Here is a 111,119-nt window from a genome sequence, read left to right on the forward strand (position 1 = left end):
CCGCCGGCCTGCACGCCGGTGGCGCGGGAGCCGATGGCGGTGGCCAGCGGGCCGGGCCGGGACTCCTGCCGGGCGGCGAGCGCGTCGACCAGCGGGTCGAGCAGCGCGGACATCCCCTGCGTGTTGGCGTCCACCCAGCCGGGCCGGTCGACCACGGCGACCTCGGGCACCGGACCGTCCGGGAGGGGGTGCAGGCCGGTGAGGCCCTCGACGTGCGCGACGGCGGTCGCGGCGGCCTCGTGCAGCTCACGGACGACCGCGGCGGCCTCCTCCCGCGTCGTCTGCGGGCCGGGGCCGACCAGGCGGCGGGCGGTGCGTCCGGCGAGGTCCCAGTCCACCATCCGTGCGGGGCTGCTCATCGGCCTCACGGTACGCGCGACCAGGCCCGCAGCGCCCTGCCCACGGTCCGGCTCAGCGGCAGCCGCAGGCGGCCAGCGCCGAGGCGACGTCGTCCAGCGCGGCCTCGGCGGCCAGCCCGTTGGCCGGGGCACCGTCGGCGAGGACGGCGAAGACCAGCAGCCGGCCCTCCGCGGTGACCACCGTGCCGGCCAGGCCGTGCACGCCCAGCAGCGTGCCGGTCTTCGCGCGCACCGAGCCCGGGGCGGTCCCCGGGTCGTCGTCGCCGCGCTCGGCGAGCGTGCCGTCGTAGCCGGCGACGGGCAGCCCGGAGAGGACGGCGGAGGCGTCGGCCAGCGTGCCGTCGGCGGCACCGGTGAGCAGGTCCGCGAGCAGCGCGACCGGGACCCGGTCGGTGGCGGACAGGCCGCTGCCGTCGGCCAGCGAGAGACCCGTGACGTCGAGGCCCAGGCCGGACAGCGCGTCGGTGACCGCCTCGGCGGCCCCGTCGAAGGTGGCCGGCCGGCCGCCGGCGAGGGCGACGTGGCGGGCCAGCGACTCGGTCAGCAGGTTGTCCGACTGGGACAGCGCCTGCTCGACCAGCCGGGCCACCGGCGCCGACCGCACGGTGCCGAGGGTCGGCGCGCCCTGCGGGGCGTCGCCCAGGACGACGGTCGCGCCGGGCGCGCCGAGCGCGACGGCCAGCGCGGTGCCGGCGTCGGTGCCCGGCGCGGCGCTGCGCTGCTGCTCGCTGGGGCTCACCCGGGCACCGTCGACGGCGGTCGCGGTGACCGGGGCGGCGTAGGTGGACGGCGCGTCTCCGGGACCCCAGCCGCCGGCGGTGAGCGGGCCCTCGAACAGCGAGTTGTCGACGACGACGCGGGTCACCTGGGTGCCCACGGGGAGGCCGCTGCGCACCTGGGCGGCGAGGTCGGCGACGGTGGCCGCCCCGGGGTAGGTCAGCGAGGGGACGGTCCGCGACAGCGTCGGGTCGCCGCCGCCGACGAGCACCACCTCGCCGGGCGTGGCGCCCGCCACCACGGTGGTCTCCAGGGTGGCGTCGGGGCCGAGGGTGGTCAGCGCCGCCACGGCCGTGAGCAGCTTGGCGGTCGAGGCCGGCGTGGACGGGCTGTCGCCGTCCTGGTCGAACAGCACCTCCCCCGAGGCGACGTCGACGACCTGGGCCTCGACGCCGGCGCCCAGGGCGGGCGAGCCCAGCAGCGGCGTGAGCTCACCGGCGAGCACCGTGGCGTCCGGGGTGGGCGCCTGCGACGGCAGAGCCGCGAGCACCGGGGCGGCCGGCTCCACGTCGGGCAGCCGGGCCTCGGGGGCGGCGACCTCGGTGGCGGCGCCGTCCCCCCGCGGGGCGAGGACGAACCAGACGCCGGCGGCCACCGCGAGGACCAGCACGAGGACCCCGAGCAGGAGGCGGCGACGGAACCGGGAGTACTTCGGCGTGACGGTCGCCGACCCGCTGCCCGCGATGGTGCCCACCCCCCGAAACCGACCTCCGGCGGTCCTCCGGGGTCCGATCCGCCACACTACGTCCCGTGCAGTTCGACGTGACGATCGAGATCCCGAAGGGCCAGCGGAACAAGTACGAGCTGGACCACACCACCGGACGCATCCGCCTGGACCGGATGCTCTTCACCTCCACCCGCTACCCGGCCGACTACGGGTACATCGAGAACACCCTCGGCCAGGACGACGACCCGCTCGACGCCCTGGTCCTCCTGGAGGAGCCGACCTTCCCCGGCTGCCTCATCACCTGCCGCGCCATCGGCATGTTCCGCATGACCGACGAGAAGGGCGGCGACGACAAGGTCCTCTGCGTGCCGGCCACCGACCCGCGGATGGCCCACCTGACCGACATCGGCGACGTCTCGGAGTTCGACCGGCTGGAGATCCAGCACTTCTTCGAGACCTACAAGGACCTCGAGCCGGGCAAGTCGGTCGAGGGCGCCGAGTGGACCGGCCGTGAGGAGGCCGAGGCGGAGATCAACGCCTCGCTCCGACGGGCCGAGGAAGCAGAACCGCACCACTGATACAGGACCCTCCTGCCCCTGGCCCCTCACCGAGCGGCCGCCGAGCGCACGACGGACGCCGACGGCGGCGCACCTGCCCGGGTGCGCCGCCGTCGGCGTCCCGTGGGGAGCTCAGCCGCCCGGCAGCCCTGCAACCTCCCGCAACGGTTGTGGGCCGGCTCCCGCCGTTGGTTGCCTGCGAGCTCACCCGGGCCTCCCACCAGCCGGCCCGGACCGACGAGGGGGTCAGCCATGGCACCGGACCAGCACCCGCAGGCACCGCGTCCGACGGAGGCCGAGGCGTGAGCGCCGCGCTCGTGACCGGCGCCGGACGCGGCATCGGCCGCGCGATCGCGCTCCGCCTGGCCCGGGACGGCCACGCGGTGGCGGTGAACGACGTCGACGGCGGAGGCGCGGAGGCCGTGGCCGAGGAGATCGGTGCCGCCGGCGGGCGGTCGGTCGCGGTGCCCGCGGACGTGACCGACCGGGACGCGGTGTTCGCGATGGTCGACCGGGCGGCCGACGCCCTGGGCAGCGTCGACGTGATGGTGGCCAACGCCGGGGTGGCCCAGGTCAAGACGCTGCTGGAGGTCACCCCGGAGGACCTGCGCCGGGTGTTCGACGTCAACGTGTTCGGGGTCCTCTACTGCATCCAGGCCGCCGCCGAGCGGATGATCGCGCAGGGCGGCGGCGGGAAGATCATCAGCGCGTCGTCCATCGCGGGGCACTCCGGCTTCGACCGCCTGGGCCACTACAGCGCCACCAAGTTCGCCGTGCGGGGGCTCACCCAGGCCGCCGCGAAGGAGCTCGCCCCGCACGGGATCACCGTGAACGCCTACTGCCCCGGGATCGTCGACACCGCCATGTGGGAGCTGATCGACGAGCGGCTCGGCGAGGCGCTCGACCTGGGGAAGGGCGAGGCCATGGCTAAGTACTCCGAGCTCATCGCCCTGGGCCGGGTGCAGACGCCCGAGGACGTCGCCGGGTTCGTCTCCTACCTCGCCGGGCGGGACTCGGACTACATGACCGGGCAGTCGGTGATGATCGACGGCGGGATCGTCATGGTCTGACCACGAGGCACGAGCACGCCGGGGACGAGCACGTCCGGGACGGACACCCCGTGCCGGACGCGGCGCGCCTCCGGCATCGACGCGGTCGCGCGCACCCGGTGCCCGGCCCGGTCCGGACGCGGGTCACCCCCTGGGTCTACGGCCGGTCCGGCACCAGCTCGGCGAGCAGCGCGCGGACGCGGGCGTCGACGTCGTCGACGATGCGCCGCACCGTGTCGAGGTCCTGGCCGGCCGGGTCGTCGACGGGCCAGTCCTCGTAGCGCTTGCCGGGGAGGACCGGGCACGTCTCGCCGCAGCCCATGGTGACCACCACGTCGGCGGCCCGGAGGAGGTCGGTGTCGAGCCGGGTCGGGACGTGGCCGGTGACCGGCAGCCCCCGCTCGGCGAGCACCTGCGCGACCACCGGGTTCACGCCGGCACCCGGCTCGGACCCGGCCGAGCGGACCTCGACGGCGTCGCCGCCGAGGTGCCGGGTGAGCACCTGCGCGGCGACGGAGCGCCCGGAGTTGTGGATGCAGGCGAACAGGACGCTCGGCCTGCCGCTCATCGGACCTCCTCGGGGGGAACGGGAGCGCATCAGCAGCAGTCCGGGTCGAGAACGCGGCACAACGCCCCGAGGGAGTCCCGGCGGGCCCGGTACCAGACGTTCATCCCGCGCCGCTCGCCGTCGCTGATGAGCCCGGCCCGGCGCAGCACCGACAGGTGGTGGCTGACGGTGGCCTCGGTGAGCCCGACCGCCGGCGCGAGGTCGCAGGTGCAGACCTCGTCGGCGGCCAGCAGCAGCGACATCAGCCGCACCCGGACCGGATCGGCCAGCGCCTTGAGCCGCACCGCGACCTCGAGCGCCGCGTCGGCGTCCATGGGGGCGGCCGCCACCGGGGCGCAGCGGACGGGGGTGCTGGTGTCGATGACCGGCAGGGCCTTGGGCACGGGACCATCGTGCCAACCCTGTTGACATACGTCAAAGACGTCGGCACGCTCCCTGCCACGGGGATTCGATGAACGTCTAACCCTCGGAGGTGCTCCGTGTCCCGCATCCAGCTCGCCCTCAACGTCGACGACGTCGAGGCCGCCACCGCCTTCTACGCCACGCTGTTCGGCACCGAGCCGGCCAAGACCCGGCCCGGGTACGCCAACTTCGCCATCGCCGACCCGCCGCTGAAGTTGGTCCTGCTGGAGAACCCCGGGCAGGGCGGCACGCTCAACCACCTCGGCGTCGAGGTCGGCTCCGTCGAGGAGGTCGACGCCGAGCAGACCCGCCTCGCCGCCCAGGGCCTGGCGTCGGTCGACGAGCGCGGCACGACCTGCTGCTACGCGAAGCAGGACAAGTTCTGGGTCGAGAACACCCCCGGCGGAGAGCGGTGGGAGGTCTACACGGTGCTGGCCGACAGCCCGACCTTCGGCGGCGACCCCGGCGACGGCCCGGCCTGCTGCGGCGACGCACCCGGGACCGCCGAGCCGGCTGCGGCGACGCGCTGCTGCTGAGCGCACCCGGCTCCCGGACCGACGCAGCGGCCCCGTCCGGGTGGACGGGGCCGCTGCGACTGGAGCCGCCTGTCGGAATCGAACCGACGACCTTCTCATTACGAGTGAGATGCTCTACCGACTGAGCTAAGGCGGCGGACGTGCGCAACCAGCTTACGTGACCGCCCGGCCGCCCCCGCGCAGGCCCCGGCGGCTCATGACGGCAGTCGCAGCGCCACGGTCAGCGCCTCCACGGCGACCTGCGGCTTCACGTTCTGCTCCAGCGCCGTGCGGCAGTCCAGGACGGCGTCGATGCGGCGCAGCGCACCCTCCGGGCCGATCCGCCGGGCGAGCTCCTCCGCGTCGGCGCGGCGGTCGGGGTGGGCCAGGTGCGGTGCGTCGCCCCCGGTCGTGGCCAGCACCAGCGCGTCGCGGTACAGCGCGGCGAGGTCGACCAGCGCCCGGTCCAGCGAGTCGCGTCCCAGCCGGGTGGCGCGCGACTTCTGCCGCTTCTCCAGCTCCTTGAGGTGCCCGGCCCCGCGGCTGGCGGCGGCCACGCCGGGACCGCGGGCGCCGACCCCGAGGCTCTGCTTGACCGCCTCGGTCTCGGCGCCGTCGAGCTCGGCCGTCGCCCGGTCGGACTCCTCCCTGGCGGCGCTGACCAGGTCGTCGGCGGCGTTGAGGCAGGCGGCGAGCGAGACCAGCGACAGGGGCACGTCGAGGACCGCCTTGCGGGCCAGCCGGGCGTCCTCGTCGCGCGCGAGGTGTCGCGCGCGCCCGACGTGCCCGCCGGCGGCCGCAGCTGACCAGGCGGCCAGGCCTGCGTCGACGCCGTCCCGGCGGACCAGGACGTCGGCGACCGCGTCGACCGGGGGCTGCCGCAGGCCGACGACCCGGCAGCGGGAGCGGATGGTCACCGGCACGTCGTCGGGGTGCAGGCTCGGCGCGCAGAGCAGGAAGACCGTCCGCGCCGGCGGCTCCTCGAGCATCTTCAGGACCGTGTTGGAGGCCTGCTCGGTCATCCGGTCGGCGTCCTCGACCAGCACCACCTGCCAGCGCCCCTGCGACGGCGCCCGCCCGGCGATGCGGACCAGCTCGCGCACCTCGGCCACGCCGATGGACAGCCCCTCCGGGACGACGGTCTGCACGTCGGCGTGGGTGCCGGCGAGCACCGTGCGGCAGGCGTGGCAGGTGCCGTCGCCGCCGTCGGGGCACTGGAGCGCGGCGGCGAAGGCGCGGGCGGCGACCGACCGCCCCGACCCCGGCGGGCCGGTGAACAGCCAGGCGTGGGTCATCGCGGTGGGGTCGGCCACCGCGGCCTGCAGCTCGGCGACGACCGCGGGCTGGCCGATGACCTGCTCCCACACCCCGCTCACGCCGCCTCCTCGCTGGCCCTCGTCGGCCGCGTGCGCGGCGCTGCTGTGCCCATCGGTGAGCTCGCGAGCTCGCTCACGCGTGCACCTCCAGCAGCGCGCCGACCCGCTCGCGGACGTCGGCGGCGAGCTCCTCGACACCGCGGGTGGCGTCGAGCACCAGGTAGCGCCCCGGCTCGGCTGCGGCGAGGGCGCGGAAGGTGTCGCGGACCCGGTGGTGGAACTCCAGCGACTCCGACTCGAGCCGGTCGGCGACCGCCCGGCCGCGGGCGCGGGCGAGCCCGGTCTCCGGCGGCAGGTCGAGCAGCACGGTGAGGTCCGGGCGCAGCCCCTGGGTCGCCCAGCGGGAGATCGCCGCGACGTCGTCCAGGCCGATGGTGCGCCCGGCGCCCTGGTAGGCCAGCGAGCTGTCGACGTACCGGTCGGTCACCACCACCTCGCCGGCCGCCAGCGCGGGGCGCAGGACGGCGTGCGCGTGCTGGGCGCGGTCGGCGGCGTACAGCAGCGCCTCGGCGCGCGGGGACAGGCCGGTGTGCGCGCGGTCGAGCACGATCGCCCGGACGGCGGCGCCGGCGGGGGTGCCGCCGGGTTCGAAGGTGGCCCGCGCCGTCCGCCCCTGCGCGCTCAGCCACTCGCAGAGCAGCCGGACCTGGGTGGACTTGCCCGCGCCCTCGCCGCCCTCGAACGCGATGAACAGCCCGCCGGGTCGGCCGGCGGCCTCGACGGGGAGGGCGGGCGGACCGTCGTCGGACACGGGGCTCCCGGGTGGGTGGGTGGCTGGCGGCTCGGCGGCAGCCACGGTACCGGCCGGGACCGACGGGACCCGGCTCCCGGGCCCTAGGGTCGGGACGTGACGAGCACCGCCTCCTGGGACCCCGCCGGCTACCTGCGCTTCGGCGACGAGCGGGCACGGCCGTTCACCGACCTGCTGGCCCGGGTCGGCGCCCGGGAGCCGCGGACCGTCGTCGACCTGGGCTGCGGCGAGGGCGCGCTGACCGCGTCGCTGGCGCAGCGATGGCCGGGCGCGCGGGTCACCGGAGTCGACTCCTCACCGGAGATGCTGGCCGCGGCCGCCGCGCACGCCGTCCCCGGCCGGGTGACCTTCACCCAGGGCGACGTGCAGGGGTGGCAGCCCGGCGAGCCGGTCGACGTCCTGGTCACCAACGCCGTCCTGCACTGGGTGCCCGGGCACGCCGACCTGCTGCGCCGGTGGGCCGGGCAGCTGGCGCCCGGCGGCTGGCTGGCGCTGCAGGTGCCCGGCAACTGGCGAGCGCCCACCCACGCGCTGCTGGCCGGTCTCTGCCGCGCGCCGCGCTGGGCCGGGCTCGTGGGCGACGCGGCACCGGCGGAGGACGCGGTGCTCGACCCGGCCGGCTACCTGGAGGTGCTCAGCGGCGCGGGGCTGACCACCGACGCGTGGGAGACGACCTACCTGCACGTGCTGCGTGGGGACGACCCGGTGCTCGGCTGGGTCCGCTCGACCGTGCTGCGCCCGGTGCTCGCCCGGCTCGGCGAGGACGACGCCGCCGAGCTGACCGCGGAGTACGCCGCGGCGCTGCGCGCCGCGTACCCGCGCCGTCCGGACGGGACGACGCTGCTGCCCTTCCGGCGGGTGTTCGCCGTCGGGCACGCCGGGTGAGCCGTCAGACGACCACGTTCGGCAGGCAGGAGCGGACCCCGCCGTCGGCGCCCCGCTCGAAGGCGTCGATGCGCTCCTGCGCGGTGCCGTGCGTCTCGGTCTGCTGCTCGCCGTTCTCGTCGATGTAGACCGTGCCCCACGCGTTCTCGCTGGCGACGGCGGTCAACGCGGCGGTGAACTCCTGCTGGTCACCCTCCTCCAGGCGCAGCAGCCCGTCGTCGACGGCGCCCTGCAGCGTGGCCCCCGCCAGGCAGTCGGCCTGCAGCTCGTAGGCCTCCTCCACCAGCGCCGGGTCGAGGTGGGAGACGACCGAGTGGGCCCACTCGTGCGCGACGACCAGGTAGACGAAGCCGTCGCCGAGGTCCTGCGAGAGCAGCATCAGGTCGACCTCGAAGGCGAGGAAGTCCCCGATCGGGCAGTGGAAGGCGTTGCCCTCGGGGAGCAGCAGGTCGCCGCAGTACACCTGCTCGGCCGGGGCGTCGTAGAGACCGGGGGCGCGGGCGGCCGGCGCGAGTCCCGGCGCGGTGTAGCTGCCGGCGAAGTAGTCGTCCCAGTGGGTGCGCCACCAGGCGTCCACGGCGTCCAGCGCCATGGCGTAGTCGGCGTCGAGGTCGTCGGTCGCGGCGGCGCCGGACCCGGTGACCGGGATCGGCTGCGACGCGTACGCCGCCGGCTCCGGGCTGTCGGCCGCGGCCGGGGTGGCCGTGCCGAGGAGCACGGCGGTCACGAGTGCGGTCAGCAGTCGGCCTGCGCGCGTCGCCATGGTGTGGATCCCTCCGTCGCGGACGCCGCGGAGGCTAGGGGTGGGCCCCGCAGGGCCCGCAAGGTGCGCCGGGTCGCCGCGGCCCGCCGTGGGTGCGTTCGTGACCCGCGGTGGCCGCGACAGGCCGGTGCGTCGTCAACGACCCCTCCCCAGCCGGGCTCAGGCGGGGGTCAGCCGGTAGGCGTCGGTTCGGTGGGGCAGGTCGAGGAGGGCGCGGCCGCGGGTGTCGGGATGGGTGTCGAGCACCGTCCGCACCTCTCGCAGGAACTGTGCCCGCCGGCCGTCGTCCATCGTGGCGACGTAGCTGCGGGTGGCGATGCCGGCGACCAGCCGCTCCGGACTGAGCCGTTGCACGGTGCCGGAGCGGTGGTGCTCGACCCGCGCGCCGAGCGCCCGGGCGAAGGCGTCGACGACGCCCCGGTCGGCCTCGTGGCCGCGCGCCTCGGCGGCCAGTGCCCGGCCGAGCGTGGCCACCCACGCGACCTCCTCGTCGCGGGTGTTCCACACCAGGCCGACCACGCCGTCGGGACGCAGCACCCGCTGCAGCTGCACCGCCGTGGGCTCCGGGTCGAACCAGTGCGCGGCCTGCCCGGCGACCACGGCGTCGACGCTGCCGTCGGGCAGCGGCACCGCCTCCGCGTCGCCGACGTACGCGGCCACCTGCGGGTACCTCGCACGCAGCTCGGCCAGCATCGGCTCGGCCGGGTCGACGGCCACCACCTCGTGCCCGGCCGCCAGCAGGACACCGGTGAGCAGGCCGGTGCCGGCGCCGAGGTCGAGCACGCGCCGCGGGCGCTCCCCCACCAGGGAGGTCACCGCGTCGGCCGGGTAGCCCGGCCGGTGGGTGGCGTAGCCGGCGGCGACGGAGCCGAACGAGGTCCGCCGCTGCCGCCAGGCCTCGGCGTCGGCTCCGCCGTCCGGCACGGGGACGGTCAGCGCGCGGGGACGGCGTCGCTGTCCGCCGTCGCCTTCTTCGTGGCCCTCGTGGCGGTCGTCTTCTTCGCGGCCGCGGTCTTCGTCGTCGCCTTGGCCGTCGTCTTGGTGGCCGTCGTCTTGGTGGCCGTCGTCGTGGTGGCCGTCGTCTTCTTGGCGGCGGCCTTCTTCTTGGTGGCCTTCTTCCTGGTGCTCGGGTTGGCGCGCCGGTCGGCCAGCAGCTCGGCGGCGCGCGCGAGGGTGATGCTCTCGACGTCGTCGCCCTTGCGCAGGCTGGCGTTGGTCTCGCCGTCGGTCACGTACGGCCCGAACCGGCCCTCGCGGACGGTGATCGCGCCCTGGGTGACCGGGTCGGCACCCAGCTCCTTGAGCGGCGCCGCGGCGGCCCGGCGCCCCCGCTGCTTGGGCTGGGCGAAGATCGCCAGCGCCTCGTCGAGGGTGACGGTGAACAACCGGTCCTCGGACTCCAGCGAGCGCGAGTCGGTGCCCTTCTTCAGGTAGGGCCCGTAGCGGCCGTTGAGCGCCTGGATCTCCTCGCCGTCCGGCGCGGTGCCGACCGTGCGCGGCAGGGTCAGCAGCTTGAGGGCGTCGTCGAGGGTCACCGTCTCCGGGGACATCGAGGACAACAGGCTCGCCGTCCGCGGGCTCTCCTTGCTGCCCTCGGGCACGACGGTGGTGACGTAGGGGCCGTACCGGCCGGCCTTGACCACGACCGGCAGCCCGGACTCCGGGTCGGTGCCGAGCTCGCGGTCGCCCGACGGCGCGGCGAGCAGCTCCTCGACCTTCTCCTGGGTCAGCTCGTCGGGGGCCAGGTCCTCCGGGAGGCTGACCCGGGGACCGTCCTCGCCGCCGACCTGCAGGTAGGGCCCGTAGCGCCCGACCCGGACGACGACCGGCTCGCCGTTCGGCCCGGTGGCCCGCAGCGGGATCGAGTTGACCCCGCGGGCGTCGATCTCCTCCAGCTGCTGGCCGATGACCGACTTGAGGCCGCCGGAGGCGGCGATCCCGCCGGCGTGCCGGCCCTCGCCGCCGAAGTAGAACTCCGTCAGCCAGTCCACCCGGCCCAGGTCCCCGGCGGCGATCTCGTCGAGCTCGTTCTCCAGCGAAGCGGTGAAGTCGTAGTCGACGAGCTGGGCGAAGTGCTGCTCCAGCAGGTTCACCACGGCGAAGGCCACGAAGGTGGGCACCAGCGCGGAGCCCTTCTTCCAGACGTAACCGCGGTCCTGGATGGTCTGCATGATCGACGCGTAGGTGGAGGGGCGACCGATGCCCAGCTCCTCCAGGCGCGCGACCAGGCTGGGCTCGGTGTAGCGGGACGGCGGGGTCGTCGTGTGTCCCTTGGCCTCGAGCTCGCGGGTGTCGAGCTGCTGGCCGCGCTCGACCCGCGGCAGCCGGCGCTCGGCGTCGTCGCTGCCGTGGTCGTCGTCCCCGGCGGCGCCCTCGTCGCGCGACTCGACGTAGGCGCGGAGGAAGCCGGGGAAGGTGATGGTGCGGCCGCTGGCGGTGAACTCGACCGCCTCGTCGGTGCTGCTGCGCCCGGCCAGCCGGATGCTCACGCTCTGGCCCACGGCGTCGGCCATCTGCGAGGCGATCGTGCGCTGCCAGATCAGCTCGTAGAGCCGGAACTCGTCGCGGGCCAGCTGGCCGGCGAGCTGGCCGGGGGTGCGGAAGCTGTCCCCGGCGGGACGGATCGCCTCGTGCGCCTCCTGCGCGCCCTTGGCCTTCTTCGCGTAGCGGCGGGCCTCGGCCGGGACGTAGGCGTCGCCGTACAGCTCGCGGGCCTGGGTGCGGGCGGCGTTGATCGCCTCGTTGGAGAGGTTGGTCGAGTCGGTCCGCATGTAGGTGATGTGGCCGTTCTCGTACAGCCGCTGCGCCACCCGCATGACCTGCGCGGAGGACCAGCCGAGCTTGCGGCCGGCCTCCATCTGCAGCGTCGAGGTGGTGAACGGCGCGTACGGACGCCGCCGGTAGGGCTTCTCGTCGACCCGGCTGACGGTGACCTGCCGGCCCTCCAGCCGGGCGGCCAGACCCCGGGCGCCGGCCTCGTCGAGGTGCACGACCTCGCCGGTGACCCGACCGGTGGCGGGGTCGAAGTCGCGGCCGGTCGCGACCCGGCTGTCGTCGACGCTGACCAGGCGGGCGCGCAGGGTCGTCGGCTCCCCCTCGTCGGCGCCGCTGCGCCGGCCGGTGACCGCGAAGGTGCCCTCGAGCGACCAGTAGTCGGCCGAGCGGAAGGCCATCCGCTCGCGCTCGCGCTCGACGACGATCCGGGTGGCCACCGACTGCACGCGGCCGGCCGAGAGCTTGGGGAGGACCTTCTTCCACAGCACGGGGCTGACCTCGTAGCCGTAGAGCCGGTCGAGGATGCGGCGGGTCTCCTGCGCGTCGACCAGCGCGGTGTCCAGCTCGCGCGGGTTGGCCACGGCACGGGCGATCGCCTCGGGGGTGATCTCGTGGAAGACCATGCGGCGCACCGGCACGCGTGGCTTGAGCGTGTCGACCAGGTGCCAGGCGATGGCCTCGCCCTCGCGGTCCTCATCGGTGGCGAGGTAGACCTCGCTGGCGTCCTTCACCAGCTGCTTGAGGCGGCTGACCTGCTGCTTGCGGTCGGGGCTGACCACGTAGAGCGGCTCGAAGGCGTTGTCGACGTCGACACCCAGCCGCGCCCAGGACGCACCCTTGTGCTCGGCCGGCACGTCCGCGGCGTTGCGCGGCAGGTCGCGGATGTGCCCGACGCTGGCCTCGACGACGTAACCGTTGCCCAGGTACCCGGCGATCTTCCCGGCCTTGGTCGGGGACTCCACGATGACCAGCGGCCGCCCACCGCCGGCGGCGGTCCGGCGGCGGGCAGGGGTGCTCGTGCCCCCGGAGGTCGCCGCGGCGGCCCGGGTGCCGGTGTTCGTGGTCTTCGTGGGTGCCACGGTGCTCCTGTCGGTGGTGCTCGGTGCAGGCGCCGGTGGTCCGGCGCCGGGCGACGCGGTCGCTGTCCGCGCGCCCTCGGCGACGCCACGGTAGGCCACGGGGCCGACGGGGAGCCCTGTGGCGACCCAACGTGGGCGTGCCGTCACCCGATCCAATGGCCGGCGGTCGCGCCGTGTTCCCGGGCCCAGCGCGTCATGCCGACTCCCGGACTCCGGCCACCACCTCGCCGACAGCAGCCAGCGTCGGGAAGTGCTCGCTGTAGTGCTCCCAGTGCATCATCACCGGACCGGTGGGGAGCTCGATGGCCCCGAAGTCGTCATCCCACGTCGAGTACTCCCCGTGCGCGTCCCACCAGGTGATCGGGTCTGCGGGAGACGACGCCTCGTACACCTCGGCGACCTCGAGGCCCTCGGCGTCGTTGTCCACACCCGGGCTCCCGTTGAGGACGACCGCGTCCGCGGCCATCCTCCCGGGGGCGTCGGCGGCGGCGTCCACCACCCTGGTCCCGTAGCTGTGCGCACTGACCACGACCCGGGCCGGATCAGCGGCCCGAGCGGCGGAGAAGCCGTCCAGCGCGCTGTCCAGGGCGCGGCCGCCCGCACGACTGATCGACGTGCCGAGCGCACCGATGCCCATGGGAGGCCGGTAGCCGAACCAGGCCACCGCGGCCACCGCCAGCCCCGGCGCGGCAGCGCGGGCCGCATCGGCCACCGCGTCGGCGTTGCCTACCAGCTCGTCGAGGTCGCCGTCAGGCGTGTTGGTCATCCCCGGGACCAGGAGTGCGATCGAATCGGCGGTGTCCAGGTCGCCCAGCCCCAGGGCGACCAGTTCGCCCGCCGGGGCGAACTGCACCAACTGGACCTGCTCCCCGTCCGACTCCCTGCGGGAGATCTCCGCCGCCACGGCCCCGGCGGTCGCATGGCCGGGCACGGACGGGTCCGCCAGCACCTCGCCGAGCACCAGCCGGTTGGCGTGATCGCGCGCCCATGCGGGCAGGCCCTCCAGTCCACCGATCAGAGCAGGGCGGCCGTCGATGGCCGCGACCCGCTCCGCCGTGGAGAGGCCCGCCCACCAGGCAGCCACCGCAGCCGCATCCCCACCGGTCGGCGGGCACGGGACGGATGGTCCCGACGGGTCCCCGGCGACCAGCCACGACAGGTCGCCGAAGGACACCGGCGCGAGTGCCCCGCCGATGCCCAGCCCGGCGAGTGAGCCCGCGGCCTCGCCGGCGGCCAGGGCGGCCCGCTGTCCGGCGGTCACGGCCTCGATCGCCAGTTCCTCGGCACGCAGGGCGGCGGATGCGTCCTCGACGGCGAGCCCGGTGACGGGATCGGACGGAAGCGGCCCGGCCAGCCGCCCGGCGCCGTCGAGCACGACGGGAACCGACGCGGCGGCGGCCAGCGCCCGCTCGGCGAGCTCCCGTGCGGTCTCCGCCTCGCCCAGGAGGCGCTGCGCGTGCTCGAGGGACTCGCCGAGGGCCGCGGTGACCGCGGTGGCGACCGCCGAGACCTCCACGAGCGCGGCGGCCGCGGACTGCGCCGCCGGCCCGTACCAGCAGGAGGCGTCCTCCAGCGAGCGGCCGACGGCCTCCACCCGGGCCCGCCAGGGCGGCAGGCCGCCGGCGACCGAGTCGAGGGTCCAGACCGCCCCGCGCAGCAGCGGGACCTCCCACCCGGCGACCTCGGGAAGGGTGGGGGCGCTCACCGGGCTGCCGGGGTGGAGCGCCGGGCGAGCACCCGGTCGGCCAGCGCCGCGTCGGCCGCCCGGTAGGAGTCGACGGCCGCGGACAGGGTCGCGGCGAGCGCCCCGGTCTGCTGGCCCAGGAGCTCCAGGGCGGTGCCCCAGCCCGAGCCCGCGGCGCCGGCGCTCTCCCCGGCTCCCCCGCTGACCGCCGTCCCCAGGGAGACCGTGGTGGACCGGCACAGCCGCGCCTCCCCGGCGAGCTCGGCGGCGAGGCCGGCCAGCTCGGCGGCCAGCGCGTCGATGGCGTCGAACTCCGCGGCGATCGTTGCGGACACGTCAGGACCTCCCGGCGTCTGTCCGGGCCCCCGGCGGGTCCGGTGCGGCGGGACGCTAGGTCGGCCGGGTGCCGTCCTCGGGCTGTCCGTCCACAGCGCGGGTGACCGTCCACAGACCGGGCACGGGCGCGCCGGTCGGCGCGCCCGTGCCGCAGGGTCCGGTGCGTGCGCTCAGGGAGCGGTGGTGGTCAGCGAGGTGGGGGCGTCGGCGGGGGCACCCCCCACGACGACCGAGCGACGCTTGGACACGACCACGGCGCCGACGATGATCAGCGCCGCGACCACCGCGATCGCGATGCGGGCGGCGGTGTTCTGCCCCTCGCCGACCGACATGCCGACCACGGCGGGCGCGATGAGCAGCGCCACCAGGTTCATGACCTTGATCAGCGGGTTGATCGCCGGGCCCGCGGTGTCCTTGAACGGGTCGCCGACGGTGTCGCCGATGACCGTGGCCGCGTGCGCCTCGCTGCCCTTCCCGCCGTACGCGCCGTCCTCGACCATCTTCTTGGCGTTGTCCCACGCGCCTCCGGAGTTGGCGAGGAAGACGGCCATGAGCGTGCCGGCCGCGATCGCACCGACCAGGTAGGCAGCGAGCGGTCCGAAGCCGAGCCCGAAGCCGACGGCCACGGGGGCGAGGACGGCGAGCAGACCCGGGGTGGCCAGCTCGCGCAGCGAGTCCTTGGTGCAGATGTCGACGACACGGCTGTAGTCCGGGCGCTCGGTGCGGTCCATGATCCCGGGGTGGGTGCGGAACTGCTCCCGCACCTCGAACACCACCCGCCCGGCCGCACGGGAGACCGCGCTGATCGCCAGGCCGGAGAAGAAGAACACCACGGAGGCGCCGAGCACCGCGCCCACGACGTTGCTCGGGTCGACGAGGCTGAACGCCTGCCCCAGGTCCACGCCCTCGAGGGCGACGCGCACCTGCTCGTTGTAGGAGCCGAACAGCGCCGTCGCGGCGAGGACGGCAGTGGCGATCGCGATGCCCTTGGTGATGGCCTTGGTGGTGTTGCCGACCGCGTCGAGGTCGGTGAGCACGCGGGCGCCCTCGTCGTCGATGTCGCCGGACATCTCGGCGATCCCCTGCGCGTTGTCGCTGACCGGGCCGAAGGTGTCCATCGAGACGATCACGCCGGCCGTCGTCAGCAGGCCGCAGCCGGCGAGCGCGACCGCGTACAGCGCGGCACCGCCGCCGACCAGGAAGGCGCCGTAGACCGCGCCGCCGATCAGCAGCGCCGCGTACACCGCGGACTCCAGGCCCAGCGAGATGCCGGAGAGGATGACCGTCGCCGGGCCGGTCAGCGAGCTGCGCCCGACCTCCTGCACCGGCTTGCGGCTGGTCTCGGTGAAGTAGCCGGTGAGCTGCTGGATCGCCGCCGCCAGCACGATGCCGACGAGCACCGAGACGAACCCGAGCACCTGCGGGCTGACGACGCTGTCGGGGATGTCGGCCACGTCGGGCAGCACGGTGAACGAGGCCGCCGCGACGAGGACCAGGGAGACGACCGCGGAGGTGAAGAAGCCCCTGTTGATCGGCGCCAGGCCGCTCGCGTCGTTCTTGCCGGGGTTGCTGGCCAGGATGCCGACGACCGAGGCGATCACCCCGATGGCGGCGACGGTGAGCGGGAAGACCATGCCGACCGCGCCGAAGAAGACCTGGCCGAGGATGAGGGCGGCGACCAGGGTGACGGCGTAGGACTCGAACAGGTCGGCGGCCATGCCCGCGCAGTCCCCGACGTTGTCCCCCACGTTGTCGGCGATGGTCGCCGCGTTGCGCGGGTCGTCCTCGGGGATGCCGGCCTCGACCTTGCCCACGAGGTCCGCGCCGACGTCCGCGGCCTTGGTGAAGATGCCGCCGCCGACGCGCATGAACATCGCCAGCAGGGCCCCGCCGAAGCCGAAGCCCTCGAGCACCACGGGGGCGGTCTCGTCGAACAGCAGCAGCGCGAGGGCCGCTCCGAACAGACCCAGGCCGACGGTGATCATCCCGCAGACGCCGCCGGTGCGGTACGCGATGCGGAAGGCCGGCCGGTAGCCGCCCGTGCGGGCGGCAGCGGCCACGCGCACGTTGCCGCGGGTGGCCAGGGTCATCCCGATGAAGCCGACCGTCGCCGAGAAGAGCGCGCCGACCAGGAAGAACAGCGCCCGGCCGACGCGGGTCCCCCAGCCGCCGTCGTGCACGGGGAGGACCAGCAGGAGCAGGAAGACGATGACCGCGAAGACGCCGAGGGTCTTGAACTGTCTGCGCAGGTACGCCGCCGCACCCTCCTGCACCGCCTGCGCGATCTCGCGCATCGTCGGAGTGCCCTGGTCGGCGGCCATGACGGCGCGGACCAGGTAGGCCGCGAAGGCGAGAGCGGCGAGCGAGACGGCGAGGACGATCGCCACCAGCACGACGTCCCCGCCGGAGAGTGCACTGTCCGGCATGTGTTTCCTCCCAGCGGTCGGCTGCCCCCGGGGCGCACTCGCTCCGGTCGGCGGAGGTACGTGTCCAGCACGCACGGGCCTGCACGGCTGGTGCCGCCGGAGTGTAAGGGAGATCACACCCCGTACCGGTAGTCCCGCAGCCGGTCCAGTTCGGGCGCCGGGAGCCAGCGCGACGTCACCTGCAGGTGTGACAGTTGGGGGGTGACCGCGCTACACCCGGTCCGGTCGGCTCCCCCTCCCGGCACGGACCCTCTTCCCCAGGGTGGGTCGCCCTCCCCCGCCGGCGCGCCGCTGCCGGGTGCCGACCTGCTGGACGCCGTCCTCTCCGGGACACCCGAGGAGGAGCAGCCGGTCACCCACGTGCACCGGATGCCGGTGCGGGACAGCCGCACCCTGCCGTGGCCGGCGTGGGTGAGTCCGGAGCTGCGCGCGCGGCTCGAGGCCCAGGGCGTGTCGGCACCGTGGCGGCACCAGGTGGAGGCCGCGCAGCTGGCCCGCGACGGCTCGCACGTGGTCGTGGCCACGGGGACGGCGTCGGGCAAGTCGCTGGCCTACCAGGTGCCGGCGCTGACCCGGCTCGCCGAGGACCCCCGCGCCTGCGTCCTCTACCTCGCGCCGACCAAGGCCCTCGCCCGCGACCAGCTGGCGTCGGTGGCCGGGCTGGCCGACCCGTCGGTGCGCCCCGCGGCCTACGACGGCGACACCCCGATGGAGGAGCGGGAGTGGGTCCGGCGGCACTCGCGCTGGATCGTCACCAACCCCGACATGCTCCACCGCGGCGTGCTGCCCGCCCACCAGAAGTGGTCGAGCACCCTGCGCCGGCTGGCCTACGTCGTCGTCGACGAGTGCCACGCCTACCGCGGCGTCTTCGGCTCGCACGTCGGTCACGTGCTGCGCCGGCTGCGGCGGATCTGCCGCCGCTACGGCGCCGAGCCGGTGTTCCTGCTGGCCTCCGCGACGGTGGCCGAGCCGGCCGCCGCGGCCACCCGCCTGGTCGGCGCCCCGGTCGTCGCCGTGACCGAGGACGGCTCGCCGCGGCCCGGGGCGACCTTCGCGCTGTGGGAGCCGCCGCTGACCGAGCGCACCGGCGAGCACGGCGCCCCGCTGCGCCGCTCGGCGGCCGCAGACGCCGCCACCCTGCTCGCCGACCTGGTCGAGCGCGGCGCCCGCACCCTGGCGTTCGTCCGGTCGCGGCGCAGCGCGGAGTCGGTCGCCGAGCAGGCGCGGCACGTGCTGCGCGACCGCGGTCGCGCCGACCTCGCCCGCCGGGTCGACTCCTACCGCGGCGGCTACCTGCCCGAGGAACGGCGGGAGCTGGAGCGGGCCCTGTCGGCCGGCGACCTGCTCGGCGTGGCCACCACCAACGCCCTCGAGCTGGGCATCGACATCGCCGGCCTGGACGCGGTCGTGCTCGCCGGCTACCCCGGGACGCTGGCCTCGCTGTGGCAGCAGGCCGGCCGCGCGGGACGGGCGCAGCGGGAGTCGCTGGTGGTGTTCGTGGCCCGCGACGACCCGCTGGACCACTACCTCGCCCACCACCCGCGCGCGGTGTTCGGCCGGCCGGTGGAGGCCACGGTCACCGACCCCACCAACCCCTACGTGCTGGGGCCGCAGCTGTGCTGCGCGGCCGCCGAGCTGCCGCTGGTCCCCGAGGACCTGGCCGACTTCGGGGGCGCGGCGGCCGAGGCGCGGGTCGAGGAGCTCGTCGCCGAGGGCGCGCTGCGCCGTCGTCCCACCGGCTGGTACTGGGCCGGACGAGGCCGGCCGGACGTCGACATCCGCGGCAGCGGCCTGGCGCCGGTGACGATCATCGAGGGCGACACCGGCCGGCTGCTGGGCACCGTGGACGGCGACGCCGCGCACGCCACCGTGCACACCGGCGCGGTCTACGTGCACCGCGGCGAGACCTACGTCGTCGACGAGTTCGACGTGGACGAGGCCGTCGCGGTCGTCCACCCGGAGAGCCCCGAGTGGACGACGGTGGCGCGCGACGTCACCGACCTCGCGGTCGTGGCCCCCGACCGGTCGCGGTCGCTGGGCACGGTCACCGCGCACACCGGCGTCGTCGACGTGACCAACCAGGTGGTGGCCTACCAGCGCCGCCGGCTGGGGACCGGTGAGGTGCTCGCCGAGTTCCCCCTGGACCTGCCGGCCCGGCAGCTGCGCACCCGCGCCGTGTGGCTGACCCTCGACGAGCGGGCCGTCGGCCGGGCCGAGGTGGACGACGCCGAGCTCCCCGGCTCGCTGCACGCCGCCGAGCACGCCGCCATCGGCATCCTGCCGCTGCTGGCCACCTGCGACCGGTGGGACCTCGGCGGGGTCTCGACCGCCCTGCACCCGGACACCGGCGCGGCCACGATCGTCGTCTACGACGGGCACCCCGGCGGCGCGGGCTTCGCCGAGCGCGGGTTCGCCGAGCTGCGGCGCTGGCTGCAGGCGACCCGGGCGACGGTGGCCAGCTGCGAGTGCGAGAGCGGCTGCCCCTCCTGCGTGCAGTCGCCCAAGTGCGGCAACGGCAACGAACCGCTGGACAAGGCGGGGGCCGTGCGGGTGCTCGACGTCGTCCTCGACGAGCTGGCCACCGCCGAGGCGGCCGGCGAGGACCCCGCCGACCAGGACCCCGCCGACCAGGACCCCGCCGACGAGGACCCCGCGGACCGGACCGACACCGCGCAGGAGCAACCCGGACCGGTCGAGGACGACCTCGTCTTCTGACCCGGCCGACCAGGGTGCACCGGCGCGGCTGACAGACTGGGCCGCCGACCGCTCGACCGACGGTCGACGGGTGCGTGCGGGAGGTGGCGTGGCCGAGGAGTCCGAGGAACGGCGTGTCGCCGTGGTGACCGGCGCCGCCAGCGGCCTCGGGGCGGCCGTCGCCGGCGCCCTGAGCGCCGGCGGCTGGCAGGTCGCCGGCCTCGACCTGCGGCCCAGCCGGGAGACCGCGCTCGGCGTCGAGGTGGACGTGACCGACGCGGACGCGGTGGGATCGGCCGTCGACCGGGTCGAGCGGGAGCTGGGCCCCGTGGCCACCCTGGTCACCGCGGCCGGCGTCTACGAGATGCTCCCCGTCGAGGACGTCGACGGCGCGCGCTGGCACCGGATGATGGCGGTCAACCTCTCCGGGACCGCGACCACCTGCGCCGCCGTCGTCCCGCGGATGGTGGCCCGGGGCCGGGGCTCGGTCGTGACGATCTCCTCGGACCTGGGGGTCGGCGGGAGCCAGGGCGACGTCCACTACGCGGCGAGCAAGGGCGCGATCGTCGGCTTCACCCGGGCGCTGGCCACCGAGCTGGAGGGCACCGGCGTCGCCGTCAACACCGTCGCGCCCGGCGCGGCGGACACCCCCATGCTCGAGACGGACTCCCCGTGGCGGTCCGGCGACTTCCTGGCCACCCTGCCGGTGCGGCGGCTGGTCCGCCCGGAGGAGATCGCCGCGGCCGCGCTGTTCCTGCTCGGGACGGGGACGGCGGTCTCCGGGCAGGTGCTCTCCCCCAACGCGGGAGCGACGATCTGATGGCCGACCGCAACGCCCTCGTCCGCTGTGACGACGCCGGGGTCGCCGGGGCCGTCGCCGGTCGGCTCACCGCGGACGGCGTGCGCGTCACCGTCGTCCCCGCCACGGCCGCACCGGACGGCGCGGTCGCGGAGGCCGTCGGGGGCTCCGGCGTGCTGGACCTCCTGGTGTGCGCCGTCGGGCAGCCGGACCCGGCGCCGTTCGTCGGCGCCGACCCGGCGCGGTGGTACGCCGACGTGACGGCCCACCTCACCCCCGCCTTCGCGCTCGCCCGCGCCGCCGCACCGGCCCTGCGCCGGTCAGGGGCCGGGCGGCTGGTGTTCCTGGGCAGCGGCTGGACGGCGGCCGACCGTCCGCACTCGACGGCCGCCGCCGCGGTGCAGGGGGCACTCGTGGCGCTCACCAAGACCCTCGCCCGCGACCTCGGGCCGGACGCCGTCACGGTCAACGAGCTGGTCGCCGACCCCGCGTCCCCGCCGTCCCCCGAGGTGGTCGCCGCCGCGGTGTCCTACCTGTGCAGCGATCCGGCCGGCGCCGTCGTCGGGCAGCTGCTCACCCTGGGCCGGGGCGGGTCGCTGCGGCCCTGAGCCTCAGCGACCGAGGCCGAACGCCACCGCGCGCACGGGAGCGCCGTCGGCACCGGCCAGCCGCAGCGGCAGGACGCTGACCACCGGGTCGACCTGCGGGACGGCACCCAGGTTGCGCAGGTTCTCCACGATCACGCCGCCCGCGCCGAGCACCTCGAGGTGGGCGGCGAACCCGTCCGCGGGCGTGCCGCCGACGATGGTCTCGTCGAGGCTCAGCGCGTCGAGCCCGACCGTGCGGACCCCCGCGGCCACCACCCGCGCAGCGGCGTCCCCGGTCAGGTACGGGTGGTCGAAGTAGGCGTCGGTCCCCCAGTGCTCGTCCCAGCCGGTCCGGAGCAGCAGGATCCGGCCCGGGGTGAGCAGGTGCGCGCACGGCTGCAGGTCCGCCCACTCGATCCGCCCGTGGGGCGGCTTGCCGCGGACGTCGGCGACGACGGCCGGCCCGAGGAAGTACTCGAGCGGGAGCTCGTCGATGCGCGCGCCGTCGTCGAGGAAGTGGTACGGGGCGTCGACGTGGGTGCCGGTCTGGGAGCCCATCCGCACGTGCAGGACGTTGTAGCCGTCGGCCGCGACCGTGGCAGCCGGCGTGAACCGGGCGACCGGGTCGCCGGGGTACACCGGGGTGTCGTCGTCCAGCGGGTGCGAGAGGTCGACCACCTCGCGGACGGGCTGCGCTGCGGAGCCGGTCACCTGGCCTCCTCGTCGGTCGTGGTGCTGGGGTGAGGGCCCACAGGACCTCGCAGGTCCCGGTCGCCGTGTCCGGTGTGCGCCCGGCCCCGGTCCACCGGCGCGGCCACGGGGATCACGGGGTCGCGTCGGTCGTCGGGACGCGACCGCCACGCGCCCCCACGACGTCCTCGGTCCATCTCAGCACGCGGGGTGACATCAGAAAACATTGGTTGCCTATCACGCAACTCGTGTCTAGCCTCTGCGCACCGCGGTGGTGTCTCCACCGCTTCACCAGGAGGGTGCACATGAGCGGAGCGGAGGTCGCCGGGCCGGCGGCCGAGCAGCGGCGGCCGCGGGCCACCGAGGTCGAGCAGCACGGCATCGACACGATCCCCGACGCCGAGCGCACGTCGCGGCCGTTCGACCTGTTCCGCATCCAGTTCGGCGGGGCGAACACCTTCGCCACCGTCATCCTGGGCACCTTCCCGGTGCTGCTGGGCCTCGACCTCGCGGAGGCCGTGGCCGCCACCGTCGTGGGCGTGGTCGTAGGCGCGCTGATCCTCATGCCGATGGGCCTGTTCGGTCCGCGGACCGGTACCAACAACGCCGTGTCCTCCGGCGCCCACTTCGGCGTCCGCGGTCGCGTGCTCGGCTCGTTCCTGTCGTTGCTGACCGCGCTGTCGTTCTACTCGATCTCGGTGTGGGTCAGCGGGGACGCCCTCGTCGGCGGGGCCACCCGGCTCTTCGGCACGGGGGACTCCGACCTGCTCCGCGGGATCGTCTACGCGGTGCTCGGCGCCCTGGTGATCGTCGTCGTCATCTACGGCTACCAGCTGATGCTGCTGGTCAACAAGGTCGTGGTGCTGGCCAACACGACGCTGATGCTGCTCGGCCTGGTGGCCTACGCGACGCTCTTCGACCCCTCCTACGACCCGGGCCCCGACGCCTACGCGCTGGGCGGCTTCTGGCCGACGTTCGTGCTCTCCGCCCTGATCGTCATGGGCAACCCGGTCAGCTTCGGCGCCTTCCTCGGCGACTGGTCCCGCTACATCCCCGCCGACACCCGCCCGTCGCGGCTGCTCGCCGCCACGTTCCTGGGTCAGCTGGCCACCCTCGTGCCGTTCCTGTTCGGCGTGGGGACGGCGACGCTGGTCGCGGGCGAGGCCGACTACGTCTTCGCGCTGATCCAGGTCTCGCCGCTCTGGTACGCCGTCCTGCTCATGGTGGTGGCCTTCCTCGGCGGGATGTCGACCGGCGTCACCTCGCTGTACGGCACCGGACTGGACTTCTCCTCGGTCTTCCCCCGCCTCAACCGGGTGCAAGCGTCGCTGTTCATCGGCACGCTGTCGTTCGTCTTCATCCTGGTCGGGCGGCTGGTCTTCGACCTGCTGTCCAGCGTCAACGCCTTCATCGGCGCCATCGTCATCTGCACCACGCCGTGGATGGTGATCATGATGATCGGCTACTGGGTGCGCCGTGGGTACTACGCGCCCGAGGACGTCCAGGTCTTCAACCAGGGCCGGCTGGGTGGCCGCTACTGGTTCGCCGGCGGCGTGAACTGGCGCGGGATGGTGGCCTGGATCCCGGCCGCCGTCGTCGGCCTGCTGTTCGCCAACTACCCGCCGCTGATCGAGGGCCCGCTGCGCAACGCGGCCGGTGGGGTGGACGTCAGCCTGCCGGTGTCCCTCGGGCTCGCCGCGGTGGTCTACCTGGCGCTGCTGTTCGCCTTCCCCGAGCCCCGGTACGCCTTCGGCCCGGCGGGCCCGCGGCTGGTGCCCGCCAAGGAGGCCGAGGCGCCACCGGTGACCGACGACCCGCGTGCGTCCGTGCACCGCGCCGGCCGTCGCTCCCCCGCCCCGGCCGCCGCGGCGGAGCCGGCCGACCGGTGAGCGGGCCCGCCGACGAGGTGCGCCAGGCGGCCGCCGCCCTCGTGGCCGCCTTCGGGAGCAGCGACCTGGACCGGTACCTCGCCTGCTTCCGCGAGGACGCCACCTTCCTGTTCCACACCACCGACCGGGTGCTGGCCTCCCGGGAGGAGTACCGGCGGGAGTGGACCTCGTGGGTCCGGGAGGACGACTTCCGGGTGCTCGGCTGCGAGACCTCCGGCACGGTCGTCCAGGTACTCGGGGACACCGCTGTCCTGACCCACGCCGTGCACACCACGGTGTCGACCCGGGCCGGGCGGGCGGAACTCCGCGAGCGGGAGACGATCGTCTTCCACCGCGAGCCCACCGGGCAGTGGCTGGCCGTGCACGAGCATCTGTCGCCGGCTCCCCCGGTGGCCGGGTAGCCGCAGCTCAGGGCGCAACCGGGCCGGCCCGCGCGCGGGCGCCGGCCCGGCTGACGCCCAGCGGGCCGAGCCGGACCGGCACCGCCACGGCGACCTCGACCACCGCCCCGTCGCCGACCGTGCAGGCGGTCAGCCGGGCGCCGTTGGCTCCGGCCACCCCGCCGGCCACGGCACACGCTCCGTGGTCGCCGCGGACGGCGCGCTCGGCAGCGGCGAGGGCCGCGAGGTCGGCGGCGGTGGTGGCCCGGTGACGGCCCACCACCGCCGCCCCGACGAGCACCGCCGCCACCCCGACGGCGGCGAGGACGCCGGCGAGAGCGATCACCCACACCGTGGCCGAGCCCCGCTCCCCCGACACCCGGGACCGGGGGCTCACCCCGCCTCCTCCGCGGTGCCCGGCTCGCGCCGGCTCACCGCGGAGGCCGAGACCGGGACCCGCAGGGGGACCGGACCCAGCGGCGCCACCTCCGCCCTCACCGTCACGGTGACGGCGGCCCCGCCGACGGCCACCGTGGTCGTCGCCCCGTCGGGGGCGGCCTGCCCGGCGAGCGCGGTCACCAGCGCGGTGTCCTCGCCCCGGGCGGCCGCCCGCGCCCCCTCGCGGGCCGCGTCGACGCAGCGCAGCTGGGCCCCGACGACGGTCACCGCGGCGACGGCGCCGGCGAGCACGAGCAGCAGCACCGGCAGCACCACCGCCGTCTCCGCCGTCACCATGCCCGCCTCACCGCGGACGGGGCCGCGGCGCCGCCGGACCATCAGGACAGGGTGGCCAGCGCGTCGGCCACGAGGGCGCTGAGCCCCTCGACGACCGAGCCGCCGGTGACGACGCGGTACAGCACGGCGGCGAAGGCGCAGGCCGCGACGGTGCCGACGGCGTACTCGGCGGTGCTCATCCCGGCCTCGGCAGCGGCCTGGACCCGGGCCCAGCGCGCTCGCAGGCCGCGGGGCGCCGCCTCGTGCACCGGGGTCCCGCCCGCGTCGGGCAGTTCCTCGTCGGGTCGGGTCTCGCAGGGTGTGGTCACGGTGCCTCCTCGGGATCGCAGCCCGCCTCCCGGGCCGTCGCCGTCGACCCTCGTGACGTCCGCGGGCGGGGCCCAGGTCCGCGACGGATCTGTGGACGCCGCCGCACGCTGTGGACGCCGGCCGCGGGCATCAGCCGAAGACGTCGGCGGCGATGCCGAGCACCAGCGGCACCACGCCCAGGCAGAGGAAGGCCGGCAGGAAGCAGGCGCCGAGCGGCGCCAGCACCCACACCCCGGCCCGGCGGACCGCGGCGTCGGCACGGCTGCGCTCACCGGCGCGGGCGTCGGCGGCCAGCGACCGCAGCGCCGGGACGACGGTCGACCCCGACTCGCCGGCGCGCACCAGCGCCCGGCCGAGGACGGCCAGCCCTGGAGGCACGTCGGCCCACGCCCGTCGCGGCGCGGCGCCCAGCCGGTACAGGCCGGCGACCGTGGCCAGCTCGGGGCCGAGCGGGTCGGGCAGGGCGGTGGCCACGGCGGCCAGGGCGCCGCCCACGGGCAGCCCCGCCTCCAGGCAGACCGCGAGCAGGTCGCAGGCCACCGGCAGGTCCGCTCCCGGAGCCGGGCCGGCCCGTGGGCCCTCCTGCCCGCCACGGCGCAGCAGCCGCTCCCCGCCGACCGCGACCAGCGCGGCCACCCCGGCTCCCGTCGCGCCGCCGACCAGCAGCCCGGCGGCCAGGCCGGCGGCACCGGCCAGCAGCCACCGCCTCCGCAGGTCGGCAGGGCCGGGCGCGGCTGCGGTCGTCCCGTCCCGGTCGGCCAGCCACCAGGCGCGCACGGCCACGGGCGAGCGGGCCGGCCAGCACAGCAGAGCGGCCGCCCCCAGCAGCGCCACCGCGGCGGTGCTCACCGCGCGGCCCGCGACACCAGCCGCGCCGACCAGGCGAGCCCGGCGACCTCCAGCCCCACGCCGGCCACCAGCAGCAGCTGGCCGGTGAGCGTCGTGGTCAGCACCCGCCAGGGGTCGGCGCCCACGCCCCCACCCATGACCAGCCCCAGCACCGGGAGCCCGGCCAGCAGCGCCGCGCTGGCCCGCGACCCGGCGGTGGCCGAGCGCAGCTCCAGCCGTTGCCGCGACCGGGCACGCAGGTCGTCCTCGACCGCGCCGACGACCGCGGCCAGCGAGCAGCCGGTGCGTGCGCTCAGCCGTGCGGCCGCCGCCACCCGGTCCAGTGCCCGCTCGAGTTCACCGCCGCACTCCCCGTCGCCGTCCTCGGGGAAGCGGACCGCCCGGGCGAGCGCCCGGCCGCTGTCCTCGTCCGCGCAGGCGGCGACGGCGGCGCGGGTGGCCTCGTTCAGGGAGCGGCCACCGCGCAGCTCCGCACCCAGGGCGGTCAGCGCCTCGACCAGCGCGGCCAGCCGCGCCTCCTCCCGCACGCCCGCCCGGCGACGCAGCTCGGCCCGGGCCGCGAGCGCCGCGCAGCCGCCGGCCAGGGCCGCCACCAGCAGGGTGCTGAGCAGCGCCGCGACCGCGCCGGCGGCGACCGCGGCGACGGCCAGCAGCGGGACCCCGGCGGTCGGGCGCGGGGCGGCGCCCGAGCGGCGGGTCAGCGACCGCCGGCGCTCCCGGCGCAGCGCCGCGTGGCCCGGCCACAGCGCCAGGGCGGCGCCCAGCAGCAGCAGTCCGCCGGTCACCCGCACCCCGCCGACAGCAGCTCCGACAGTCGTGGCGCCCCCGGGCAGGGGCCGCCGTCGGCGCGCCAGGCGGACTCCACGACGACGAGGTCCCCGGCGCGGCGGACGACGCCGACCTCCTCGACCCGTCGTCCGCCCGGCGTCCGGCGCAGGTGCACCACCGCGGACAGGGCCGCGGCGGCCTGGCTGTGCACGGCCAGCCGGTCCAGGCCCGCCGCCACCCCCAGTGCCTCCAGCCGCGCGGGGACCTCGGCCGGCCGGTTGGCGTGGAGGGTGCCGCAGCCGCCGTCGTGCCCGGTGTTGAGCGCGGTGAGCAGGTCGGTGACCTCCGCGCCGCGGACCTCGCCCACCACCAGCCGGTCGGGCCGCATCCGCAGCGCCTGGCGGACCAGGTCGCGCAGCGTCACCTCCCCGACGCCCTCGACGTTGGCCGGCCGGGTTGCCAGCCGGACGACGTGCGGGTGCGCCGGCACCAGCTCCGGGGCGTCCTCGCAGAGCACCAGCCGCTCGCCGCCCGGGACGAGGCCGAGCAGCGCCGACAGCAGCGTCGTCTTGCCCGAGCCGGTCCCGCCGGTGACCAGGAAGGCCAGCCGCCCGGCGACCAGCGCCCGCAGCAGCTCCCCGGACGCCCCGGGGAGGGCGCCGCGCGCGGCCAGGTCGGCGAAGGACAGCGAGGCCCGGCGCAGCACCCGCAGCGACAGGCAGGTGCCGCTGCCCGACACGGGTGGTAGCACCGCGTGCAGCCGGGTGCCGTCGGGCAGGCCGGCGTCCACCCAGGGCGCGGCGTCGTCGAGCCGCCGCCCGGCCGCGGCGGCGAGGCGGACGGCGAGGCGGCGCACCGCGTCCTCGTCCGGGAAGCGCACCACCGTGCGCTCCAGGCCGCTGCCGCGGTCGACCCAGACCTCGTCCGGGCCGTTGACCAGCACGTCGCTCACACCGGGCTCGCGCAGCAGCGGTTCCAGCGGACCCGCCCCGGCCAGCTCGTCGACCGCGTCCCGGACCGCCTGCAGCACGTCGTCGTCGCCGAGCAGGCCGCCGGACTCCTCCCGCACCAGCGCGGCGACGGCGGCCCGCGTCGGGACCCCCGGTTCGAGGACCAGCCGCGCACGGACACGGTCGACCAGCGCCCCGCTCACGCCGCGGCCCCGTCCACCGCGGCCAGCTCGGCCAGCAGCCGGCGGGACAGCGCCCCCAGGGGCGAGCGCGCCCCCACCTGCGGCGGTCGACCCTGCTCCCCGCGGGGCAGCGCGCTGCGGTCGGTGCCCAGCTCGCCCAGCACCGGGCGGCCGACCACGTCGGCGACCTCGTCGGCGGACAGCCCGCCGGCCACCGGCCGGACCACCAGCTGCGCCGCGGACCACGCCGCCGGCCGGCCGTCCCCGCCCGGCTCGACGAGCAGCCGGGCCGCCGACGCCGCCCGGAGGCGGGCCGGCACGACGAGCACCGCGAGGTCGGCCTCGACCAGCACGGCAGCGGCGACCTCGGGTCCCGCGGTGCGGGGCAGGTCGACGACCACCGGCCAGCCGCCCGTCCGCGCCGCCTCGACGACCGCGGTCAGCGCCTCGGCCGCGACCTCGCCGGGCGCCGAGCGGGAGGCGGCGAGCACCGACACGCCCTCGACCTCCGGCAGCGCCGCCATGAGCGCGTCGCCGGCCACCCGGCCGCGCAGCCCCGCGAGGTCCGGCCAGCGCAGGCCCTCGTCGCGCTCGGCACCGAGCAGCAGGTCCAGGCCGCCGCCCCAGCCGTCGGTGTCGACCAGCAGGACGCCGTCGCCGCCCGGCGCGGCGGTGAGTGCCAGCGCCGCCGCCACCGTGCTCACCCCCGCCCCGCCGCAGCTCCCGCCCACCACGACGAGCCGGCCGCGGTCGACCGGACGGCGCAGCGCCGAGGCCACCCGGGAGACCAGCCAGCCCTCGTCGGCCGGCAGCACCGCCACCCGCTCGGCGCCCTGCTCGACCGCGGCCGCCCAGACCGGCGCCGGGGGCTCCTGCGCCGCGACGACGACCACGCCCGGACGGCGGGGCAGCCCGCGCACCGGCGCGGACGCCAGGACGTCGGCGCCGAGCAGCACCAGGGGCGCCTCCCGGTGGGCGCGGCGCAGCGCCGGGCCGCCCGTGGCGACCTCCGGCTCGGCGCCGGCCGCGGCGAGCAGCCGCAGCAGGTCGTCGAGCAGGTCCTCGTCGGCACTGGCGACGAGCGGGCGGGGCGGCGGGGACCGGAACGCGGACACGCCGACCAGCCCAGCGCCGGGACGGGCGTGCCGCGAGGGGCGGCCGGGATCTGTGGATGACCCGTCCGGGTGTGGACGGCGCAGTGGGCCGCGTCACAGCGGTGTCGCCCACTTACAGTCGTGAACCGTGACCCGCGCAGCGGCGTTCTTCGACCTGGACAAGACGGTCATCGCCAAGTCCAGCACCCTGGCCTTCGGCCGCCCGTTCTTCCAGGGCGGGCTGATCAACCGGCGCGCCGTCCTCAAGGGCGCCTACGCACAGCTGGTCTTCTCCCTCTCCGGCGCCGACGCGCAGCAGATGGAGCGCATGCGGGCGCAGATCACCGAGATGTGCACCGGGTGGGACGTCACCACCGTGCACGAGATCGTGCGCGAGACGCTGCACGACATCGTCGAGCCGATGGTCTACGCCGAGGCCGCCGACCTCATCGAGGAGCACCGGGCGGCCGGCCGGGAAATCGTCGTCGTCTCCAGCAGCGGCGCGGAGATGGTCGAGCCGATCGGCGAGATGCTCGGCGTCGACCGCGTGGTGGCCACCCGCATGGTGACCGTCGACGGCCGCTACACCGGCGAGATCGACTTCTACGCCTACGGGGAGAACAAGGCCGTCGCCCTCCGGCAGGTGGCCGCCGAGAGCGGCTACGACCTGGCCGACTGCTACGCCTACAGCGACTCGGTCACCGACCTGCCGATGCTCTCGGCGGTCGGGCACCCGACCGCGGTCAACCCCGACCGGGCGCTGCGGAAGGCGGCGGCCGAGCGCGGCTGGCCGGTGCTGGAGTTCACCTGGCCGGTGACCATGCGCTCGCGCTTCCCGGTCCCGTCGGCCCCGGTGGTGACCGGTGCGGCGATGAGCGTGGGTGCCGCCGTGGCGGGCCTGGCCTGGTACGCCCGCAGGCGGGCCCTCCGGGTGGTCGCCGAGACGCCGCCGGCGCCCGGCCGCTGGTGGCGCCGCGGCGCCTGAAGGAGGACCCGCCCGGCCGCGGCCCCGTCCCGGGGCTCGCCCGAGCCCGGACGGCCCCCGTGCAGGGTCCCGCCGCGGGCCTGCGAGTGGCGGGGGGCGAGGGGGTCCTCCTCGTGCATGGGGGCCACCGCTCAGAGCGGCAGGCGCTCGCGCACCCGCTCCACGAGCGTGCGCACCACGGACACCGGCCGGAACGCCCGCGCCGCAGCGGTCAGCGCGGCCTGCTCGTCCGGACGCAGGTCGATGTCGGCCGCCGCTGCGTTGGCCTCGACCTGGGCGACGCTGGAGGCCCCGGGGATCACGACCACCCGCGGCAGGGAGACCAGCCACGCCAGCGCGATCTGCGCGGGCGCGACGTCGTGGGCTGCAGCGACCTCGCGGAGGACGTCGAGCAGCGGCTCGGCGCGGCGCAGGTTCTCGGTGCCGAAGAGGGGATTGGCGGCGCGGACGCCACCGGGCCGGTTGTCGACGCCGTAGCGCCCGCCGAGCAGCCCCTGGGCCAGCGGGCTGTAGGCCATGACCATCCGGCCCTCGCTCTCGGCGAAGGGGACCAGGTCGTCGAGGGCCGACGGCGCGGCCAGCGAGAAGTGCACCTGGTTGCTGACCACCGGCCGGCCGAGGGCGGCGTCGGCCGCCTGCCAGCGCTCCAGCGAGTAGTTGGAGACGCCGACGGTCCCGATGCGGCCCGCGTCGAGCAGCTCGCGCATCCCGGTCATGGTCACCGAGTCGGGCACCACCGGGTTGGGCTGGTGCACCTGGTAGAGCGGCACGCGGTCCAGCCCGAGGCGGCGCGCGCTGCCGGCCAGCCGGCTGCGGACGACGGGCGGGAACGGGGCCACCGGGAAGAGCTTGGTGGCGACGACGACGTCCGCCCGCTCCTCGCCCAGTGCCTCCCCGAGGATCCGCTCGCTGCGGCCGAAGCCGTAGACCTCCGCGGTGTCGAACAGGGTGACGCCCAGCTCGCGGGCCCGCCGGACGATCGCCCTGGCCTCGCCGGAGGCGTAGGCGTCGCCGTAGCCCCACTCGCGGGAGCCGAACTGCCAGGTGCCCAGGCCCACGCGGCTGACCGCACCGAGCCCGTCGACGTCGAGGTGCCGCACGGGCGCCAGTCTGCCCGCTCGTCAGCCGCGGAGCAGGGCCTCGGCGATCGCCAGCCCCTCCAGCGCCCCGTGCTCGGTGGCGCGGCAGCAGTGCACCAGCCACCCCGCCACACCGTCGGGCTGCCCGGAGGCGTAGCCGGCCAGCGCGCGGGCGTACTCCTCGCGGCCGAGCTCGGCGAAGCCGACCTCGGGCACCGAGACCGCCTTGGGGTCCAGCCCGCGGGTGATGCCGGTCAGCCGCGCCGCGGCGCGCGCGACCACGCCGTCGGCGGTGCCGAACGGGGCGATCGCGGCCAGCTCACCGTGCACGACCGCGGCCAGGACCACGGCCGGCACCGAGCTCTCCTCCGTCACCAGGGCGAAGAGCCCGCCGAGCCGCGGTCCGGCGTGCGCGCCCGGACGGCCGAGCTCGGCACGGTCGGCGAGGTCCGCCGCGGCCAGCACGTGCAGCCGGGCCAGCACCTGGCCCGGCGCCCGGGTCCAGGTCTCCTGCATCGAGCCGAGCGCGACCGAGGCGCGCAGCGCGCCCTGCACGACGGGGTCGTCGACCTGCCCCGCCCGCAGGTCGGCCAGCGGGACGTCGACCCCCTCCAGGGCAGCGGAGGCCCGGGCGCCGCGCAGCGCCGACTCGGTGCTGACCTCGGCCGACCGGTTGCGCATCAGCCGGTGCCGCAGCAGGCGGTCGATCCCGCTGCGGGCGGCCTCGGCGGCGTCCCGCACGCCGGGCAGGTCGAGCAGCGGGGCCAGCGGGTCGGCGGCGGCGGGGCGGGCCGCCGGGCGGCCGGCGCCGGGACGCACGGGGATCGTCACGCACCGACGGTACGAGGCGGGCCGCGGGAACCGGCGGCGCCCTGGTTACGCTGCCTGCCACCATGGCCCGGCCCTTGACCCTGCTGCTCGTCCGCCACGGGCAGAGCGAGTGGAACGCCGCGGGGCTCCTGCAGGGCCAGACCGCGCACGTGCCGCTGACCGAGCTCGGGCACGCGCAGGCGGCCGCGGCGGCACGGGAGCTGGTGGCGCTGCGTCCGGGGGCGCTCGTCTCCAGCGACCTGCGCCGCGCGGTGCAGACCGCCGAGCACTGCGCCCGCGCCACGGGCCTGCCGCTGACGACCACGCCGGCGCTGCGCGAGCAGGGCTACGGGGTGCTCGAGGGCCGGCCCTCGCGGGAGCTGTGGGACGTCGTCGACTGGATCGACCCGCACTGGGCGGCGCCGGGCGGGGAGAGCCTGGCCGAGCTGCACGCCCGCGTCGGCGCGCACCTGAAGGCCCTGTGCGCCGACCCGCCGGCCGAGGTGGTGGCGCTGGTGACCCACGGCGACACGATCCGGGCCGCGCAGGCGGTCGCCGCCGGGTTGGGGCCGGACGCGATGCCCGCGGTGACCCCGCACAACGGCACGGTGACCCCCCTGGAGCTCGTGCTGTGAGGGGCACGAAGGCGCCGGGCGGGCGATGAGCAGGGTCCTCGTGCTGGGCGGGTCGCGGTCGGGCAAGTCCGCGCACGCCGAGTCGCTGGTGGCCGACGCCGGCGACGTCACCTACCTGGCGACCTCCCCTGCGGTCCCGGGGGACGCCGAGTGGGCCGAGCGGGTCGCCGCACACCAGGCCCGCCGTCCCGCGGGCTGGACGACGCTGGAGACGACCGCGCCCAGCGACCTGCTGCGCCGCGGCACCGTGCTGGTCGACAGCATCACCACCTGGGTGGCCGCGCTGATGGACCAGACCGGCGTCTGGACCGACGAGCCCGGCGCGTCGGACCGCCTGGCCCGCCGCTGCGACGCGCTGGTCGAGGCCTGGACGATGACGCCCGCGCACGTGGTCGCGGTGTCGGACGAGGTGGGGCTGGGGGTGGTGCCCGAGACCCGGGCCGGACGGCTGTTCCGCGACACCCTCGGCTCGGTCAACCAGCGGTTGGCCGGCACCGCCGACGAGGTGTGGTTCGTGGTGGCCGGGCTGCCGCAGCGGCTGCGATGAGGTGGACCGGCCCCCTGGAGTCCGCGGCGCTGCTGACCGTCCTGCGGGTGCCGACGCGGGCGGCGGCGTCGACCCGTGGCGTGCTGCCGTGGGCGCCGCTGGTCGGGCTCGTGCTGGGCGCCCTCGCCGCCGGGGTCGGCGTGGCGGGCGCGCGCCTGGTCTCGCCGCTCACCGGCGCGGTGCTGGCCGTGGCGGCGCTCGCGGCGCTGACCCGCGGCCTGCACCTGGACGGCCTGGCCGACACCGCCGACGGGCTGGGCCCGCTGCGCGGTCGCGAGCGGGCGCTCGAGGTGATGCGGCAGGGGGACGTCGGCCCGTTCGGCGTGGTGACGGTGCTGCTCACCGTGCTGCTGCAGGTCGCCGCCGCGGCCACTCTGCTCGAGGCCGAGCGGGGCTGGACCGCGCTCGCGGCGGCACCGCTGGTCGCCCGGCTCGCGATGGCGCGCACCGGGCTGGCCGGCGTCGCGATGGCCGCGGGCTCCGCGCTCGGGCGGTCGGTCGCCGGCACGGTCTCGGCGCGCTGGCTGGCCGGCTGGGTGTTCCTCGCCGGGGCGCTGCTGACCGTCGCCGACCGGGCCCTGGTGGTCAGTGCCGCGGCCGGTCTGCTCGCGGCCGAGCTGCTCCTGCGCCGGGCGCGCGCGCGGCTGGGCGGCGTCACCGGCGACGTGATGGGGGCGATGGGCGAGACGGCGGCCGCGGTCACCCTGCTGGTGGCCGCGGCCGCCCTCCCCTGGTGACGTCCTGGAACGGCCCCCTCGCAGGGCCCCGCGCCGAGCGGAGCGAGGCGTGAGGGGCGAGGGGGTCCTTCCTCAGCGGCGGCGCAGGAGGCCGCCGAGCAGTCCGCCCAGGCCGGAGGACGCGGGGGTCGCCCGGCCCCGGCCGGCGCGGCCGGTGGTCGCCCGGCCGTAGCCGCGGCCGGCCGTACCCAGGCCGCCCATCCCGCGGCCCGTGCGGCGGCCGCCCGTCACACCCGCCGTCCCGCGTGCGGTGGTACGGCCGCCGCGGGCCGCGTTGCGCGCAGTGTTCTCTGCCGTGCCCATCAGTCGTCCGAGGATGCTCATGGCAGTGACGTACCCCAGGTCGCGGCGGCGATGCATGCACCTCAGGACCGGGACGACGCCGGGGTCTCCCCGCCCTCCAGGTCGCCCTCGGTGTCGAGGTAGGCCTGCTGCAGCTCGGCGAGCAGCTGCGGGTCCGGCTCGGCCCACATCCGCCGGTCGACGGCCTCCAGCAGCCGCTCGGCGATGCCGTGCAGCGCCCACGGGTTGGACTGCTCGAGGAAGGCGCGGTTCTCCGGGTCGAGCACGTAGGTCTGCGCCAGCTTCTCGTACATCCAGTCGGCGACCACGCCGGTGGTGGCGTCGTAGCCGAACAGGTAGTCGACCGTCGCGGCCAGCTCGAAGGCGCCCTTGTAGCCGTGCCGGCGCATCGCCGCCAGCCACTTCGGGTTGACCACGCGGGCGCGGAACACCCGGGCGGTCTCCTCGGTCAGCGACCGGGTGCGCACCGACTCCGGCCGGGTCGAGTCGCCGATGTAGGCCGCCGGCGCGCGCCCGGTCAGCGCGCGGACCGTCGCCACCATCCCGCCGTGGTACTGGAAGTAGTCGTCGGAGTCGGCGATGTCGTGCTCGCGGGTGTCCACGTTCTTCGCCGCGACCGCGATCCGCCGGTAGGCCGCCTCCATGTCCGGGCGGGCCTGCACGCCGTCCAGCCCGCGGCCGTAGGCGTAGCCGCCCCAGACGGCGTAGACCTCGGCCAGGTCGGCGTCCCCCCGCCAGTCGCGGGAGTCGATCAGCGGCAGCAGCCCGGCCCCGTAGGCGCCGGGCTTGGAGCCGAACACGCGGGTGGTGGCCCGCCGGCGGTCGCCGTGGCCGGCGACGTCGGCGTCCACGTGGGCGCGGACGAGGTTCTGCTCGGCGGGCTCGTCCAGCCCCGCCACCAGGGTCACCGCGTCGTCCAGCATCGTCACCACGTGCGGGAAGGCGTCCCGGAAGAACCCGGAGATCCGCACGGTCACGTCGATCCGCGGGCGCCCCAGCTCGTCGAGCGGGATCGGCTCCAGGCCGGTCACCCGCCGCGAGGCGTCGTCCCACACCGGGCGGACGCCGAGCAGCGCGAGCACCTCGCCGACGTCGTCCCCCGAGGTGCGCATCGCCGAGGTGCCCCACACCGACAGCCCCACCGAGGCGGGGTACTCCCCGGTGTCGGCGAGGTAGCGCTCGACGAGGGAGTCGGCCATCGCCTGCCCGGTCTCCCAGGCCAGCCGCGACGGGATCGCGCGGGGGTCGACCGAGTAGAAGTTGCGGCCGGTCGGCAGCACGTTGACCAGCCCGCGCAGCGGCGAGCCCGACGGCCCGGCCGGCACGTAGCCGCCCTCCAGGGCGTGCAGCGTCGCGTCCATCTCGTCGGTGGTGCGCTCCAGCCGGGGCACCACCTCGTCGACGGCGAAGCGCAGCACCGCCTCGACGCGCTCGTCGGGGCGCCCCAGGACCTCGGCGACCACCGACGGCACGGCGTCGGGCACCCAGCCGCGGGCCTCCATGGCCGTCACCAGGGCGGCAGCGGAGGCCTCCACCGCGTCGGTCTCGGTGCGCGAGGCCCCCTCGGCCAGGCCGAGCGCCTCGCGCAACCCGGGCAGCGCCACCGTGCCACCCCAGATCTGCCGCGCGCGCAGCACCGCCAGCACCAGGTCGACGCGGTCCCGACCGGACGGCGGGGTGCCGAGCACGTGCAGCCCGTCGCGGATCTGCGAGTCCTTGATCTCGCAGAGCCAACCGTCGACGTGCAGGATCATCTCGTCGAAGTGGTCGTCCTCGGGCCGCTCGTCGAGCCCCAGGTCGTGGTCGAGCTTGGCCGCCTGGAGCAGCGTCCAGATCTGCGCCCGGACGGCGGGCAGCTTCGCCGGGTCCATCGCCGCGACGTTGGCGTGCTCGTCGAGCAGCTGCTCGAGCCGGGCGATGTCGCCGTAGGAGTCGGCGCGGGCCATCGGCGGCACCATGTGGTCGACCAGCGTGGCGTGCGCTCGGCGCTTGGCCTGGCTGCCCTCCCCCGGGTCGTTGACCAGGAACGGGTACACCAGCGGCAGGTCGCCGATCGCGGCGTCGGGCCCGCACGAGGCCGACAGCCCGACCGTCTTGCCCGGCAGCCACTCCAGGTTGCCGTGCTTGCCGACGTGCACCAGCGCGTGCGCGCCGAACACCGACCGCAGCCACCAGTAGGCGGCCAGGTAGTGGTGGGACGGCGGCAGGTCCGGGTCGTGGTAGATCGCGATCGGGTTCTCCCCGAAGCCGCGCGGCGGCTGGACCATCACCACGACGTTGCCCGCCCGCAGCGCGGCGAAGACGATGGCGGGGCCGTCGGGTCCGGAGCCGTCCACGAACAGCGACCCGGGCGCCGCACCCCAGTGCGCCACCATCGCCTCGCGCAGGTCGGCCGGGAGCGTGTCGAAGAAGGCGCGGTACTCCGCCGCCGGGATGCGCACCGGGTTGCCGGACAGCTGCTGCTCGGTGAGCCAGTCGGCGTCCTGGCCACCCGCGGCGATGAGCGCGTGCACCAGCGCGTCGCCGTCCAGGTCGGCCACGCCGGGCAGCGCGTCGGGACCGTCGAACGGCCCGACGTCGTACCCGGCGCCGTGCATCGCGGCCAGCAGCCGGACGACCGACGCCGGGGTGTCCAGGCCGACCGCGTTGCCGATGCGGGCGTGCTTGGTCGGGTAGGCGCTGAGCATCACGACGACGCGGCGCTCCGCGGGCGGGGTGTGCCGCAGCCGGGCGTGCGCGACGGCGGTGCCGGCCACGCGGGCGGCCCGCTCGGGGTCGGCGACGTAGCTGGTCAGCCCGTCGGCGTCGGTCTCCTTGAAGGAGAACGGCACGCTGATCAGCCGGCCGTCGAACTCCGGGATCGCGACCTGGTTGCCGACGTCGAGCGGGGAGAGCCCGTCGTCGTCGGCCACCCACTCCTCGCGGGAACGGGTCAGGCACAGCCCCTGGACGACCGGCACGTCGAGCGCGGCCAGCTGTCCGACGTCCCACGCGCCGTCGTCCCCGCCGGCCTGCGCGGTGGCCGGCCGGGAGCCGCCCGCGGCGAGCACGGTGACCACCAGGGCGTCGGCGGTGCGCAGGACGTCGAGCAGCCCGCCTGCGACGCTGCGCAGCGAGGAGGTGAAGACCGGCAGCGCGGTGCCCCCGGCGTCCTCGATCGCGGCGCACAGCGCCTCGACGAACGCGGTGTTCCCGGCCAGGTGGTGCGCCCGGTAGTAGAGGACGGCGACGGTGGGACCGCTGCCCGTGGACGGCCGCTCCAGCACGCCCCAGTCCGGCGCGACGACCGGCGGCTCGAAGCCCTCGCCGGTGAGCAGCACGGTGTCGGACAGGAAGCGGTGCAGCTGCACCAGGTTGTCCGGGCCGCCCTGCGCCAGGTAGCCGTGCGCCTCGGTCGCCACCCCCATCGGGACGGTGGACAGCTCCATCAGCTCGGCGTCGGGCAGCGCCTCCCCGCCGAGGACGACGACCGGCGCGGGCCCGACCAGCAGCGGCGCGAGCAGCTCCTCGTACTGCCGCCGCACGCCGAGGATGCGGACGACGACGAGGTCCGCGCCGTCGGCGAGCGCGGCGATGCCCGCGTCGTCCAGGCGGGCGGGGTTGCCCAACCGCCAGTCGGCGCCGCTGGCGCGGGCGGAGAGCAGGTCGGTGTCGCTGGTCGACAGCAGCGTGAACACCGGCGGCACGCTACCGGGAACGACCGGCGCCTCGCGGCGAGGACCCGGCCGGCTGAGCCGGGTCAGCAGCCCCCGCCGTCACCGCCGCCACCGCAGTCGCCGCCGAAGCCACCGCCCCAGCCCGCGCCGACCCAGCCCGCCCCGGCGCCGTGGGCGTACACCCCGGAGTGGCTGCGGCGGACCTCGCGGACGCTGGGGCCCGGGGTCGTCGGCACGCAGGGCCGGGGCGGGGCGAAGTCGGCGGCCCGCCGCTCGGCGTCCGCCCAGGCGCCCGGGCCGCCCAGCGCCACGGCGAGCGCCTCGGCGCGGCCGACGACCGCTGGGGCGGACCGCAGCCGGCGCAGCTCCCGCCGGCCCGCGCGGGTCAGCCCGAGCGCCGTCCAGGCCCGCTCGGCCGTGGCGTGCACGCCACCGCGCCGGGACACCAGCCCGGCCTGCTGCAGCCCGTCGGCGAGTGCGGCCAGCCGGGCGTCGGTGCGCACCCGCCAGGCGATCCCGTCGATCGACCGGCGGGCACGCGGACCGGCGGCGTCCAGCACCGCGGCCTCGACGGGGTGCCTGCGGTGGGGGTCGACCACGTGCAGCTCGCCGGTGGCGCGGGTGACCCGCAGGCGCCCGTCCTCGACGAGGGCCACCACCGCGGCCTCGACGGCCCGGCGCGGTCCGCCGGCCAGGTAGGCGACCTCGTACAGGTCGGAGCCGAGGAGGGGGACGTGCGTTCCGGTCATGTCCGTCGTCCTTCGCGTCGAGGATCGAGAGGGGCTGCGGCCGCACGCCGACGGTCGCACGTCCCACCCGCCGTCCGCGAGCGTGCTTGCACGATTGCACGGGGTGGCTATCGTCCGGCCGTGGTGGACCGGGACACCCCGTCGGTGCGGGAGCGGCGGCTGGCGCGCGAGCTGCGCCAGCTGCGCACGGACGCACAGCTGCACGCCAAGGACGTCGCCGCGCGCCTCGGGTGGTCGCCGTCGAAGGTGTCGCGGATCGAGACGGCGCGGATCGGCATCGCCGCCCACGACCTGGACCGGCTGCTCGAGCTGTACCGGGTCCCCGACGCGCAGGCCGACCTGCTGCGCCGGCTGGCACCCTCGGCCCGGCCGCGCGGCTGGTGGGACGCCTACGCCGACACGCTGTCCCCGGGGTACGCCAACCTCATCCGGCTGGAGGCGGGGTCCCGGGCGCTGCGCTGCTTCGGCGCGCTGGTGCCGCACGCGCTGCTGCAGACCCCGGACTACGTGCGCCAGGTCGTGCTCTCCACCTGGGAGCGGCCCGCACCGCCCGAGGTCGAGCGCCGGGTGCAGGTCTGCCGGCGGCGGCAGGAGGTCCTCGACGCGGCCGACCCGATGCAGCTGTGGGCGGTGCTCGACGAGTCGGTGCTCCACCGCACCGCGGGCGCGCCCGGGACGCTCGACGGCGCGGCGGTGCTGCGCGGTCAGCTGGAGTGGCTCGCCGAGGTGGCCGGCCGGCCGAACGTCACCCTGCAGGTGCTGCCGTTCGACGCCGGGCTGCCGCCGGTGACCGCGGGCTCGTTCTCCGCCCTCGAGTCGCGCGCCACCGGGACGCCGGACGTCGTCTACCTGGAGAACAAGACGCGGATCGCCTTCGTCGACGGGGAGGCGGAGGTGCACCGCTACGGGCGCGCGTTCGAGCTGCTCACCGAGATGGCCTTGGATCCCGACGCGTCGGTCCGGCTGATCCGGCGCCTGGCCGCCGGCCGGTAGCCGGACCAGGCGGGTCCGCGGAGGGTGGGCCCGGGACGGGGTCCTCGCTCACGCGGCGCCGAGGGCGTCGGCCACCCGGTGGTGCGCCACCGCCTCGCCCGGCCGGCTCTGCCGCTCCAGCGTGCGGGCCAGCGCCCGGCGCGCCCAGCCGTTGGCCGGGGCCATCTCCACCAGCCGGGTCAGCGCGTCCTCCGCCCTCGTCAGCTGGGCGGAGCCGAAGTAGGCGCGGGCCAGGAGCTCGAGGGCGGCCTCGTTGGCCGGCTCGGCCTCGACGAGCGGCTCGAGCAGGCGCGCCGCCTCGATCGGCTGCCCCATCGCGAGGAAGAGGTCCGCGCGGAGGAACTCCGAGTGCAGGTCGCGCTGGGTCATGCCAGGACAACCCACCGCCCCCGCCGCGGCTTCCCGCGGAAAGACCACGAACCCACGTCGTTGTAGTGCATCCAACGAGGGTCAGCGGGGGAACAATGAGCACCGTCACACTCACCCGGGAGTCCCCATGGCACTGCGACCGCACCTCTCGCACCGCACGGCCGACACCAGCGAGGAGCGCCCAGGCCCCGGCGCCCGCGTGTACGCCGTCCAACGCACCGGCGCCGTCCTGGTGGCGCTCGTGCTCCTGGTCTTCGGTCTCCTCGGCTTCGCCGGCGGCCTGGACTACTTCTCCACCGAGGGCGAGCGCATCCTCGGCCTGTCCTCCAACGGCCTGCTGTCGACCATCTCGGTGGTCATGGCGGTCGTCCTGCTGATCGCCGCTGCGCGCAGCCCGCGGATCACCTCGACGATCATGATCGTCGCCGGCTCGCTGTTCCTGCTCTCCGCCCTGGTCAACCTGGCGGTGCTGCGGACCTCCTTCAACATCCTGGCGTTCGAGTTCGAGAACGTCGTGTTCTCCGTCGTCGTCGGCCTGCTCCTGCTCACGCTCGGCGCCTACGGCCGGATCAGCGGCCACCTGCCGGAGGACAGCCCGTACGCCCACCCGCACGCGCTGGCGGAGGAGGAGGACGACGACCTGCCGTCGACACCGGAAGAGGTCGCCGCGGAGCAGGCGATGCGCGAGGCCGAGCGCGCCGTCGCCCTGCACGCCGGCACCGACGACCAGCGGCGCCGGGTGGCGGCCATGGCGCAGGTGCACAGCCGGGGCGACCGCCGCCGGGTGTGGATGTCCTTCGACCAGGCACGCCGGCTCGGCTGACCGCGCCACACCGGCCTCGCTGCAGGGTCCCGGCCCGGGCGGAGCGAGGGGCGGGGGGCAGCGAGGTCCTTTCAGTACCCTCGCCTCCGCCATGACCGCCCGCACCCCCGCCGCCGCCCGCCTCCGGGCCGACGCGTGCCCCGGCGCGCTGCAGACCCACGCCGCCGCCGACGGTGCGCTGGCCCGGGTGCGGGTCCCCGGCGGCCTGCTGACCGGCGGCCAGCTGCGGGCGCTCGCGGCCGCCGCGCGCGACCTCGGCGACGGGGCGCTGGAGCTCACCAGCCGGGGCAACGTGCAGCTGCGCGGCCTGGCCGGCGGCGCGGAGGCCGAGCTCGGCGACCGGCTCGCCGCCGTCGGCCTGCTGCCCAGCGCGTCGCACGAGCGGGTGCGCAACGTGCTGGCCAGCGCACTGACCGGCTGGGCCGGCGGGCACGTCGACGTCCGGCCGTGGGTGCGTGCGCTGGACGCCGGGATCTGCGCCGACCCCGCGCTCGCCGCGCTGCCGGGCCGGTACCTCGCCACGCTCGACGACGGCCGCGGCGACGTGGCCGGCCTCGGTGGGGACGTCGGCCTGCTCGCCCTCTCCCCCGCCGAGGTCGCCCTGACCCTGGCCGGCACCGACTCCGGGTGGCGCGCCCACCCGGACGACGCGGTCGCGCTCGCCCTCGCCGCCACCCGTGCGTTCCTCGACGAGCGCGCCGCCCAGGGCGGCACCTGCTGGCGGCTCGCGGAGTTGGCCGGCGGCCCCGAGCGAGTGGCCGGCAGGATCACACCGTCGTCCTCCGGACGACACCGCGGCCACGTGCCGTCCCCCCGCTGCGCGGAGCCCCTGCCGTCCCTCCTCGGGGGAGCCTCCGGCTCCCCACTCGTCGGGACCCCCGTGGGCACCACCCGGCAGGACGACGGACGGACCGCCCTCGCCGCCGTCGTCCCGCTCGGCCGGCTCTCCGCGGAGCAGGCCGACCTGCTGGCCCGCCTCGCCGACGAGGTGCAGCTGACGCCGTGGCGCAGCGTCGTCGTCCCCGGCCTGGCCGAGCACGCCGTCGACGACGCGGCCGCCGCCCTGCACCGGACCGGCATGGTGCTCGACGCGGACAGCGCCTGGACCAGGGTGACCGCCTGCGCGGGCCGGCCGGGGTGCGCGAAGTCGCTGGCCGACGTCCGCGCCGACGCCGCCCGGGCCGTGGCGGACGGCACACTGCCGGCGGGCGGTGCCCGCCAGCACTGGGCCGGGTGCGAGCGCCGCTGCGGCCGTCCCCGCGGCGAGGTCGTCGACGTGGTGGCGACCGGGACCGGATACCGAGTCGGGTGGAGCTGATGTACGAGTACGAGAAGGACGGCGCGGAGATCTACCGGCGCTCGTTCGCCACGATCCGCGCCGAGGCCGACCTGGCCGGCCTGCCCGAGGACGTCGCCCGCGTCGCGGTGCGGATGGTGCACGCCTGCGGTCAGGTGGACCTGGTCGAGGACCTCGCCTTCTCCCCCGACGTCGTCGTCCGGGCCCGCGAGGCACTGGACGCCGGCGCCCCGGTGCTGTGCGACGCGGAGATGGTCGCCTCGGGCGTCACCCGGCGGCGGCTGCCGAAGGACAACGAGGTCGTCTGCACGCTCAACGACCCGCGCACCCCGGGCCTGGCCGCCGACCTCGGCACCACCCGCACCGCCGCAGCGCTCGAGCTGTGGCGCGACCGGCTGGACGGCGCGGTGGTCGCCATCGGCAACGCGCCGACCGCGCTGTTCCACCTGCTGGAGATGGTCGCCGCCGGGGCGCCGCGCCCGGCCGCCGTCCTCGGCATCCCGGTCGGCTTCATCGGGGCGGTGGAGTCCAAGGACGCCCTGGCCGCCTCCGACCTCGAGCACCTGGTGGTCCGCGGCCGGCGCGGCGGCAGCGCCATCACGGCGGCGGCGGTCAACGCGATCGCGAGCGACGTCGAGTGACCGGGCCCCGCACCGGCCGTCTGTACGGGGTCGGCCTCGGTCCCGGCGACCCCGAGCTGGTGACCGTCAAGGCCGCCCGGCTCATCGCCGCCGCCGACGTCGTCGCCTTCCACGCCGCCCGGCACGGCCGCTCGGTCGCCCGCGCGGTGGCCGCGCCCTACCTGCGGGAGGGTCAGGTCGAGGAGCTGCTGGTCTACCCGGTGACCACCGAGACGACCGACCACCCCGGCGGCTACCAGGGCGCGATCGACGAGTTCTACGAGGCGGCCGCGGCCCGGCTCGCCGCGCACCTGGACGCCGGCCGCGACGTCGTCGTCCTCGCCGAGGGCGACCCGTTCTTCTACGGCTCCTACATGCACATGCACAAGCGGCTGGCCTCCCGGTACCCGACCGAGGTGGTGCCCGGTGTGACCAGCGTCAGCGGCGCCGCCGCGGCGGTCGGCCGGCCGCTGGTCGAGCGCGACGAGGTGCTCACCGTGCTGCCCGGCACGCTGCCCGCCGAGGAGCTCGCCGAGTGGCTGGCCACCACGGACGCCGCTGCCGTGATGAAGCTGGGCCGCACGTTCGGCAACGTGCGCGAGGCGTTCGACGCCGCGGGGGTGCTCGACCGGGCCCTCTACGTCGAGCGGGCCAGCACCGACCGGCAGCGCACGATGCCGCTGGCCGACGTCGACCCGGCGACCGTCCCCTACTTCTCCCTCGCCCTGCTGCCCAGCCCGCTGACCGACCCGACCGCCGGACCCGAGAGGTCCGGGGACGCCCCGCCCCGCACCGGCGGGGTCGTCGTCGTCGGCCTCGGCCCGGGCGACCGCTGCTGGACCACCCCGGAGGCCGCCGAGGCGCTGGCCGCCGCCGACGACCTGGTCGGCTACGGCCCCTACCTGGACCGGGTGCCGGCCAACCCGCGGCAGACCCGCCACCCCAGCGACAACCGGGTCGAGGCCGAGCGCGCCGCGCACGCCCTCGACCTGGCGCGGTCGGGACGGCGGGTCGCGGTCGTCTCCAGCGGCGACCCCGGCGTCTTCGCCATGGCCGCCGCGGTGCTCGAGGTCGCCGAGCGGCCCGAGTACCGCGACGTCCCGGTGCGGGTGCTGCCCGGCCTGACCGCCGCGCAGGCCGTCGCGGCCCGGGTCGGTGCGCCGCTGGGTCACGACTTCTGCGTGGTCAGCCTCTCCGACGTCCGCAAGCCGTGGGACGTCGTCGTCGAGCGGCTGCGGCACGCGTCGGCCGCCGACCTGGTGCTCGCGCTCTACAACCCGCGGTCCAGGGCCCGGCCGCACCAGCTCGCGGAGGCCCAGCAGGTGCTGCTGGAGGGCCGCAAGCCCGACACGGTGGTCGTCGTCGGCCGGGACGTCGGGGGCCCCGAGGAGAGCATCCGGGTCACCACCCTCGGCGAGCTCGACCCGCAGACCGTCGACATGCGCTGCTGCGTGATCGTCGGCTCGTCGCAGACCCGGGTCAGCGCCACCGGCGCGGTCTACAGCCCCCGCACGCACCCGGACGCGCGCCCTTCCTGAGCGAGGACCCCCTCCTCCCCACCCCTCGCAGGCTCAGGACGGGGCCCGGGACGGGGCCGCACCCCCCCAACCGGCCGGAGTCGTGACACTCAGTGCCACGCCTGGCACGATGACCCGCGACGTGGCGCACGTCACCGTGGGCGGGACGGCGCTGATGACCGGGCGATCGCGGGAGGGGCTCCCATGGCGAGCACCAAGGACTGGTTCGAGACCGTCGAGGAGGCCCAGCACCGCGCGAGGAAGCGGCTGCCGCGGTCGGTCTACCTGGCGCTGGTGGCCGGGACCGAGAAGGGGCTGACGGCGAACGACAACGTCGCCGCCTTCGACGAGATCGCCTGGCGCCCGCACGTCGCCGACCTGCCCGCCAAGCGGGACACGGCGACCACGGTGATGGGCCAGGAGGTCAGCATGCCGGTGCTGGTCTCCCCCACCGGCGTGCAGGCGGTGCACCCCGACGGCGAGGTGGCGGTGGCCCGCGCGGCCGCGGCCCAGGACGTCGCGATGGGCCTGTCCTCCTTCGCCAGCAAGTCGGTCGAGGAGGTCGGCGCGGCCCAGCAGAAGCTGTTCTTCCAGATGTACTGGGTCGGCTCGCGCGAGACGATCCTCGCCCGCGCGGAGCGGGCGCGGGCCGCGGGCGCCAAGGGCCTGATCATGACGCTGGACTGGTCGTTCGCCTCCCGCCGCGACTGGGGCAGCCCGCCCATCCCCGAGAAGATCGACGTGAGGAACGCGCTGAAGTTCGCCCCCGAGGTCGTGCGCAAGCCGCGCTGGCTGGCGACCTACCTGCGGTCGGGCTCCATCCCCGAGCTCACCGTCCCGAACCTGGCGCTCGGCGGGGAGGAGCCGCCGAACTTCTTCGGCGCCTACGGCCAGTGGATGGGCACCCCGCTGCCCACCTGGGAGGACGTCGCCTGGCTGCGCGAGCAGTGGGGCGGACCGTTCATGCTCAAGGGGATCACCCGCCCCGACGACGCCCGCCGCGCGGTCGACGCCGGCGTCAGCGCCATCTCCGTCTCCACGCACGGCGGCAACAACCTCGACGGCACGCCCGGGGCGATCCGCTCGCTGCCCGGGGTGGTTGACGCGGTCGGCGACCAGGTCGAGGTGCTCATGGACGGCGGGGTGCGCCGCGGCGCCGACGTCGTCAAGGCGATGGCCCTGGGCGCCAGGGCGGTGATGATCGGCCGCGCCTACCTGTGGGGCATGGCCGCGAACGGCGAGCGCGGCGTCCAGAACGTCCTCGCGATCATCCGGCAGGGCATCGACGAGGCGCTGCTGGGGCTGGGCAAGGCCTCGGTGCACGACCTGACCCGCGAGGACGTCGTCCTGCCGCCGGACTTCACCCGCGACTGAGCGGCCCGCGCGCCCACCGACGGGAATGCGGACGCGACGGGCGGGCTTGCGCTGTTGCGTGCCCGCCCGCCGCGCGTCCCGCGCCGTCTCGTTCTGGACGGCGGCCGCGCTGCTCGTCCTGGTCCTCGCCGCGTCCGGCGTCCCGTCGCCGCTCTACCGCGTCTACCAGGAGCGCTTCGGCTTCTCCGCCGGCGTGCTGACGACGGTCTTCGGCATCTACGCCCTCGCGCTGCTCGCCACGCTGCTGGTGGTCGGCGCGCTCTCGGACCACCTGGGACGGCGGCCGGTCATCGTCGCCGGGATGCTGCTGCAGGTCGTCGCCATGGCGCTGTTCTGGGCCGCCGACTCGGTGGGCTGGCTGCTGGCCGCGCGGGTGGTGCAGGGCCTGTCGGTCGGCAGCCTGACCGGCGCCCTGGGCGCGACCCTGCTGGACCACCAGCGCAGCGACCGCCCCCTCGGCGCCCTGGTCAACAGCGCCTCCCCGGGGTTCGCCCTCGCCCTCGGCGCGGTCAGCGCCGGGCTGGCGGTCGACCTCGTCCCCGCGCCGACCGACTGGGTCTTCGGCACGCTGACCGTGCTGTTCGCCGTCGCCGCAGGGGTGGTCCTGGTGCTGCCGGAGTCCTCGCCGCGGACCCCGGGCGCCCTGGCCTCGCTGTGGCCACGGGTGCACGTGCCCGCCGCCCAGCGGGCGGCGTTCCTCGTCGCGGCGCCGTGCCTAGTGGCGATGTGGGCGCTGGGCGGCCTCTACCTCTCGCTGGGACCGTCCGTGGCCGCCGGCGTCTTCGGCCTCGAGGACCACCTCGTCGGCAGCCTGGTCATCGTGGCCATGCAGGGCATGGGCGCCGTCGGCAGCACCACCATGCGCAACGCGGCACCGCACACCGCGATGACCACCGGCTGCCTGGTGTTCGCCGCGGGCGTCAGCGGCACCATCGTCTCGCTGGCCACCGGCAGCGCCGCGCTGTTCTTCGCCGCCGCCGCGGTGTCCGGGTTCGGCTTCGGTGCGGCCTTCCTCGGTGCCATGGCCACCGTGACCGCCGGCGTCGCGCCCGGCGAGCGCGGCGGGCTGCTCTCCAGCGTCTTCGTCGTCGGCTACCTGGCCTTCAGCATCCCGGCCGTCGCCGCCGGGCTGGCCTCGGGCGCGGTGGGGCTGCGGCCGACCGCCGCGGTGTACGGGGTGGCCGTGATCGTCCTGGCCCTGGCCGCGGTGGCCGGGCTGCTGCGGCAGCGGCGCGCGGCCGAGCGCCGTCCCGAGCCCCGGGAGGACCCCCTTGCGGGGTCCTCCCACTCGGAGGAGGACCCCGTCCTCCCCGGGACGGGGCCGGGGACCCTGCAAGGGGGCCGCGCTCGGCTGTAGGGCCGAGGTCGTCCAGCCCCTGGGGGGACCGGCGGCGGTCAGCGCAGGACGGCGTCCAGGAACCCGTGCACCCGCTGCTCGAGCTCGGCGGTGCGCTCGGCGGCGACCTCCTCCGGGTCGCGCTCCCGCAGCCACGGCGGGATCTCGCTGCGCGCGCGGAGGGCACACGCCAGGTCCGCGCAGACGTAGGTGCCCACCGTGTTGCCGTTGCGGCCGGCCTCGCCCGCCCGCCGCGCGGTGAACAGCGAGACGTCGCTGCCCGACTGCGCCGTCTGGCACAGCAGGCACATCGCCGGCGTCGCCGAGGACATCCGGGTGTCAGCGGCGCGGACGGCGACGCCGACCGGCCCGCCGTCCCGCTCGACCACCAGGTAGCCGCGCAGCGGTGCCCTCGGGTCTCGCCAGCCGAGGACGACGAGCTCCGCCCACGGCGTCTCCGCGAAGGTGCGCGGCAGCGTCATGGCCTCGGCCTCGCCGCGGGAGCAGTTCACGAAGGACCGCCGCACCTGCTTCTCCGTCAGCGCGCGCACCGTGCTGTTCCTCCTCGTCGTCGTCGGACCGCCGGCGGAGATCCTGCACGGCACCGTACGGAACGTCAGCCGATTTCCCGGAGAGCCGCCCGCACCTCCGCGGGGGTGGCGCCGGCGTCGACCGGGTCGGCGAGCAGCTCGGGGACGCCCCGCGGCCCGCACCGAGGACCGGATGCCGGGCGTGGAGTCCACGAGCGTGCCGTCGAGGTCGAACAGGACCAGGCGGGGGGCGAGCCCCTGGCGCGGACCGTGGTCAGCTGCTTCGATCTTCAAGCACCCACCCCCGCCGTCGTCCGACCCCGGAGGCCCGCATGACCCGGTCCCGCGACACCACCGTGGCAGCCCCCGTCTCGACGCTCCGGCCGGTGCAGGCAGCCGCGGTGCTGTCGGTGCTGGTGCTGTTCTGGCAGTTCCTCTCCGCCGGCCGGATGCTCGTCGGCGAGGACGCCCTCGGGGGCCACGGCGCCGGGGCCGTCGCCCTGCACGTGACCACCGGGCTGCTGCTGGCCGCCACGGTGCTGCACGGGCGGCGCACGCGGGTGTGGTGGCCCGCCGCGCTGGCGGCGGCGGTCTTCGTGCTCACCTTCGTCCAGGCGTGGCTCGGCAGCCACGACGGGGTCGCGGTGCACGTCCCGCTGGCCCTGGTGGTCACGGGGGGCGCGGTGTGGCTGACCGCGTGGTCGTTCCGCGCACCCTGAGCACCCAGGCCGCGGCCTCCTCGACGGTCGCGGCCACCGGCACCCCTTCGGGCAGCGGCGGGCGGCGGACCAGCACCACGGGGACGCCGAGCTCCCGGGCCGCGGTGAGCTTGGCCGCGGTCATCGGCCCGCCGCTGTCCTTGGTGACGAGGACGTCGACGCCGTGCGCGGTCATCAGCGCCCGCTCGTCCTCGACGGTGAACGGGCCGCGGGCGAGGACCACCGTGGCCCGGGCCGGCAGCGGCGGCTCCGGCGGGTCCACCGAGCGGACGACGCAGTGCGCGCTCAGCCCGGCGAAGGCGGCGAGGCCCTGACGGCCGGTGGTCAGCAGCACCACGCGGGCGCCGGCCACCGCCGTCGCCGCGTCGGCCAGGGAGTCCACGAAAGCCCAGTCGTCACCGGGCTGCGCCGTCCAGCCGGGGCGCTGCAGCCGCAGCAGCGGGGTGCCGGTCGCCGCGGCCGCGGCCGCCGCGTGCGCGGTCATGGTGGCGGCGAACGGGTGGGTGGCGTCGACCAGCGCGGCCACGCCGTCGAGCGCCGCCGCCAGGCCCGCCGTCCCGCCGAAGCCGCCGACCCGCACCTCGCCGGGCGGCAGCACCGGGTCGGCGACGCGGCCGGCCAGCGAGCTGAGCACGTCGACGCCCTCGGCCACGAGCCGCTCCGCGAGCCGCCGGGCCTCCGACGTCCCGCCCAGGACCAGCACCCGGCCGCTCACGCAGCCGCCCCGTGCATGCTGGTCAGGTGACCGAGGCGGGGCGCGAGGGCAGCACGGGGCTGCGCTACGGCTGGACGACGGGCGCCTGCGCCACCGCGGCCACCGCCGCCGCCTACACCGCGCTGCTGACCGGTGAGTTCCCCGACCCGGTGCAGATCGACCTGCCCCATGACAAGCACCCGTCGTTCGCGCTGGCCACCGAACGGCTCGAGGACGGCGCCGCGACCGTGGGCGTGGTCAAGGACGCCGGCGACGACCCCGACGTCACCCACGGCGCGCTGGTCTCGGCACGGGTGAGCCAGGGCGAGCCGGGCAGCGGGGTCCTCTTCCGGGCCGGCGAGGGCGTCGGGACGGTCACCAAGCCCGGGCTCCCGCTCCCGGTGGGCGAGCCGGCGATCAACCCGATGCCCCGGCAGTTCATCCGCGCGCACGTGGCCGCGGTCGCCGCGCGGCACGGCGGCACCGGCGACGTCCTCGTCGAGGTCTCGGTGGAGAACGGGGCGGAGCTGGCCCGCAGGACGTGGAACCCGCGGCTGGGCATCCTCGGCGGGCTGTCGATCCTGGGGACGACGGGCGTCGTCGTCCCCTACTCGTGCTCGTCGTGGATCGACTCGATCCGCCGCGGCATCGACGTCGCGCGGGCCGCGGGCCACCAGCACGTCGCCGGGTGCACCGGCTCGACCAGCGAGCGGGTGGTCACCGAGCTGTACGGGCTGCCGGAGGACGCGCTGCTCGACATGGGCGACTTCGCCGGCGCGGTGCTGAAGTACCTGCGCCGCCACCCGGTGCCCCGGCTGACGGTCGCCGGCGGGATCGGCAAGCTGGCCAAGCTCGCCGACGGCCACCTCGACCTGCACTCGGGCCGCTCGCAGGTGTCGACGGAGTCGCTGGCCGCGATGGTCCGCGACGCCGGCGGGGCGCCCGAGCTGGTCGAGGGCGTGCGCGGCGCGAACACCGCGCTCGACGCGCTGCAGCAGTGCCGGGCGGCCGGACTGCCGCTGGGCGACCTGGTGGCCGCCGGCGCCCGCAGGACGGCGCTCGGCGTGCTCCGCGGGGCGCCGGTCGAGGTCGACGTGGTGGTGATCGACCGGGCCGGCACCGTGGTCGGCCGGGCCTAACCCCGGCATCGGGCCGTGGAGTACAGGTGGCTGTCGGGGAACTCCGCCGCCGCGAGCACCGGGCCCACGACCACCACCGCCGTCCGCCGCACGCCCGCCGCCTCGACCTGCCCGGCGATGTCGGCCAGCGTGCCGCGCAGCACCAGCTCGTCGTCCCGGCTGGCGCGGGCGACCACGGCGACCGGGCCGTCGTCCCCGTAGTGCTCGGCCAGCTCGGGGGCGAGCTCGGCGATGCGCTGGACGGCGAGGTGCAGCACCAGCGTCGCGCCGGTGGCCGCGTAGGCGGCGAGCTCCTCGCCGGGCGGCATCGGGGTGGAGCGGGCGCTGGTCCGGGTGAGGACGACGGTCTGCCCCACCCCCGGCACGGTCAGCTCCCGCTTGAGCGACGCGGCCGCAGCGGCGAACGCCGGGACGCCGGGCACGACCTCGTAGGGCACCCCGGCGGCGTCGAGCCGGCGCATCTGCTCGGCCACGGCGCTGTAGATCGACGGGTCGCCGGAGTGCAGCCGGGCCACGTCCAGGCCGGCCTCGTGCGCGGCCACCAGCTCGGCGGTGATCCGGTCGAGGTCGAGGTCGGCGGTGTCGACCAGCCGGGCGCCGGCCGGGGCGGTGTCGAGCAGCTCGCGCGGCACCAGCGCACCGGCGTAGAGGCAGACCGGCGCCGACGCGATGAGCCGCGCCGCCCGCAGCGTGACCAGGTCCGCCGCCCCGGGCCCGGCGCCGATGAAGTACACGGTCACGACGACACCGCCGTCCTCCCGGACGACACCGCGGCCAGGTGCCGTCCCCCCGTTGCGCTGAGCGCGTCCGGCCCCTCGTCGGTGGGAGGACCCCCCGCCCCCCACCGCTCGCGAGCTCGCAGCGGGCCCCTGCAGGGGGCCTGGGCGCCGCTCCTCGCGGCCACGAACACCGTCACCTCACCACGCTCCAGATCGTCACGGGCATGGCGGGCCTCCAGCCGGTGTAGCCGCCGACCGGTGCCGCGTGCGCGACCGACAGCCGGGTCAGCTCGCCGCCGACCCGCGACCGCCACGCGGCCAGCACCGCCTCGCCCTCGACGGTCACCGCGTTGGCCACCAGCCGGCCGCCCGGGCGCAGCGCGGCCCAGCAGGTCTCCAGCAGCCCCTCGCCGGTGAGCCCGCCGCCGACGAACACCGCGTCCGGCCCGGGCAGCCCGTCGAGCGCGGCCGGCGCGCGGCCCTCGACCACCTGCAGCCCGGGGACGCCGAGCCGCACGGCGTTCTCTCCGACCCGCCGGGCGCGAGCGGCGTCGGACTCCACCGCGACCGCCCGGCACGAGGGGTGCACCCGCATCCACTCGATGCCGATGGAGCCCGCGCCGGCGCCGACGTCCCACAGCAGCCGGCCGGGCAGCGGCGCGAGCCGGGCGAGGGTGACCGCGCGGACGTCGCGCTTGGTCAGCTGGCCGTCGTGCGCGTACGCGTCGTCGGGGAGGCCCGGCACGGGGGGCAGCGGCACGGTGCCGGGGTCGGCGACCACCTCGACGGCGGTGACGACGAGCGGGTCGGTCTCCGGGTACGGCCACTGCGCGGCGGTGCCGGCGGACCGCCGCTCGGTCGGCCCGCCCAGCTGCGCCAGCGCGACCACCCGGCTGGCGCCGTAGCCGTGCGCGGTCAGGAGCCGGGCGACCGCCGCGGGGGTGCCGCCGTCCGAGCCGAGGACCAGCAGCCGCCGGCCGGGGGTGGCGTGCGGCACGACCAGCTCGACCGGCCGGCCGACCACGGTCACGACCTGCGTCTCCTCGACCGCCCAGCCCAGCCGGGCGCAGGCCAGCGTGACCGACGACGGGTGCGGGAGCACCTCGACCGCGCCCGCGCCGTGCAGCCGGACCAGCGAGGTGCCGACGCCGGAGAGCATCGGGTCGCCGCTGGCCAGCACCACGACCCGCCGGCCCGGGTGCTCGTCGAGCAGCCCGGCCAGGGCCGGGGCCATCGGCGAGGGCCAGGGCACCCGCTCGGCGGGGACGCCGTCCGGCACGAGGGCCAGCTGGCGGGCGCTGCCGCGCAGCACGTCGGCGTCCTCGACCGCCCGGCGGGCCCGCGGCGAGAGGCCGTCCCAGCCGTCGGCACCGATGCCGACGACGACCACCTCCGTCACGCTCTCCCCCCGGCGCGACTCCGCGCTCGCTGCGCTCCTCGCTCGCTGTCGGCTCGGGCGCTCGCTGCGATGCTCGCTCGCTGTCGTCACGCCGGCAGTCCCCCCGCCGGGCCCGCGGCCTCCGCCAGCAGCCGCTCCCGCAGGTCCGCCGGCAGCCGGTCGACGTAGACGGTCCCGTCGAGGTGGTCGACCTCGTGCTGCAGGCAGCGGGCGGCCATCCCGGTCGCCTCGATCGACACCGGCACGCCGTCGGCGTCGACGCCGTCCACCCGGGCACGGAAGGCCCGCGACAGCTCGGCGTAGGGGCCGGGCACCGACAGGCAGCCCTCCTCGGTGACCTCCTCGGCCGGCTCACCCTCCTGCGGCTCCAGGACCGTCAGCTCCGGGTTCACCACGTAACCGACGACGTCCTCGCCACCGGCGTCCGGGCAGTCGATGACGAAGACGCGCGCGTCGACGCCGATCTGGTTGGCCGCCAGGCCCACGCCGTCGGCGGCTTCCATCGAGGCGAACATGTCGAGGACCAGCCGGCGGAGGTCCTTGCCGAACTCGGTCACCGGCGCGCACGGCCGGTGCAGGACCGGGTTGCTGCCGTAGGTGACGATCGGCCGGGCGACGCCGCTGTAACGGCCGGGCAGGCGCATGACCGTGGATCCTAGGGACGGCGCCGGTCGGCCCGATGGGCCCAGGATGGACCCCGTGTTCCCGCGCGACCTGCCCACCGCCGCGGGGCTGGCCCTCGGCGCCGCCGCCGACCTGCTGCTGGCCGATCCGCGCCAGTGGCACCCGGTGGCCGGGTTCGGCCGGGTGGCCGCGGCCCTGGAGCGCCCGCTCTGGCGGGACTCCCGCGCGGCCGGGGCGGCGTACGCCGGCCTGCTGACCGGCGCGGCGACCGGTCTGGGCGTCCTCCTCGACCGGGCCACCCGCGGCCGGCCCGCCGTCCGCACGCTGGTCACCGCGGCCGCCACCTGGGCGGTGCTGGGCGGCACCTCCCTGGGCCGGGCCGGGACGGCGATGGCGCGCACGCTCGATGCCGGGGACCTGCCCGCCGCCCGCGCCCTGCTGCCCACCCTGGCCGGCCGGGACCCCGCCGCGCTCGACGCCCCGGAGCTGGCCCGCGCCACGGTCGAGTCGGTCGCCGAGAACACCTCCGACGCCGCCGTCGCCCCGCTGGTGTGGGGCGCGCTCGCCGGGCTGCCCGGCCTGCTGGGGTACCGCGCGGTCAACACCCTCGACGCGATGGTGGGGCACCGCTCGCCGCGGTACGCCCGCTTCGGCTGGGCGGCCGCGCGCACCGACGACGTCGCCAACTGGCCCCCCGCGCGGCTGACCGCCGCGCTCACCGTGGCGACCGCGCCGCTGGCCGGCGGCTCGCCCCGCGGCGCGTGGACGGTGTGGCGCCGCGACGGCGCGGCCCACCCCTCGCCGAACGCCGGCCGGTGCGAGGCGGCGCTGGCCGGTGCCCTGGGCCTGCGGCTGGGCGGCCGCAACGTCTACGGCAGCCGGGTGGAGGACCGTCCCGCGCTCGGCGACGGCCGGACGCCCGCGGCCTCCGACGTCCCGCGCGCCGTGCGGCTCTCCCGCGCGGTGTGGACCGCGGCTGCCGCGCTCGCCGCCGCGGCCCGGACGCTGCCCCGCCGCTGACGGAGCGACAGGAGGCGACCGCGCTGTGCAACCTCCACGGCACGGCGCACGGGGACACGCGGGGTCGCGCAGCGGACCGGTACCGACGGACGGGCGTGTCGCTCCCGGAGGTCGTACCGTCCGGTGACACGGAGCGGCCGGTGACCCCACGGCACCGGCGCAACGCGGAGGTCGAACCCACGGCCGGCGGCGCTCCGGCCGGGCCTGGGCCCGGTGGCACTCCAGTGGAGTCGACATGACAGCGACCCCTTCCCCCCTCCTGGCCCTCGGCACCGCGTCCCCCACCCGTCCGGCCGCGCAGCCGGCACGCACCCTCTCCGCCCCACGGCGGCTGGCCGGCCGGTACCGCTACGACCGGCGCGCCGGCACGTGGACCTGGTCCCCGGAGATGGCCGCGCTGCTCAACCTCGCCCGCAACGCCGCGCGCCCGTGCACCGAGCTGCTGGTCCACTCGCTGCACCCCGGTGACCGCCCCCGGGCCCTCGACGCCATCGCCGCCGCCTGCACCACCGGTACGCCCTTCGTCCTGCGGGTGCGGCTGGGCAGCCGGGGCGGGGTGGAGCGCCCCGCCCTCCTCGTCGGCGAACCGGTCGTCGACCCGGCCGGGGCGGTGGACGCGCTCGAGGGCGTGCTGGTCGAGGTCCCCCCGGAGCCGCGCCCACCGGCGTCCCGGTCGGGCGCGGCCGGGACCGAGGACGACCGGGTGCAGGCCCTGGAGACCGAGGTCACCCAGCTGCGCACCGCCATGAGCAGCCGGGCGGCGATCGAGCAGGCCAAGGGCATCCTCATGCTGCTCACCAGCTGCGGCGAGCAGGTGGCCTTCGACCTGCTCGCCCACATCTCCAGCAACTCCCACCGCAAGGTGCGCGACGTCGCGGTGGCCATCGTCGAGTCCGCCGCCGGGCACGCCGGGCTGCCCGAGGACATCCAGGTCCTCATCCGGGACGTCTGCCCGCCCCGGCCGCACCACTAGGGCGCCCCGTGCGCCCCCGGGAGACCACCCTCCCGGGGGCGCACGGGATGATGCCGCTGACGCCGGTGCTCGCCGGCGGTCCCCGAGCCGAGAGGGGAACGCGGCGTGCTCTACCTGGTCGTCCGGTTCCTGCTGCGCCCGTTGTTCCACGTCGTGCTGCGCATGCACGTGACGGGGCGGGAGAACGTGCCGGCCACCGGCCCGGTGATCCTGGCCAGCAACCACCTGTCGTTCATCGACAGCATGGTGATCCCCCTGTCGGCGCCGCGCCGCGTGCACTACCTGGCCAAGGCGGAGTACTTCACCGGCACGGGCGTCGGCGGGTGGCTGACCCGCACGCTGTTCACCGCGCTCGGCGCCATGCCGGTGCAGCGGCAGGAGTCGCGGGCTGCGCAGGAGGCGCTGGACACCGCGCTGGGCGTGCTGCGCCGTGGTGAGGGCTTCGGCATCTACCCGGAGGGCACCCGCTCGCGCGACGGCCGGCTGGCCCGCGGCAAGACCGGCGTCGCCTGGCTGGCGCTGACCGCCGACTGCCCCGTCGTCCCCGTGGCCGTGCGCGGCACGGACCGGGTGCAGCCGGTCGACTCCCGCTGGCCGCGGCCGCACAAGGTGTCGGTCACCTTCGGCGAACCGCTGACGTTCCCCGAGCAGCGCGGGATGGCCCGCAACGGCCGGGCCCGCCGCGTGGTGACCGACCGGATCATGGAGGCCATCGCCGAGCTCTCCGGCCAGGAGAAGGCCGACTGGGGGCGGCCGCGGGCATGAGCGGCACCGTTGCGCGGCGCCCGGCCTCCGGCGGCGCCCTGCTCGTCGCCGGGACGACGTCGGACGCCGGCAAGTCGCTGGTGACCGCCGGCATCTGCCGCTGGCTGGTGCGCCAGGGGGTGTCGGTCGCCCCGTTCAAGGCGCAGAACATGAGCAACAACTCGATGGTCACCCCCGACGGCGCGGAGATCGGCCGGGCCCAGGTGATGCAGGCCGCCGCGGCCCGCGTCGAGCCCGAGGCGGCGATGAACCCGGTGCTGCTCAAGCCCGGGGGCGAGGACTCCAGCCAGGTCGTCGTCCTCGGCCGGGCCGTGGCCGACGTGACCGCGCTGTCCTACCGGCCGATGAAGGCCGCGCTGCTGGAGCAGGTGCTGGCCAGCCTCGAGGGCCTGCGCGCGCGGTTCGACGTCGTCGTCTGCGAGGGCGCCGGCTCCCCCACCGAGATCAACCTGCGCGCCGACGACATCGCCAACATGGGGCTGGCCACCGCCGCCGGGCTGCCCGTGGTCGTCGTCGGCGACATCGACCGGGGCGGGGTCTTCCCGGCGCTCTACGGCACGGTCGCGCTCATGCCGCCGGCCGACCAGCGGCTGGTCGCCGGTTTCCTGGTGAACAAGTTCCGCGGCGACGTCCGCCTGCTCGCGCCCGGGCTGGACCGGCTCACCGCGCTCACCGGCCGCCCGACCCTCGGCGTGCTGCCCTGGCTGGCCGGCGCGGCGGTGGACGTGGAGGACTCCCTCGGCGTCCCGACCGGCGTCTCCTCCGCCGGCCCGCCGCACGGCGAGGAGGTGCTGCGGGTCGCCGTCGCCCGGCTGCCGCGGCTGTCCAACTTCACCGACCTCGACGCGCTGGCCGCCGAGCCGGGGGTGCTGGTCCGCTACGCGACCACCCCCGAGGAGCTGGCCGACGCCGACCTCGTCGTGCTGCCCGGCACCCGCGCCACCGTCGCCGACCTGGGCTGGCTGCGCGCCACCGGCCTGGCCGACGCCGTCGTCCGGCACGCCGCCTCTGGCCGGGCGGTGCTCGGCGTCTGCGGCGGGCACCAGATGCTGGCCCGGACGATCACCGACGACGTCGAGTCCCGGGCCGGCACGGTGCCCGGGCTCGGGCTGCTGCCGGCCGACGTCCGCTTCGCGCCGGAGAAGACCCTCGGCCGGCCGGTGGGGACGGCGCTGGGGCAGCCGGTGCGCGGTTACGAGATCCACCACGGGGTGGTGACCGTGGACTGGCTCTCCTCCGACCTGCCTGCCGAGCCCTTCCTCGACGGCGCCCGGGCCGGGTCGGTCTTCGGCACCACCTGGCACGGGGCCCTGGAGGGCGACGGCTTCCGGCGCGCGTTCCTCGCCGAGGTCGCCCGGGTGGCCGGACGGCGGTTCGTGGCCGCGCCGGACACCGAGTTCGCGGCCGTCCGCGAGCGGCGGCTGGACGCCCTGGGCGACCTGGTCGCCGAGCACGCCGACACCGACGCGCTCTGGCGGCTGCTCGAGGACGGCGTCCCCGACGGCCTGCCGGTGCTCCCGCCCGGGGACGCGCTCCGCCCCCGCTGAGCCCGGCCGACGAGGGTGCGGGAGGCGGTTGACCCGTCTCCCCCGCCGGATGGAGACTCCCCTCCTCGCGGAGGGAGCCCGGCGATGTCGTGGGACCTCGGGGGGTGCTACGCCGAGACCTGCTCGTGCGAGCTCATGTGCCCGTGCGACCTCTCCTCCGGCCACGGTGCGACCTACGACTGGGGCAGGACCGGTGTCTCGACCGCCGAGTTCCCCTGGGCCGCCTGACGCGTCGCGCGCCCGGGCGCGGGGACGCACGCGTGCCGGGGACCTCCGGCCCGCTCTCGCCGCAGTGCGGGTCCGGCTGGGACTGGTCCTCCTCCTGTTCGCCCTCGCCGCCGTCGGCTGGTGGTGGAGCGCCGACCGGATGCGCGGCATGGACGAGGGACCGTGGACCGGCCTCGGCGCGCTGGGCTGGTTCCTCGGCGTCTGGGTCGTGATGATGGCCGCGATGATGTTCCCGTCGGTCGCACCGACGGTCGCCCTGTACTCCCGCATGACCAGGAAGCGCGCTCCGCTGCTGCCCCTGCTGTTCGCGGCGGGCTACCTGCTCGTGTGGACCGGCGCGGGCGTGGTCGCGTACCTGATCGGGTCCGCCGTGGCCCGGGTCTCCGGGGACGTGCTCGCGTGGGACCGGGCAGGCCGGTGGGTCGCGGGCGTGACGCTCCTGGTCGCGGCCGTCTACGAGCTGACCCCGCTCAAGGACGTCTGCCTCGGCAGGTGCCGCAGCCCGCTGGGCTTCCTGCTCGGTTCCTGGCGGGACGGCCCGTCGGGCGCGGTGTCGATGGGCGTGAGGCACGGTGCCTGGTGCGTCGGCTGCTGCTGGGCGCTGATGGCGTCGCTGTTCGCGCTGGGCGTCATGAGCGTCGCCTGGATGGCCTTGGTCGCCGGTCTGATCGCCGTCGAGAAGACCGTCCCGTGGCGCCGGGTGGCCACCTACGGGACGGCGGCACTGCTGCTCACCCTCGGCGTGCTCCTGCTCGCCGCGCCCGGCGCCGTCCCGGGCCTCACCGTCCCGGACAGCGGTCCGATGGACGGGATGGAGCCGATGGGCTCCTGACCGGTCCCCCCTCCTCGGCCGTGCTCAGCCCTCGGCGAGCCGGGCCCGCACGTCGTCCGGCCAGGGCGTCGAGCGCCCGTCGGCGATGGCCACGTAGGTGTTGCGGACGACGCAGCAGACCCGCTCCCCGACGCGGACGGTGAACCGGACCGTCACGCTGGTGCGGCCGACCGCCTCCGTCTCGGCGTCCACCGTGACGGTGTCGCCCCACCGGGCCGATGACGTCCACTCCAGGGAGCTGGCCTTGACCAGCGGGTCGATGCCGCGGGCGACCAGGTCCTCCCAGGGCAGGCCGCGCGCCGTCCACCAGTGGTTGGAGGCCTCGTCGGCCCAGGTCAGGTAGTGGGCGTTGAAGACGACGCCCTGCTGGTCGCACTCGACGTACCGGACCGGGGAACTCCACTGTGCGGGCACGGAGGGGCACGCTAGCCGGGCTACCGTGCACCCGTGGACACCGCTCCCGACGTCCTGGCGGGGTATCGACCGCCCTCCCAGCTGGTGCAGGACAAGGTCGTCGACCACCTGGACCGGCACTGCCGGGCCTTCATCGCCCTCTCGCCGTTCGCCACGCTGGCCACGGCTGCTCCCGACGGCTGGCCGGACGTCTCCCCGCGGGGCGGTGACCCGGGGTTCGCGAGGGTCCTCGACGAGCGGACCCTCGCCCTCCCGGACCGGCAGGGCAACAACCGGGTGGACAGCCTCCGCAACACCGTGGGCAACCCGCGCGCCGCCCTGCTGTTCTTCGTGCCCGGCTTCGAGGAGACCCTCAAGGTCTTCGGGACGACGACCCTCGTCGGACAGGCCGACCTCGGCGTGGACCTGACCGAGTTCGGCCGCCCGCCTCGGTCGGTGCTCGTGCTGACCGTCGAGCGGGCGTACTTCCAGTGCGGCAAGGCGGTCATGCGCTCGGGGCTGTGGGACGCCGACCGGCAGGTCGAGCGCTCGACCTTCCCGTCGCTGGGCGAGGTGCTGCGCGACCACTGCGGGCTGAGCACGCCGCTGCCCGGACAGGAGGAGATGCGCGCCGAGCTGGCGCAGGAGCTCTGACCGTGTCGGTGGCCCGCCCTATCGTCCGCGCATGGCCACCGACGTCCAGATCGTGATCGACTGCGCCGACCCGCACGGGTTGGCCGACTGGTGGGCCGAGGTCCTCGGGTGGCGGGTCGAACCGCAGGACGAGGCGTTCATCCGCCGCGTGGTCGCGTCGGGGGCGGCGACCGAGGCGGACACCACCACGCACCGCGGCGCGCTGGTCTGGCGCTCGGGTGCGGCGCTGAACTCGCCCGACCCCGGCCGGCCGCGGGTGCTCTTCCAGCAGGTCCCCGAGGCCAAGACGGTCAAGAACCGCGTGCACCTGGACGTGCACGTGGGCGCGGATCGGCGGGAGGACGAGGTCGCCCGCCTGCTGGCGCTCGGGGCGACCGAGCTGTACCGGGCCTCGCAGGGCCCGTTCGAGTGGGCCACCCTGGCCGACCCCGAGGGCAACGAGTTCTGCGTCGCGTAGCGCACGGGGCCTGCCCGCGACGGGGCCGGCGAGCGTCACCCCGGGGGGAAGATCCGCACGGTGCCGAACTGGCCGTCGTAGCCGGGCTCGACGTCCACCTCGCCGGCGCGCACCCGGCCGATCCCCTCGGCCACGCGCGCCCCGGCGGAGGCCTCGACGTCGGCGAGGGGTGCCTCGGTGAGCACCGACAGCTCGTCGCCGAGGGCCTCGAGCAGCCGGGCGCGCGCCGCGGTCACCCGCTTGGCGGCCGGCCGGACGCCCAGAGCCGCGGCCAGCACCTCGTCCAGCGGCACCAGCGACCGGAACCCCGGCGCCCCGTCCGGCCGCGCACCGACCGGGCGGTCGGCGAGCTCCTCGACGCGCGACAGGACCCCGACCGTGACCGGCTTGCCGCACACGGGACAGCGCCCACCGGCGGCTGCCCGCTGCGCCGGTGTCATCCGGACGCCGTGCTCGCGGTGGCCGTCGAGGTGGTACTTGCCCTCGGCCGGGTGGAACTCGACGGTGTCGGCCAGCCGGGTCACCGCGGCCGCGCGTTCCCCGGCGCGGTCGGGGGCGCCGGTGCGGAAGGCCTCGCGGATGCCGGGGTAGGACAGCTCCCCCTCCAGGCGAGTGGCCTCGCGGGCGATCGTGCGTGGCCCGTGGGCGTCGGAGCTGGACAGCAGCGCCACGGCATCCAGGGAGCTCACCCGCCAGCACATGGCCGGATCGGCGGACAGGCCCGTCTCGGCCGCGAGGACCTGCGGGGTCAGGTCCCCGAAGCACTCGGCGAGGGAGTCGAAGCCGGACCTCGACCCCAGCGCGCCGAACCACGGCGTCCACACGTGGGCGGGCACGACGAGGGCGGTCGGCTCCACCGCGAGGACCAGCTCGGCGACGGCCTCCGCGCTCAGCTGCAGCGTCGGGCGCCCGTCGACGCCGAGGTCGGCACCTCGCTGCGCCAGCGCGCCGTTGACAGCGGCCGCGGCCTGCAGGCTCGGCAGCACCACGAGGACGTGGATCCGTCGCGCCCGACCTGCCTGGCGGTAGACGCAGGAGACCTCGACGCTCAGGAGGAACCGGGTGGCGGCGTCCCGGGCGGCCTCGTGGCGGACGTACAGGCCCTCCTCCGCGGCCGGCACGAGCTGGGTGCTCAGCTCCTCGAACCACGCCGGGTGGGTGAAGTCGCCGGTGCCCATGACGTGCACGCCCTTCTCCCGCGCGGTCGCGTCGAGCACCGGCAGCGTGAGGTTCCGGGACGTCGCGTAGGCGAAGCGGGAGTGCACGTGCAGGTCGGCGTAGTAGACCGGCGGGGACGACGGGGCCACGCGGTCCACCTACCCCGTTCCGCCGCGGGCCCTCCCTCAGCCGACGCGCAGGTCGCGGGCGAGCCTCCGGTAGGCGACGGCGCGTTCGGCGAGCGCCCGCCGGCGCCCGTGCCGGCTGCGGCGGTCGGTGCCCAGGTAGCGGGCGTCCTCCACGAGCTGGAAGGCGGCGAGCACGCTCGCCTTCACCTCGCGCCCCCGTGGCTGGGCAGGGGGAATCGGCTCGGCCGAGGTCATGGCGACCCCCTCTCCCGGGGACGCCTCTGCACAGCCCCCGTGCGCACATGGTGCCCTGACCTCGGCAGTTCCAACCGTGCTCGTGTCCGATCGACACCTGTGTGTCACACGGGACACCCCGCACGCACCACCCGTCCCACCCGTGTCACCCGTACCGTGCCCGGCATGGCCGGACCCTCTCTGCCCCGGGTGCTCAGGTCGCTGCTGCGCGCAGTGCTGCGGCCCGCCCCTCCCGCCCCTCCCTCGCCGGCCGGCCCTCGACGGGAGGCGCCGGCCGGGCGGAGCGTGCGCGACCTCCCCGGCGGGCTCGACGGCGTCGAGCTCGTCCACCGCCCGGAGGACGACGGCGAGCCGGACCCCGGCGAGGTCGTCTGGGCGTGGGTGCCCTACGACGAGGGCGACGGCCGCGGCAAGGACCGTCCGGTGCTCGTCGTCGGCCGCCGCGGCGCGGACCTGGTCGGGCTCGTGCTCTCCAGCCAGGACCACGACCGGGACGCCGCCGACGAGGCCCGGTACGGCCGCACGTGGATGGACGTCGGCCGCGGCGGCTGGGACCCGCGCGGGCGGCCCAGCGAGGTGCGCCTGGACCGCCTGCTGCTCCTGCCGCCCGGCTCGGCCCGCCGGGAGGGCGCGGCGATCGGGCGCGCGGTCTTCGACGACGTGGTCGCAGCCCTGCGCCGCGTGCAGGGCGGGTGACCCGTCAGGTGGCGCCGGCCGGCGCGAAGCCGGCCAGCAGCTCCTCCAGCGCACGCTGGTCGGGTCCGGTGAACGGGTCCGCGTCCGGCGTCTGCCGCAGCACGTCGAGAAGGGCGTCGGTGCAGCCGATCGCCGGTGGCAGGTGCGTGCTGAACACCGCCGGCGGCGCCATGGCCCGCAGCGGTTCGATCGTCCGCTCGAACGCCGTGCGGTCGACGACGTGCACCCACGGGCTGTCGACGGTCGCCCAGAGCAGCTGACCGGCCCCCAGGTCGCCGGCGGGCACGGCCCGCACGTCGTCGGCCACGGCGAGCTCCGCTGTCGGCAGCGGGGCCCCGAAGCAGTCGGAGGTGAAGACCGCGCCGGTCGCCGTCTCCTGGAACCCCGTCGTGCAGGGGCTGTCGAACAGCGGTGGCCGGAAGGCCCGCAGCTCGCGGTCGCCCACGTCGAGCGACTGGCCCGGGTTGAGCAGGTGCACCCGGTCCAGCGGCAGCGGCCGCTCGGTCGAGAGGATGCCCATGCCGAGGAAGGTGGTCACCACCTTCGCCCCGGGAGCGGCCACCAGCAGGTCGAACAGGCCGCCGGTGTGGTCCCGGTCGGGGTGGGTCAGCCAGATCCAGCGGACGTCGGCCGGGTCGACGACGGCGGCGAGGTCCTCGACGAAGCGCCGGTCGGCCAAGCTCAGGCCCGTGTCCACGACCACGGGCTCGGCGGCGTGCAGCACGAAGGCGTTCACCGGCAGGTGCCCGATCCCGGGCACCTCGTGCGGATCAGCCAGGACGGTGACGCCGGGAACGGGACGGGAGACGTGCACGGGGCTCTCCTCCTCGGGGTGTCGGGGACTCAGAACGGGACCTGCTGGGCCAGCAGCCCCTCACCGGTGCCGCGGCCCGAGAGGATGCGGCAGAACTCCACCGCGTCCAGCTCCACCTCGGGGCCGCCCCTGCCCGTCGTCCACGTGCCGCCGGCCGGACCGGTCAGCCGCAGCCGGTGGGGCGACCCGTGCCGCTCCGCCCACTCGGCCACCACGTCGGCGACCAGGACGCCGTCGTGGTCCGCGGTGAGCAGCAGGTCGCGGCCGGTGGCGCGGGCGATGTCGATCCGGTGCATCCAGGTGTCGCGGGTCAGGACCACGTCGAAGAGGTAGGCGAAGGCCCAGCGCTCGGTCCGGTCGCCGACGACCTGCTCCTCGGGCAGCGTCACCCGTCCGATCGCGCGGGACAGGCGCCGCCGGCCGCGGACCGCCCGCGGGACGACGGAGGCGAACCGGTCCACGAGCTCCTCCGGGGACAACCGCGCCTCCCGGTGCACCTGGTGGGCGGTCAGGACGTCGATGCCGCCGCCGGCCCGCGTGGTGGCCACGTTCTGCGCGACGAACTGACGCACCGTGGCGACCATCTCGGCCATGCCCAGCACGTGGCCGGCCATGGCGCGGACGTCCCAGGCGGTGCAGTCGGTCGGCCGGCGCCACTCCTCGGGCCCGAGGGCCCGCAGCTGCACGGCGAAGCGGTCGTACTCGGTGGCGGCCAGCCGGAGTGCGGTGTCCCGGTCGATCCGGGGCCGGCGGGCGGCGGTGCGGGCGGCGCTGCGGTCGGTGGTCGGTGCGGTCATGACGGTGCCTCTCGGCGGGTGGGTGGGATCAGCCGGGCGGGACCGCCCGGAGGTCGGGGACGGCCCGGCCGCCGTGGTGGGCGAGCCACATCGCCACCACGTCGGGCAGGGTCGAGGTGAAGGTGCCGGTCTCGAACGGCTCACCGGGCGCGTTCGCCAGCTGCTGCGTGATCACGCCGTTCACCACCACCGTGAGGGTCCGGAACGCGCGGTCGAGGTCGACGTCGGGCGGGAGGAGGCCGCGGTCGCGCAGCTGCCCCAGGAACTGGCGGCTGTACTGGGCCATCTCGACGGCCGGCGCGTAGCCCCGCGCCGTCGGGACGAAGCCCGGCACGGGGCGCCAGAACATCAGCGGGGTGTAGGCCGGGTGCTCGACGGCCCACCGCACGAAGGCCACCTCGTGGGCGAGCAGGTCCGCGGCCGCGCTCGGGCGCGGACCCCCGGCGTGGGCCGAGCGCACGGCGGCGAGCAGCTCGCGCCACCCCCGCTCGAACAGCGCGTCGTACAGGGCGTTCTTGCCGTCGAAGTAGACGTAGAGCGACGGGGGCCGGATGCCCATGCGCCGGGCCACCTCGCCGAGCGTCAGCCCGGCGACACCCTGCTCGGCCATGACCTCGACGGCGACGGCGAGCACCTGCTCGATCGTCTCCTGGCGGCGTCGCTGCCGGCGGTCCGGTGCCGTGGTCCGCGTCACACCCGCAATGGTTTCCTAACACCATTAGGAAGTCAATACGGCCGTAGGCGGCGCGGCCTCCGAGCCGACCGCCCAGGTCCCGGCGGGGTGCGGGCCGCACCGTGCAGCCGGCGCTCGGCGACGGCGATGGGCACCTGACCGATCAGCGCGGGCAGCACCCACCACACCGGGTCCCCCGGGAGGCCACCAGCAGCCCGGTCACCAGCGCGATGTACGAGCCTCCGGGCAGGTGCGGCTGCACGGTCCGCCGGCGGGCCAGCCCTGCCGGCCGGCCCCCGCACCCGCGCCCCCGCCAGGCGGGCGACGAGCCACACCGGTGCGAGCAGCACCCCCGCCGTCCCGGCGGTCACGTGGAGCAGGAGCAGCGGGTCCCCGGCCACGTCCCGACGGTGTCAGCAGGCCCCCTGCAGGGCCCCGCCGCGAGCCTGCGAGCGTCGGGGGGCAGGGGGTCCTTCGTCAATCGGCGACGGACTCGTCGCGGACCTGGTCGCGGACCGCCTGCCGCGGGCGCAGGTGGTAGACCCCGGCCTGCGGGCCCAGCGGGGTCAGGTCGTAGCGGTGCACGACCTTGGGGCCGCCGTGCAGGTGCACGTGCGTGATGGTGGGCAGGGGCTCCCCGTGCCGCGCCTCGCGGATCTCCACCCGCCCGTCGAGCGGGCCACCGACGAACAGCAGCACCGCGTCCTGCGTGCCGGCGTCCGCGCCGGTCTGGTCCTCGGACAGCTCCCTCACCTCCTCCGACACCCGGTCGAGGGTAGGCGCGCTCGGCGCCCGCGGCACCGGACCGGCGGTCTCGGTCACTCCCCGGTGTGCCGCAGCCAGCGCGCCAGCAGCGGCGCCGAGAGCAGCATCACGAACAGCCGCAGCACCTGGACGGCCAGCACGAAGGTGGCGTCGGCGCCGCCGTCCTGGGCGGTGGCCAGCACGGCGTAGAGCCCGCCGGGGGTGGTGGCGAGGTAGGCGTCCAGCGCGCTGGCCCCGGTGGTGGCGGCGAGCACCGCGCCCAGCCCGGCGCAGGCGGCCACCAGGCCGAGGATCACCGCGAGCGCGAGCGGCAGGGCCCGGCCGACGGTGCGCAGGCCGTCCCGGTCGAAGTTGAGCCCGACCACGAGCCCGATGACCAGGAAGGCGGCGGTCTCCAGCGGTGCCGGGACGTCCGCGCCGCCCGAGAGCCCGCCGAGGTCGAGCCCGGCGGCGACCAGCATCGGCCCCAGCAGCGTCGGGACGGGGATCCGCAGCAGCCGGGCCAGCGGCGCACCGGCTGCCAGGCAGACCGCGGCGAACAGCAGCCCCGCCGGCCACCCGGGCCCGGCGTCGGCCACCGTCGGCCCCCCGGAGCCGGGCTCCGCGCCGAACAGGGCGGCCGCCGCGACCGGCATGAGGACGACGATGAGCAGCACCCGCAGGTACTGCAGGACGGCGACCATCCGGTCGTCGGCGCCCAGCTCGCGGGCCATCGCCGTGATGCCCGACGCGCCCCCGGCGACCATGGCGAACGCCCCGGTCACCGGGCTGACGCCGGGCTGCAGGCGCATGAGCAGCCCCGCCAGCACGCTGAGCAGCAGGGTGCCGACGGTGACCAGCAGGACCGGCAGCCAGTCGCGGGTGATCGCCCCGAGGGTGTCCAGGTCGACGAGCGCACCGATCGAGACGCCGATCAGTCCCTGGGCCGCCGTGGTGGCGGGCCGCGGGACGGCGAGCCCGCGGCGTCCGGCCAGGCCGCGGACGAGCCCGGCCACCAGGCCGCCGAACAGCGACGGCGAGGGCAGGTCGAGGACGTCGAGGGCCAGCGTGACGGCGAGGGCGGCGGCGACCACGAGCGCCAGGTCGACCGCCCGCGCCCTCCACCCCCGCTCCGCCACGGCGCCAGTCTCCCGGCACGGCCGACCCGTCCCGGGCCGGCTCCCGCCCTCCTTCAGCCGCCGGTGATGCGGCGCAGCTCGGCGACGTGCGCGTCGAACGCGGCCCGGCCCTCCTTCGTCAACGCCAGGCTGGTGCGCAGCCGGGAGGCGCGGGTGGCCTTGTGCACCCGCACGTAGCCGGCCTCCTCGAGCTGCTTGACGTGCTTGGACAGCACCGAGTCGCTGACCCCGACGGTGTCGCGGACCGCGGCGAAGTCCATCGTGTCGACGGCGGCGAGCAGGCCGCAGACCTGCAGCCGGGGCGGCGGGTGGATGACCGCGTCGAACCGCGGCGCGACCGCCGTCACAACCCCTCGCGCAGCTCGGCGACGTAGATGCGGGTCCACCTGCGGCTGACCAGAGCCACCGCGACCCCCAGCACGGCACCCGCGACGACCATCGCGCCGCGCCAGCGCTCCTCGGCGGCGAAGCCGGTCCCCAGCACCGCGAGGACGACGACGACCCAGACGACGATCGCCCGTCGCGTCGGACCCTGCCGGAACCCGTGCACCCAGAACCCGGTGAGCCGGCGGTACAGCGCCACCATCCCGCGCAGGCACAGGAGGAAGACGGCGACCGCGGCGAGGGTGACCCAGGTGCTGTGCAGGGAGTAGGAGCTGACGAACCCGAAGAGCAGCAGGCCGAGCAGCGCGTCGTACCACCACGGCTGCATGGCGCGATCGGCCAGCGCGGCGCGCTGCGACCGCAGGACGGCCAGCTCGGCGCCCGCGCGGGAGGGGTCGTACACCTCATCACTTTCCACGACGGAAAGAGTGCCGGCCGCTTTCCACCCCGTCAAGAGAGCAGGCCGGGGTGTCATCCGGCGGGGCGGTCGTGGTCTGATGACGCGGCCACAGCGACGGCAGTGGAGGAAGCCCGGTGGAACTCCGGCGCGGTCCCGCCACTGTGACCCGGCAGCCGCCGGGGAGTCAGGAACTCCCGTCGTCGCCTCCTGCCACCTCCGGGCGTGGACACCCGGGGAGAGGACACGTGCACCCGCATGACGTATCCCTTCGGCGCCGTCGTCGGCATGGACGACATGCGGCTCGCCCTGCTGCTCAACGCCGTCTCCCCCGCCGTCGGCGGCGTGCTCGTGCGCGGTGAGAAGGGGACGGCGAAGTCGACGACGGTGCGCGCGCTGGCCGCCGTCCTGCCGCCCGTGGACGTCGTCGCCGGCTGCCGGTTCGCCTGCGACCCCGCCGCTCCGGACCCGGCCTGCCCCGACGGCCCGCACGACCCCGGTGCCCGGGGCTCCACGCGCCCGGCGCGGCTGGTCGAGCTGCCGGTGGGCGCCTCCGAGGACCGCGTCGTCGGCTCGCTGGACCTCGAGCGGGCGCTCACCGAGGGCGTCAAGGCCTTCGAGCCGGGGCTGCTGGCCGCCGCGCACCGCGGCGTCCTCTACGTCGACGAGGTCAACCTGCTGCACGACCACCTGGTCGACCTGCTGCTGGACGCCGCCGCGCTGGGCACCGCCTACGTCGAGCGCGAGGGCGTCTCGGTGCGACACGCGGCGCGGTTCCTGCTGGTCGGGACGATGAACCCCGAGGAGGGCGAGCTGCGCCCCCAGCTGCTCGACCGGTTCGGGCTCACCGTCGAGGTCGCCGCGCCCCGCGACCCGGCCGAGCGCGCCGAGGTCGTGCGCCGCCGGTTCGCCCACGACGCCGACCCGGCCGGGTTCGCGGCGACCTGGGCCGACGAGGAGGCCGGGCTGGCGCGCCGCATCGCCGACGCCCGCGCCCGGCTGCCGCACGTCGTCCTCTCCGACGACGCGCTGCGCCAGGTGACCGCCGTCTGCGCCGCCTTCGACGTCGACGGGCTGCGCGCGGACCTGGTCACCGCCCGCGCCGCGATCGCGCACGCCGCCTGGTGCGGCCGCGACGAGGTCACCGAGGACGACGTCCGCGTCGCCGCCCGGCTGGCCCTGCCGCACCGCCGGCGGCGCAACCCGTTCGACGCGCCCGGCCTGGACGACGAGACCCTCGAGCAGGCGCTGGAGGAGTCCCGCCCCGACGAGGACCCGCCCGAGGGCCCCGGCGACGGCGGCGCCCCGCCTCCCCCGCCGCCCGGCCCCTCGGGGGACGGCGGCGCGCAGGAGGCCGCGGGCGCCGACCACCCCGGGTCGTCCCCTCCCTCGACGGCGCCCCGCGGCGAGGGCGGCGGCTCCACCGGGGCGGCCCCGGCCCCCGACCGCGCCGCGGTCGCACCCGCCGACCCGTTCCGCACCCGCCGCCTCGAGGTGCCCGGCGTCGGCGCGTCCGCGTCCGGGCGGCGCTCGCGGGCGCGTGGCGACCGGGGCCGCGTCGTCGGCGCGAACCGCCCGAGCGGCACGGTCACCCGGCTGCACCTGACCGCGACCGTGCTCGCCGCCGCGCCGCACCAGGTCGCCCGCGGCCGCACCGGCCCGGGCCTGCGGATCGCCCGCGAGGACCTCCGCCAGGCCGTGCTCGAGGGCCGCGAGGGCAACCTCGTGCTCTTCGTCGTCGACGCCAGCGGCTCGATGGGCGCTCGCTCGCGGATGGCCGCGGTGAAGGGCGCCGTCCTCTCCCTGCTGCTCGACGCCTACCAGCGGCGGGACAAGGTCGGCCTGGTCACCTTCCGCGGCGCCGAGGCCGAGCTGGCGCTGCCGCCGACCTGGTCGGTGGAGGCCGCCGCGGCCCGGCTCACCGCGCTGCCCACCGGCGGGCGCACCCCGCTGGCGGCCGGACTGCTGCGGGCGCACGAGACGCTGCGGGTGGAGCGGGTCCGCGACCCGCAGCGCCGTCCGCTGCTGGTGGTCGTCACCGACGGGCGGGCCACCGGCGCGCGCGGGTCCACCGCGGTCGCCGACGCGCACGCCGCGGCCGGGGTGCTGGCGGCGGAGGGGACGGCGGCCGTCGTCGTCGACTGCGAGTCCGGTCCGGTGCGCCTCGGCCTGGCCGGCGCGCTGGGGACGGCGCTCGGCGCGCAGACCCTCCGCCTGGAGGAGCTGGCCGCCGAGTCGCTGGTGCAGACCGTGCGCAGCGTGCGGGAGGCGGCCTAGTGGGCGAGGGTGCGAGCTCACCGATGGGCACAGTGCCCCGAGGCACTCGGCCGACGAGCGCCAGCGAGGAGGACTAGTGCCCCAGGGACAGGTGTCCGTCGTCCCGCAGGACGGCCTGACGACGCGGCAGCGCCGCAACCGGCCGCTGCTCGCCGTCCACACCGGTGAGATGAAGGGCAAGTCCACCGCCGCGTTCGGCATGGCGATGCGCGCGTGGAACCAGGGCTGGTCGATCGCGGTCTACCAGTTCGTCAAGAGCGCCAAGTGGCGGGTCGGCGAGGAGAACGCCCTGACGGCGCTGGGCCGGCTGCACGAGCAGACCGGCGAGGGCGGGCCGGTGGTCTGGCACAAGATGGGCTCGGGCTGGAGCTGGTCGCGCCGGCAGGGCACCGAGGTCGACCACGCCGCCGACGCCGCCGAGGGCTGGGCGCAGATCAAGCGCGACCTCGCGGCCGAGGCGCACCGGTTCTACGTCCTCGACGAGTTCACCTACCCGCTGAAGTGGGGCTGGGTGGACGTCGACGACGTCGTCGAGACGCTGACGCACCGGCCGGGCACCCAGCACGTCGTCGTCACCGGCCGGGACGCACCGCCGGCCCTGGTCGAGGCCGCCGACCTGGTCGTGGAGATGACCAAGGTCAAGCACCCGATGGACGCCGGCCAGAAGGGCCAGCGGGGGATCGAGTGGTGAGCGGCGGGGTGGGACGGGTGACCAGCTCGGTCCCGCGCGTGGTCGTCGCCGCCCCGTCGAGCAACGCGGGCAAGACGTCGGTCGCCACCGGGCTGGTCGCCGCCCTGACCGCCCGCGGGCTGGCCGTCTCGCCGCACAAGGTCGGCCCCGACTACATCGACCCCGGCTACACCGGCCTGGCCGCCGGGCGCCCGGGGCGCAACCTCGACCCGGTGCTGGTCGGCGAGGAGCGCGTCGTCCCGCTGTTCCTGCACGGGGCCCGCGGCGCGGACGTCGCCGTCGTCGAGGGGGTCATGGGCCTGTTCGACGGCGCCACGCGGCCGGGCCTGGAACCGGGGTTCGCCTCCACCGCGCACGTGGCCCGGCTGCTGCGCGCCCCGGTGGTGCTGGTCGTCGACGCGAGCGCGCAGGCGCAGAGCGTCGCCGCGCTCGTGCACGGCTTCGCCACCTACGACCCCACCGTGCGGCTCGGCGGCGTGGTGCTCAACCGGGTCGGCAGCGACCGGCACGAGGAGATCCTCCGCGACGCGCTCGGCGGGTCCGGGGTGCCCGTGCTCGGCGCGGTCCGGCGGCTCGCCGAGCTGGGCACGCCGTCGCGCCACCTCGGGCTGGTGCCCGCCGCCGAGCGGTCCGCCGAGGCGCTGGCGACCGTCGGCCGGCTCGGCGAGGTGGTGGCCGGCGCGGTCGACCTGGACGCCGTCCTGCGGCTGGCCCGCAGCGCCCCGGCCCTGGACGCCGTCCCGTGGGACCCCGCCGCCGAGGTCTCCCGGGTGGAGGGCCGGCCGCGGATCGCCGTGGCCGGCGGTGCGGCCTTCACCTTCGGCTACGCGGAGAACGCCGAGCTGCTCGAGGCTGCCGGCGCCGAGGTGGTGACCGTCGACCCGCTGCGCGACGAGTCGCTGCCCGGGGGCACCGCCGGCCTGGTGGTCGGCGGCGGGTTCCCCGAGGTGCACGCCGCGGACCTCTCGGCGAACGAGACGCTGCGGGCGGGCATCGCCGAGCTCGCCGCCCGGGGTGGTCCGGTCGCCGCCGAGTGCGCCGGTCTGCTGTACCTGGCCCGCAGCCTGGACGGCGTCCCGATGTGCGGGGTCCTGCCCACCGACGCGGTCATGTCGCCGCGGCTGACCCTCGGCTACCGGGAGGCCGTCGCGCTCAGCGACTCGGTGCTCGCGCCGGCCGGCACGCGGGTGCGCGGCCACGAGTTCCACCGCACCGTCGCCACCCCGGCCGCCGGTCCCGATCCGGCCTGGCGGTGGACGGGCAGCGATCCGGAGGGCTTCGTCTCGGGGGGCGTGCACGCCTCCTACCTGCACCTGAACTGGGCCGGGTCGCCGGCCCTGGCCGAGCGGTTCGTGTCCGCCTGCGCGGCGGCGACCCTCGCGGGAGGGGTACGGCATGCACATCGCTGAGGGGTTCCTGCCGGCGACGCACGCGATCGGCTGGACGCTGGCCGCAGCACCCTTCGTCGTCCACGGGGCGCGCCAGGTGGTCACCGAGGTGCGCGAGCGCCCGGAGAACACGCTGCTGCTCGGCGCGGCCGGCGCGTTCACCTTCGTGCTCAGCGCGGTGAAGCTGCCGTCGTTCACCGGCAGCTCCAGCCACCCGACGGGCACCGGCGCCGGCGCGGTGCTGTTCCGGCCGCCGGTGATGGCGCTGCTCGGCACGATCGTGCTGCTGTTCCAGGCGCTGCTGCTGGCGCACGGCGGGCTGACCACGCTGGGCGCCAACGCCTTCGCCATGGCGGTGGTCGGGCCGTGGTCCGGGTACGGCGCCTACCGGCTCACCCGGCGCCTGGGTGGCGGCCTGCTGCCGGGGGTGTTCGCCGCGATGGCCGTCGCCGACCTGGCCACCTACGTCACGACGGCCGGGCAGCTCGCCCTCGCGCTGCCCGACGCCGAGACGGGGGTCGCCGGCGCGTTCGTCAAGTTCATCTCCGTCTTCGCGCTCACCCAGGTGCCGCTGGCGGTCGCCGAGGGGCTGCTCGGCGTGCTGCTGTTCCGGGTGCTCACCGTCAACGCCCGCCCCGAGCTCGAGCGCCTCGGCCTGCTGGCACCTGCGCCGGAGCCGACCCGGTGACCCGCTCCCGGCTGGTCACCGCGCTGCTGGTCCTCGGCGTCGTCGCGCTCGTCGCGCTGCCGCTCGTGCTGGACGGCGGGACGGCGGAGTTCTCCGGAACCGACGCCGCGGCCGCCGAGCTCGCCGAGCAGCAGGGCGCACGGCCGTGGTTCGAGTCGGTGTTCTCGCCGTCGTCGGCCGAGGTGGAGTCCGGGCTGTTCGCGCTGCAGGCGGCGCTCGGCGGCGGGGTGCTCGGCTACGTGCTGGGCCGGCTGCGCGGCCGCCGGCCGGCCGAGCGCCCGGAGTCCGAACGGTCCCGGGAGGACGGCGGCTCGTGAGCACGCACCTCCACCGTGATCATCGGCGGGTGGTCACCGGTCGTCGGCGCGTCGGCAGCCACCCGCCGGTGATCACGGAGGCTGCGACGTGACCGGGCTCGCCGTCGACGACGCCGCCTGGGCCAGCGCCTGGCGCCGCCGCTCCCCCGCCGACAAGCTGCTGCTCTGCGGCGGCCTGGTCGTGTGCGCGCTGGCGCTGCCGGCCTGGCCGGGCAGCGTGCTGGTCGGTCTCACCGCCCTCGCCCTCGCCCTCGGCCCGGCCCGGGTGCCCGCCCGCACCTTCGGCCGGGCGGTGCGCTGGCCGCTGGCGTTCATCGCCGTCGGCGCGCTGACCTCGGTGGTCACCGTCGGCACCGACGGCCTGGGCTGGGCGCCGGACGCCGCCGCCCGCGCCGGCTCGCTGGCCGGGCACGCGCTCGCCGGCAGCGCCGCGGTGCTGCTGCTGGCCACCACCACGCCGATGTCGGACCTGCTGCCGGCGCTGCGCGGCCTGCGGGTGCCCGCGGCGGTGGTCGAGGTCGCCGCGGTCACCTACCGGCTGCTGTTCGTGCTGCTGGCCAGCCTGCACACCATCCGCGAGGCGCAGACGGCGCGGATGGGCTACTCGAGCACCGGTCGCGGCTACCGCTCGTCGGGCGCGCTGGCCGCGGCGGTGCTCACCCGCTCCTGGGACCGCGCCCGCCGGATGCAGGAGGGGCTGGCCGGCCGGGGCATGGAGACCGGCCTGCGGGTGCTGCCCGAGGTGCTGCCGTCGTCCCGCGCGTTCGTGGCCGGCACCGTCGCCGGGCTGTCGGCGCTGGTCACGGTGGGCCTGCTCGCATGAGCCACCGGACCCTGACCGCCGAGGGGCTGGTCGCCGGCTACGAGCGCGGCCGCCGGGTGCTCGACGGCGCCTCGCTCACCGTGCCGGCCGGGCGCCGGCTGGCGCTGCTCGGGGCCAACGGCTCGGGCAAAACGACGCTGCTGCGCTGCCTGTCGGGGGCGCTGGAGCCGGCGGCGGGCACGGTCGCCGTCGACGGGGAGCGGCTGCAGCACACCCGCCGGGGCCTGCGCGCGCACCGGCAGGAGGTCCAGCTGGTGCTGCAGGACCCCGACGACCAGCTGTTCAGCGCCTCGGTCGCGCAGGACGTCTCCTTCGGCCCGCTCAACCTGGGCCTGCCCGAGAACGCCGTCCGCGGGCGCGTCGCCGAGGCCCTCGACCTGCTCGGCGTGGCGCACCTGGCCGGCCGGCCCACGCACCAGCTCTCCTACGGCGAGCGCAAACGGGTCGCCATCGCCGGGGCGGTGGCGATGCGCCCGTGCGTGCTGCTGCTCGACGAGCCCACCGCCGGGCTGGATCCGTCGGCGGTGGCCGAGGCGCTGGCCGCGCTGGAGCGGCTGCGGGCGTCGGGGTCGACCGTCGTCATGAGCACCCACGACGTCGACCTGGCGCTGCGCTGGGCCGACGACGTCGCCGTCGTGGTCGACCGGACGGTGGTGCAGGGCGCCCCGGCCGACCTCCTGGCCGACGACGCACTGCTCGCCCGCGCCCGCCTCGACCGGCCGTGGGCGCTGACCGTCGGCGCCCGGCTGCGCGCGCTGGGCCTCCTGCCCGACGGCGCCCTCCCCCGCGACGCGGAGTCGCTGCTGGCCGCGCTGCCCGAGGGGGTGACCCCGTGACCGAGCTCGCGCGGTCTCGCATGGGCACGGCACCGCCGACCACGGAGCTGCCGAGCGCCGGCGAGGAGGCGACGTGATCGTCGGCGTCGGCGCACGACCGGGGGTGGGCGCCGCGGAGGTGCTGGCCGCCGTCGACGCCGTCCTGCCCGCAGGCGCGGACGGCGTGCGGCTGGCCACCCTCGACGCCCGCGCCGCCGAGCCCGGCCTGGTCGAGGCGGCGGCCGCCCGCGGCTGGCCGCTGACCGGGCACCCCGCCGCCGCGCTGGCCGCCGTCCCGGTGCCGTCGCCGTCGGCGCGGGTGGCTGCCGCCGTGGGGACGCCGTCGGTCGCCGAGGCCGCGGCGCTGCTGGGCGGCGGGACGCTGCTGGTGGGCCGCACGGTGGTCGGCCGGGTCACGGTGGCGGTGGCGCGGTGAGCGCCGGAGGCGGGTCCGCGCCGGGTGGGGGGCCGGAGGCCCTCCGGACGGCGCGGACGGGTGAGCTCAGCGCCACGGCGGGACGGCACCCGGATGCGGTGGGAGCCCGGAGGACGACCGAGTCGTCGCACCACCACGGGGAGGCCGACCTCGCGCGGGGCCTGGTCGACCTCGCGGTCACCGCCGCGGACGGCCGCCCGGCCGGGGAGGTGCTGCCCACCGCGGTCCGTCATCCCGCGACCTCGGTGCTCCTCGCCGCCGACCTCGCTGCCATCCTGGACCCCGGGACACCGGCGTTCCAGCACCTGCCCCGCCTCCCCGAGGAGATCCGCTGAGCCGCCCCACCACCCCTGCCCCCTTCGCCGGCACCCTGCTGGGCGAGACGATCGCCGCGGTCGCGCCGAGGGACGCCGCCGCCGAGCGCGCCGCCCGCGACCGCCTGGACCGGATGACCAAGCCGCCGGGCTCGCTGGGCGTGCTCGAGGACGTCGCCGCGCAGCTGGCCGGCACCGCGGGCGCCTGCCCGCCGCCGCTGCCCACGCCGGCCGCGGTCGCGGTCTTCGCCGGCGACCACGGGGTCCACGCGCAGGGTGTCACCCCGTGGCCGCAGGAGGTCACCGCGCAGATGGTGGCCAACTTCGCCCGCGGCGGCGCGGTCGTCAACGCGTTCGCCGCCCAGCTCGGGGCCGACGTCGTCGTGGTGGACGTCGGGGTCGCGACGCCGTACGCGGTCGAGGTCAGCCCCGCGCTGCTGTCCCGCAAGGTCAGGTCCGGCACCGCCGACCTCGCCGTCGGCCCGGCCATGACGCTCGACGAGGCGCGGCGGGCGGTCGAGGTCGGCATCGAGGTGGCCACCGAGCTGGCCGCGGACCACGCCTGCCTGGTCACCGGCGACATGGGCATCACCAACACCACGGCGTCGGCGGCGCTGGTCTGCGCGTTCACCGGCGCGACGCCGGCCGCGGCGACCGGGCGCGGCACCGGGGTCGACGACCCGACGCTGGCCCGCAAGGTCGGGGTGGTCGGCCGTGCGGTGGCCCGCGTGCCCGAGCGGCCGTCGACGTCGGAGGCCGCGCTGGCCGCGCTGGCGGAGGTCGGCGGCCTGGAGCACGCCGCGCTCGCCGGGTTCGTGCTCGGTGCCGCCGCGGCGCGGGTGCCGGTGCTGCTGGACGGCGTGATCGCGGGGTCCGCGGCGCTGGTCGCGGCCGCGCTGTGCCCGGCGGCGCTGGAGCACGCGCTGGCCGGCCACACCTCGGCCGAGCCGGGGCACGCCCTGGCGCTGCGGGCACTGGGCCTGCGCCCGCTGCTCGGCCTGGACCTGCGCCTGGGCGAGGGCACCGGCGCCCTGCTGGCGCTGCCGCTGGTGGCCAGCGCGGCGCGGGCGCTGCGCGAGGTGGCGACGTTCGACTCGGCCGGTGTGACGGAGAAGTCGTGAGCGACCTCGCGAGCTCACGCGTGGGCTCAGCAGCGCCGCTCGCGGCCGCGACGAGCGCCAACGAGGAGCGACCGTGAGCGCCACCCCGGTCGACCCCGCGAGCGGGGTGGTCTACCCGGTCGGGCTGCGGCTGCTGGACCGGGAGGTGGTCGTCGTGGGCGGCGGGCAGGTGGCGCACCGCCGCGTCGCCGGGCTGCTGGAGGCCCGCGCGCGGGTCACGGTGGTCAGCCCCGAGGTGACGCCGGCGCTGGAGGCGCTGGTCGGCCCGGGCGCGGTCACCTGGCTGCGCCGCCGGTACGAGCCCGGTGACCTGGACGGCGCCTGGTACGCGGTGGCCGCGACCGACGACCCGGCGGTGAACGAGGCGGTCGCCGAGGAGGCCGAGCGGGCGCGGGTGTTCTGCGCCCGCGCCGACGACCGGGCGGCGTCCAGCGTGTGGACCCCGGCGGTCGGCCGGCAGGGCGACCTCGTCGTGGGGGTGCACGGCGGCGGGGATCCGCAGCGCGCGGTGGGCGTGCGGGACGCCGTCCTGGCCGGGCTGACCGACGGCTCGATCCGCGACCGGGCGGCGCGCGAGGTCCCCGGCGGGCGGCCCGGCTCCGTCGTGCTCGTCGGGGGCGGGCCGGGCGACCCCGGGCTGATCACCGTGCGCGGCCAGCAGGCGGTGTCGCAGGCCGACGTCGTCGTCGCCGACCACCTCGCGCCGCAGTCCCTGCTGGCGTCGCTGCCCGCGGAGGTGGAGGTCATCGACGCCTCGAAGCTGCCGCGCGGCCGGTACATGGCGCAGGAGCAGATCAACGCGCTGCTGGTCGAGCACGCCCGGGCGGGCAGGCGGGTGGTGCGGCTCAAGGGCGGCGACCCGTTCGTCTTCGGCCGCGGCATGGAGGAGCTCGAGGCCTGTGTCTCCGCCGGTGTGCCGGTCGAGGTGGTGCCCGGGGTGACGTCGGCGATCGGCGTCCCCGGACTGGCCGGCATCCCGGTCACCCACCGCGGGCTGACCCACGAGTTCGTCGTGGTCTCCGGGCACGTGCCACCGGGGCACCCGCAGTCGCTGGTCGACTGGGAGGCGCTGGGGCGGCTGCGCGGCACGGTCGTCGTCCTCATGGGCGTGGACACCGCCCCGGCGATCGCGGCGGCGCTGGTCGAGCACGGCCGGACGCCGGAGACGCCGGTGGCCGTCGTCGCCGACGGGTCGACACCGACCCAGCGCACGGTGCGCACCACCCTGGCCGGACTGGCGCAGACCCTCGCCGACCAGGACATCCGCCCGCCGGCCGTCTGGGTGGTCGGCGAGGTCGTGCGGCTCTCCGCGGACCTCCTCCAGCAGCGCTGACGACGGGTCCCGCCGGCGTCCCCGCGGGAACGCCGGCCCCATGTCTCACAGTCAGGCGACGGCGACCAGCCTCCCGGTGTCCCCCGCGTTCTCGGCGGCGAGACGGCGTTCGAGGTCCCGGTTGGCCAGCAGGACCCCGACCACGTAGGCGAGGTCCGTCGGCTCGCCGTTGACGTGCACCGCGTCGGGCAGGTCCGGTCGCTGGTCGGGAAGAGCAGCCGGGTGATCGACGCGGTGGGTGCTCCATCCCCGGGGCTGCGGGGCGGCTCCGCGGCCCCCGGACGGCGTCCGGCGGGCTACGGCCGGGGCCCGGCCGCTCCGTCGTCGTCCGGCAGGGGCGTCAGGCCGACGGTGTAGGACGCCATCGACAGCGAGCCGTCGGCGAACCCGTCGACCAGCAGCTCGGCCGTCGTGCCGGTCGCCCCCGCCATCCCGGCGACGTAGAGCAGCGGCAGGAAGTGGTCGGGGGTGGGGACGGCGAGGCCGGCGTCCGGGTGCCCGTCGAGGGCGGCGACCTCGGTCGGCCGCTCGAGCACGACCTCCCGCACCGCCTCGTCGAAGCGCTGCGCCCAGTCGTACCCGGTGTCGGGCATGGCGCGGCTGACCGCGCGCAGGTTGTGGACGACGTTGCCGCTGCCGATCACCAGCACGCCGTCCTCCCGCAGCGGGGCGAGGGCGGCGCCCAGGCGCAGGTGGTGCTCGGCCGGCTCGAGCGCGTTGACCGACAGCTGCACGACCGGCACGTCCGCGTCGGGGACGACGTGCCGCAGCACCGACCAGGCGCCGTGGTCGAAGCCCCAGCTGTCGAGGTCGGCGCCCACCCAGGTCGGGTGGACCAGGTCGGCGACCTCCTCGTACAGCGAGGGCAGCCCGGGCGCGTCGTAGCGGACGTCGTAGAGCGCGCGCGGGAAGCCGAAGAAGTCGTGGATCGTGCGCGGCCGCGGCATCGCGGTCACCGCGGTCGCGTGCACGAACCAGTGCGCCGAGACCACCAGGACCGCCCGCGGGCGCGGCACGGCCTGCCCGAACGCGCGCCAGGCCCGGGTGTAGCGGTTGTCCTCGATGGCGTTCACCGGGTTGCCGTGGCCGAGGAACGCAGCCGGCATCAGCCCCACGCGGTGATCTTCTCCCGCACCCGGCCGCCGTGCGACACGGGGACGCCACCCGGCGTCCGGCGCAGCGCTCCCTGCGCGTCGGTCCCGGCGGTCACCCCGCGTTCGAGACCGGCGGCACCCGCCGCAGCGCCGGGGACAGCAGCCGCGCCCCCGGCCCCTCGGCGCCCCGGACGTCGCCGGGGTTGTACAGCGCGCACCGGGTCAGCGACAGGCAGCCGCAGCCGATGCACGACGACAGCCCGTCGCGCAACTGCTGCAGGGCCCGGATCCGCTCGTCGAGCCGGTCCCGCCACGACTCCGAGAGCCGGGCCCAGTCGCGGGCCGACGGCGTGCGCCCGTCGGGCAGCGTGGCCAGCGCCTCGCGGATCTCCGGCAGCGTCAGCCCGACGTTCTGCGCGGCCCGGACGAACGCCAGCCGGCGCAGCACGCTGCGCGGGAAGCGCCGCGCGCCGCCGGGCGTCCGGGTGGCCGTGACCAGACCCTGCGCCTCGTAGTAGCGCAGCGCGGAGACCGCCATCCCCGACCGCTCGGCCACCTGCCCGATGGTCAGCAGCCCGTCCACCACGCCTCCCCTTGACCTCAAGTCGACTTGAGGTACGACGGTAGCGCCATGACACCTCCCACCGCACTCGTCACGGGGGCCTCCCGCGGCCTGGGCGCCGCCCTCGCCGAGGCCCTGAGCCGCCGTGGCTGGCGGCTCGTCGTCGACGGCCGCACCCCCGACCGGCTGGCCGCCGCCGTCGCCGCGCTGCCCCGCCCGGACCTGGTCACCGCCGTCCCCGGCGACGTGGCCGACCCCGCCCACCGCGCCGCGCTCGCCGCCGCCGTCGGCGACCGGCTCGACCTGCTGGTCAACAACGCCAGCGAGCTCGGCCCGACCCCGCTCCCCGGGCTGGCCGACCTGCCGCCCGCGGCCCTCGAGCGGGTGCTCGCGGTGAACACCGTCGCCCCGCTCGCCCTGGTCCAGGCGGTGCTGCCGGCCCTCGAGCGGGCCGGCGGGGTGGTGCTCGACGTCAGCAGCGACGCCGCGGTCGAGGCCTACGAGGGCTGGGGCGGGTACGGCGCGAGCAAGGCCGCCCTCGACCAGCTCAGCGCCGTCCTCGCCGTCGAGCACCCGGCGCTGCGGGTGTACGCCGTCGACCCGGGCGACATGGCCACCGACATGCACCGCGCGGCCGACCCCGACGCGACGGGGCTGCCCGAACCGGCGGCCGTCGTCCCCGCGCTGCTCCGGCTCGTGGACGAGGCTCTGCCGAGCGGCCGCTACCGCGCCGCGGACCTGGCCGTCCCGGCGGGGGCCGGCCGGTGACCGCGCGCGCCATGGGTGCCGAGGCGGCCGCACCGCCGGAGCGCCGGGGCCTGGCCCGCGACGGCGTGCGGCTGATGACGGTCCGGCCCGACGGGATCACCGAGACGGTCTTCCGCGACCTGCCCGAGCTGCTCGAGCCCGGCGACCTCGTCGTCGTCAACACCTCGGCGACGCTGCCCGCGCGCCTCGACGTCCGGCGGGCCGACGGTGTCCGCGCCCCGCTGCACGTGGCCACCACGCTGGACGACGGCGACTGGGTCGTGGAGCTGCGCCGTCCGGGCAACGACGGCCCCGACCGAGGCGTGGAGCCCGGGACGCTGCTCGACCTGCCCGGCGCCGTCCGGCTGCGGCTGGTCGAGGCCTTCCCGGCACCGGCGCGGGCGTCGCGGCTGTGGCGGGCCCGCCCCGACCCGGCCGTCCCCGCCGCCGAGCACCTGCAGCGGCACGGCGTGCCGATCCGCTACGGCTACCTCGGTGCCGCCGTCCCGCTGGCCGACGCGCAGAACGTCTACGCCACCGAACCCGGCAGCGCGGAGAACGCCAGCGCCGGGCGGCCGTTCACCGACCGGGTGCTGGTGCGGCTGATGGCCCGCGGCGTCCCCGTCGTCCCGGTCGTGCTGCACGCCGGCGTATCCAGCCCCGAGCTGCACGAGCCGCCGGCGCCGGAGCGCTACCGGGTGCCCGAGGTCACCGCCCGGCTGGTCAACGCGACGCGCGCCGCCGGGAGCCGGGTCGTCGCCGTGGGGACGACGGTCACCCGCGCACTGGAGACGGCGACCGGCGAGGACGGCGTCACCCGTCCGGCCGCCGGCTGGACCGACCTGGTGCTCGGCCCCGACCGCCCCGCCCGGGTCGTCACCGGCCTGCTCACCGGGCTGCACGCGCCCGACGCCAGCCACCTGCTGCTGCTCGAGTCGGTGGCGGGCCGCGAGCTGGTCGACCGGGCCTACGCGCGGGCCGTCGCCGGCGGCTACCTGTGGCACGAGTTCGGTGACACGATGCTGTTCCTGCCGTGATCGGGGAGCCGGGGATCGAGACGCTGGTCCGCGCCGAGGGGCCGCAGGGCGAGGTGGCCCTCCGCCGGCGCACCACCGACGCCGGCGGCACGCACCTCGAGCTGGTCGTCGACGGCGTCTTCGCGATGGACGACGTCGACACCACGACCGAGCGCGCCCTGGCCACCGAGGCGCTGCGCCGTCTGCCGGGACGGGACCTGCGGGTGCTCGTCGGCGGGCTCGGCCTGGGGTGGACGGCGGCCACCGCGCTCGCCGAGCCGCGGGTCGGCGCCGTCGAGGTGGCCGAGCTGCACGCGCCCCTGGTGCGGTGGGCCGAGGAGGGCAGGCTCCCGGCGCTCCTCCCCGGCGACCCCCGGCTGCGGGTGCGCACCGGGGACGTCGCCGACGTCCTGGCCGAGCGCGACGGCCGGTGGGACGCCGTCCTGCTCGACGTCGACAACGGGCCGGGCTTCCTCGTGCACCGGTCGAACGACGCGCTCTACCGCCCGGCCGGGCTGGCCGGCGCGGTGGCGGCGCTGCGCCCCCGCGGCGTCCTGGCGATCTGGTCGAGCTCCCCGGCGCCGCGGCTGCGGGAGGCGCTGGCCCGGCTGCCCACGACGGCGGACGCCGAGGAGCTGCTGCTGCCGGTGACCCGCGACGGACACGCGTTCACCTACGCGGTCGTGCTGGCCCGCCGCTCGGCTGCCGGGTGAGCCGGAGGCGGCGTCCCGGCCCGGCCTCCTTCCCCGGGTGGCGGCCCACCAACCGGGGAACGAGGCTGGGGACGCCGGAGCAGACGGCGCCCTCCGGGCTCGGGAGGCGGACGTGCCAGGGACGTGGCTGCTGGGCAGCGGGGTGACCACCGACGGGGACGGCGACGGCGGGCCGGGCGGCGCCCGCGCGGTGCTGCTGGGCCTGCGCGACGGCGGCGCCGGCGCGACCGACCCGCTCGACGAGCTGGAGCGGTTGGCCGAGACCGACGGGGTCGCCGTCGTCGGCCGGCTGGTGCAGCCGCGCGACCGGCCCGACCCGGCGACCTACCTGGGCTCGGGCAAGGTGGCCGAGCTCGCCGACCTGGTGCGCGACCGCGACGCCGGCCTGGTCATCGCCGACGGCGAGCTCTCCCCCGCGCAGGTGCGCAACCTCGAGGACCGGCTCGGCGCGCGGGTGGTCGACCGCACCGCCCTGATCCTCGACATCTTCGCCCAGCACGCGCGCAGCTCCGAGGGCAAGGCGCAGGTGGAGCTGGCCCAGCTGGCCTACCAGCTGCCGCGGCTGACCGGGCACGGCGTGGAGCTGTCGCGAGTCGGCGGCGGGCGCAGCGCGGGGGCCGCGGGCACCGGCGTCCGCGGCCCCGGTGAGCAGCAGCTGGAGACCCGGCGCCGGCACCTGCGGCGGCGGATGACGGCGCTGCGCCGGCAGGTGCAGGAGACCGCGCGGCGGCGGGAGCGCACCCGCTCGCGGCGGCGGCGCAACCGGGTGCCGTCGGTCGCGCTCACCGGCTACACCAACGCGGGGAAGTCGGCGCTGATGAACCGGCTGGCCGGCACCGACGTCCTGGTGCAGGACGCGCTGTTCGCCACGCTCGACCCGACGGTCCGCCGCACCCAGGCACCCGACGGCCGGCCGTACACGCTCTCCGACACCGTCGGGTTCGTCCGCCACCTGCCGCACCAGCTGGTCGACGCCTTCCGCTCGACGCTCGAGGAGGTGGTCGAGGCCGACCTGGTGCTGCACGTCGTCGACGCCTCGGCGGCCGACGCGATGGACCAGGTGACCGCCGTGCGCGGGGTGCTCTACGAGATCGGCGCCCGCGACCACCCCGAGCTGCTGGCGCTGAACAAGGTGGACGTCGCGCCGCCGGGCTGGCTGTCGGCGCTGCGCACGGCCTACCCCGACGCCGTCCCGGTGTCCGCGCTCACCGGTGAGGGGGTCGAGGACCTGCGGCAGGCGATCGCCGAGCGGCTGGACGGCTAGCGCATCCGCGCGGCGGTGTCCTCCAGCAGCACCTGGCGCTCGGCCGCGGGCCGGCGCGGGCAGGAGGTGCACAGCGGCTCGGGCGGCAGCCGGTAGAGCAGGCAGCACGACACCCGCCGGGTGAAGCGCACACCGGCGACGTCGACGTAGCGGGGCGACGGCAGCGGCGGCCCGACGGCGGCCGCCAGCGGGGCGGCCAGCGCGGTGACCCGCCGCTCGTCCCCCAGCGCCCGCCCCAGGGCGAGCAGCCGGTTGGCCAGCGAGTCGGTGGCGATCGCCCACAGCGGCCGGGCCCGCACCCGGCCGGCCGCGGCCACGGCGTCGACCACCGCGGAGAGGCTCTCCCGCAGCTCCGCGGCGGTGTCCGTGCCCGGTGCGGACGACGTGGCGGCGATCGGGGTCCCGCCCCCGAGCAGGGCCACCGAGGTGTCGGCCAGCCGCGCCGACAGCGGCAGCCCGGTGGCCAGCCCGGCCAGGGCCGGCGTGAGCAGCACCGAGGACGCCGAGTACCACCACACGGTGGCCAGCACCCGCCGGTCGTCGGAGGCGTACCGCGCCCCGAGCGCGGCCAGCCGGTCGGCGGTCCAGCCGGCGTCGGCGAAGAGCGCGGCGGGGACGGCGGGCGCAGCCGGCGGCGCGAGCAGACCGAGCGCCGCCGCACCCGGCACCCGCGCGGCCACCGCCGCCTGTCCCCCTGCCGTCACCCGGCCAGTCTGGCCGCCGCGCGCCAACCGGACCACGCGCTCCGGTGCGCCGACGTTGCGCCGGGCAGACGTGGAGCGTCGTGGGCCATACGGTGTGGCAGAGAGCACTCCGCGTCGCGCTGCTGCCGGGACGCCGGGTGCCCACCGCGACGACCGGACACAGGACAGGCGTCGACGACGACGCCACGGAGCAGGAGGAGTCGCATGAGCGAGTCGACCGAGCTGGAGGGCCGCCGGTTCCCGGTGCCGGAGGAGCTGGCGGCACAGGCCAACGTGGGTCCCGACGTCTACGAGCGGGCGGCGCAGGACCGGCTGGGCTTCTGGGCCGAGGCGGCCGACCGGCTGACCTGGGCGCAGAGGTGGGACGAGGTCCTGGACTGGAGCAACCCGCCCTTCGCCAAGTGGTTCGTCGGCGGCAAGCTCAACGTCGCCTACAACTGCGTCGACCGGCACGTCGAGGCCGGCCACGGGGAGCAGGTCGCCTACCACTGGGAGGGCGAGCCGGGCGACACCCGCACGATCACCTACGCCCAGCTCAAGGACGAGGTCTGCAAGGCCGCGAACGCGCTGGTGGAGCTCGGCGTGCAGACCGGCGACCGGGTGGCCATCTACATGCCGATGATCCCGGAGGCGGTCGTCGCGATGCTGGCCTGCGCCCGCATCGGCGCCGTCCACATGGTCGTGTTCGGCGGGTTCTCCTCCGACGCGCTGGCCAGCCGGATCACCGACTCCGGCGCCGTCCTGGTGATCACCGCCGACGGCGGCTACCGGCGCGGCGCCCCGAGCGCGCTCAAGCCGGCGGTGGACGAGGCGGTCGGCCGCACCCAGAGCGTCCGCAACGTGCTCGTCGTCCGGCGGACCGAGCAGGACGTCGAGTGGACCGAGGGCCGCGACCTGTGGTGGCACGACGTCGTCGACCGGCAGTCGACCGAGCACACGGCCGAGGCGTTCGACGCCGAGCACCCGCTCTACATCATGTACACGTCGGGGACGACGGCGTCGCCGAAGGGCATCCTGCACACCTCCGGCGGGTACCTCACGCAGGTCGCCTACTCGCACTGGGCGTCCTTCGACCTCAAGGCCGACACCGACGTCTTCTGGACCTCGGCCGACATCGGCTGGGTCACCGGCCACAGCTACATCGTCTACGGGCCGCTGGCCAACCGGGCCACCTCGATCATGTACGAGGGGACCCCGGAGACCCCGCACCGCGGCCGCTGGTTCGAGCTCATCGAGAAGTACAAGGTCACGATCCTCTACACCGCGCCCACGGTCATCCGGACCTTCATGAAGTGGGGCGAGGACATCCCGGCGAAGTTCGACCTGTCCTCGCTGCGGGTCCTCGGTTCGGTCGGTGAGCCGATCAACCCCGAGGCGTGGCTCTGGTACCACGAGCACATCGGCGGCGGCCGCTGCCCGATCGTGGACACCTGGTGGCAGACCGAGACCGGCGCGCACATGATCAACCCGCTGCCCGGCGTGACGAGCCTCAAGCCCGGCTCCGCGCAGACGCCCTTCCCCGGCATCTCGGCCAAGGTCGTCGACGACGAGGGCAACGAGCTCGGCGACGACACCACCGGGCTGCTGGTGCTCACCGAGCCGTGGCCGTCGATGCTGCGCACCATCTGGGGCGACGACGACCGCTACGTCGACACCTACTGGTCGCGGTTCGGCAAGGAGGTCTACTTCGCCGGGGACGGCGCCAAGAAGGACGCCGACGGTGACATCTGGCTGCTCGGCCGGGTGGACGACGTCATGAACGTGTCGGGCCACCGCATCTCCACCACCGAGGTCGAGTCCTCGCTGGTCGCGCACCCCACCGTCGCCGAGGCGGCGGTCGTCGGCGCCAGCGACCCGACCACCGGTCAGGGCATCGTCGCCTTCGTCATCCTCCGCGGGAACGCCGAGGACTCCGGCGACGAGCTCGTCCAGCAGCTGCGCACCCACGTGGCCAAGGACATCGGCCCGATCGCCAAGCCGCGCCAGATCATGGTCGTGCAGGAGCTGCCCAAGACCCGCTCGGGCAAGATCATGCGCCGGCTGCTGAGGGACATCGCCGAGAACCGCGAGCTCGGTGACGTCACGACGCTCACCGACTCCTCGGTGATGAACCTGATCAAGGACAAGCTGCCGGCCAGCTCGTCGTCCGACGACTGAGCACGTCGTCGGCCTCCGGCCGACACCGCGGCCAGGAGCCGTCCCCGACGATGCGGAGCCCACTCGGCCGCTCGTCGGGGACCCTCCGGGCCCCACTCCTCCCGGCCACTGCCGCCGTGAGGAGGACACCGGGGCGCGCGACCGGTGATCATGGGGCACCATTCCCCACGGTGGGCCGCTCGCGTCGGGTGGTCCGGAAGCCGCCCGTCGTCCCCAGGAGGTGCCCCTCGTGGCCCACAGCGCACAGTCGAGCCCGTCCGGGGCACGGAGCACCACCCGCGCGGAGGAACCCTCCGTCGGCGCCCTGGTCCAGAGCGCCATGGCGGACGTCTCGACGCTGATCCGCAGCGAGATCGAGCTGGCGAAGGCCGAGGTCGGCAGGTCGGCGAAGAAGGCGGGCGTCGGGGCCGGCGCCTTCGGTGCCGCGGCTGCCCTCCTCTTCTTCTCCGGCATCTTCCTGTTCGTCACCATCGCCGAGCTCCTCACCTGGCTCGGCCTGATCCGGTGGGTCTCCTACCTGCTGGTGTGGCTGCTGCTGGTGGTCCTCGCCGGCATCGCCGCGCTGGTGGGCCGCCGGATGATCAAGAAGATCGAGAAGCCGGAGCGCACGATCGAGACGCTGCGCGACCTGCCCGAGGTCGTGCGCCGCGAGGCCCCGGGCCAGCGTCGGCGGGAGGTCCCGACCGTCAGCAACGGCCGCGTACAGCTGCGCGGCAGCGAGAACTACACCGTCTGAGCGGGCGCGCCGCGCCCGCACCGGTGAGCACCCCCGACGAGGAGCGGCCGGACGCGACCAGCGTCCTGCTGCCCGGTCCGTGGACCCACCGCGACCTGTCGGCCAACGGCGTCCGACTGCACGTCGCGGAGGCCGGCGAGGGCCCGCTGGTGCTGCTGCTGCACGGCTTCCCCGAGTTCTGGTGGGCCTGGCGCGCGCAGCTGCCGGCACTCGCCGCGGCCGGCTTCCGCGCCGTCGCACCCGACCTGCGCGGCTACGGCGGCAGCGACAAGCCCCCGCGCGGCTACGACCTGCCGACCGCCGCCGCCGACGTCGCCGCACTGGTCCGCGCGCTGGGTGAGCAGGACGCCGTCGTCGTCGGCCACGACTGGGGCGGCCTGGTGGCCTGGACGATGGCCGCGCTGCACCCGCGCAGCGTCCGCCGGCTGGCGGTGCTCTCCATGGCGCACCCGCGGCAGCTGCGGGCGGCGCTGAAGGACGGCGCGCAGCGGCGGGCGCTGCGCCACGTCCTGGGCTTCCAGCTGCCACGGCTGCCCGAGCGCCGGCTGACCCGCGCCGACGACGACCCGGTGGCCGAGCTCATGCGCCGCTGGGCCGGCCCCGACTGGACCGCGACCGCCGGGTTCGCCGAGGCGGTCTCCCGCTACCGCTCGGCCGCCCGCATCCCGCAGGCCGCCTACGGCTCGATGGAGTACTTCCGCTGGGCCGGCCGCTCCCAGCTGCGCCCCGACGGGCTGCGCTACGCCCGCCGGATGGCCGCACCGGTCACCGCGCCGACCCTGCAGCTGCACGGCGTCCTCGACCCCTGCGTGCTGCCGTCGTCGGCCCGGGGATCGGGCCGCTACGTCGCCGGGGCCTACGAGTGGCGGGAGATGCCCGGCGTCGGGCACTTCCCGCACGAGGAGGTGCCCGAGGAGGTCAACACGGCGCTGGTCGACTGGGCCCGGTGAGAAAGGACCCCGTCCTCCCCACCCCTCGCACGCTCGGGGCGGTTCCCTGGACGGGGCCTCACTCGCACGGGCCCGTGGGGACCTCCGAGGAGGAGGCCTGGCCGGTCACGGCGGCGTCCTCGACCTGCTCGTGGGTGAGCGCGTAACCGGTGAGCGGGTCGTCGATGGCCGAGGCGAAGACCACGCCGAGCACCTGGCCCTCCGGGTCGAACAGCGGGCCGCCGGAGTTGCCGGCGCGCACCTCGCCGTAGAGCGCGTAGACGTCGCGGACCACGGTCTGCTCGTTGCGGAAGTCCGGCCCGCTGATGCCGGTGTGGTCCCGCACCCGCGCCGGCCCGACGAACAGCCCACCGCCGCCGGGGTAGCCCATGATGATCGCGCTGTCGCCGGTGTCGGCCGGCTCCGCCGCGAAGGTCAGCGGGACCTGCGGCAGCCCGGGGACGGCGAGCACCGCGACGTCGGTCTCCTCGTCGACGTACACCGGGACGGCGTCGTACTCCGCGCCCTCCGCGGTGACGACCGGGTCGCTGACGCCGGCGAGCACGTGCGCGTTGGTCATCACGCGCTCCCGCGCGTAGACGAAGCCGGAGCCGTCGATCTGCCGGGAGCACGACGGCGCGACCCCGCTGATCTGCACCACCGAGCCCTCCACGGACCGGACGACCGGGCTGTCCCGCAGGGCCGGGTCCGGCGCGGCGACGTCGGGCACCTCCGTGGGGGTCAGCGGGTCCAGGACGTCGGGCAGCCCGTTGCGGTCGATCGCCTCCCGCAGCGAGTCGTAGACCCCCCGGACGCCGTCCGGGACGGCGCGGTCGACCGCCTGGACCAGCGCCGACTGCTTCACCTGGCTGGAGACCTGGGGGAACGGCGCGTTGGCCAGCGGGGTGGCCACCATCCAGGCGACCAGCAGCACCGCGACCGCCGACAGCACCGCGCCGGCCACCGAGTCGACGATCTCGGCCGGCTGCCAGGTCACGCGGCGGCGCACCGCCCGGCCGATCGCGCCGGCGAGCACCTGCCCCAGCAGCGCCGCGGCGAGGACGACGACCAGCGCCGCGAACACCCGCGTGGTCGCCGTCCCGTCGAGGCGGTCGGCCACCGGCCGGGACAGCTGCGCGCCGAGGACCGCGCCGCCGAAGAAGCCGAAGAACGACGTGGCCGAGACGATCACGCCCTGCCGGAAGCCGGAGAAGGCGAACACCAGGGCCAGGCCGATGAGGACGAGGTCGACGATCGACATGGCGGTGCTCAGCCGCTGACCGTCATGGTGCCGAACTGCCCCAGCTGGGTGTGGAAGCTGCACTCGAAGCCGTAGTCGCCGGGCGCGGTCACCGCGAACTCGATGGTGCGGCTCTCCCCCGGCGCCAGCAGCGAGATCTCCGGCTGGATGGGCGCGGGCCCGTCGCCCGGGGTGAAGCGGAGGTTGTGGGTCGTCTGCTCGGCGACGTTCACCACGGTCAGCCGCACCTCACCCGGCGCGACGGTGAAGGAGTCGGGGGTGAAGACGTAGTCGTCCTGCGTCTGCAGGGTGACCTCCTGGACGCCGTCGGGCGCGGTCGTCACGGTGCCCGGTGCCGGGCCGGACGACGGCGCCGCCTCCTGCTCCGCCGTCCCCCCGCCGCCACACCCGGTGAGCAGGATCACTGCGGCGGCGACCACAGCGGCCTTCGTGCAGGGGCCCGCCGCGAGCCCGCGAGCGGTGGGGGGCAAGGAGGTCCTTTTACCCTTCATCGCGGGGGAACGGTACTTGCCGGAGGGCCGTCGGGTGCGGGGTCGGCCACCGTCGGCGCGGCGGCGTCCTCGTCGTCCACCGGGTCCAGGGTGCCGGGCAGCTGGGGGCGGCGGGCGCCGAGCGGCGGCAGCTGCCGCACGTCGGTGGTGTCCCAGGGGCGGGCCAGCCCGGCGGCCTCGAGGATCGCGTCGAGCAGACCGCCGGTGAAGCCCCAGACGACCATGCCGGCGACGCCGAACGCGGGGCCGACGTAGCCCGACGGGTGGGCGACGCGGAAGCGGTTGGCCGGGTCGGCGAGGTCGGCCAGCGGCACCCGGGCCACCCGGGCCACCTCGCGGGGGTCGCCCACGGTGACGTCGCGCGGGTCGTCCCACCAGCCCACGACCGGCACCACGAGGTTGTCCGAGGGCCCGAGGAACAGCTCCGGCAGCGTGGCGAGCACGCGGACGCCGTCGGGGTCGATGCCGGCCTCCTCCTCGGCCTCCCGCAGCGCCGTGCCCACCGGGTAGTCGTCGTCGGGGTCGGCGCCGCCGCCGGGGAAGGCGGGCTGCCCGGCGTGGGTGCGCAGGTGGGCGGACTTCTCGATCAGCAGGACGTCGGCACCGCGCGGGCCCTCGCCGAACAGGATGAGCACCGCCGAGCGCCGGGCGGTCGCCGTGGGCCGGGGGATCCGGTGGCGCAGCGGCAGGTCGTCGCCCGCGGCGAGCAGCCGGCGCAGGTACTCCGGCAGCGCGGGGTCGGCGGTGGGCGCGTCGGTCACAGCGTCACCCCCAGGTGCTCGGCGACCAGGCCCTCCAGCTCGGCGAGGTCGGCGACCGGCCCCACCTGGACGTGCGCGATCCCGCCGTCGGCGTCGAGGAGGTAGGTGTAGGGCAGCGCGCCCAGGCCCAGCTCGGCCATCAGCTCGCCGTCGGCGTCGAAGGCGCTGGGGAAGCCGGCGCCGGCGTCGGCGGCGAAGGACCCGGCCTGCGGAGCGCCGTCCCTGCTGATGACGCCGACCACCGACAGCCGGTCGCCGCCGGCGTCGGCCAGCTGCTGGACCAGCGGCAGCTCCTCGCGGCAGGGGCCGCACCAGCTGGCCCAGAGGTTCACCACGGTGGGGACGCCGGGGGCGCGGCCGAGGTCCAGCGACCCGCCGCCGGGGCAGGGCAGGTCGAGGGCCGGCAACGTCTCGGCGCCCTCGGCCGGACGGTCGGGTTGCTCTGGGCAGGGCGCCAGCGCTGCGAGCGGGTCGGGCGTCGGGGAGGCCGCCGTGCCGCCCGGCTCGTCCGCGGCGTCCGGGGTGCACCCGGCGAGCGCGAGCCCGAGCGCCAGCACGCCGGCCGCCGTCCTCGTGCTGCGGGCGCTCATTCGGTGTCGGAGGCGGCCGGGGTCTTGACCAGCTTCGTGGCGACCTCCGGGTCGGTCGGTCCGATGCCGTACGACGGGCACCACCGGGCGAGGCCGCACGCGCCGCAGGCCGCCTTCTTGGCGTGGCAGACCCGACGGCCGTGGAAGATCACCCGGTGGCTGAACATCGTCCAGTCACGCTTGGGGATCAGCTCGGCGACCTCGGCCTCGACCTTGACCGGGTCCTCCTCCGCCGTCCAGCCGAACCGGCGGACCAGCCGGCCGAAGTGCGTGTCGACGGTCAGCCCGGGGACGTCGAAGGCGTTGCCCAGGACGACGTTGGCGGTCTTGCGGCCCACGCCGGGCAGGGTGACGAGGTCCTCCATCCGGCCGGGGACCTCGCCGTCGAACCGCTCCAGCAGCGCCCGGGCCAGGCCGAGCACCGAGTTGGCCTTGGCCCGGAAGAAGCCGGTGGGCTTGAGGATCTCCTCGAGCTCCGCGCGGTCGGCACCGGCCAGCGCCCGGGCGTCGGGGTACTTCCCGAACAGCGCCGGGGTGACCCGGTTGACCGTCTTGTCGGTCGTCTGCGCCGAGAGCACCGTGGCCACCAGCAGTTCGAAGGCGTTGGTGAAGTCGAGCTCGCAGTGCGCGTCGGGGTGGATCAGCGCCAGCTCACGGGCCATCCGCCGGGCCCGCCGGGTGCGCGCCAGCGGCGTCTCCTGCGGGTCGAACGGGGAGCCGCCCCGGGCAGCGGCACGGCGGGCGCGCGGCGGGACGGGCCGGGCGTAGGCGGGCGAGGACACGCGGTCGAGGGTAGGCGGGTCGGCTGACAGGGCCCGTGCCATCATCGCGACCGCCGTCGCCGGGCATCCCCCGCGACGCGCCGGGGTACAGCCGGGGTACACAGGAGTGCTCGCGCGGGCCGACCCGTCCGGTCCGCGTCCTGCGACGAGGAGAGAGGAGGAGCCGGTGGTCGCCCTCAGCGTCATCCTGTTCCCACCCCTGGTCATCGCCTTCCTGCTGGTGATGGAGCGCGTCGAGGAGCCGCTGCGCCGGCCGGCCGCCCCCCGCGAGGTGGCCGAGTTCCTCTCCACCGCGAGCGCCGGCGAGGTCGACACGCTGGCCAACTCCGGCATCCGCCGCGCCATGGCCCGCTGGCGGCGTCGCCGGCGGTCGCGGGTGCGCCGCGAGGCCGAGCCGCCCGTCGTCTGAAGAGGGACCCCGTCCTCCCCACCCCTCGCGAGTTCAGGGCGGGACCCGGGGACGGGGACGCGGCGGGACCCTGCAGGACCGGGCTCACCCCTCGGGGTGGCCGCGTGGGCGTCCGATCGGGTGACGATCCGCACAGACCCCTAGACTCACCCCGGGCGGCGCCGCGACGACGCGGCTCGCCGACCGGGCCGGCCGCGTGCCGGTACTCCCAGGTGTGTGTGCGAGAGGACGCGTAGTGGACGAGGTGCTGGCCCAGTCGGGGCTCTTCCAGGGGCTGCCGCAGGAGGCGGTGGACCCGGTCGTGAGCCGCCTGGAGACCGTGACGCTCCCCCGCGGCCGCGTGGTCTTCAACGAGGGCGAGCCGGGCGACAGCCTCTACATCGTCATCTCCGGCAAGATCAAGCTCTCCCGTCGGTCGCCCGACGGCCGCGAGAACGTGCTGGCCGTGATGGGCCCCTCCGACCAGTTCGGTGAGCTGTCGGTCTTCGACCCCGGCCCGCGCACCGCGACGGCCACCGCGGTCACCGACGTCAAGATGGCCCGCATGCCGCAGTCGGTGCTGCGCCCGTGGATCGAGGCGCACCCCGAGGTCGGCGAGCGGCTGCTGCACGTGCTGGCCCGCCGGCTGCGCCGCACCAACGACTCGGTCGCCGACCTGATCTTCACCGACGTCCCGGGCCGGGTCGCCAAGGCGCTGCTGCAGATGGCCGACCGCTTCGGCAGCCGCGAGGGCGAGGGCCTGCGCGTCAAGCACGACCTGACGCAGGAGGAGCTGGCCCAACTGGTCGGCGCCTCCCGCGAGACCGTGAACAAGGCGCTGGCCGACTTCGTGCACCGCGGCTGGATCCAGCTGCAGGGCAAGTCGGTCGTCGTCCTCGACGAGGAGCGCCTGCGCCGCCGCGCGCGGTGACGTCGTCGGCCTACCGGCCGACACCGCGCCCAGGAGCCGTCCCCCGGCAGCGTCGAGCCGCTGCATCGTGCCTGCGCGGACCCCTCCGGGGCCCACTCGGCACGATCAGGACGGCAACGGCACGACCATGCGGATGCGGGTGCCGTCGGGGAGCACCGCCCAGCGGCCGTCGGGTTCGTCGTCGAAGGACGGGCAGATCGGGTGCAGCGGCTCCGGCGGCGACCCGGCCAGGGCGGCGGCCACGTCGGCGAAGGGCTCGAGCTGCCCGAGGGTGTGGATCGTCGGGGGCAGCATGGGCCGGGTGCCGCCGCTCATCTCCGCCAGCGCCGCGGACGGCGTCAGCCAGCTCACCTCGTCGGCCTCACCGGTGACGTGCCGGGCCTCCTGGCCCACCGGCAGCGCCGCGGCGAAGAACTTGGTGTCGTAGCGCCGCGGCTCGGCCGGCGGGGTGATCCAGTGCGCGAACGGCCGCAGCAGGTCCGACCGCAGCACCAGCCCGCGGGCGGCGAGCAGCTCGGCCAGCGACAGCTCCCTGGCCAGCAGGGCCTGGCGCTGCGCCTCCCACTCCTCGCCCGACACGTCCGGGACGACGTCCCCGTCGGCCGCGCCCGCGAGCAGGACGCCGGCCTCCTCGAACGTCTCGCGGACCGCCGCGCAGACCAGCTCGCGCGCGGTCCGCTCGTCGCAGCCGAAGGCGTGCGCCCACTCGGCGGGCGACGGCCCGGCCCACGCGGTCTCGACGTCGCCGTCCCGCGGGTCGACGCCGCCGCCCGGGTAGGCGGTCATCCCGCCGGCGAAGGGCATGCCGCGGGTGCGCCGGAGCAGGTAGACCTCCAGGCCCGGGGCGCCGTCCCGCAACAGCAGCACGGTCGCCGCCTGCTTCGGGTGGGTGGGGGTGGTCATGCCACCACGACGGAGTCGTCGGTTCCGAGCTGCGGGGGTCCGGAGGACCTCCCGGCGAGGGACCGGGATGCGCTCAGCGCAGCCGGCACCGGCACCTGGCCGCGGTGCCGTCCGGAGGACGGCGATGTCATCGCAGCTCGACCGTGAGCTCGACCTCGACGGGAGCGCCCAGCGGGAGCTCGGCCACACCGATGGCGCTGCGCGCGTGCCGGCCGGCCTCGCCGAAGACCCGGCCGAGCAGCTCGCTGGCGCCGTTGACCACCCGGGGCTGGCCGGTGAAGCCCTCGGCGCTGGCCACGTAGCCGACGACCCGGACGACGCGGGCCACCTCGTCCAGCCCCACCAGGTCGTCGACCGCGGCCAGGGCGTTGAGGGCGCACAGCTTGGCGTCGTGGGCGGCGTCCTCGGGGTCGACCGAGCCGCCGACCTTGCCGGTGCGCCGCAGCCCGCCGTCCACGAACGGCAGCTGACCGGACGTGAAGACCAACTGGCCGCTGCGGACCGCCGGGACGTAGGCGGCGACCGGTGCGGCGACCGCGGGCAGCCGGATGCCGAGTTCGGCCAGCCGGGCGTGCCAGCTGGAGGTCTGCGGGCTGGTCATGACCGGCTCAGCCGACGGGGCGCTTGAGGTAGGCCACGGGCTGGTCGGCCCCGCCGGGGCCGGGCAGCACGGTGACCAGCTCCCACCCGTCGACGCCCCACGAGTCGAGGATCGCCTTGGTGTTGTGGATCAGCAGCGGGATGGTGGCGTACTCCCACCTCACGCGGGCCGGTTCGCTCATGGGCGCGACGCTAGCGCAGCGCCTCGGCCTCGTCCCGGGCCCCGCCCTGAGCCTCGGCCCCCTGCAGGGCCCGCCGCGAGCCTGCGCGCGGCGGGGGACAGGGGGTCCTCTTAGGCTCGTGTCCGTGAGTCCGGTCCCCTCCTCCGTGCGCTGCCACGTCGTCACCGGGAAGGGCGGGACCGGGAAGACCACGGTCGCCGCGGCCCTCGCCCTGGCCCTGGCGGCCGACGGCCGCCAGGTCCTGCTCGTCGAGACCGAGGGCCGCCAGGGCATCGCGCAGCTGTTCGACACCCCGCCGCTGCCCTACGAGGAGCGGCGGGTCGCCGTCGCCCGCGGCGGCGGGGAGGTCAGGGCGCTGGCGATCGACGTCGAGGAGGCCCTCCTCGAGTACCTCGAGATGTTCTACAACCTGCGCCGGGCGGGCCGGGCCCTGCGCCGGGTGGGCGCCGTCGACTTCGCCACGACGATCGCCCCGGGCCTGCGGGACGTGCTGCTCACCGGCAAGGTCAAGGAGGCGGTGACCCGCCGCCACGACGGCCGCCCGGTCTACGACGCCGTCGTCGTCGACGCACCGCCGACCGGCCGCATCACCCGCTTCCTCAACGTCACCGGCGAGATGGCCGGGCTGACCCGCTCGGGGCCGATCAAGACGCAGAGCGACGGCGTGATGGCCGTGCTCAAGTCGCCGCAGACGGCGGTGCACCTGGTGACGCTGCTCGAGGACATGCCGGTCCAGGAGACCGCCGACGCCATCGCCGAGCTCACCGCCGTCGGGCTGCCCGTGGGCTCGGTCGTGGTGAACATGGCCGCCGAGCCGGCGCTGCCGGAGCCGGCGCTCTCCCGCGCCGCCGGGAGCGGCCTGACCGGCGCCGACCTGGCGCCGGGGCTGGCCGCGGCGGGCCTGCAGGACGTCGCGGGGCTGGCCGACGCGCTGGCCGCGGAGGCGACCGAGCACGCCCGGCGCTGGGCCGCCCAGGACGAGCTGCGTGACGAGGTCGAGGCACTCGGCCGCCCGACCGTCGAGCTGCCGCTGCTGCCCGGCCCCATCGACCTCGGTGCGCTGTTCGAGCTCGCCGGCCGACTCGAGCAGCACCTGCGGACCGAGGTGGCGGCATGACGCAGACGACCGAGCGCACCCGGCGGCACCCGCGCCCGCCCGCACCGGCCGCGCCGGAGGCCCTGCCGCTCGAGCTCGCCGAGCTGGTCACCGACCCCGGCACCCGGATCGTCGTCTGCTGCGGCGCCGGCGGCGTGGGCAAGACGACGACGTCGGCGGCGCTGGCGCTGGCCGCGGCGGAGGCCGGCCGCACCGTCGTCGTCCTCACCATCGACCCGGCGCGCCGGCTGGCCCAGTCGCTGGGCCTGGTGGAGCTGGACAACGAGCCGCGGCGGGTCGACGTCCCGGAGGCCCGGGGCGAGCTGCACGCGATGATGCTGGACATGAAGCGCACGTTCGACGACATCGTCGTGGCGCACTCCACCCCCGAGCGGGCGCAGCAGATCCTCGAGAACCCCTTCTACCAGACGCTGTCCTCGTCCTTCGCCGGGACGCAGGAGTACATGGCGATGGAGAAGCTGGGCCAGCTGCGGGCCGGGGACCGCTGGGACCTCATCGTCGTCGACACCCCGCCGTCGCGGTCGGCGCTGGACTTCCTCGACGCGCCGAACCGGATGAGCCGCTTCCTCGACGGCACGATGATCCGGCTGCTCACCGCCCCGAGCCGGACCGGCTTCAGGATCGCCAGCGCCAGCTTCGTGTTCTTCAGCCGGATCATCTCCAAGATCCTCGGCGGCCAGCTGCTGCGCGACATCTCCTCCTTCGTCGCGGCGCTGGACACCATGTTCGGCGGCTTCCGGGAGCGGGCGACCGCCACCTACGAGCTGCTGCGCCGGCCGGGCACCTGGTTCCTCGTCGTCGCGACGCCGGAGCCCGACGCGCTGCGAGAGGCCTCCTACTTCGTCGACCGGCTGTCGGCCGAGCAGATGCCGCTGGCCGGGCTGGTGCTCAACCGCACCCACCCGCCGACGACGACGGCGCTGTCGGCCACGCGCGCCGAGGGGGCCGCCGAGGAGGTCCTCGAGGCCGGCGCTGCGGACGCCGAGCTGGCCGCCGGGGCACTGCGGGTGCACGCCGAGCGGATGGCGCAGGCCACCCGTGAGCAGCACCTGGCCGACCGCTTCACCAGCGCCCACCCGGAGGTCGCCGTTCGCACCGTCCCGGCCGCCGCCGGCGACGTGCACGACCTCGACGGGCTGCGCGGCATGGCCGACGCGCTGACCGGCCCGGACGGCGACACGCCGACGGGCGTGCCGCGGCGACGGATCCTGCCCGCGCGCCGTCGCTGAGCGCGGACGCCCGGGAGCCGTCAGCCACGTACATTGGCGCCCGATGTCTGCCGACGCCCCCGATCGCGCCCGGGTCCTGGCGAAGCTCGCCGCGACGATCGTCCTCGCCGGTGCCCTGGTCGCCGGAATGCTGCTGCCGTTCGTGGGCGGCACAGGTCTCGCCGCACGCAACTCCGCCTCGCTGCTCGACGCCCTGCCGGTCGAGCTGACCGACGAGACGCCGGCGGGCAACACCCGCGTGCTGGCGGCCGACGGGTCGCTGATCACGATGTTCTACCGGGACAACCGGGAGCCGGTGGCCTCCGACCGGATCGCCCCGGTGATGAAGCAGGCGCTGGTCGCGATCGAGGACTCCCGCTTCGACGAGCACAACGGCCTCGACGTGCAGGGCACGCTGCGGGCGCTGGCCACCAACGTGGCGGCCGGGTCGGTGCGGGAGGGCGGCTCGACGCTCACCCAGCAGCTGGTGAAGCAGACCCTCGCGCAGACCGCCGACACCGCCGAGGAGCGGCAGGCGGCCACCGAGGAGAGCGTGGGCCGCAAGCTGCGGGAGGCCCGGATGGCCCTCGCCCTGGAGGAGGAGTACTCCAAGGACGAGATCCTCACCCGCTACCTGAACCTCGTGTACTTCGGGCAGGGCGCCTACGGCGTGCAGGCCGCGGCGCAGCGCTACTTCAGCGTCGACGCCGCCGACCTGACCCTGCCGCAGGCGGCCATGCTCGCCGGCCTGGTGCAGAGCCCGTCCAACGACGACCCGGTCACCAACCCGGAGAACGCGTTCGACCGCCGCAACCAGGTGCTGCAGCGGATGCTGGACGTCGGTGTGATCGACCAGGCCCAGTTCGCCGAGGTCTCGGCCCAGCCGGTGCAGGTGGCCCAGGGCGCCGCCCCGCCCAACGGCTGCATCGACGCCACCGTCGGCGGCTTCTTCTGCGCCTACGTGGCCGACTACCTCACCGGCACGCTGGGCCTGAGCCAGGAGCTCATCGACAGGGGCGGCCTGACGATCCAGACGACGCTGCGGCCGGACCTGCAGCGCTCCGGTGACCAGGCCGTCCTGGGCGAGCTGGCCATGGGTGACTCGCTGGCCGGCACGTTCACCGCCGTCGAGCCGGGGACCGGGCACGTGCTGGCGATGAGCGCCAACCGCCGCTTCGGCTGCGACGGCCCCGAGTGCGAGTCGGTGAACCTCAACGTCGTCCCCGGGCAGGGCTCCGGCTCCACCTACAAGGTCTTCACCGCGGCCGCCGCGCTCGAGCAGGGCTTCCCGGTCTCGCACGTCATCACGGCGAGCGAGCCCTACGTCTCGCGCGTGTACAAGGACGGCGCGGGGCGCTACGACGTCGAGAACGTCGGCAACAGCTACCCGCGGACGCTGTCGATGTCCGAGGCCCTGGTGCGCTCGTCCAACACGTACTTCCTGGCCCTCGAGGACCAGCTGGGCAGCGTGGAGGGCCCGGTGCGCATGGCCGAGCGGATGGGCCTGTTCCAGTTCAGCGACCCCGGCCTGCCGCAGCAGATCATCGACGAGAACCGCGGGTCGTTCACCTTCGGGCCCGAGTCGACCAGCCCCCTGGCCCTGGCCAGCGCCTACTCCACGCTGGCGGCCAACGGCACCCAGTGCGACCCGACGCCCGTGACGGCGGTGCTCGACCGCAACGGCGAGCCGCTCACCGGCGAGGACGGCCGGCCGGTCGTCGGCGGCGACACGTGCACGACCGATGCGATCCCGGCCGAGGTCGCGACGACCCTCAACCAGGTGCTCGTCGGGGACACCGAGTCGCCGTTCGGCACCGGCCGCAACGCCGCCATCCCCGGGCACCGGATCGCCGGCAAGACGGGGACCAGCCAGGACAACCTCTCGGTGGCCTTCGTGGGCTACACCCCGCAGTACACGGCCAGCGTGATGGTCTACAACCCCAAGGAGCGCGAGCAGGTCCGCGGCTTCGGCGGTGGCATGCCGGCGACGATCTTCTACCACGCGATGGCGCCGATCCTGGCCGGGCAGCCGGCGGTGCCGTTCACCGCACCGGCCCCGGAGTCGGCGCCCGCGGCTCCGGCAGCAACCCGGACGGCGCCGGACGCCGCGGCCACGCCGTCCCCCGCGCCCGCCGAACCCACCGAGGCAGCGCCGGCCGACCCGGCCGCGCAGCCGGCCACCCCGGTCGACCCGGCGGCCGGAGCCGGCGGCACCGGCGGGGACCGCGACGGCGAGGACGACGACGGCGCCGACGGCTGAGCCGATCCCGCCGGTGGTGGCGCCCGGACGAGGGGCGCGCGGCCGGCGGGGTCACCTCCCGCGACGTTCCCTGCCCGTGTCCGGGGGACGGCGCCGGACGGCGGGGACGCCCTGCCGGAGGAGGTCGGCCAGGACCCCCTCGGCCATCCGTCTGCGGGCGTCGGCGCGTTCCCGCAGCACCGCGGCGAGGTGGGGGCTGGCGCACCGCCCGGCCCGGGCCTCCAGCACGTTGGCGGTCTCCACGCAGAGGGCGTACCGGCGCAGCAGGTCGAGCAACTCCCGGCGGGACTCGAACGACGGCCGGGGCGGCACCGCCCCCCCGCCGGTTTCTCCGGAGAGCCGGGACGGGCTGCTGCCGACGGCGCCGCGCACGGTCACGGTCGCCACCTCCTCGCGATCGACGGTGGTCTGTCGCAGAGGAGGACGCGCCCGGCGTCCGGGGATGACGCGGGCCGTGTCGTTCAGGAGCCCGGGCCGCGCCGCGCCATGTCGTAGCTGGCCAGCACCTCGACGAGGAAGTCCGACGCCGACCGGGCGATGAGGGGCACCTCGGCGGCCGGGCTGTCCCGGAGCACCTCGGCGAGGACGTCGTGGTGGACCTGGACGACCTCGAGGGGGCTGCGGCCGTCGGCCAGGGCACCGCGCCCCAGCTGGTAGCCGCTGTGCAGCGCGGACTCCTCGCGCCGCGACAGGTACCGCAGGAACGCGGCCCGGTAGTCGCGGAGCAGGGTCTCCCGTGCCGTCACGTGCGCGGCGCCGGCGGTGCCGCGAGGCAGCTGTCCAGCTCGGCCAGGCCCTCCTCCAGGTCGAGTGCGGTGACCACCCGGCCGGTGTCCATGCCGAGCTCCACCATGGCGAACGCGACGTCCGGCTGGATCCCGACGATCACGGTCACCGCCCCACGCAGCCGGGCCATCTCGCCGATGTCGCGCAGCGTCCGGGACGCGAAGGAGTCCAGGACGTCGAGGGCGGCCACGTCGATGACGACCCCCCGCGCGCGGTCGGAGCCGATCCGTTCCACCAGGTCCTGCTGGAACCGCACCAGCTGCGAGTCGTCCAGGGCGGTGTGGATCGACGCGATCAGGTACGGGCCCTGCCGCAGGATGGAGAACAGCCGCGGGCCACCGTTCACGGCCCACCGTTCCCGTCGTCGCGGGACACCGCGTACCCCAGCAACCGCTCGGCCTCCTCGAGGCCGCCCTGCAGGTCGCCGATGGTGTTCATCTTCGACAGGTCGACGCCGATGGTGACCAGCGTCTGGGCGATCTCCGGGGAGAGCCCGGTGATGATCACGCTGGCGCCCATCAGCCGCGAGGCGTCGACCGTCCGCACCAGGTGGTTGGCGACGGACTCGTCGACGTCCGGGACGCCGGTGATGTCGACGACGACCACCTTCGCCCGGTGCGTGCGGATGCCCCCGAGCAGCTGCACGGTCAGCTGCCGCGCGCGCTCCCGGTCGAGCACCCCGATGATCGGCAGGATCAGCAGCCGCTCGCGGACCGGCAGCACCGGCGTCGACAGCTCGCGGATGGAGTCCTGCTGCTGTCGGATGACCCGCTCGCGCTCCTCGACGAAGCTGACGGCCACGGTGTTGGCGATCCGGTTGGCGGCCGGCTCGTAGGCGTCGAGCACCCGGTTGAGCAACGCGAAGTCGCGCTGGTACTTCTCGAACAGCGACCTGGCCAGCACGTCGCGCAGCAGGAGCACGATGCCGACGACCTCGTGGGTCTCCACGCCGCGCGGGATGATCCGCTCGGACAGGTCACGGGCGTAGTGCTGCAGCGCCTCCACGCTGCCGGTCTCCAGGACCTCGACGTAGTTGTCGTAGACGAGCGTGGTCTCGGCGGACATCTCCTGGGCGGTCATCGCCTGCAGGAGGTGGGCCTCCTGGATGCGGCCGACCCACTCCTGGCGCAGGCGGGTGCGGTGCTCGCGCAGGTGGGCCACCAGCTGCGGGAGGAGCGCCTCCCCGTCGAGCTCGTGCCTGACGTCCGTGGGAGCCACGGTCGCGCTCGGGTCCTCGTGCCTGGTCATCCCTCTCCCCGCCACTTCGTCATCGTCACCGTGGTGCCGCGGCCGGTCTCGGAGACCACCGCGAACTCGTCCATCAGCCGTCGGGCGCCCGGCAGCCCCAGGCCGAGCCCGTGGTAGGTGCTGTAGCCGTCCTGCAGCGCCTGGTCGACGTCGGGGATCCCCGGGCCCGCGTCGCGGGCGACGATGGAGATGCCCCTCCGCGGCTCCTGCAGCTCCGTCACGACGACCTCGCCGGAGTCCGCGAACCGCACGATGTTGCGGGTGATCTCCGACACCGCCGTCGCGATCAGCGTGACGTCGGTGGTCGAGAAGCCCAGCCGGGTGGCGACCTCACGAGCGGCCTGCCGGGCGGCGACGACGTCGGCGTCGGTGCGCACGGCGACCCGCACGGCGTCGTCCCGGGACCGCCCGCGTCCCACCAGGGGCTCGGAGAGCCGCGCGCACAGGCCGCACTCCAGCAGGTGGCGGGCGGCGTCGACCTCGCGCTGGCGACGGCGGTCGCCGCTGGAGATGGCCAGCAGCACCGGCCGGCAGCGCTCCGTCGGTGGCTCCACCCGCTCGGAGACGAGGAGGTACTCCACCCGCAGCCGGGCGCGGGTGCGGTTGAGCTGGGCGGCCACCGCACCGGCGGTGGACCCCAGCTCGGCGGCCAGGGACCGGGTGTCCTGACCGGAGACCTCGTGGGCGAGCAGCGTCGCCCGCTCGCGGTCGGACAGCCGGGTCAGGGCCTCCGCGACGGCGGCGCGGTCCTCGCGGGCGAGGACGTCCTCGTCCGGCGCCTCGGGGGGCCGCAGGTCGACGACGCGGTGCTGGTGCCGCCGCTGCCGGTCCTGGTCCCGCCACATCGAGGTGACGACGTTGCGCGCCGTCACGATCGCGTAGGGCTCGAGCATCCCCGGCTCCACCCGGCCGGCGGCGGCGAGGACCCGGGTCAGGGTCTCCTGGACCAGGTCGTCGGCGGTCGCCGGGTCGGGGACGCGGGACGCCACGATCCGGCGGACGAGCGGGATCAGCGCTGCGACGTCCGCAGACCCGCAGTCACCTCCCGGGCTCCCCACCGGCTCGACCGCCGCCACCCGCGAGACGGTACGCCCGGGGGTCCCCCGTCGGCGCGTCGAACGGACAGTCCTCGGACGCCTCCCCCCCTCGTGCATGACGCGGATCCGGAGGTCGCATCGGCCGGTCCCGACGACGTGCTGGGACGCACGACGCACGCCCGAGCAGGGACGACACCGGGACGGCGACCGGGAGGAGCGGCCCGGCAGCGCTCGTCACCCCCGCAGGGGAGCGGCGTCTCCATCCGTGCAGGGCCGTACTCCTCCGGCGCGAGGCGCCGGGACGGCACACGAGCAAGGAGGCTCCACGTGATCAGCACATGGGCACGCAAGGCCGTCGTCCCGGTGTTCGCCGGCGCCGCGGTGATCGCCGCTGCGACGCCTGCTGCGGCGCAGCCGAACCAGCAGGACGGACTCATCAACGTCAACGTGGGGGACGTGACGATCCTCGAGGACGTCAACATCGGGGTCGCGGCCCAGGTGGCGGCCCAGATCTGCGGTGTCAGCGTCGGGCCCGTCGCCGTCCTCGGCCGGGCCGTGGACCGCAGCGGTGACACCCGGACCGTCTGCGAGAGCGACCAGGGACCGGTCACCCTCAGGCAGAACTGAGAACCCGGCCGGCGGACCCCTGACCCCGGTCCGCCGGCCGGCCCGGCCGGCGCTCCCCGGCCCCGTCCCGAGGCTCGCCCCGAGCTCGCGAGGGGTGAGGAGGACGGGGTCCTTCCTCAGCCCAGCTGGCGGCGCACCTCGGCGGCCACCCGGCCACCCTCGGCCCGGCCGGCGACCTCCTCCTGCACCGCGCCCATGACCCGGCCCATGTCCTTCATGCCGCTGGCGCCGGTGCGGGTGACCACGTCGGCGACCAGTGCGGCGAGGTCGGCGTCCTCCAGCTGCGCGGGCAGGTAGGCGGCGACCACGTCGCCCTCCGCCCGCTCCCGGTCGGCCTGCTCGGTGCGGCCGGCGGTGGCGAAGGCGTCGGCGGCCTCCCGGCGCTTCTTGGCCTCGCGGCGCAGCACCGCCTGCACCTCGTCGTCGCTGAGCTCGCGGGCCTCCTTGCCCGCCACCTCCTCCGCGCTGACCGCGGCGAGCACCATCCGCAGCGTGGCGGTGCGCAGCTCGTCGCGGGACTTCATCGCGGTGGTCAGGTCGGCGCGCAGCTGTTCCTTGAGGTCGGACACGGGCGCCAGCCTCGCACGGCGCTCAGGGACGGCGCGCCCGTAATCTGGGCTGCTGTGCGTGCGACCACAGCCCTCCCGGCCGCCGTCCTCGGGTCCGCGACCGCGGGGATCGCCTACGCCTCCCTCTACGAGCGCAACCGCTGGACGCTGCGCCGCTTCGACGTCCCGGTCCTGGCGCCCGGTTCGGCGCCGCTGCGGGTGCTGCACCTGTCCGACCTGCACATGACCGCCGGGCAGCGGTCCAAGCAGGAGTGGGTGGCCTCGCTGGCGGAGCTGCAGCCGGACCTCGTGGTCGACACCGGGGACAACCTGGCCGGCCACGACGCGGTGCCCGGGACGCTGCGCGCGCTCGAGCCGCTGCTGGACCTGCCCGGCGCCTTCGTCATGGCGAGCAACGACTACTACGCGCCGCGGCCGAAGAACCCACTGAAGTACTTCAAACGGGACCACGTGCGGGTGCACGGCGACGAGCTGCCCTGGCGGGACCTGCGGGACGCCCTCGCCGCCCGGGGTTGGATCGACCTCACCAACGCCCGCGGCGAGCTCACGGTCGCCGGACGACGGATCGCCTTCGCCGGCGTCGACGACTCGCACCTCGGGCTGGACCGCTACGACCGCGTCGCCGGCCCCGCCGACCCGACCGCGGACCTGCGCATCGGCCTGGCGCACTCCCCCGAGCCGCGGGTGCTCGACCGCTTCGCCGCCGACGGCCACGACCTGCTGCTGTGCGGCCACACCCACGGCGGGCAGCTGCGGGTGCCCCTCTACGGCGCGCTGGTGACCAACTGCGGCATCGACCGCGCCCGGGTCCGCTGGCTGCACCGCTGGGCCGAGCCGTCGGCGGGCAACCCGCACGGCACCTGGCTGCACGTCTCCGCGGGCCTGGGTACCAGCCCCTACGCTCCGGCCCGGTTCGCCTGCCCGCCGGAGGCGACGCTGCTCACCCTGACCGGCCGCCAGGGTTGATCCGGGCGTCGGCTAGACTCGTCGACGTACCTCGGGGTGTGGCGCAGCTTGGTAGCGCGCGTCGTTCGGGACGACGAGGTCGCAGGTTCAAATCCTGTCACCCCGACACTGCTCAGGGGCCGCCGCGAGGCGGCCCCTGAGCCATCTCCAGGGGTCGGTGCGTCGGGGTCCCGTGGGTTGGCGGGGCCTCCATCCGGGCACCGTGCCCCCCGATGACCGAGTGGTTGCTCCTCCTCGCCGCCGTGCTGCTCACGGCACTGACCGGTTTCTTCGTGGCCGCCGAGTTCTCCCTGACGACGGTCGACCGGGGGCGCGCGGAGCAGGCCGCGGCCGCCGGTGACCGCGGGGCCCGTGGCGTCCTGGCCGCGCTGCGCACGCTGTCCACCCAGCTCTCCGCCGCCCAGCTGGGCATCACGATCACCACGCTGGTCGTCGGCTACCTCGCCGAGCCCGCGCTGGGCCAGCTGCTGCGCGGCCCGCTGGAGGCGGCCGGCCTGCCCTCCGGCTGGGTCACCGGGGTCTCCTACGGCCTGGCGCTCGCGCTGGCCACCACGCTGCAGATGCTGCTCGGCGAGCTGGGGCCGAAGAACCTGGCCATCGCGCGCCCGCTGCCGGTCGCCGCCGCGGTGGCCCCCGGGATGCGCGCCTTCACCCGGGTCACCGGCGTCGTCGTGCACGCGCTGCAGGCCCTGGCGAACGCCATCGTCCGGCGGCTGGGCTTCGAGCCGCGCGAGGAGCTGGAGTCCGCGCGCGGCGCCGACGAGCTGGTCGCGGTGGCCCGCCGGTCGGCCGAGGAGGGCGACCTCTCCCCGCGTGCGGCCCGGCTGCTGGAGCGCTCGCTGGCGCTGCGCGACAAGGTCGCCGCCGACGTGATGACCCCGCGCACGCAGATGTGGGCGCTGCACGCCGACGCCACCGCGGCCGACGTCATCGCCGCCGCGGTCGCCTCGGGCAGCTCCCGCTTCCCGCTCTACGGCGCCGGCCTCGACGAGGTCACCGGGCTGGTGCACGTCAAGCACGCCGTCGCCGTCCCCGAGGACCGGCGGGACGTCGTCCCGGCCGAGGAGCTGGCCGTGCCGATCCTCACGGTCCCCTCGCTGCTGCGGGTCGAGCGGCTGCTGGACCTGCTGCGCGAGCAGGGCCTGCAGATGGCCCTGGTCGTCGACGAGTGGGGCGCCACGCACGGCGTCGTGACGCTGGAGGACATCGTGGAGGAGGTCGTCGGCGAGATCGCCGACGAGACTGACCGCCCGCTGCGGCTGCTGCGCCGGGTCGACGGGCAGACCTGGCTGCTGTCGGGCCTGCTGCGCCCCGACGAGGTCCGCGAGCGCACCGGCGTCCCGGTGCCCGAGGGCCGCTACGAGACGCTCGGCGGCTACCTCGCCGAGCAGCTGCAGCGGCTGCCCGAGGTCGGGGACACGGTGCCCGTCGAGAGCGGCGAGCTGACCGTGGAGACCCTCGAGGGGCGGCGGGTGGCCCGCGTGCGGGCCCGCATGCGGGAGGGGTACGCGTCGGGGGCGACCGCCGTCCGGCTCGTCGAGGGCGAGACGGAGGCCGTGGCGTGAACGAGCTCGCGAGCTCACCCGAGTACACCGCAGCGCCGCGAACGCGGGCGACGAGCGCCAGCGAGGAGGACTCGTGAGCGACGTCCTCAGCCTGCTCGTCCTGGTGGCGCTGCTGCTGGGCAACGCCTTCTTCGTGGCCGCGGAGTTCGCGCTGGTCACCGCCCGGCCCGACCAGCTGGAGCCGAAGGCCGCCGCGGGCTCCACGCGGGCGCGCACGACCATCCGGGCGATGCGGAACGTGTCGTCGATGATGGCCGGCGCCCAGCTGGGCATCACGCTGTGCTCGCTGGGCCTCGGCGCGGTCGGCGAGCCTGCCGTGGCCCACCTGATCGAGGCGCCGATGGCCGCAGCCGGCGTCCCCGACGGGCTGCTGCACCCGATCGCGCTGGTCATCGCGCTCTCGCTGGTGACCGTGCTGCACATGGTGCTCGGCGAGATGGTGCCCAAGAACATCACCATCGCCGGGCCCGACCGCGCCGCGCTGCTGCTCGGCCCGCCGCTGGCGGCGTTCGTCCGGCTGCTGGGGCCGGTGATCCGGCTGTTCAACGCCGCGGCCAACGGGCTGGTCCGGCTGGCCGGCGTGCAGCCCACCGACGAGGTGGGGGCCAGCTTCGACGAGGCCGAGATCCGCTCGATGATCAACCAGTCGCGGCGGGAGGGTCGGCTGGGCAGCGAGGTGGGCGAGCTGGCCGCCGGGGCGCTCACCTTCGACCGCGACGAGCTCGACTCGGTGCTGCTCCCCCTCGACCGGCTGGTCTCCGTGCCCCGCTCGACGACGCCCCGGCAGCTGGAGGCGGTCGTCGCCGAGCACGGCTTCAGCCGCTACCCGGTCGAGGACGACGACGGCGCGCTGCTGGGCTTCGTGCACGTCAAGGACGTGCTGGGCGTGGACGCCGCAGCCCGCGACCTGCCGATCGCCGACGAGCACGTCATCGGCTTCATCCCGCTGCAGCCCGGCGCGGCCCTGCCCGACGTGCTGACGGCGATGCGGGACTCCGGCGCGCACCTGGGCCGGGTGGTGGACGGCCGGCGCACCCTCGGCCTGGTCGCGCTGGAGGACGTGCTGGAGCGGCTCATCGGCGACATCCGCGACGCGGCCGCGGAGACCTCCCGCCGGCTCGAGGACCCTGCCCGGAGCGGGACCGGAGCCGGGGGAAGATGAGCCGGTGAGCTCCGAGCCGACCGCCCTCTCCCCCGAGGTCACCGCCCGCTGGCAGGCCCGCTTCCGCGCGCCCCGGGTGAGCCTGCCCGACTGGGCGCTGGAGGCCCCGCACCGCAACCTGTACGCCTCCGACGTCAGCGGCGTCGTCGAGCAGTACGCGTGGGACCGCACCACCGACGCCCACCGGCAGGCGACCCACCGGGCCAACGGCACGCTGATCGGCACGCTGAGCCCCGACGGCGAGACGATCTGGTGGTTCGCCGACACCGACGGTGATGAGTTCGGCGTCTGGATGACCCAGCCCTTCGCCGGTGGGGAGGACCGCGTCGCCGTCCCCGAGGTGGGGCCGGCCTACCCGGCGGGCCTGGAGGTCGGCCGCCGGGTGGTGGCGATCGGTCGCTCGACGGACGACGGCTCGGAGCTGTGGCTGGTGCCGTCCGGCGGCACGCCGCGGGTGGTCTACCGGCACGAGGACCCGGCGTCGGTCGACGCGCTCACCCACGACGAGGACCTGCTGGTCATCTCGCACTCCGAGCACGGCGACCCGCGCTACCCGGCGCTGCGGGTGCTGCGCACCGACACCACCACCGAGGACGCGCCGTCGGTCGTCGCCGAGAAGTGGGACGGCGAGGGCCGCGGCCTGCACGCGCTGGAGTTCGCCCCGCTGCCCGGCGACCGGCGGCTGCTGGTCGGTCACGAGCGGCGCGGGCGTGAGGAGCTGCTGGTCTGGGACGTCGCCACCGACACCGAGACCGAGGTCGTGCTCGACCTGCCCGGCGACGTGACCGCCGGCTGGTACCCCGACGGCTCGGCGTTGCTGGTCGGCCACGACCACGCCGCGCGCAGCGAGCTGTACCGCTACGACCTGGCCAGCGGCGCGCTGGAGCGGCTGGACACGCCGCGCGGCGTCGTCCGCGGGGCCACCGCCCGCCCGGACGGCGCGGTGGAGCTGGCCTGGTCGAACTCGGAGCGCCCCCCGGTGGTCCGGCGGGCCGACGGGCCGGTCGTGCTGGCCGCCCCCGGGGAGGAGCCGCCGGCGGCCTACCCGGTGGAGGACCGCTGGGTGCCCGGCCCGGGCGGCGACATCCACGCCCTGGTGGTGCGCCCGGCGGGCCCCGCGCCGTACGCGACCGCGTTCCTGGTGCACGGCGGGCCGGAGTCGGCCGACGACGACTCCTACCGCGCCCGCCGGGCCGCCTACGTGGACGCCGGGTACGCCGTGGTCCACGTGAACTACCGGGGCTCCACCGGTTACGGCAGCGCCTGGCGCGACGCGCTCACCGGCCGGCCCGGGCTCACCGAGCTCGAGGACGTCGCCGCGGTGTACGACGCGCTGGTCGAGGAGGGTCTCCTCGACCCGTCGCGGGCGCTGATCTCCGGTGGGTCGTGGGGCGGGTTCCTCACCCTGCTGGGCCTCGGCACCCAGCCGGAGCGCTGGGCCGCCGGGATCGCCGAGGTGCCGGTCGCCGACTACCTGGCCGCCTACGAGGACGAGATGGAGGGCCTGCGGGCTTACGACCGGGCGCTGTTCGGCGGGTCACCGGACGAGGTGCACGACGTCTACGTCCGCTCCTCGCCGATCACCTACGCGCAGGCCGTGGCCGCGCCGGTGCTCGTCGTGGCCGGCGCGAACGACCCGCGCTGCCCCATCCGGCAGATCGACAACTACCTGACCCGGCTGGAGGAGCTGGACAAGCCGCACGAGGTCTACCGCTTCGACGCCGGCCACGGCTCGCTGGTCGTCGAGGAGACCATCCGCCAGGTCGAGGTCGCCCTGTCGTTCGCGCTGAGGAACGTCAAGCCGTGACGCTGTCGGCCTGCCGGCCGACACCGCGGCCAGGTGCCGTCCCCGACGCGCGCTGAGCCCGGCCATCCGCCCGGCCGGGAGGCCTCCGGCCCCCGCGTCCGGGCGGATCCGGCTACCTGCGTCCCGCGGCGATCAGCTCGGCGATCTGGACGGTGTTCAGCGCCGCGCCCTTGCGCAGGTTGTCGTTGCTGACGAACAGCGCGAGGCCGCGGTCGCCGTCGACGCCCGGGTCCTGCCGGATGCGGCCGACGTAGCTCGGGTCGCGGCCGGCCGCCTGCAGCGGCGTGGGGACGGCGGTGAGCTCCACACCGGGCGCGGCGGACAGCAGCTCGGTGGCCCGCTCGACGGTCAGGGCCCGGGCGAACTCGACGTTGAGCGACAGCGAGTGCCCGGTGAAGACCGGCACGCGCACGCAGGTGCCCGACACCCGCAGGTCGGGGATGTCGAGGATCTTGCGGCTCTCGTTGCGGAGCTTCTGCTCCTCGTCGGTCTCGAACGTCCCGTCGTCGACCAGCGACCCGGCCAGCGGCAGCACGTTGTAGGCGATCGGCTTCACGTACTTCGCCGGCTCCGGGAAGGAGACCGCCGAGCCGTCGTGGGTGAGCTCCGCGGCCTTGTCCACGACCGCCTTGACCTGCGTGTCGAGCTCCTCGACGCCGGCCAGGCCGCTGCCGGAGACCGCCTGGTAGGTGCTGGCCACGATGCGGACCAGTTGCGCCTCGTCGTGCAGCGGCTTGAGCACCGGCATCGCGGCCATCGTGGTGCAGTTCGGGTTGGCGATGATGCCCTTGCGGACGTCGGCGAGGGCGTGCGGGTTGACCTCGCTGACGACCAGCGGGACGTCGGGGTCGCGGCGCCAGGCCGAGCTGTTGTCGATGACGGTCACGCCGGCCTCGGCGAACCGCGGCGCCTGCACCCGCGAGGTCGAGGCACCGGCCGAGAAGATGGCGATGTCCAGGCCGGTGGGGTCGGCGGTCGCGGCGTCCTCGACGGTGATCTCGCCGTCCCCCCACGGCAGCGTGCTGCCCGCGGAGCGGGCGGAGGCGAAGAAGCGCAGCTCGCCGAGGGGGAAGCCCCGCTCGCTGAGGAGCTGTCGCACCACGCCGCCGACCTGGCCGGTGGCGCCGACGACGCCGACCCGCAGGCCGCTGTCGGTCGATCCCGTCATCGTCCCGTCCCTCCGTAGACGACCGCCTCCGCCTCATCGGTGCCGAGGTCGAAGGCGTCGTGCACCGCGCGGACGGCGAGGTCCACGTCGGTGTCCCGGCACACCACGGAGATGCGGATCTCCGAGGTGCTGATCAGCTCCAGGTTGACCCCGGCGTCAGCCAGCGCGCCGAAGAAGCGCGCGGACACGCCCGGGTGGGAGCGCATGCCCGCCCCGACCAGCGACACCTTGCCGATGTGCTGGTCGAAGGTGACGTCGGTGTAGCCGACGGTGTGCTTGACCTTCTCCAGCGCCGCGATCGCCGCCGGCCCGTCGCTCTTGGGGAGCGTGAAGGAGATGTCGGCGAGCTTGCTGGCCGCCGTCGACACGTTCTGCACGATCATGTCGATGTTGACCTCGGCCTCGGCCAGCACGCGGAACAGCTGCGCGGCCTCGCCCGGGCGGTCGGGCACGCCGTAGACGGTGATCTTCCCCTCGGAGCGGTCGTGCGCGACGCCGGTGATGATGGCCTGTTCCACCGTGAGGTCCTCCATCGAGCCGGTCACCGTGGTGCCGGGGAGCTGGGAGTAGGAGCTGCGGACGTGCACCGGGATGCCGTAGCGGCGGGCGTACTCGACGCAGCGGAGCATGAGCACCTTCGCCCCGGAGGCGGCGAGCTCGAGCATCTCCTCGTACGTCACCGTGTCCAGCCGCCGGGCGTTGGGCACGATCCGCGGGTCGGCGGTGAAGACGCCGTCGACGTCGGTGTAGATCTCGCAGACGTCGGCCTGCAACGCCGCGGCGACGGCCACGGCGGTGGTGTCGGAGCCGCCCCGGCCGAGCGTGGTGACGTCCTTGGTGTCCTGGCTGACGCCCTGGAAGCCGGCGACGATGACGATCGAGCCCTCGTCGAGGGCGCTCCGCAGCCGGCCGGGCGTGACGTCGATGATCCGCGCCTTGCCGTGGCTGGAGGTCGTGATCACCCCGGCCTGCGAGCCGGTGAACGACCGGGCCTCGTAGCCGTGGGTGTTGATCGCGATCGCCAGCAGGGCCATGGAGATGCGCTCGCCCGCGGTGAGCAGCATGTCCAGCTCGCGGCCGGCCGGGCTGTCGGTGATCTGCGCGGCCTGGTCGAGCAGCTCGTCGGTGGTGTCGCCCATCGCGGAGACCACGACGACGACGTCGTTGCCCGCCTCCTTGGCCGCCACGATCCGCTCGGCGACGCGCTTGATGTGCGCTGCGGAGGCGACGGACGAGCCGCCGTACTTCTGGACGACGAGGGCCACGGGTCCAGAGGCTACCGACGTCGCGGGAACGGCCGTGCTTGCGTCCCCCTGGGCAGGGCGCTGTGATCAACCGGTGGAGGACGTCGAGCGCTGGTTGCTGACCGCCGAGGAGCGCGGCAACCCGTCGACGTCACTGCCCGCGTACACCGAGGGCAACCTCGTCGAGCCGCTCGTGCACGGTGCCACCTACTTCGACCGGCTGGTCGAGTGCGTCGAGCGCCTGGACGCCGGCGACCACCTGTTCTTCACCGACTGGCGGGGCGACCCCGACGAGCAGCTGCGCCCGGGCGGCCCGACCGTCGCCCAGCTGTTCACCGAGGCGGTGCGCCGCGGCGTCTGCGTGCGCGGGCTGGTCTGGCGTTCGCACGTGGACTGGATGTCGTTCAGCGCGGAGGAGAACCGGGCACTGGACGACGAGGTCGAGCACGGCGGCGGCGAGGTGATCCTCGACCAGCGGGTGCGTCGCGGCGGCAGCCACCACCAGAAGCTCGTCGTCCTGCGGCACGACCAGGACCCGACCCAGGACGTCGCCTTCGTCGGCGGGATCGACCTGTGCCACAGCCGTCGGGACGACGCCGAGCACAGGGGCGACCCGCAGCCGCTGGCGATGTCGGCGGCCTACGGGGAGCGGCCGCCCTGGCACGACGTCCAGCTGATGCTGCGGGGACCGGCGGTCGGCGTCCTCGACACCGTGTTCCGCGAGCGCTGGGACGACCC

Annotated in this window: 121 protein-coding genes, 2 tRNA genes and 1 riboswitch (2 of these 124 running past the window's edge); of the genes, 61 read left to right on the plus strand and 62 right to left on the minus strand. The window is 76.1% G+C overall.

Annotation, left to right across the window (positions count from 1 at the left end; genetic code table 11):
- On the minus strand, window positions 1-359 hold the 5' portion of the coding sequence (locus BLS21_RS12775; protein ID WP_091218698.1) for a zinc-dependent metalloprotease. It extends 724 nt beyond the left edge of the window; 359 of the gene's 1,083 nt are visible here — the first part of the coding sequence; it begins with the start codon at window positions 357-359; its stop codon lies beyond the left edge, outside the window.
- Window positions 360-411: 52 nt separating this feature from the next.
- The gene (dacB, locus tag BLS21_RS12780) at window positions 412-1,830 is read right to left on the minus strand and encodes a D-alanyl-D-alanine carboxypeptidase/D-alanyl-D-alanine endopeptidase (RefSeq protein ID WP_091218701.1); all 1,419 of its coding nucleotides are present in this window, start codon (window positions 1,828-1,830) and stop codon (window positions 412-414) included.
- A gap of 56 nt (window positions 1,831-1,886) precedes the next feature.
- Here dacB and BLS21_RS12785 point away from each other — a divergent pair, with 56 nt between their 5' ends.
- Window positions 1,887-2,381, plus strand: a complete 495-nt coding sequence (locus BLS21_RS12785; RefSeq protein WP_091218704.1) for an inorganic diphosphatase — start codon at window positions 1,887-1,889, stop codon at window positions 2,379-2,381.
- A 281-nt stretch (window positions 2,382-2,662) separates the two neighbouring features.
- A complete protein-coding gene (locus BLS21_RS12790; protein WP_091218707.1) occupies window positions 2,663-3,430 on the plus strand; it encodes an acetoin reductase in 768 nt (255 codons plus the stop codon).
- A 136-nt stretch (window positions 3,431-3,566) separates the two neighbouring features.
- On the opposite strand, the gene BLS21_RS12795 is transcribed toward BLS21_RS12790, so the two are convergent.
- Both BLS21_RS12795 and BLS21_RS12800 read right to left on the minus strand, forming a co-directional pair.
- On the minus strand, window positions 3,567-3,977 hold the full coding sequence (locus BLS21_RS12795; protein WP_091218709.1) for an arsenate reductase ArsC: 411 nt from the start codon (window positions 3,975-3,977) through the stop codon (window positions 3,567-3,569).
- A 29-nt stretch (window positions 3,978-4,006) separates the two neighbouring features.
- Window positions 4,007-4,360, minus strand: a complete 354-nt coding sequence (locus BLS21_RS12800) for an Rv2640c family ArsR-like transcriptional regulator (RefSeq protein WP_091218712.1) — start codon at window positions 4,358-4,360, stop codon at window positions 4,007-4,009.
- Between the two features lie 96 nt (window positions 4,361-4,456).
- On the opposite strand from BLS21_RS12800, the gene BLS21_RS12805 reads away from it, so the two are divergent.
- Window positions 4,457-4,915 carry an ArsI/CadI family heavy metal resistance metalloenzyme gene (locus BLS21_RS12805; RefSeq protein ID WP_091218716.1) on the plus strand — a complete coding sequence of 153 codons (459 nt, stop codon included), beginning with the start codon at window positions 4,457-4,459 and terminating at the stop codon, window positions 4,913-4,915.
- 60 nt (window positions 4,916-4,975) lie between these two features.
- Here the strand turns inward: BLS21_RS12805 and BLS21_RS12810 are convergent.
- The 3 genes from BLS21_RS12810 to tmk all read right to left on the minus strand — a co-directional run bounded on the left by BLS21_RS12810 (window position 4,976) and on the right by tmk (window position 7,021).
- Window positions 4,976-5,051: transfer RNA gene (locus BLS21_RS12810), tRNA-Thr, on the minus strand.
- Window positions 5,052-5,109: 58 nt separating this feature from the next.
- Window positions 5,110-6,270 (minus strand): DNA polymerase III subunit delta', encoded by a 1,161-nt coding sequence (locus BLS21_RS12815; protein WP_091218719.1) that lies wholly within the window; start codon window positions 6,268-6,270, stop codon window positions 5,110-5,112.
- 73 nt (window positions 6,271-6,343) lie between these two features.
- Window positions 6,344-7,021 (minus strand): dTMP kinase, encoded by a 678-nt coding sequence (gene tmk, locus BLS21_RS12820; RefSeq protein ID WP_091218722.1) that lies wholly within the window; start codon window positions 7,019-7,021, stop codon window positions 6,344-6,346.
- Window positions 7,022-7,117: 96 nt separating this feature from the next.
- Between tmk and BLS21_RS12825 the strand changes: the two genes are divergently transcribed.
- Window positions 7,118-7,906, plus strand: coding sequence for a trans-aconitate 2-methyltransferase (locus BLS21_RS12825; RefSeq protein WP_091218726.1), 789 nt, complete (start codon window positions 7,118-7,120; stop codon window positions 7,904-7,906).
- 4 nt (window positions 7,907-7,910) lie between these two features.
- Here the strand turns inward: BLS21_RS12825 and BLS21_RS12830 are convergent, their stop codons facing one another.
- The 6 genes from BLS21_RS12830 to BLS21_RS12855 all read right to left on the minus strand — a co-directional run bounded on the left by BLS21_RS12830 (window position 7,911) and on the right by BLS21_RS12855 (window position 16,969).
- On the minus strand, window positions 7,911-8,669 hold the full coding sequence (locus BLS21_RS12830) for a neutral zinc metallopeptidase (protein ID WP_091218729.1): 759 nt from the start codon (window positions 8,667-8,669) through the stop codon (window positions 7,911-7,913).
- 159 nt (window positions 8,670-8,828) lie between these two features.
- Window positions 8,829-9,593 carry a class I SAM-dependent methyltransferase gene (locus BLS21_RS12835; RefSeq protein ID WP_091218731.1) on the minus strand — a complete coding sequence of 255 codons (765 nt, stop codon included), beginning with the start codon at window positions 9,591-9,593 and terminating at the stop codon, window positions 8,829-8,831.
- 8 nt (window positions 9,594-9,601) lie between these two features.
- Window positions 9,602-12,523: a type I DNA topoisomerase gene (topA, locus tag BLS21_RS12840; RefSeq protein ID WP_091218734.1), complete on the minus strand. Its 2,922-nt coding sequence runs from the start codon at window positions 12,521-12,523 to the stop codon at window positions 9,602-9,604.
- A 193-nt stretch (window positions 12,524-12,716) separates the two neighbouring features.
- Complete coding sequence (locus BLS21_RS12845) at window positions 12,717-14,228, minus strand: alpha/beta hydrolase (protein WP_091218736.1); 1,512 nt, start codon at window positions 14,226-14,228, stop codon at window positions 12,717-12,719.
- Window positions 14,225-14,542: a hypothetical protein gene (locus tag BLS21_RS12850; protein ID WP_091218740.1), complete on the minus strand. Its 318-nt coding sequence runs from the start codon at window positions 14,540-14,542 to the stop codon at window positions 14,225-14,227. The genes BLS21_RS12845 and BLS21_RS12850 overlap by 4 nt, the downstream gene beginning before the upstream one ends.
- Before the next feature lie 171 nt (window positions 14,543-14,713).
- On the minus strand, window positions 14,714-16,969 hold the full coding sequence (locus BLS21_RS12855) for a sodium-translocating pyrophosphatase (protein WP_091218743.1): 2,256 nt from the start codon (window positions 16,967-16,969) through the stop codon (window positions 14,714-14,716).
- Window positions 16,970-17,170: 201 nt separating this feature from the next.
- On the opposite strand from BLS21_RS12855, the gene BLS21_RS12860 reads away from it, so the two are divergent.
- The 3 genes from BLS21_RS12860 to BLS21_RS12870 all read left to right on the plus strand — a co-directional run bounded on the left by BLS21_RS12860 (window position 17,171) and on the right by BLS21_RS12870 (window position 21,070).
- Window positions 17,171-19,684 carry a DEAD/DEAH box helicase gene (locus BLS21_RS12860; protein ID WP_245700379.1) on the plus strand — a complete coding sequence of 838 codons (2,514 nt, stop codon included), beginning with the start codon at window positions 17,171-17,173 and terminating at the stop codon, window positions 19,682-19,684.
- Window positions 19,685-19,772: 88 nt separating this feature from the next.
- Window positions 19,773-20,483, plus strand: coding sequence for an SDR family NAD(P)-dependent oxidoreductase (locus BLS21_RS12865; protein WP_091218745.1), 711 nt, complete (start codon window positions 19,773-19,775; stop codon window positions 20,481-20,483).
- Entirely contained in the window at window positions 20,483-21,070 is a 588-nt protein-coding gene (locus BLS21_RS12870; RefSeq protein ID WP_091218748.1) for an SDR family oxidoreductase, read from the plus strand. Before BLS21_RS12865 ends, BLS21_RS12870 begins: the two co-directional genes overlap by 1 nt.
- A gap of 3 nt (window positions 21,071-21,073) precedes the next feature.
- Here BLS21_RS12870 and BLS21_RS12875 read toward each other — a convergent pair whose 3' ends face one another.
- Window positions 21,074-21,760, minus strand: a complete 687-nt coding sequence (locus BLS21_RS12875) for a cyclase family protein (RefSeq protein ID WP_091218751.1) — start codon at window positions 21,758-21,760, stop codon at window positions 21,074-21,076.
- Between the two features lie 284 nt (window positions 21,761-22,044).
- Here BLS21_RS12875 and BLS21_RS12880 point away from each other — a divergent pair, with 284 nt between their 5' ends.
- Both BLS21_RS12880 and BLS21_RS12885 read left to right on the plus strand, forming a co-directional pair.
- Entirely contained in the window at window positions 22,045-23,628 is a 1,584-nt protein-coding gene (locus BLS21_RS12880; protein ID WP_091218753.1) for a purine-cytosine permease family protein, read from the plus strand.
- Window positions 23,625-24,029 (plus strand): YybH family protein, encoded by a 405-nt coding sequence (locus BLS21_RS12885; protein ID WP_091218756.1) that lies wholly within the window; start codon window positions 23,625-23,627, stop codon window positions 24,027-24,029. Before BLS21_RS12880 ends, BLS21_RS12885 begins: the two co-directional genes overlap by 4 nt.
- 7 nt (window positions 24,030-24,036) lie before the next feature.
- On the opposite strand, the gene BLS21_RS12890 is transcribed toward BLS21_RS12885, so the two are convergent.
- The 7 genes from BLS21_RS12890 to ssd all read right to left on the minus strand — a co-directional run bounded on the left by BLS21_RS12890 (window position 24,037) and on the right by ssd (window position 28,916).
- On the minus strand, window positions 24,037-24,405 hold the full coding sequence (locus BLS21_RS12890) for an Rv3654c family TadE-like protein (protein ID WP_091218759.1): 369 nt from the start codon (window positions 24,403-24,405) through the stop codon (window positions 24,037-24,039).
- Window positions 24,402-24,785, minus strand: a complete 384-nt coding sequence (locus BLS21_RS12895; RefSeq protein WP_245700380.1) for a TadE family type IV pilus minor pilin — start codon at window positions 24,783-24,785, stop codon at window positions 24,402-24,404. Before BLS21_RS12895 ends, BLS21_RS12890 begins: the two co-directional genes overlap by 4 nt.
- The gene (locus BLS21_RS12900; protein ID WP_091218761.1) at window positions 24,785-25,051 is read right to left on the minus strand and encodes a DUF4244 domain-containing protein; all 267 of its coding nucleotides are present in this window, start codon (window positions 25,049-25,051) and stop codon (window positions 24,785-24,787) included. Before BLS21_RS12900 ends, BLS21_RS12895 begins: the two co-directional genes overlap by 1 nt.
- A 130-nt stretch (window positions 25,052-25,181) precedes the next feature.
- Window positions 25,182-25,901 (minus strand): type II secretion system F family protein, encoded by a 720-nt coding sequence (locus tag BLS21_RS12905; protein WP_091218764.1) that lies wholly within the window; start codon window positions 25,899-25,901, stop codon window positions 25,182-25,184.
- Window positions 25,898-26,686: a type II secretion system F family protein gene (locus BLS21_RS12910; protein ID WP_091219193.1), complete on the minus strand. Its 789-nt coding sequence runs from the start codon at window positions 26,684-26,686 to the stop codon at window positions 25,898-25,900. The genes BLS21_RS12905 and BLS21_RS12910 overlap by 4 nt, the downstream gene beginning before the upstream one ends.
- Entirely contained in the window at window positions 26,683-27,822 is a 1,140-nt protein-coding gene (locus tag BLS21_RS12915) for a TadA family conjugal transfer-associated ATPase (RefSeq protein ID WP_091218766.1), read from the minus strand. Before BLS21_RS12915 ends, BLS21_RS12910 begins: the two co-directional genes overlap by 4 nt.
- Window positions 27,819-28,916 (minus strand): septum site-determining protein Ssd, encoded by a 1,098-nt coding sequence (gene ssd, locus BLS21_RS12920; protein ID WP_091218769.1) that lies wholly within the window; start codon window positions 28,914-28,916, stop codon window positions 27,819-27,821. The genes BLS21_RS12915 and ssd overlap by 4 nt, the downstream gene beginning before the upstream one ends.
- A gap of 127 nt (window positions 28,917-29,043) precedes the next feature.
- On the opposite strand from ssd, the gene BLS21_RS12925 reads away from it, so the two are divergent.
- Window positions 29,044-29,880, plus strand: coding sequence for an HAD family hydrolase (locus BLS21_RS12925; RefSeq protein ID WP_091218772.1), 837 nt, complete (start codon window positions 29,044-29,046; stop codon window positions 29,878-29,880).
- Window positions 29,881-30,011: 131 nt separating this feature from the next.
- Here the strand turns inward: BLS21_RS12925 and BLS21_RS12930 are convergent, their stop codons facing one another.
- Both BLS21_RS12930 and BLS21_RS12935 read right to left on the minus strand, forming a co-directional pair.
- Window positions 30,012-30,980: an aldo/keto reductase gene (locus BLS21_RS12930; RefSeq protein ID WP_091218776.1), complete on the minus strand. Its 969-nt coding sequence runs from the start codon at window positions 30,978-30,980 to the stop codon at window positions 30,012-30,014.
- Between the two features lie 21 nt (window positions 30,981-31,001).
- Window positions 31,002-31,790, minus strand: a complete 789-nt coding sequence (locus BLS21_RS12935) for a Fic family protein (RefSeq protein ID WP_091218777.1) — start codon at window positions 31,788-31,790, stop codon at window positions 31,002-31,004.
- A gap of 62 nt (window positions 31,791-31,852) precedes the next feature.
- Between BLS21_RS12935 and BLS21_RS12940 the strand changes: the two genes are divergently transcribed.
- The 3 genes from BLS21_RS12940 to BLS21_RS12950 are packed head-to-tail and all read left to right on the plus strand — an operon-like array spanning window position 31,853 to window position 33,688.
- Window positions 31,853-32,404, plus strand: a complete 552-nt coding sequence (locus tag BLS21_RS12940; RefSeq protein WP_091218780.1) for a histidine phosphatase family protein — start codon at window positions 31,853-31,855, stop codon at window positions 32,402-32,404.
- A 25-nt stretch (window positions 32,405-32,429) separates the two neighbouring features.
- The gene (cobU, locus tag BLS21_RS12945; RefSeq protein WP_091218782.1) at window positions 32,430-32,951 is read left to right on the plus strand and encodes a bifunctional adenosylcobinamide kinase/adenosylcobinamide-phosphate guanylyltransferase; all 522 of its coding nucleotides are present in this window, start codon (window positions 32,430-32,432) and stop codon (window positions 32,949-32,951) included.
- Window positions 32,948-33,688, plus strand: a complete 741-nt coding sequence (locus BLS21_RS12950) for an adenosylcobinamide-GDP ribazoletransferase (protein ID WP_091218785.1) — start codon at window positions 32,948-32,950, stop codon at window positions 33,686-33,688. The genes cobU and BLS21_RS12950 overlap by 4 nt, the downstream gene beginning before the upstream one ends.
- Window positions 33,689-33,760: 72 nt before the next feature.
- Here BLS21_RS12950 and BLS21_RS12955 read toward each other — a convergent pair whose 3' ends face one another.
- From BLS21_RS12955 to BLS21_RS12965, 3 genes are all read right to left on the minus strand, one after another.
- Window positions 33,761-34,012 (minus strand): hypothetical protein, encoded by a 252-nt coding sequence (locus tag BLS21_RS12955; RefSeq protein ID WP_091218787.1) that lies wholly within the window; start codon window positions 34,010-34,012, stop codon window positions 33,761-33,763.
- Between the two features lie 41 nt (window positions 34,013-34,053).
- A complete protein-coding gene (cobN, locus tag BLS21_RS12960) occupies window positions 34,054-37,668 on the minus strand; it encodes a cobaltochelatase subunit CobN (protein WP_091219196.1) in 3,615 nt (1,204 codons plus the stop codon).
- Window positions 37,669-37,730: 62 nt separating this feature from the next.
- Window positions 37,731-38,600, minus strand: a complete 870-nt coding sequence (locus BLS21_RS12965; RefSeq protein WP_342705747.1) for a TIGR04222 domain-containing membrane protein — start codon at window positions 38,598-38,600, stop codon at window positions 37,731-37,733.
- Between BLS21_RS12965 and BLS21_RS12970 the strand changes: the two genes are divergently transcribed.
- Window positions 38,517-39,389: a helix-turn-helix domain-containing protein gene (locus tag BLS21_RS12970; RefSeq protein WP_091218791.1), complete on the plus strand. Its 873-nt coding sequence runs from the start codon at window positions 38,517-38,519 to the stop codon at window positions 39,387-39,389. The two genes, BLS21_RS12965 and BLS21_RS12970, sit on opposite strands and share 84 nt — an antisense overlap.
- Before the next feature lie 48 nt (window positions 39,390-39,437).
- On the opposite strand, the gene BLS21_RS12975 is transcribed toward BLS21_RS12970, so the two are convergent.
- The gene (locus BLS21_RS12975) at window positions 39,438-39,758 is read right to left on the minus strand and encodes a tetratricopeptide repeat protein (RefSeq protein ID WP_091218794.1); all 321 of its coding nucleotides are present in this window, start codon (window positions 39,756-39,758) and stop codon (window positions 39,438-39,440) included.
- A 127-nt stretch (window positions 39,759-39,885) separates the two neighbouring features.
- Here BLS21_RS12975 and BLS21_RS12980 point away from each other — a divergent pair, with 127 nt between their 5' ends.
- The 6 genes from BLS21_RS12980 to BLS21_RS13005 all read left to right on the plus strand — a co-directional run bounded on the left by BLS21_RS12980 (window position 39,886) and on the right by BLS21_RS13005 (window position 46,746).
- A complete protein-coding gene (locus BLS21_RS12980) occupies window positions 39,886-40,581 on the plus strand; it encodes a DUF4383 domain-containing protein (protein WP_091218797.1) in 696 nt (231 codons plus the stop codon).
- Window positions 40,582-40,672: 91 nt separating this feature from the next.
- Window positions 40,673-41,899 (plus strand): precorrin-3B synthase, encoded by a 1,227-nt coding sequence (gene cobG / locus BLS21_RS12985; protein WP_091218799.1) that lies wholly within the window; start codon window positions 40,673-40,675, stop codon window positions 41,897-41,899.
- On the plus strand, window positions 41,899-42,519 hold the full coding sequence (locus BLS21_RS12990; RefSeq protein ID WP_091219198.1) for a precorrin-8X methylmutase: 621 nt from the start codon (window positions 41,899-41,901) through the stop codon (window positions 42,517-42,519). Before cobG ends, BLS21_RS12990 begins: the two co-directional genes overlap by 1 nt.
- Window positions 42,516-44,036 (plus strand): precorrin-2 C(20)-methyltransferase, encoded by a 1,521-nt coding sequence (locus BLS21_RS12995; protein ID WP_091218802.1) that lies wholly within the window; start codon window positions 42,516-42,518, stop codon window positions 44,034-44,036. Before BLS21_RS12990 ends, BLS21_RS12995 begins: the two co-directional genes overlap by 4 nt.
- Before the next feature lie 183 nt (window positions 44,037-44,219).
- The gene (gene mftD / locus BLS21_RS13000) at window positions 44,220-45,389 is read left to right on the plus strand and encodes a pre-mycofactocin synthase MftD (RefSeq protein ID WP_091218804.1); all 1,170 of its coding nucleotides are present in this window, start codon (window positions 44,220-44,222) and stop codon (window positions 45,387-45,389) included.
- 58 nt (window positions 45,390-45,447) lie between these two features.
- Window positions 45,448-46,746 carry an MFS transporter gene (locus BLS21_RS13005; RefSeq protein WP_245700381.1) on the plus strand — a complete coding sequence of 433 codons (1,299 nt, stop codon included), beginning with the start codon at window positions 45,448-45,450 and terminating at the stop codon, window positions 46,744-46,746.
- 38 nt (window positions 46,747-46,784) lie between these two features.
- Here the strand turns inward: BLS21_RS13005 and BLS21_RS13010 are convergent, their stop codons facing one another.
- Window positions 46,785-47,276, minus strand: coding sequence for an FBP domain-containing protein (locus tag BLS21_RS13010; RefSeq protein ID WP_091218807.1), 492 nt, complete (start codon window positions 47,274-47,276; stop codon window positions 46,785-46,787).
- A gap of 311 nt (window positions 47,277-47,587) precedes the next feature.
- On the opposite strand from BLS21_RS13010, the gene BLS21_RS13015 reads away from it, so the two are divergent.
- Complete coding sequence (locus BLS21_RS13015; protein ID WP_091218809.1) at window positions 47,588-47,974, plus strand: hypothetical protein; 387 nt, start codon at window positions 47,588-47,590, stop codon at window positions 47,972-47,974.
- On the opposite strand, the gene BLS21_RS13020 is transcribed toward BLS21_RS13015, so the two are convergent.
- Entirely contained in the window at window positions 47,925-48,689 is a 765-nt protein-coding gene (locus BLS21_RS13020; RefSeq protein WP_091218812.1) for a cobalt-precorrin-6A reductase, read from the minus strand. The genes BLS21_RS13015 and BLS21_RS13020 overlap by 50 nt on opposite strands.
- Window positions 48,690-48,715: 26 nt before the next feature.
- Between BLS21_RS13020 and BLS21_RS13025 the strand changes: the two genes are divergently transcribed.
- Entirely contained in the window at window positions 48,716-49,807 is a 1,092-nt protein-coding gene (locus BLS21_RS13025; protein ID WP_091218815.1) for a cobalt-precorrin-5B (C(1))-methyltransferase, read from the plus strand.
- Here the strand turns inward: BLS21_RS13025 and cobM are convergent.
- From cobM to def, 3 genes are all read right to left on the minus strand, one after another.
- Window positions 49,804-50,547, minus strand: coding sequence for a precorrin-4 C(11)-methyltransferase (cobM, locus tag BLS21_RS13030; RefSeq protein WP_091218818.1), 744 nt, complete (start codon window positions 50,545-50,547; stop codon window positions 49,804-49,806). The genes BLS21_RS13025 and cobM overlap by 4 nt on opposite strands.
- A 172-nt stretch (window positions 50,548-50,719) precedes the next feature.
- The gene (cbiE, locus tag BLS21_RS13040; protein WP_091218824.1) at window positions 50,720-51,925 is read right to left on the minus strand and encodes a precorrin-6y C5,15-methyltransferase (decarboxylating) subunit CbiE; all 1,206 of its coding nucleotides are present in this window, start codon (window positions 51,923-51,925) and stop codon (window positions 50,720-50,722) included.
- Window positions 51,926-52,011: 86 nt separating this feature from the next.
- Window positions 52,012-52,569, minus strand: a complete 558-nt coding sequence (gene def, locus BLS21_RS13045; RefSeq protein WP_091218827.1) for a peptide deformylase — start codon at window positions 52,567-52,569, stop codon at window positions 52,012-52,014.
- A gap of 55 nt (window positions 52,570-52,624) precedes the next feature.
- On the opposite strand from def, the gene BLS21_RS13050 reads away from it, so the two are divergent.
- The 6 genes from BLS21_RS13050 (at window position 52,625) to BLS21_RS13070 (ending at window position 57,914) form a co-directional block, all read left to right on the plus strand.
- A complete protein-coding gene (locus tag BLS21_RS13050; RefSeq protein WP_245700382.1) occupies window positions 52,625-53,569 on the plus strand; it encodes a cobalamin biosynthesis protein in 945 nt (314 codons plus the stop codon).
- A gap of 235 nt (window positions 53,570-53,804) precedes the next feature.
- Window positions 53,805-54,542, plus strand: coding sequence for a PAS and ANTAR domain-containing protein (locus BLS21_RS13055; protein ID WP_091218832.1), 738 nt, complete (start codon window positions 53,805-53,807; stop codon window positions 54,540-54,542).
- 105 nt (window positions 54,543-54,647) lie between these two features.
- Window positions 54,648-55,307, plus strand: coding sequence for a lysophospholipid acyltransferase family protein (locus BLS21_RS13060; RefSeq protein ID WP_091218834.1), 660 nt, complete (start codon window positions 54,648-54,650; stop codon window positions 55,305-55,307).
- Complete coding sequence (locus BLS21_RS13065; protein WP_091218837.1) at window positions 55,304-56,854, plus strand: cobyric acid synthase; 1,551 nt, start codon at window positions 55,304-55,306, stop codon at window positions 56,852-56,854. The genes BLS21_RS13060 and BLS21_RS13065 overlap by 4 nt, the downstream gene beginning before the upstream one ends.
- 84 nt (window positions 56,855-56,938) lie before the next feature.
- Window positions 56,939-57,082 carry a hypothetical protein gene (locus tag BLS21_RS25580; RefSeq protein ID WP_217636129.1) on the plus strand — a complete coding sequence of 48 codons (144 nt, stop codon included), beginning with the start codon at window positions 56,939-56,941 and terminating at the stop codon, window positions 57,080-57,082.
- Between the two features lie 64 nt (window positions 57,083-57,146).
- Entirely contained in the window at window positions 57,147-57,914 is a 768-nt protein-coding gene (locus BLS21_RS13070; protein ID WP_245700384.1) for a DUF2182 domain-containing protein, read from the plus strand.
- A gap of 24 nt (window positions 57,915-57,938) precedes the next feature.
- Here the strand turns inward: BLS21_RS13070 and BLS21_RS13075 are convergent, their stop codons facing one another.
- Entirely contained in the window at window positions 57,939-58,328 is a 390-nt protein-coding gene (locus BLS21_RS13075; protein ID WP_091218843.1) for an acyl-CoA thioesterase, read from the minus strand.
- Window positions 58,329-58,361: 33 nt separating this feature from the next.
- On the opposite strand from BLS21_RS13075, the gene BLS21_RS13080 reads away from it, so the two are divergent.
- Window positions 58,362-58,961, plus strand: a complete 600-nt coding sequence (locus BLS21_RS13080; protein ID WP_091218845.1) for a pyridoxamine 5'-phosphate oxidase family protein — start codon at window positions 58,362-58,364, stop codon at window positions 58,959-58,961.
- A gap of 31 nt (window positions 58,962-58,992) precedes the next feature.
- Window positions 58,993-59,418, plus strand: a complete 426-nt coding sequence (locus tag BLS21_RS13085; protein WP_091218847.1) for a VOC family protein — start codon at window positions 58,993-58,995, stop codon at window positions 59,416-59,418.
- A 35-nt stretch (window positions 59,419-59,453) separates the two neighbouring features.
- Here BLS21_RS13085 and BLS21_RS13090 read toward each other — a convergent pair whose 3' ends face one another.
- Window positions 59,454-60,725 (minus strand): endonuclease Q family protein, encoded by a 1,272-nt coding sequence (locus BLS21_RS13090; protein ID WP_091219201.1) that lies wholly within the window; start codon window positions 60,723-60,725, stop codon window positions 59,454-59,456.
- Between the two features lie 36 nt (window positions 60,726-60,761).
- The gene (locus tag BLS21_RS25155) at window positions 60,762-60,899 is read right to left on the minus strand and encodes a hypothetical protein (protein WP_175479557.1); all 138 of its coding nucleotides are present in this window, start codon (window positions 60,897-60,899) and stop codon (window positions 60,762-60,764) included.
- A 225-nt stretch (window positions 60,900-61,124) separates the two neighbouring features.
- Here BLS21_RS25155 and BLS21_RS13095 point away from each other — a divergent pair, with 225 nt between their 5' ends.
- The gene (locus tag BLS21_RS13095) at window positions 61,125-61,655 is read left to right on the plus strand and encodes a type II toxin-antitoxin system PemK/MazF family toxin (protein WP_245700386.1); all 531 of its coding nucleotides are present in this window, start codon (window positions 61,125-61,127) and stop codon (window positions 61,653-61,655) included.
- Between the two features lie 4 nt (window positions 61,656-61,659).
- Here BLS21_RS13095 and BLS21_RS13100 read toward each other — a convergent pair whose 3' ends face one another.
- The 7 genes from BLS21_RS13100 to BLS21_RS13130 form a co-directional block, all read right to left on the minus strand.
- Complete coding sequence (locus BLS21_RS13100; protein ID WP_091218852.1) at window positions 61,660-62,469, minus strand: MBL fold metallo-hydrolase; 810 nt, start codon at window positions 62,467-62,469, stop codon at window positions 61,660-61,662.
- A 29-nt stretch (window positions 62,470-62,498) separates the two neighbouring features.
- Window positions 62,499-63,266: a maleylpyruvate isomerase family mycothiol-dependent enzyme gene (locus tag BLS21_RS13105; RefSeq protein ID WP_091218854.1), complete on the minus strand. Its 768-nt coding sequence runs from the start codon at window positions 63,264-63,266 to the stop codon at window positions 62,499-62,501.
- A 28-nt stretch (window positions 63,267-63,294) separates the two neighbouring features.
- Window positions 63,295-63,960, minus strand: a complete 666-nt coding sequence (locus BLS21_RS13110) for a TetR/AcrR family transcriptional regulator (RefSeq protein ID WP_091218857.1) — start codon at window positions 63,958-63,960, stop codon at window positions 63,295-63,297.
- Between the two features lie 456 nt (window positions 63,961-64,416).
- Window positions 64,417-64,704 (minus strand): hypothetical protein, encoded by a 288-nt coding sequence (locus tag BLS21_RS13115; RefSeq protein ID WP_245700388.1) that lies wholly within the window; start codon window positions 64,702-64,704, stop codon window positions 64,417-64,419.
- 53 nt (window positions 64,705-64,757) lie between these two features.
- A complete protein-coding gene (locus tag BLS21_RS13120; RefSeq protein WP_091218860.1) occupies window positions 64,758-65,822 on the minus strand; it encodes an AbrB family transcriptional regulator in 1,065 nt (354 codons plus the stop codon).
- A gap of 53 nt (window positions 65,823-65,875) precedes the next feature.
- The gene (locus BLS21_RS13125; RefSeq protein WP_091218862.1) at window positions 65,876-66,169 is read right to left on the minus strand and encodes a transcriptional regulator; all 294 of its coding nucleotides are present in this window, start codon (window positions 66,167-66,169) and stop codon (window positions 65,876-65,878) included.
- On the minus strand, window positions 66,166-66,624 hold the full coding sequence (locus BLS21_RS13130; protein ID WP_139177108.1) for a hypothetical protein: 459 nt from the start codon (window positions 66,622-66,624) through the stop codon (window positions 66,166-66,168). Before BLS21_RS13130 ends, BLS21_RS13125 begins: the two co-directional genes overlap by 4 nt.
- A 65-nt stretch (window positions 66,625-66,689) precedes the next feature.
- Window positions 66,690-66,820, plus strand: a riboswitch (cobalamin riboswitch).
- A 41-nt stretch (window positions 66,821-66,861) separates the two neighbouring features.
- Here BLS21_RS13130 and BLS21_RS13135 point away from each other — a divergent pair.
- The 11 genes from BLS21_RS13135 (at window position 66,862) to cobA (ending at window position 76,806) form a co-directional block, all read left to right on the plus strand.
- A complete protein-coding gene (locus BLS21_RS13135) occupies window positions 66,862-68,880 on the plus strand; it encodes a putative cobaltochelatase (protein WP_091218867.1) in 2,019 nt (672 codons plus the stop codon).
- A gap of 76 nt (window positions 68,881-68,956) precedes the next feature.
- The gene (gene cobO / locus BLS21_RS13140; RefSeq protein ID WP_091218869.1) at window positions 68,957-69,571 is read left to right on the plus strand and encodes a cob(I)yrinic acid a,c-diamide adenosyltransferase; all 615 of its coding nucleotides are present in this window, start codon (window positions 68,957-68,959) and stop codon (window positions 69,569-69,571) included.
- 17 nt (window positions 69,572-69,588) lie between these two features.
- Window positions 69,589-70,980, plus strand: a complete 1,392-nt coding sequence (locus tag BLS21_RS13145) for a cobyrinic acid a,c-diamide synthase CobB (RefSeq protein WP_091218873.1) — start codon at window positions 69,589-69,591, stop codon at window positions 70,978-70,980.
- Window positions 70,967-71,647, plus strand: coding sequence for an energy-coupling factor ABC transporter permease (locus BLS21_RS13150; RefSeq protein WP_091218876.1), 681 nt, complete (start codon window positions 70,967-70,969; stop codon window positions 71,645-71,647). The genes BLS21_RS13145 and BLS21_RS13150 overlap by 14 nt, the downstream gene beginning before the upstream one ends.
- Window positions 71,644-71,964, plus strand: a complete 321-nt coding sequence (locus BLS21_RS13155; RefSeq protein WP_091218879.1) for an energy-coupling factor ABC transporter substrate-binding protein — start codon at window positions 71,644-71,646, stop codon at window positions 71,962-71,964. The genes BLS21_RS13150 and BLS21_RS13155 overlap by 4 nt, the downstream gene beginning before the upstream one ends.
- A gap of 88 nt (window positions 71,965-72,052) precedes the next feature.
- The gene (cbiQ, locus tag BLS21_RS13160) at window positions 72,053-72,787 is read left to right on the plus strand and encodes a cobalt ECF transporter T component CbiQ (protein WP_091218881.1); all 735 of its coding nucleotides are present in this window, start codon (window positions 72,053-72,055) and stop codon (window positions 72,785-72,787) included.
- A complete protein-coding gene (locus BLS21_RS13165) occupies window positions 72,784-73,623 on the plus strand; it encodes an energy-coupling factor ABC transporter ATP-binding protein (protein WP_091218884.1) in 840 nt (279 codons plus the stop codon). The genes cbiQ and BLS21_RS13165 overlap by 4 nt, the downstream gene beginning before the upstream one ends.
- Before the next feature lie 73 nt (window positions 73,624-73,696).
- Window positions 73,697-74,038 carry a cobalamin biosynthesis protein gene (locus BLS21_RS13170; RefSeq protein WP_091218887.1) on the plus strand — a complete coding sequence of 114 codons (342 nt, stop codon included), beginning with the start codon at window positions 73,697-73,699 and terminating at the stop codon, window positions 74,036-74,038.
- A 98-nt stretch (window positions 74,039-74,136) separates the two neighbouring features.
- Window positions 74,137-74,373 carry a hypothetical protein gene (locus BLS21_RS13175; RefSeq protein ID WP_091218889.1) on the plus strand — a complete coding sequence of 79 codons (237 nt, stop codon included), beginning with the start codon at window positions 74,137-74,139 and terminating at the stop codon, window positions 74,371-74,373.
- A 50-nt stretch (window positions 74,374-74,423) separates the two neighbouring features.
- A complete protein-coding gene (gene cobT, locus BLS21_RS13180; protein ID WP_245700406.1) occupies window positions 74,424-75,473 on the plus strand; it encodes a nicotinate-nucleotide--dimethylbenzimidazole phosphoribosyltransferase in 1,050 nt (349 codons plus the stop codon).
- 73 nt (window positions 75,474-75,546) lie between these two features.
- Window positions 75,547-76,806, plus strand: a complete 1,260-nt coding sequence (gene cobA / locus BLS21_RS13185) for a uroporphyrinogen-III C-methyltransferase (RefSeq protein WP_091218895.1) — start codon at window positions 75,547-75,549, stop codon at window positions 76,804-76,806.
- A 51-nt stretch (window positions 76,807-76,857) separates the two neighbouring features.
- Here cobA and BLS21_RS26225 read toward each other — a convergent pair whose 3' ends face one another.
- The 3 genes from BLS21_RS26225 to soxR form a co-directional block, all read right to left on the minus strand.
- A complete protein-coding gene (locus tag BLS21_RS26225; protein ID WP_281241937.1) occupies window positions 76,858-76,986 on the minus strand; it encodes a hypothetical protein in 129 nt (42 codons plus the stop codon).
- A 116-nt stretch (window positions 76,987-77,102) separates the two neighbouring features.
- Window positions 77,103-77,912, minus strand: coding sequence for a 4,5-DOPA-extradiol-dioxygenase (gene ygiD / locus BLS21_RS13190; RefSeq protein WP_091219206.1), 810 nt, complete (start codon window positions 77,910-77,912; stop codon window positions 77,103-77,105).
- Between the two features lie 100 nt (window positions 77,913-78,012).
- A complete protein-coding gene (gene soxR, locus BLS21_RS13195; protein ID WP_091218898.1) occupies window positions 78,013-78,483 on the minus strand; it encodes a redox-sensitive transcriptional activator SoxR in 471 nt (156 codons plus the stop codon).
- A 48-nt stretch (window positions 78,484-78,531) separates the two neighbouring features.
- Here soxR and BLS21_RS13200 point away from each other — a divergent pair, with 48 nt between their 5' ends.
- The 4 genes from BLS21_RS13200 (at window position 78,532) to hflX (ending at window position 82,202) form a co-directional block, all read left to right on the plus strand.
- The gene (locus BLS21_RS13200; RefSeq protein WP_091218902.1) at window positions 78,532-79,230 is read left to right on the plus strand and encodes an SDR family NAD(P)-dependent oxidoreductase; all 699 of its coding nucleotides are present in this window, start codon (window positions 78,532-78,534) and stop codon (window positions 79,228-79,230) included.
- The gene (locus tag BLS21_RS13205; protein ID WP_091218904.1) at window positions 79,227-80,246 is read left to right on the plus strand and encodes an S-adenosylmethionine:tRNA ribosyltransferase-isomerase; all 1,020 of its coding nucleotides are present in this window, start codon (window positions 79,227-79,229) and stop codon (window positions 80,244-80,246) included. Before BLS21_RS13200 ends, BLS21_RS13205 begins: the two co-directional genes overlap by 4 nt.
- The gene (locus BLS21_RS13210; protein ID WP_091218907.1) at window positions 80,243-80,938 is read left to right on the plus strand and encodes a polyamine aminopropyltransferase; all 696 of its coding nucleotides are present in this window, start codon (window positions 80,243-80,245) and stop codon (window positions 80,936-80,938) included. Before BLS21_RS13205 ends, BLS21_RS13210 begins: the two co-directional genes overlap by 4 nt.
- A gap of 112 nt (window positions 80,939-81,050) precedes the next feature.
- The gene (hflX, locus tag BLS21_RS13215) at window positions 81,051-82,202 is read left to right on the plus strand and encodes a GTPase HflX (protein WP_091218909.1); all 1,152 of its coding nucleotides are present in this window, start codon (window positions 81,051-81,053) and stop codon (window positions 82,200-82,202) included.
- Here the strand turns inward: hflX and BLS21_RS13220 are convergent.
- Window positions 82,199-82,906 (minus strand): (2Fe-2S)-binding protein, encoded by a 708-nt coding sequence (locus BLS21_RS13220; RefSeq protein ID WP_175479558.1) that lies wholly within the window; start codon window positions 82,904-82,906, stop codon window positions 82,199-82,201. The genes hflX and BLS21_RS13220 overlap by 4 nt on opposite strands.
- Window positions 82,907-83,110: 204 nt before the next feature.
- Here BLS21_RS13220 and acs point away from each other — a divergent pair, with 204 nt between their 5' ends.
- The 3 genes from acs to BLS21_RS13235 all read left to right on the plus strand — a co-directional run bounded on the left by acs (window position 83,111) and on the right by BLS21_RS13235 (window position 86,749).
- Window positions 83,111-85,063, plus strand: a complete 1,953-nt coding sequence (acs, locus tag BLS21_RS13225) for an acetate--CoA ligase (RefSeq protein WP_091218915.1) — start codon at window positions 83,111-83,113, stop codon at window positions 85,061-85,063.
- A gap of 229 nt (window positions 85,064-85,292) precedes the next feature.
- Window positions 85,293-85,799: a phage holin family protein gene (locus tag BLS21_RS13230; RefSeq protein ID WP_091218917.1), complete on the plus strand. Its 507-nt coding sequence runs from the start codon at window positions 85,293-85,295 to the stop codon at window positions 85,797-85,799.
- A 23-nt stretch (window positions 85,800-85,822) separates the two neighbouring features.
- Window positions 85,823-86,749 carry an alpha/beta fold hydrolase gene (locus BLS21_RS13235; RefSeq protein ID WP_091218920.1) on the plus strand — a complete coding sequence of 309 codons (927 nt, stop codon included), beginning with the start codon at window positions 85,823-85,825 and terminating at the stop codon, window positions 86,747-86,749.
- Window positions 86,750-86,807: 58 nt separating this feature from the next.
- Here BLS21_RS13235 and BLS21_RS13240 read toward each other — a convergent pair whose 3' ends face one another.
- The 5 genes from BLS21_RS13240 to nth all read right to left on the minus strand — a co-directional run bounded on the left by BLS21_RS13240 (window position 86,808) and on the right by nth (window position 90,613).
- On the minus strand, window positions 86,808-87,989 hold the full coding sequence (locus BLS21_RS13240) for a MarP family serine protease (protein WP_091218923.1): 1,182 nt from the start codon (window positions 87,987-87,989) through the stop codon (window positions 86,808-86,810).
- Window positions 87,990-87,997: 8 nt separating this feature from the next.
- Complete coding sequence (locus BLS21_RS13245; protein ID WP_245700389.1) at window positions 87,998-88,408, minus strand: plastocyanin/azurin family copper-binding protein; 411 nt, start codon at window positions 88,406-88,408, stop codon at window positions 87,998-88,000.
- 68 nt (window positions 88,409-88,476) lie between these two features.
- Window positions 88,477-89,241 carry an NUDIX hydrolase gene (locus BLS21_RS13250; RefSeq protein WP_091218928.1) on the minus strand — a complete coding sequence of 255 codons (765 nt, stop codon included), beginning with the start codon at window positions 89,239-89,241 and terminating at the stop codon, window positions 88,477-88,479.
- A complete protein-coding gene (locus BLS21_RS13255; protein ID WP_091218931.1) occupies window positions 89,238-89,831 on the minus strand; it encodes a TlpA family protein disulfide reductase in 594 nt (197 codons plus the stop codon). Before BLS21_RS13255 ends, BLS21_RS13250 begins: the two co-directional genes overlap by 4 nt.
- On the minus strand, window positions 89,828-90,613 hold the full coding sequence (gene nth, locus BLS21_RS13260; RefSeq protein ID WP_245700390.1) for an endonuclease III: 786 nt from the start codon (window positions 90,611-90,613) through the stop codon (window positions 89,828-89,830). Before nth ends, BLS21_RS13255 begins: the two co-directional genes overlap by 4 nt.
- Window positions 90,614-90,779: 166 nt before the next feature.
- Here nth and BLS21_RS13265 point away from each other — a divergent pair, with 166 nt between their 5' ends.
- Window positions 90,780-91,022, plus strand: a complete 243-nt coding sequence (locus BLS21_RS13265; RefSeq protein ID WP_091218937.1) for a hypothetical protein — start codon at window positions 90,780-90,782, stop codon at window positions 91,020-91,022.
- Between the two features lie 235 nt (window positions 91,023-91,257).
- Window positions 91,258-91,932, plus strand: a complete 675-nt coding sequence (locus BLS21_RS13270; RefSeq protein ID WP_091218940.1) for a Crp/Fnr family transcriptional regulator — start codon at window positions 91,258-91,260, stop codon at window positions 91,930-91,932.
- A gap of 105 nt (window positions 91,933-92,037) precedes the next feature.
- On the opposite strand, the gene BLS21_RS13275 is transcribed toward BLS21_RS13270, so the two are convergent.
- The 3 genes from BLS21_RS13275 to sp36 all read right to left on the minus strand — a co-directional run bounded on the left by BLS21_RS13275 (window position 92,038) and on the right by sp36 (window position 93,617).
- On the minus strand, window positions 92,038-92,835 hold the full coding sequence (locus tag BLS21_RS13275) for an NUDIX hydrolase (RefSeq protein ID WP_091218944.1): 798 nt from the start codon (window positions 92,833-92,835) through the stop codon (window positions 92,038-92,040).
- Window positions 92,836-92,962: 127 nt separating this feature from the next.
- Window positions 92,963-93,436: a RidA family protein gene (locus BLS21_RS13280; protein ID WP_091218946.1), complete on the minus strand. Its 474-nt coding sequence runs from the start codon at window positions 93,434-93,436 to the stop codon at window positions 92,963-92,965.
- Window positions 93,437-93,443: 7 nt separating this feature from the next.
- On the minus strand, window positions 93,444-93,617 hold the full coding sequence (sp36, locus tag BLS21_RS25160; RefSeq protein ID WP_091218948.1) for a Sp36 family protein: 174 nt from the start codon (window positions 93,615-93,617) through the stop codon (window positions 93,444-93,446).
- Window positions 93,618-93,741: 124 nt separating this feature from the next.
- Between sp36 and bagA the strand changes: the two genes are divergently transcribed.
- From bagA to BLS21_RS13300, 3 genes are read left to right on the plus strand one after another with little or no spacing between them, the layout of a single operon-like run.
- Window positions 93,742-94,734, plus strand: a complete 993-nt coding sequence (gene bagA, locus BLS21_RS13290; protein WP_091219209.1) for an ATPase BagA — start codon at window positions 93,742-93,744, stop codon at window positions 94,732-94,734.
- Window positions 94,731-95,963 carry an ATPase BagB gene (bagB, locus tag BLS21_RS13295; protein ID WP_175479559.1) on the plus strand — a complete coding sequence of 411 codons (1,233 nt, stop codon included), beginning with the start codon at window positions 94,731-94,733 and terminating at the stop codon, window positions 95,961-95,963. The genes bagA and bagB overlap by 4 nt, the downstream gene beginning before the upstream one ends.
- A gap of 43 nt (window positions 95,964-96,006) precedes the next feature.
- Window positions 96,007-98,202, plus strand: coding sequence for a transglycosylase domain-containing protein (locus BLS21_RS13300; RefSeq protein WP_091218950.1), 2,196 nt, complete (start codon window positions 96,007-96,009; stop codon window positions 98,200-98,202).
- 51 nt (window positions 98,203-98,253) lie between these two features.
- On the opposite strand, the gene BLS21_RS13305 is transcribed toward BLS21_RS13300, so the two are convergent.
- From BLS21_RS13305 to BLS21_RS13325, 5 genes are all read right to left on the minus strand, one after another.
- Complete coding sequence (locus BLS21_RS13305; RefSeq protein WP_091218953.1) at window positions 98,254-98,580, minus strand: hypothetical protein; 327 nt, start codon at window positions 98,578-98,580, stop codon at window positions 98,254-98,256.
- Between the two features lie 83 nt (window positions 98,581-98,663).
- Complete coding sequence (locus BLS21_RS13310; protein WP_175479560.1) at window positions 98,664-98,948, minus strand: phosphatase RsbU N-terminal domain-containing protein; 285 nt, start codon at window positions 98,946-98,948, stop codon at window positions 98,664-98,666.
- A complete protein-coding gene (locus tag BLS21_RS13315) occupies window positions 98,945-99,334 on the minus strand; it encodes an STAS domain-containing protein (RefSeq protein WP_091218956.1) in 390 nt (129 codons plus the stop codon). Before BLS21_RS13315 ends, BLS21_RS13310 begins: the two co-directional genes overlap by 4 nt.
- Window positions 99,331-100,236 carry an STAS domain-containing protein gene (locus tag BLS21_RS13320; protein ID WP_245700391.1) on the minus strand — a complete coding sequence of 302 codons (906 nt, stop codon included), beginning with the start codon at window positions 100,234-100,236 and terminating at the stop codon, window positions 99,331-99,333. Before BLS21_RS13320 ends, BLS21_RS13315 begins: the two co-directional genes overlap by 4 nt.
- The gene (locus tag BLS21_RS13325) at window positions 100,233-101,312 is read right to left on the minus strand and encodes a sigma-70 family RNA polymerase sigma factor (protein ID WP_245700392.1); all 1,080 of its coding nucleotides are present in this window, start codon (window positions 101,310-101,312) and stop codon (window positions 100,233-100,235) included. Before BLS21_RS13325 ends, BLS21_RS13320 begins: the two co-directional genes overlap by 4 nt.
- A gap of 288 nt (window positions 101,313-101,600) precedes the next feature.
- Between BLS21_RS13325 and BLS21_RS13330 the strand changes: the two genes are divergently transcribed.
- Window positions 101,601-101,900, plus strand: a complete 300-nt coding sequence (locus BLS21_RS13330; protein ID WP_091218962.1) for a hypothetical protein — start codon at window positions 101,601-101,603, stop codon at window positions 101,898-101,900.
- A 116-nt stretch (window positions 101,901-102,016) separates the two neighbouring features.
- On the opposite strand, the gene BLS21_RS13335 is transcribed toward BLS21_RS13330, so the two are convergent.
- On the minus strand, window positions 102,017-102,469 hold the full coding sequence (locus tag BLS21_RS13335) for a GatB/YqeY domain-containing protein (protein ID WP_091218964.1): 453 nt from the start codon (window positions 102,467-102,469) through the stop codon (window positions 102,017-102,019).
- Window positions 102,470-102,523: 54 nt separating this feature from the next.
- Here BLS21_RS13335 and BLS21_RS13340 point away from each other — a divergent pair, with 54 nt between their 5' ends.
- The 5 genes from BLS21_RS13340 (at window position 102,524) to BLS21_RS13360 (ending at window position 107,969) form a co-directional block, all read left to right on the plus strand.
- Window positions 102,524-103,435, plus strand: coding sequence for a metallophosphoesterase (locus tag BLS21_RS13340; protein WP_091218966.1), 912 nt, complete (start codon window positions 102,524-102,526; stop codon window positions 103,433-103,435).
- Between the two features lie 32 nt (window positions 103,436-103,467).
- Window positions 103,468-103,541: transfer RNA gene (locus tag BLS21_RS13345), tRNA-Pro, on the plus strand.
- Between the two features lie 106 nt (window positions 103,542-103,647).
- Window positions 103,648-105,000 carry a hemolysin family protein gene (locus tag BLS21_RS13350; RefSeq protein WP_091218969.1) on the plus strand — a complete coding sequence of 451 codons (1,353 nt, stop codon included), beginning with the start codon at window positions 103,648-103,650 and terminating at the stop codon, window positions 104,998-105,000.
- A gap of 73 nt (window positions 105,001-105,073) precedes the next feature.
- Entirely contained in the window at window positions 105,074-106,162 is a 1,089-nt protein-coding gene (locus BLS21_RS13355; protein ID WP_091218970.1) for a hemolysin family protein, read from the plus strand.
- Between the two features lie 4 nt (window positions 106,163-106,166).
- Window positions 106,167-107,969 carry a S9 family peptidase gene (locus tag BLS21_RS13360; RefSeq protein ID WP_091218973.1) on the plus strand — a complete coding sequence of 601 codons (1,803 nt, stop codon included), beginning with the start codon at window positions 106,167-106,169 and terminating at the stop codon, window positions 107,967-107,969.
- A 112-nt stretch (window positions 107,970-108,081) separates the two neighbouring features.
- On the opposite strand, the gene BLS21_RS13365 is transcribed toward BLS21_RS13360, so the two are convergent.
- Window positions 108,082-109,137: an aspartate-semialdehyde dehydrogenase gene (locus BLS21_RS13365; RefSeq protein ID WP_091218976.1), complete on the minus strand. Its 1,056-nt coding sequence runs from the start codon at window positions 109,135-109,137 to the stop codon at window positions 108,082-108,084.
- Entirely contained in the window at window positions 109,134-110,402 is a 1,269-nt protein-coding gene (locus BLS21_RS13370) for an aspartate kinase (protein WP_091218978.1), read from the minus strand. The genes BLS21_RS13365 and BLS21_RS13370 overlap by 4 nt, the downstream gene beginning before the upstream one ends.
- A 73-nt stretch (window positions 110,403-110,475) precedes the next feature.
- Between BLS21_RS13370 and BLS21_RS13375 the strand changes: the two genes are divergently transcribed.
- On the plus strand, window positions 110,476-111,119 hold the 5' end (the start) of the coding sequence (locus tag BLS21_RS13375; RefSeq protein WP_091218981.1) for a phospholipase D family protein. It continues 949 nt past the right edge of the window; only the first 644 of its 1,593 coding nucleotides appear in the window; it begins with the start codon at window positions 110,476-110,478; the stop codon falls past the right edge of the window.

It is taken from the genome of Geodermatophilus siccatus (assembly GCF_900103785.1).
GTDB lineage: Bacteria > Actinomycetota > Actinomycetes > Mycobacteriales > Geodermatophilaceae > Geodermatophilus > Geodermatophilus siccatus.

Bases quoted from the DNA above. Each gene is read 5' to 3' on its own strand.
- BLS21_RS12980 (WP_091218797.1), top strand. From the start codon at position 39,886: ATGGCACTGCGACCGCACCTCTCGCACCGCACGGCCGACACCAGCGAG.
- BLS21_RS25580 (WP_217636129.1), top strand. From the start codon at position 56,939: ATGTCGTGGGACCTCGGGGGGTGCTACGCCGAGACCTGCTCGTGCGAG.
- BLS21_RS12855 (WP_091218743.1), bottom strand. From the start codon at position 16,969: ATGCCGGACAGTGCACTCTCCGGCGGGGACGTCGTGCTGGTGGCGATC.
- BLS21_RS13365 (WP_091218976.1), bottom strand. From the start codon at position 109,137: ATGACGGGATCGACCGACAGCGGCCTGCGGGTCGGCGTCGTCGGCGCC.
- acs (WP_091218915.1), top strand. From the start codon at position 83,111: ATGAGCGAGTCGACCGAGCTGGAGGGCCGCCGGTTCCCGGTGCCGGAG.
- def (WP_091218827.1), bottom strand. From the start codon at position 52,569: ATGCGCCTGCCCGGCCGTTACAGCGGCGTCGCCCGGCCGATCGTCACC.
- sp36 (WP_091218948.1), bottom strand. From the start codon at position 93,617: ATGAGCGAACCGGCCCGCGTGAGGTGGGAGTACGCCACCATCCCGCTG.
- BLS21_RS12795 (WP_091218709.1), bottom strand. From the start codon at position 3,977: ATGAGCGGCAGGCCGAGCGTCCTGTTCGCCTGCATCCACAACTCCGGG.
- BLS21_RS12830 (WP_091218729.1), bottom strand. From the start codon at position 8,669: ATGGCGACGCGCGCAGGCCGACTGCTGACCGCACTCGTGACCGCCGTG.
- bagB (WP_175479559.1), top strand. From the start codon at position 94,731: ATGACGCAGACGACCGAGCGCACCCGGCGGCACCCGCGCCCGCCCGCA.
- BLS21_RS13300 (WP_091218950.1), top strand. From the start codon at position 96,007: ATGTCTGCCGACGCCCCCGATCGCGCCCGGGTCCTGGCGAAGCTCGCC.
- BLS21_RS13065 (WP_091218837.1), top strand. From the start codon at position 55,304: ATGAGCGGCACCGTTGCGCGGCGCCCGGCCTCCGGCGGCGCCCTGCTC.
- BLS21_RS13165 (WP_091218884.1), top strand. From the start codon at position 72,784: ATGAGCCACCGGACCCTGACCGCCGAGGGGCTGGTCGCCGGCTACGAG.
- BLS21_RS12975 (WP_091218794.1), bottom strand. From the start codon at position 39,758: ATGACCCAGCGCGACCTGCACTCGGAGTTCCTCCGCGCGGACCTCTTC.
- BLS21_RS13350 (WP_091218969.1), top strand. From the start codon at position 103,648: ATGACCGAGTGGTTGCTCCTCCTCGCCGCCGTGCTGCTCACGGCACTG.
- BLS21_RS12955 (WP_091218787.1), bottom strand. From the start codon at position 34,012: ATGAGCATCCTCGGACGACTGATGGGCACGGCAGAGAACACTGCGCGC.
- BLS21_RS13240 (WP_091218923.1), bottom strand. From the start codon at position 87,989: ATGTCGATCGTCGACCTCGTCCTCATCGGCCTGGCCCTGGTGTTCGCC.
- BLS21_RS13275 (WP_091218944.1), bottom strand. From the start codon at position 92,835: ATGACCACCCCCACCCACCCGAAGCAGGCGGCGACCGTGCTGCTGTTG.
- cobG (WP_091218799.1), top strand. From the start codon at position 40,673: ATGACCGCCCGCACCCCCGCCGCCGCCCGCCTCCGGGCCGACGCGTGC.
- BLS21_RS13095 (WP_245700386.1), top strand. From the start codon at position 61,125: ATGGCCGGACCCTCTCTGCCCCGGGTGCTCAGGTCGCTGCTGCGCGCA.
- BLS21_RS12880 (WP_091218753.1), top strand. From the start codon at position 22,045: ATGAGCGGAGCGGAGGTCGCCGGGCCGGCGGCCGAGCAGCGGCGGCCG.
- BLS21_RS13015 (WP_091218809.1), top strand. From the start codon at position 47,588: ATGACCCGGTCCCGCGACACCACCGTGGCAGCCCCCGTCTCGACGCTC.
- mftD (WP_091218804.1), top strand. From the start codon at position 44,220: ATGGCGAGCACCAAGGACTGGTTCGAGACCGTCGAGGAGGCCCAGCAC.
- BLS21_RS12895 (WP_245700380.1), bottom strand. From the start codon at position 24,785: ATGGTCCGGCGGCGCCGCGGCCCCGTCCGCGGTGAGGCGGGCATGGTG.
- BLS21_RS13200 (WP_091218902.1), top strand. From the start codon at position 78,532: ATGACACCTCCCACCGCACTCGTCACGGGGGCCTCCCGCGGCCTGGGC.
- BLS21_RS13135 (WP_091218867.1), top strand. From the start codon at position 66,862: ATGACGTATCCCTTCGGCGCCGTCGTCGGCATGGACGACATGCGGCTC.
- ygiD (WP_091219206.1), bottom strand. From the start codon at position 77,912: ATGCCGGCTGCGTTCCTCGGCCACGGCAACCCGGTGAACGCCATCGAG.
- BLS21_RS13085 (WP_091218847.1), top strand. From the start codon at position 58,993: ATGGCCACCGACGTCCAGATCGTGATCGACTGCGCCGACCCGCACGGG.
- BLS21_RS13105 (WP_091218854.1), bottom strand. From the start codon at position 63,266: ATGACCGCACCGACCACCGACCGCAGCGCCGCCCGCACCGCCGCCCGC.
- BLS21_RS13150 (WP_091218876.1), top strand. From the start codon at position 70,967: ATGCACATCGCTGAGGGGTTCCTGCCGGCGACGCACGCGATCGGCTGG.
- BLS21_RS13055 (WP_091218832.1), top strand. From the start codon at position 53,805: ATGACAGCGACCCCTTCCCCCCTCCTGGCCCTCGGCACCGCGTCCCCC.
- BLS21_RS12940 (WP_091218780.1), top strand. From the start codon at position 31,853: ATGGCCCGGCCCTTGACCCTGCTGCTCGTCCGCCACGGGCAGAGCGAG.
- BLS21_RS13255 (WP_091218931.1), bottom strand. From the start codon at position 89,831: ATGAGCGCCCGCAGCACGAGGACGGCGGCCGGCGTGCTGGCGCTCGGG.
- BLS21_RS13320 (WP_245700391.1), bottom strand. From the start codon at position 100,236: ATGACCAGGCACGAGGACCCGAGCGCGACCGTGGCTCCCACGGACGTC.
- cobU (WP_091218782.1), top strand. From the start codon at position 32,430: ATGAGCAGGGTCCTCGTGCTGGGCGGGTCGCGGTCGGGCAAGTCCGCG.
- BLS21_RS13280 (WP_091218946.1), bottom strand. From the start codon at position 93,436: ATGACCAGCCCGCAGACCTCCAGCTGGCACGCCCGGCTGGCCGAACTC.
- BLS21_RS12950 (WP_091218785.1), top strand. From the start codon at position 32,948: ATGAGGTGGACCGGCCCCCTGGAGTCCGCGGCGCTGCTGACCGTCCTG.
- BLS21_RS12870 (WP_091218748.1), top strand. From the start codon at position 20,483: ATGGCCGACCGCAACGCCCTCGTCCGCTGTGACGACGCCGGGGTCGCC.
- BLS21_RS12990 (WP_091219198.1), top strand. From the start codon at position 41,899: ATGTACGAGTACGAGAAGGACGGCGCGGAGATCTACCGGCGCTCGTTC.